This window comes from Acinetobacter sp. GSS19 (assembly GCF_028621895.1).
In the GTDB taxonomy this organism is placed as follows: Bacteria; Pseudomonadota; Gammaproteobacteria; order Pseudomonadales; family Moraxellaceae; genus Acinetobacter.
Genome location: NZ_CP117520.1, coordinates 2,421,261 through 2,536,603 on the forward strand (window position 1 = coordinate 2,421,261; position 115,343 = coordinate 2,536,603).

Genomic DNA, 115,343 nt, shown 5'->3' on the forward strand with positions numbered 1-115,343 from the left:
AATTTAAACTCTCGGAACAAAGTAAAAATAAATTTAACTAACACTATCTATTGTGGATAAAACTGTTCACAAATCAAGTGATTTTTTAGAAATGAATAAGTTAGTGTGTGGGTAAATAATCTGACATCATTTAACTCAATTCTAGACAAGGATCTCTATACATAAAAAATTTAACAGAAATACGTAACAAAACCGTGTTTTCATTGACAGCGTAAACAATGCACAATACAATCGCGAACCTTTATAGAAAGATCATTTTTGGAGTTTCGATATGAAACGTACATTCCAACCATCTGAATTAAAGCGTAAGCGTGTTCATGGTTTCCGTGCTCGTATGGCTACTAAAGCTGGTCGTCAAGTATTAGCTCGTCGTCGTGCAAAAGGTCGTCACAGCTTAACTGTTTAATTTCAGTTAGCTGCCCGGCTTATGGGTGTCATGACACTTTATAGCTTCAGCACAGAGGTTCGCATACGCTGTGCTGCAGATTATAAAAGTGTGTTTGATGGTGCGCTTTTTAAAGTGCATCAACCCCATTTCTTATTTTTGGCAAAACCAACCGAACAGCCTAAAAGCCGTTTGGGTATTGTTGTTGCCAAGAAAAAAGTACGCCGTGCACATGAAAGAAATCGAGTAAAACGTCTTGCTCGCGAAAGTTTTCGCTTGCATCAGCAGCAATTGGGTTTGTTAGATATTGTGGTGATGCCTAAGGTGGGTATTGAAGCAGTACCTAATGCAGAATTGCACCAGCAATTAGAATTTGCTTGGCAAAAGTTACAACGCTTGGCCAAAAAGCATCAAAAAACAGCTGTTCTCTCCCCACAACAGTAGAGATCACCAATGACGCGTTTACTGCGTTGGTTGATACGTTTCTATCAAATCGCGATTAGTCCATTACTCGGACCACGTTGTCGTTATATCCCGACTTGTTCACAATATGCATTAGAAGCCATTCATATACATGGTGCGCTGCAAGGTTCGTGGCTGGCCGGTAAACGTCTCTGTCGCTGTCATCCGTGGGGTGGTTCTGGTTATGACCCTGTTCCCCCTAAGGCAATTCGTTTTATTTCTTTTCAGCAAATAGATTCTCAAACGCGTCACGTTGCTGTACCCTTTCGTGATCGTTTATTGAACCAAAATCACTCTAACCATTTGGGGTAATTGATATGCAACAATGGGCCAGGATTGCCATTCTCGGGGCCATGTTTGTCGTCGCATATTTGCTCATTTTGGCGTGGCAAAAAGATTATGGTCATGTTGAAACTCCAGCACAGCAACCGGCTGTCGCGGCAGTTTCACATGAAGTATCTGCAGATTTGCCAAATGGCCAGACGGCATCAGCAACATCTGATGTTCCGCAAGCAAATGTTGCTGTACAGCAAGCAACGGGTAGCACAGCACCTGTAAGTCAACAGCTTATTTCAGTACAGACTGACCTTTATCATCTTTGGATCAATCCAAAAGGTGGTGATATTGTTCGTATTGAATTACTCAATCATGACAAGGATAAAAACAGCAACCAGCCTTTCGTAATGCTGGAGAGCGATGCTAAACGGACGTATGTGGCGCAATCTGGTCTGATTGGTCTGAATGGTCCAGACAGTAACCGTGCTGGTCGACCACTTTATGTAGTTGAAAAAACACAATATAGCTTGGCCGATGCGAAAAATAAGACTTTAACGGTTCCAATGGTCTACAAGACAGCGGATGGCGTTGAAATCATCAAGACGTTCAGTTTCAAGCAGGGTGAATATCCGATTGTGGTAAGCCACAAGGTAATTAACCGTTCTGCACAAAACTGGCAAGGTCAGATGTTTGGTCAGATCAAGCGTGACAATTCGGAAGACCCGGGTAAGTCCTCACAAGGGATCTTTACCTTGGGTACATTCCTCGGTGGCGCTTGGGGTACACCGGATGAGCAATATAACAAGCTGAAATTCGCTAATTTCACTGATGAAAAACTCAACGTTGAAGCAAAAAATGCTTGGATTGCGGTTGTACAACACTATTTTGTGAGTGCATGGATTCCGGGTAATCTAAAACTGACCCAAGCTGAAGGACAGCCATATACTGCGAAGCTTGAATCACGTCAGTCCGCTGATCATATGAATATCATCAGTTTTAGCTCGCCGACCGTGAACGTGCCAGCAGGTACAGTGGCTGAACTGGATGCAACCTTCTATTCAGGTCCAAAAATTCAGTCTGAGTTGAAAGATCTAGCTGCTGGTTTGAACCAGACCGTGGATTACGGCTGGTTATGGCCGATTGCCAAGCTATTGTTTATCGGTTTGCAGTTCTTCCACAACATTATTGGGAACTGGGGCTGGTCAATCATTCTGTTGACTGTCGTGGTGAAACTGATTCTCTGGCCATTATCGTCTAAGAGCTATCGTTCTATGGCGAAAATGCGTGTGATTGCGCCTGAAATGCAGCGCATGAAAGAAGAATTCGGTGAAGACCGTATGCGCTTCTCGCAAGAAATGATGGCGCTTTATAAGCGTGAACAGGTGAATCCACTTTCCGGCTGTCTACCACTGCTAATGCAGATGCCGATTTTCTTGGCTTTGTACTGGGTGTTGATGGAAAGTGTTGAGTTGCGTCATGCACCTTGGTTAGGCTGGATTCAGGATTTGTCTGCGATGGATCCATGGTTTATCTTGCCGTTGATCATGGGTGTGACCATGTATGTTCAGCAAATGTTGAACCCGCAGCCTGCTGATCCGATGCAAGCTAAAGTATTCAAGCTCATGCCGATCGTGTTTACCGTATTCTTGCTGTTCTTCCCAGCAGGTTTGGTACTGTACTGGATCGTCAACAACTTGCTGACTATTACCCAGCAGTGGTTTATCAAACAGAGCGTTGAAAAAGAGCGTTTGAAAAAAGAAGAAGTTGCTTAATTCACAACCTGTTGTGAACAGCTGAATAAATCCGCTTAAGATGGTACTCTTAGGCGGATTTTTCTTTGCCGATTTTTTGCGACATTTAGGTGAATTTTATGCAAAACCGAACCACTATTGCTGCCATTGCAACCCCACCCGGCCGCGGTGGTGTCGGTGTTATCCGCTTGTCGGGTGCAAAAGCCTATGCGATTGCTCAAGCCCTGACCCAGCAGGACTTGCCGAAAGCCCGTATGGCTGGTTTTCGCCAGTTTTATGATGCAGACGGTCAGGTAATGGATGAAGGTTTGGTACTGTGTTTTCCTAATCCGCATTCTTTTACCGGTGAAGATGTGGTGGAATTGCAAGGCCACGGTGGTCCAGTGATTCAAAATGCCTTGTTGGCACGTCTGTTTGAACTGGGTGCTATGGCCGCCAAAGCGGGTGAATTTTCCATGCGGGCCTTTGAAAATGGCAAGCTGGATCTGGTTCAGGCGGAAGCGATTGCCGATCTGATTGATGCTACGTCACAAGCTGCGGCGCGTTCAGCGGTGCGTTCTTTACAAGGCGCTTTTTCCAGCAAAATTAATACCGTATTGGAAAAATTGATCCATTTGCGTTTGCATGTGGAAGCTGCGATTGATTTTCCTGAAGAAGAAATCGATTTTCTGGCGGATGGCAAAATTCTGAATCTGCTCGACGATGTCACGGACTCGGTACAGGCAGTACAGCAATCGGCTCGTCAAGGCCAGTTATTGCGTGAAGGTTTACAGGTGGTCATTGCAGGTAAGCCGAATGCGGGTAAATCCAGCTTGCTGAATGCCTTGGCGGGCATTGATCGTGCAATTGTGACTGATATTGCGGGCACTACGCGTGATGTACTACATGAAAAAATCACCCTGAATGGTTTGCCGATTACCCTGACCGATACCGCTGGCTTGCGTGAAACTGGTGATGTGGTGGAAAAAGAAGGGATTCGCCGTGCCATCAAGGAAATTGAACAGGCCGATTTATTACTTTTGGTGTATGACCTCAGCCAAAATGATGATCCACTCCAGCTGGCCCAGAGTTATTTTGCTGAGCATTTAGAACCTCGTCGTTTAATACTGATCGGTAATAAGTGTGATTTGACCGCAAAAATGCCACAGATCAGCGATTATCAAGGTTTTCGTCATATTACTGTGTCGGCCAAGCAAGAGATGGGTGTACAAGGCCTGATTGATGCGATTACAGCGCATGCAGGCTTCCACCCTGAAGAAGATACCTTTATCGCTCGAACCCGCCATTTGGACGCGATGAAGCGCACCCAAGCCTATCTGGCTGAAGCACGTGAACAACTGGTGATTTATCATGCCGGTGAGCTGGTCGCGGAATCTTTGCGTTTGGCCCAAAATGCACTTGCTGAAATTACCGGTGAATTCAGTGCAGATGATTTATTGGGTAAGATTTTTGGATCGTTCTGTATCGGAAAATAGTCAAAATCTGGACCTCTATTTTCTCGCAACAATTTGTGCAAGAACGATCCGCCCTTCTTGCAGGTTTCGTCCCTGATTCTGTGCCATCACTTTAAAATCTGCACCCATGAGGATATGGAATCCAAGGGATGGTAAACCTTCCTTTTGGATTTTTTCGGCCAGAGATACAAACCATGTACGTGCACGTTCAGTTGTATCCGACCAGTCAGTAATCGTGAATCCGGTTTCCTCAAGCAGTTTGCGCAGCTCATCGGGTTGCACAAGGAAGCTAGTATCCGGTGTGCGTGCCCACGGTACGGGAAAGAGCACTGGACCAGATGGACCGGCAAGGACATCGTAAATTGCCAGTGTGCCGCCCGGTTTTAGAACCCGGTACATCTCCTGATATAGCTGAGTCTTGTCTGGGATATTCATCGCCACATGCTCTGTCCAGACCACATCGAATGTCTGATCGGGAAACGGCAGCTGGGTTGCATCGCCTTGGTAGTAGTCAGTCAGATGTGTAAGGCCGATTCTGGATGAGAGTATTGCAGCAGCGCGGCAGTATTCCTCTGTGAGGTCGATGCCGGTGACGTGACAGCCAAATTGCTGCGCAAGACAACGTGATGTCCCGCCAACCCCACTACCGACATCAAGTACGCACTTTGTTGAATCAAGTCCTGCGGCCTGAGCAAGCTCAAGGGTTGCTGCCCGTCCTCGGATATGAAACTCGTCAATGGGGGCTAGATCTTCGGGTGTGAGGTGATTCACGTCCTTGCCTGCTTTTTCTAGCGCCGCTAGGATGATGTCTCCCAAATCAGTACGTGTATAGTGCGTCTGAATTGCTTCATTGACAGGAGATTGCATAATTTTCTCCTCGTGTTGACCTTCACTGAGATGACAGATGAGCCAGATAACTTAAAAATGGGATGAGAGTAACTATTTTTGAATTTTTATACGTTATTTGATGAGTTTAATGGGAGCAGGCTCAATACGCTATCCTCAAGTCAGCTCACTGTACCACAATGCACAAATTTCATAACAAATAGCATTATATGGATACAGTAACTTACAAATTTTGCTGATTAAACCCATATTCTGGCAGTGGCGTGCATGCTTTTAATGCGATGCCTGGGTAACCTCGGACGTATATTTTGAAGCAATCCACCATAGACTATAATCAGCGTTATTGCTTTTCTCATTCCTTTTTCACGCAGGAGGAGATCGATGAGAAAGGAGGTTAAAATTGCTTTACTTTACGGTTAATCGTAATGGTTTAGATCTTCAAAAAGAGTCTTAGATTTTAAGGCTCTTCTTTTGCCATATCAGCAATACTAGGCATAACAGCCCAATAGCCAGGCAGAAACCTAATACGCCAGTCATCAGGCCAAAATGGTCTGCCAAATAGCCTACCGCAATAATCGGCACAATCGTGCCGAGATATCCTACAAATAGATACGTTGACATCACAGCGGCCCGATTCTGCGTGTGTGTCATCTGATGGATCAAACCAAACGCGCCCAACAGCCCTAAACCATGCCCAATACCGACTAAAATGTCACTCACAAAGAACAGCCAACTCCAGTGCAGCGTCATGCACAAGCCCAGCAAAACAAAACTGACCAGCAACGCGCCCAAACCAATTTGAATGCTTCGGTTGGGAGACATGGATTTAGCGTAGAACTGCACCGCAGCAGAGATAAACAAAATACTGGAAATGGCGCTGCCACTCACTAGGGGGCCATGCCAAGGGATAATTTCCTGTACAAAAGAGGCCGCTAAAGAGGCAAAGAGGCTGAAGGTTCCAAAAGCGGTAAAAGCGGTTAGCCCGGCAATAAAGAAAGCTGCGTGATAGGACTTTTCTGGTAGTTCCAGATGGGGTGCGGCTGAAAACGGTTGTGTTTCAAAACGTGGGGTTTTTAAGGAAAACAGACTAAACAGGGATAACACGGCAATCACAATGATCGGCAAATACGGCGTGATCAGTGGTTGTGCTGAAAACTCGGCAATCAGGCCCCCGACGAGTGGCCCCAAACCAAAACCCAAAACGGTAATGATCGAACTGAATTGGGCAGCATTGGATTTATGCTGTTCGGGAATGGTGTAGATTAATCCCAGCATGGCTGAGGTACTGATCAAACCAGAGGCGATCCCGATAATAAAACGTCCAATCGCGAGAGTGTAGGCAGTTGAGGCCCAAGCTGACAAAATCAACCCGAGAATGACAAAGACCAAGCCGATCTGCAGGCTACGCAAATAGCCAATACTATTGCTGGTTCTGCCTAAAAATAACAGTGTGGCTAGACAGCCAAACATATAGGCGACAAAGATATAGGTAATATGGCTTGGTAGTAAGTGCCAAAGCTCTTGATAAATGGGATAGAGTGGGCTAGCCAGTGCTGTCCCGAGTGTTCCAATACACAGTGCGAGGCTGACCAGCAAAAACGGTCGCCAGGAATTATTTTTCATCATGGATCATCAACATTCAACCCGCCACCATAAAGCAGGCGAGTGTTGGCTAGGAAAGAAGAGCGATAAGACTAGCCTATGCCGATGCAATAGATACGTCAATTCCATTCATGAGAACAGATCAAGTTTAGTTATAACGCTTCAGAATGGCCAAAAATCTCACCAATTCCTCTTCGTTGATCGCTGTTTCATCGGTAATCACGTGCTGGCGCAGATGGGATTCGATCAGTTCATTCATTAAACCACCCATCGCTCCCTTGGCTGCGGCGACTTGCTGTAATACTTCAATACAGCTGGTTTCCGGCTGTTGTACAGCTTGTTCCAGCGCTTTGAGCTGACCTTGCAGACGCTTGATACGGTTTAAAATTTTCTTGTCCTGATAAATGTGGCTCAACTTTTTACTCCAAAAACAAATATACTAGAGGGGAGTATTTTAACATGACCTGTTTATGCAACATTCCAGTTTATCCCGCCGTCACCATCACCGTTTTGATGAAGGTAACCCCCTTGCACAGAAACGTATTCTCATCGCCACTATTCTAACCGCCACGATGATGGTGGTAGAAGTCTTAGGGGGATGGATCTTTAACTCAATGGCACTTTTGGCGGATGGCTGGCATATGAGTTCGCATATGCTGGCATTGGGCCTGGCTTATTTTGCCTATCGTGCTGCACGTCATTATGCCAATGATGCACGTTTTAGTTTCGGTACATGGAAAATCGAGATTCTTGCCGGGTATAGCAGTGCAATCTTGCTGCTGGTGGTGGCCTTTTTTATGGCTTTTCAGTCCATTGACCGTTTATTGCATCCTGTGAGTATTCAATACAATGAAGCCATTTCCATTGCAATCATTGGTCTGCTGATTAACTTGATTTGTGCCTGGTTGTTGCATGATGATGGCCACCATCACCATCACCATCACCATCACCATCACCATCATCATCATGAGCACGGTGAACATGATCTCAACCAGAAAGCTGCTTTCCTGCACGTGGTGGCTGATGCGGTGACTTCAATTTTCGCGATTATTGCCCTGTTTGCCGGGAAATACTTTGGTTGGGACTTTTTAGATGCCTTGCTCGGGATTGTTGGATCCTTGCTGGTGGGTAAATGGGCCATCGGTTTAATGCAAGAAACCGGCAAGACCTTGCTGGATGCTGAAATGGATCATCCGGTGATTGCTGAAATCCGTGAAGTCATTGATCAGCTACCCTGCACTGTTGAGATCACCGATCTGCATGTCTGGAAAGTTGGTAAGGGCAAATTTTCCTGTATTTTGGCCTTAGATACGCAGGCAGCTTTAGATGCCGATCAGGTCCGTCAAGTACTCTCCATTCATGAAGAACTGGTGCATATTTCGGTCGAAATCAATCGCCCAGCGCTTGTTTGATGTTCCACGTGAAACCGATGAGCTGAGTTACGGAAAATTTTGGTTGTAAATTGGCAAATTTCACTGACTCAGCTGTGGGTTTCTGCGTAGAATCGAGCGTTAGGATTGACCAGACTTGAACTGAAATGATGAAAAAACTCGGCCTGCTTGCAGTGACATTGATGCTCACGACTCACAGTACTTTTGCGGATGTCACCAGCTTAAAAGTCAAATTGCAGCAGCAATATCCCGCTTTAAAAATTGAAAACCTACAAAAAACCGAGATGCCTGGATTGTATAGCGCCACGTTTGAAGATCAGGTGGTGTATCTCGATGAATCGGGGCAATATCTGCTAGCCGGATCCATGATTCGTTTGAAAGATCAAAAGAACCTGACCCGTGATTTGATCTTGCAACAAAACCAGGTGGACTGGAAAAGCTTACCGCTGAAAAATGCCATCAAAACCGTACGAGGCACTGGGAAACGCCAGTTAGCAGTCTTTTCTGACCCAAATTGCCCATATTGTAAACGTCTTGAGGCGGAGCTGGCCAAACTGACGGACGTTACGATTTATACTTTTATTTACCCATTAAAACCACAGTCCATGACGGTGTCTAAACAGGTGTGGTGTGATAAAAATCCAAGCCAGGCCTGGAGCAACTTGCTACAAAAAAATATCACACCGAGTACCACAGCCAGTTGTAGCACACCTTTAGAGCAGAACCTCAAGCTGGGTGAACGTTTAGGGGTAGAAGGTACGCCAACCCTGATCCTGTCTAATGGTTTTAAACTGACGGGTGCCTACCCTGCTGAACAGATTGAACAGATATGGAAAGAATTTAATCTGTGATTCATCGCGTAAAAAAAGCACCTGCGGGTGCTTTTTTTATAGGAGTTTTAAACCCGGCGACGATTGCTGATCAAATTATAAATCAGCAGGATAATCACAGCACCGATCACGGACGCAATAAAGCCTGCGGCAGAATTGGCATCATACCAACCGAGTGCACGTCCAGTATAAGTTGCTAGCAGTGAACCGCCAATCCCGAGCAGGGTCGTCATTAAAAATCCGGCTTTATCATCTCCAGGGTGCAAGGCACGCGCCACTAAACCGGCAACAAAACCCACCACAATCGCAACAATCAATGACCACATTAGAAATCTCCTTCTTGTTCTCTTCTTATTGGGGGTGTGCTTTTATCATGCGGTAGGCCAGCTCAATAGCCAAGTGAGCATCAGGGCGAAGCTGTTGGGTTTTTGTGGCAATCTCGCTCAGCTGTGCGAGATCTGTATAAAAAAAGTGGCCATTTGGCCACTTCTTCTGAAATATTTTACAAACCAATTTCACCGATAAAAGGTAAATGACGATATTTTTGGTCGTAATCCAGGCCATAACCCACGATAAACTTGTCTTCTACTTCAAAGCCGAGAAAGCGTACCGGTAAATGGATTTCACGGCGTGACGGTTTACTGATTAGGGTACACAGTTCAATCGAGTTGGGTTGGCGTGTCTGCAAAATTTCCAATACTTTGCTTAAGGTATTACCAGAGTCGATAATATCTTCTACGACCAAAACATCTTTACCGCGAATTTCCCCATCAAGATCTTTCAGGATTTTTACATCACGGCTAGAAACGGTACCGCTGCCATAGCTTGAAACCGTCATAAAGTCGAGTTCATGCGGTTTTTGGATGCTACGGCACAAGTCCGCCATAAAAATGACAGAGCCACGTAACAGTCCGATCAGCACCAAATCTTTATCACTATGCGCATAGTGAGCATCAATTTGCTGACCGAGTTCTTGGACTTTCGCTTGAATCTGCTCAGCAGAAATCATCACATGCATAGGAACGGTCATGGAGAAATACCTAAAAAAGCAAAATAAAAAAGGTGTTGACCAGCAACACCTCAGAATTTGAGTGAATGGTCAAATTTTAATGTAAAAAAGTCCATATTGCATCCCCTGCCCTAGTAAAAATAGAGCACTGAAATTTTACATGGATAGGTTGGTCTACTGATGATAATCGAGTAAAGCAGTTTGCTCTGAGTCTTACCTGTGTCCGGCATTCAACTGTTTTTTTAGCTTGCAAAGCGTTTATTTAGAGAGTGCATACCTTCAATGCCAAACCGCAGCAATAAATTCAGGTGAACCCTTTTGGGATTCACCTGAATTTAAGGTTTTTTTCTTTACTGTTGCAAAAAATTTGCCAGATCTGCTGTTGCAGGATGGTGTAAAGAAAAAAAGTTGAAAAACTGTGATGCAGTTTTAGTTTTTGTGTATAGGGAACAAGGTTACTTTCGTTGCGATTGTCGAGATTGGTGCAACCGAGGCAGAAAAAATCACAGTTGCACCATGTTTGAAATACCTCATAACCGCCAGTGCAATAAGGTATGAATAGAGTTTACTGCACGGGTGTATTACGTTGGTGATGGCGCAGTGACAGATATGCGGTAATGCTCAGTACAATCGCGATAAAGCTGAGTGATAGCCAGATTGGTACATGGAACAAATCCAGCATCAGCATCTTAAACCCGATGAACAACAAGATAATTCCGAGTCCATAAGGTAAATAATGCATTTTTACCGCTGCACCTGCCAACAGGAAGAACATGGCACGCAGACCCAGAATTGCCATCAGGTTTGCGCTCAGGACGATAAACGGATCGCTGGTGACGGCAAAAATTGCGGGAATCGAATCGACCGCGAAAATCACATCAGAGAATTCCACCAGGATCAGCACGATAAACAAAGGGGTTACCCAAAGTTTGCCCTGCTCGCGAATAAAAAAGCGGTTGCCGTGCAGTTTCTGCGTAATCGGTAAATGCTTACGTAGCCACTTTAACAGCTTCATATCTTCAATATTGCTGTCTTCCTCCTGCCCTTTCAGGAACTTAAACCCGGTATAGACCAGGAAAGCTCCGAAGATATACAGAATCCAGGAAAATTCTTGCACCATCCAGGCGCCGATAAAAATGAAGATGGTTCGCAGCACGATTGCGCCCAAGACGCCGTAAAGCAGTACCTGTCGTTGTAAGGCAGGTGGAATGGCAAAGGCGGAGAAAATCATCAACCAGACAAAAACGTTATCGATCGCCAGCGATTTTTCTAGCAAATAACCGGTCATAAATTCCAGCGTTTTTTGATTGGCGATGTGAAGGCCTGCGCTCTGTTGTAGATAAAACCACAACCCACCTGCAAACAACAAGGAAACACTGACCCAGGCAGCACTCCACCAGGCTGCTTTTTTAATGGAAACAGGCTGATCCTTCTGCTGTTTAAAGCCCATAAAATCAATAACGAGCATGACAGCCACGATCGAGAAAAAAATCACATACAGCCAAATATTGCCTATGGATTCCATAATCAACTCTCCTGTTCTGGCAAACAGGTACAAAAAAACCTTGACCTGTTGCCAGATGAATTAAACATCTGTATCAACATGATCAAGGTCTTGCCTACATCCTGAATATTGCGGATGCCCAGATTCCGACTTTTTGCAAAGTGTATTGACGAAATCTGGCACATTACAGCGTTGCAGTAATGTTTGGAGGAGGCTACTCCCCTTGTTCAACTTTAATTGGGTGGGAAATTGTCTAGATTCCCGACTATTTGAATAGGATTACACAGTTTACTTAAGGATGCAATTTTTCGTTTTTATTCACGACGAAAAAATCATGAAAATCCACATTATTCTTTTGCAAAATGTGGCATGTTTAAGGAAGGCTTTAATGAAAAAAACAGGTGAATCACATGGATATTCAGCACAGTGAAAATCAGCAGCAAGGTGAGTTTTTTATGGAGCGTGATGGGCGCCGTGTAGGCGAACTCACCTATGCGTGGCGCAGTCCGGATCAGTTTGTGATTGATCACACCTGGGTATGCCCTTCCATGCGCGGTCATGGCGTTGCCCGGCAGTTATTGGATGCTGCTGTTGCATTTGCCCGTGACAAGCAAGTCAAGATTATTCCGGTTTGTTCTTATGTGGTGGTGATGTTTCAGCGCGAGGCCAGTTTTGCGGATGTCTGGGCGAAATGAGCAGATCGAGGACAGGATTATCAACGTCTGCTCAGCCTAATGGCTGAGCAGCAAGTCTGTTTTAATTTATGATTTTGGCTTGTTGCAGGCGTAAATTGACTTCATTGACGATTTGATCCAGTCCGGTGTCAAAGCTTTCTTCATGTACCAAGGACACCATGTTCTGGGTGACTTGGGGCAGATTGTATTCCGCATACCAAGATAGCGAATTAACCTCGATTTCACGTTCTCCCTGCTGAATAACAAAGCGTTTTTGCATCCAAGCCTGCAGGTTTTCACCGGTATAGGCATCATAGAAAATGATATCGGTCAGATAAAAATCCTTCATCATATAAGAATAGGAAACCTGGTTCTGCTCGGGATCATAGGTGAAAAAAGGTGTGGTGGTCATATGCAACTCTACCAGAAATTCCCGTTTTAAGCGGTGGTTCGGATATTGGGCACGTACCTTGATCGGACAAGCGACCTGGGCAAAATCAATCTCGCGCTCACAATCCTGCTGGAAATATTGCGCCAGTGAAAATACCTGATGTTTCACGAAATCCTGCATTAAAAATTCAGGTTCGAGCTGGGCATTGATCAATCCCAACAGCAAAGATTCGACTTCTTCTTTGGATAAATAGATATCTTCGACTATATGCATGGCAATCCCTGAATCTTGTTGTTACTTATAAAAAAAGCCTAACGTAAAGTGTTCATGTTGTCTATGAAACCTGCTACAGGATGTTCTATCGATTCTCTTCCCACTCAAAAATTAAGCGGATTGAGTGATGGATTGAGAGGTGAAACTTTTAACGATAGGTATCGAGACATAAAAAAGCCCAACAGCAGTTGGGCTTAATGCTCAGCTGATTTTAGCCTTTTAAAGCCGTGATCAGTTTCTGATGGAGTCCACCAAAACCACCATTCGACATAATCACTATGGCGTCCCCTTCTTGTGCTTCATTGACGATACGCTGAATAATCTCGTCCAAAGAACGGCTGACCTGTGCAGAATTCGGAGCTGAGTCAATAACGGGCTGTAAATCCCAGTCCAGTCCTTCTGGCTGATACCAGATCACTTCATCGGCTAGACGTGCCGAATGTGCCAGACCGTCCTTATGGCTGCCCATACGCATGGTATTTGAACGTGGTTCAATAATCGCCCATAGACGGCGTTCACCAAGGCGTTTACGTGCACCATCCAGTGTGGTTTCAATCGCGGTTGGATGATGGGCAAAGTCATCATATACCTCGACACCCCGAATCGTACCTAACAGCTCCATACGACGCTTGACGCCTGCGAAATTCGACAGCGCTTCGCATGCCTGTGCAATCGAAACACCAACGTGCTGTGCAGCTGCAATCGTGGCAAGTGCATTGGCAACGCTATGCTGACCCGTCATGCTCCAGCAGACTTCACCTTGTACATTGCCCTGCTCCAACACTTTGAAATGGCTGCCATCCAGCGCAATCAATTCAGCAGAAAGCGCGGCTTGCGGATGAGGCTGTAAACTGGTGCGGACGACCGGAGTCCAGCAACCCATTGCCAACACTTCATCGATATTCGTTTCAGTAATAGGCGCAATAATACGGCCTTGGCTTGGAATGGTACGTACCAAGTGATGGAATTGTTTCTGAATGGCTGCCAGATCATCAAAAATGTCGGCGTGGTCAAATTCCAGGTTGTTGAGAATTGCGGTACGGGGATGGTAATGCACAAATTTGGAACGTTTATCAAAGAATGCCGAATCGTATTCATCGGCTTCGACCACAAAGTATTTTCCGCCCAAACGTGCACTCTGGCTAAAACATAGTGGTACGCCGCCAATCAGAAAGCCCGGGTTGAGACCGGCCTGATCGAGTACCCAGGCCAGCATGGTCGTCGTGGTGGTTTTACCATGTGTACCCGCGACGCCTAGGACGTGTTTGCCTTGCAACACGTGATCAGCCAGGAATTGAGGGCCGGACACATAAGGTAAGCCGGCATCCAGCATATATTCCACAGCATCAATACCGCGTTTCATGGCATTACCAACGATCACCAGATCCGGATGAGGTTGCAAATGGCTGCGGTCATAACCTTGCATTAAGGCAATCCCTGCATTTTCCAGCTGAGTCGACATTGGAGGGTAAACATTTTGGTCCGAGCCGGTCACGGTGTGGCCCAGTTCACGTGCAAGCAAGGCCAAAGAGCCCATAAAAGTGCCACAAATTCCCAAAATATGCAGATGCATTATTTACCTACTCCACTACTCATTTTGTTGCGTCCCTTTGATCAGTAGACGCACGCTATTTATAAAAAATTGTGGCAGAAACGATAGCAAGGCTATGGCTGAAAAGATAGAGTGAGTTGTGTCGCAGCGAACGAAATTTACAGAAAATCCCCTGCCCGTTTGCACTGCTCTTTTTTAAGTGCGTACTGATAGCAAATGGGAAGAGTCTCCGGCCTCGGTCTATAATCATCGGCTTGCTGCATTTAACCCGTATGATCCAGGAAGCTGTTGCTGTGAACCAGACCCTCATTGCCTTGAGTTTTTTAATTCTATCCAACTGTTTTATGACTCTGGCCTGGTATGGACACCTTAAATTTTTACATCAGGCTCCCTTATGGCAAGCCATCCTGATGGGTTGGGGTATCGCGTTTTTTGAGTATTGTTTTATGATTCCAGCCACGCGTTTGCTGGCGCAACAAGGCTGGATGACCGGTGAAATGAAAATCACCCAGGAAGTGGTCACCTTACTGGTATTTGTGCCATTTATGCTGTTTCTGTTTAAACAACCGTTTAAGCTGGATTATCTCTGGGCGGCTTTATGTTTATGTGGTTGTGTGTATTTTATTTTCCGTAATGCCTAAACATCAGGTTTGGGCTGTGTTAGCCGGATGATCCGATTTTATCGGATTTTCTCGTATTTATCTCTGCCCTTAAGCCCCTTAGTCTTGGGACGTGGCTTAAAAACACGCTATAATAGTCGACTTTCTCCAATTTAAGCTTGGCTTTAGTCGAGATTTTTCTTCCATTTACCTAATAGCCTTTGGAATTGCCAATGAATGCGGTCAGCGACGCTCAACCTCTAGTCGGAATTATTATGGGTTCTCAATCAGATTGGGCAACTCTTGAACATACTGCCAATATGCTCAAACAGTTGGGTGTCCCGTTTGAAGCCGAAGTGGTTTCAGCACACCGTACACCGGATCGTCTGTTTGAATATGCTGAAACAGCCCGTGAGCGTGGCATTCAGGTCATTATTGCTGGTGCAGGTGGTGCTGCGCACTTACCTGGCATGTGTGCGGCTAAAACGGATTTGCCTGTACTAGGCGTACCGGTGAAATCTTCGATTTTAAATGGTGTAGATTCTCTGCTTTCAATTGTACAAATGCCTGCTGGTATTGCAGTAGGAACCTTGGCGATTGGTCCAGCAGGTGCGAGCAATGCGGCCATTATGGCAGCGCAGATTTTGGGTTTAACACGTCCTGAAATTGCAAAAAATGTGGCCGATTTCCGCGCAGCACAAACCGCGAAAGTGGCCAACAACAATATTCCGGGTCAAATGTAAGTAAGGGTTTTGGCATCATGAATAAAACCATCGGTATTTTTGGTGGCGGCCAGTTGGGTCGTATGATGGCGCAAGCTGCATTACCACTGAATATTCAATGTACCTTCTATGAAGCGAGTAATGACTGCCCTTCTGCAGCTTTAGGTCCAGTTTTCTCCAGTCAGACAGAAAATGGTTTGGCGGAATTTATGGCCAGTGCGGATGTCTTCAGTCTGGAATTTGAAAATACGCCGTTAGCTGATGTGGATGTTTTGACACAAAGCAAAACGTTGCATCCACCGCGTCAGGCATTGGCAACTGCTCAAAACCGACTGCTGGAAAAAAGCCTGTTTGATCAGCTCGGAATTCCGGTTGCACCGTATCGTGCTGTAAATTCACTGGAAACTTTGCATGCCGCCGTGACTGAACTGGGTTTACCTTTAGTGCTAAAAACTGCGACAGGCGGTTATGATGGCAAAGGCCAGTTCGTATTGCGCACTCAGGATCAGATTGAGCAGGCTTGGGCAGAGCTTGGTCCTGCCGGTAGTCTGATTGCTGAAAGTTTTGTGAACTTTTCCCGTGAAGTTTCTATTATTGCGGTACGTGGACAAAATGGTGAAGTAAAAACCTGGCCATTGGCAGAAAACCATCACCATAATGGCATTCTGTCGCATTCGATTGTACCGGCACCAAATAGTGCGGATTTACAACCGTTTGCTCAAGAGTACATCACTCGCCTGCTCAATCACTTGAATTATGTGGGTGTATTGACTTTAGAGCTGTTTGTGACTGAAAAAGGCTTATATGCCAATGAAATGGCGCCACGTGTGCATAATTCCGGTCACTGGTCGATTGAAGGTGCTGTTTGTTCGCAGTTTGAAAACCACATTCGTGCCGTTGCTGGCCTGCCACTTGGCTCAACAGATGTGGTTCGTCCAACCGTGATGGTGAATATCATTGGTCAGCATCCGAAGTCTGAAGATGTATTGGCTTTAAATGGTGCCCATTTGCACTTGTATAACAAAACTGAACGTCAAGGCCGTAAACTAGGTCATATTACTTTGATGCCTGTGGATAGCTCGGAATTAACCACTTTATGCCGTGCACTGGCGAAGATCCTGCCAGAACCATTGGCTTTGACTCAAGATATGAGCATCTAAACTCCCAACTGTTGTTTAAAAAAGCGTTCTCTAGCGGGAGCGCTTTTTTATTGTCTGCAGATTCGGCATGATTGCCGCCTCTTATGTTTTCAGCCATCTGTCGGCTGATCTTTCAGCTTTATTGTTTATAAAATAAACATTTGTTATAACAAGTGAACCTTGGTATTTGGATGATTGATGTGCCGAGGAAGAGTTTTTTTGAATTCAAAAAATATGTGGCTCGTTTGAATTTAAAATTCTCTTTTAAATTTAAAAGTCAGATTTGAATTTAAATGGTTCAATTTTTAAATTTAAACCTGAAATATGAATTTAAATAGCAGGATTTAAATTCATCTTTTTCTTGTTGGGTTGAGTTATCCACATTTGGCAGGTGCTTTTCTGCCTAATTTGAATTTATAAACCTTAATTTGAATTCAAAATACATCCTTAATTGGGTTTTGAATTTAAAAACGTGGTTGTGGATATCTTTATTTGAATTTAAAAACGGAAAATGAATTTAAATTGACGCAAAATAAATTCAAATTTACCAATTCATCTCTGAACTCTCGTTAAATCCTGTTATGGTAAAGGTAAATTTGAATTTAAAGATGTAGTGAAATCGATGAGACGTTTTATAGTCTTGTGTGCTTCAGGATTATTGTGTTGGACACACGCTCAGGCCGAATTAATCCTGAATGGCAAAACACTCAGCCAAAGTGATCTATTAGAAAATCCACGCACGACATCCGTGACAAATAATAATTTTCAGGCATGTTTGGCAGGGTTGAGTGATCAGGCAGTGGCCTCAGGGGTCGTGCCAAGCCGTTATGCCCAATACACACGTGATCTGACACCCGATTATTCAGTCATTGAAAAACTCAACTATCAACCGGAGTTTTCTACACCAATTTGGGATTACCTGTCCGGTCTGGTGGATGACGAACGGGTAGCTTTAGGGCAGCAAAAACTGGCACAGCACCGTGCGGTACTGAACCAGGTGGCACAGGTTTATGGTGTAGCGCCTGAAACGGTAGTCGCTGTTTGGGGTGTAGAAAGTAATTTTGGTGATATTGCTGGTAAGTATCCATTGTTACAGGCATTAGGCACGTTGAGTTGTGAAGGACGCCGTCAAAGTTATTTTCGTAGCGAGTTTTTTACCGCTATGCGAATTTTACAGCGAGGTGATGTCACGCAAGAGCAGTTACGTGGCTCTTGGGCTGGCGCATTTGGCCATACCCAATTTATGCCTTCGACCTATGAGCGCTTAGCAGTCGATTTTGATGGAGATGGCCGACGCGATCTCGTCTCTAGCACTGCGGACGCTTTGGCCTCAACAGCCCATTTCTTGCAACAGGCAGGTTGGCAAAGCGGTATGCCGTGGGGTTTTGAAGTTAAATTGCCTGCGAATTTGGAGATACAAGGTGAGGGACGCCGTAATAAGAAAGCTTTGCGTTACTGGATAGATCAAGGTGTACTACGCGCCGATGGAAATACCTTATTGCAAGGTAACCTGTCTGAACAGACACCTGCCGGTCTAATGACGCCTGCCGGTACAAATGGACCAGCCTTTTTAGTTTTCAAAAATTTTGATGCCTTGTACAGCTATAATGCTGCTGAAAGTTATGCCTTGGCGATTGCCCATTTATCAGACCGTTTACGAGGACAAAGTGGTTTTGTTACGCCGTGGCCGACAGATGATGCGGGAACTTCACGTGCAGAACGCCGTGAGATACAGCAGTATTTATTAAATAAAGGCTATGACATTGGTGAGGCAGATGGATTGATCGGTGATAAAACCCGTCAAGCCATCCGTCAGGAGCAGTTGCGTTTAGGTTTAAACCCGACTGGACGGGCAGGCCAGCAGATTTTGCGTACTTTCAGAAATGAAAATGCCCAACGTTTGATGCAGTAAATTCCAAAGCATCCCTTTAGAGTCTATATTGCTCTAAAAGGAGATCAAGTTAAGCTTCTGGATCGAGTTTGACTGCGTCTAAGATGTCAAAAATGACTGTGGTGACATCTTGGCTGAGATCACGATTATTAAAGATCTCATACGCCGTAATCGTGACATCGGTGTCACTTGGTAGAAGACGCTGTTCTTCTTCAATCAGCTGCTGAATGGGGAGCAGAGTCTGTTTTACCTCAAGATGTAAAATATCCTTAAATTCGACATTTTCATCTTCGAGTTCAATCAATTGCTCGTTAAAAAAAGGCAAGAGAATGGAGTGGAGATAAGGTTGAATCTCGACAATATCAAAGATTTCGATATCGCGGCTCTGTTCAATTGTGCTGATGTGGTCATTTACTTCTATCAGGATATGGTAGTAACTCACATGGATCTCCACTAATTTCTTGGCGTCTCTTTTCATCTCCACAATAACACGAATTGTATGGAATTGCCTTGTGATCTAAGACATAAGCGAATGAACACGTAAGGATTTTTTACACTGTGAGTTAAATGGATGATGAGTTTTAGCTTTGATCGACCTGAATCGGAATCATGGTTTCTCAAGCCAAATAAAAGAAAAGAATTTATATCTCTTATATGCACGCAGCATACTGCTAAAAATAAAAAACCGCGCATAAGCGCGGTTTTTTATTAAGCTGACAAATTATTTTTTGTCATCTTTTACTTCAGTGAATTCAGCATCTACAACGCCATCATCGGCTTTTTGCTGACCTGCATCACCGCCTTGGAATGCATTCGGATCAAAACCTTGTGCACCACCGGCTTGTTGAGCTTGCTCATAAGCACGTTGGGTAATTGGCATCAAGATGTTTTGTAATGCTTCAGTTTTGGCTTTAATGACTTCTACATCATTTTCTTTGGTTGCTGCTTCAAGTTCAGAAACTGCAGTGTTCACTGCTGTTTTTTCATCTTCAGTCACCTTGTCGCCAAGATCTTTTACCGCTTTTTGTGCACTTGAAGTCAGGGCATCAGCTTCGTTACGTGCTTTTGCCAATTCTTCAAACTTGCGGTCTTCTTCAGCATTCGCTTCAGCATCTTTGATCATCGCTTCAATTTCAGCATCGCTCAAACCAGAGTTTGCTTTAATTTGAATAGATTGTTCTTTACCTGTGCTCTTGTCTTTCGCAGATACTTTCAAGATACCATCCGCATTGATGTCGAATGACACTTCAATTTGCGGTACACCGCGTGGTGCAGGTGGGATGTCGCCCAACTGGAAGTTACCCAACAATTTGTTTTGTTGAGCCATCTTACGTTCACCTTGGTAAACCGAAATATCTACGGCAGGTTGGTTATCTGCTGCAGTTGAGAACACTTGAGATTTCTTCGCAGGAATCGTGGTGTTTTTCTCGATGATTGGTGTTAATACACCGCCCATGGTTTCGATACCCAACGTTAACGGAGTCACGTCAAGAAGCAATACGTCAGTTTTGTCACCAGACAATACTGCACCTTGAATTGCTGCACCAATCGCAACTGCTTCGTCTGGGTTCACGTCTTTACGTGGCTCTTTGCCGAAGAATTCTTGTACTTTTTGTTGTACAAGTGGCATACGAGACTGACCACCCACCAAGATTACGTCTGAAATGTCTGAAGTTGACAGACCAGCGTCTTTCAAGGCAATACGGCAAGGCTCAATTGTACGTTCAACCAGATCAGCAACCAAACCTTCCAATTTTGCACGTGTTACGTTGATCACTAAGTGTTTAGGACCAGTGGCATCAGCGGTGATGTATGGAAGGTTGATTTCAGTTGCATTTGAAGAAGAAAGCTCGATTTTGGCTTTTTCAGCAGCTTCTTTTAAACGTTGTAAGGCAAGTGGATCATTTTTCAGATTCACATTTTGCTCTTTCTTGAACTCTTCTACCAAGAAGTCGATCAATGCTGTATCGAAGTCTTCACCGCCCAGGAAGGTATCACCGTTAGTTGACAATACTTCGATCTGTTGGTCGCCATCTAGGTCTGCAATTTCGATAATTGAAACGTCAAAAGTACCACCGCCCAAGTCATACACTGCGATTTTGCGGTCGCCTTCTTTTTTGTCCATACCGAACGCAAGTGCAGCAGCAGTTGGTTCGTTGATGATACGTTTAACATCTAAACCCGCGATACGGCCAGCATCTTTAGTTGCTTGACGTTGTGCATCGTTAAAGTAAGCCGGTACAGTAACAACGGCTTCAGTCACTGTTTCACCCAAATAGTCTTCTGCAGTTTTTTTCATTTTTTTCAAAACTTCTGCAGAGATTTGTTGTGGTGCAAGTTTCTTGTCGTTTACTTCTACCCAAGCATCACCATTGTCAGCTTTGATGATTTTATAAGGTACAAGGCCGATATCTTTTTGCACCGCTTGGTCTTCATAACGACGACCAATCAAACGTTTGATCGCGAACAATGTATTTTTAGGGTTCGTCACTGCCTGACGTTTAGCAGACTGACCAACCAAGATTTCGCCATCTTTGTACGCAATGATCGATGGTGTGGTGCGCGCACCTTCAGCATTCTCGATCACTTTAACTTTGTCGCCTTCAAGTACAGCAACACATGAGTTTGTAGTACCTAAGTCAATACCAATGATTTTAGCCATTAGATCTGTTCCTCAAAAATTTTTTGCAATTGTTTTCGCTTGTTATCCGATATGAGAGCCATTGAATTTTTTTCAAGTTATGATGTTTAAAAAAACTCTAAAACTCCCGATTTTTTGCTTATTGACCGACCATCACCATGGCTGGACGCAATAAACGGCCTGCAAGGGTGTAACCTTTTTGCAGAACAACACCAATTTCACCGGCTTTTGCATTTGGATCGATGCCAACCGCTTGGTGGACTTCAGCGTTGAAGCCGCTATTGGTATCTACCGCCACTACTTCAAATTTTTCTAGTGTGGTGAGCAAGGCTTTTAGGGTTAGTTCTACACCCTCAGAAAGTGGGGTTTTTTCGTCACCGGCAGCTTGCAATGCGCGTTCTAGGTTGTCTACAGAATCCAACAGGCCTTTGGCAAACTTTTCTAATGCAAATTTTTTCGCATTTTCTGCTTCACGCTCTAAACGCTCTTTAGTTTTTTCAGCTTCATAAATTGCATTTGCAGCACGAGCTTTTTCGAGTTTTAGGCTATCTTCAAGTTGGGCGATTTTTGCGTGTAAATCTTCAATGCTTACTTCAGCTGCTTCTTGTTCAGCCGCTTCCGTCAGGATTTCTTCTTGCTGAACATTCTCTTGAGACTGTTCGTTTTGCTCGTTTGCCATTGATGATCTCCGTTTAAATGGGTTTTTAAACATGTACAGTCCTTGCTGGCTTCAGTCTTCACTGTATTGATTCTGAACTGCCATGCTTTTGCTCTATTTAGTCAATACACATGAGGTATGGGCAATGTTTAGAAATTCAAGTTGCTATGATGAGGAAAATCACTTGATTGTTGTATAAATGGGCATGGTAATCCTTTCATGTTATTGTGATTTTTTTAAAGTAGTTGGATTTACTTTGCAGTTGGAGTAAGCAAAGGTCGAAACTTCTTATCGCAAAAGGCTAATTCATTCTTATAGCGAATTTTGCTTAATATTTATACATAAAAACGATGAGAATCAGCCAAAATAAGTATTTCACAAAATTTCGCCTGGTCCTTAATATCTGCTCCAGATTCTATCGCTGTAGTTTCTCTTGATATTTTTCTTGTGTTTTCAAGCTTATCTGTTGACTCGATAAGCTTTTTTTTTGCTCAAATCTTTCCTCTTCTTTTTTTGAGGTTTTTTCTTCACTTTATAGCCTCGGTTTATTTAAATTTAATGGCAAAGTGACTGAGAGTAACTGCTTTTTTGTGTTTGTAAAAAATAATCACTAAGCTTCGTTGTATTTCGCAGTATGCTTTTTGCAATTTAAAGCTATAGGATTGAAAAGATGGCGGTGTTTGATCTAGATCTGCAACGGCTCCTAGAAAGGAAGCAGGGAAGTGCGCTGCGTCTGTTGGATCAACTGCCCAAAATAGCCCAAACTTCTTTAATTAAAGCACTTGGTTATCCTGATTCTTATCCTAAACTTGACCCATTCACCAAATGCTTGCTGGCCATCAAACACAAACAAGGTTATTCAGGTTTGATTGGTGCAGATATTCAGCGTTCGCGGCAGGAATTTGAAAGTACCATGCAGGCGATTAAATCTGAGGCTACATCTGTGGCCTGGGTAGAAGATTTAAAATTGGATCTACCTAGTGGAACCCTGTTTGCTCGACATTATCATCCTGCACCACGTAAAAAATTACCTTTAATTGTGTTCTATCATGGGGGTGGGTTTGTGATGGGCGGGATTGAAAGCCATGATGAAGTCTGTCGTTTATTAGCAGTGCACGGTAAGGCACAGGTTTTAAGTATTGACTATCCCTTGGCACCTGAGGCCAGCCCTCAGCGAATTGTGCAAAGTTGCCTCGAAGCCTTGATCTGGATTTATCAGCAGCGCGAACATTTTAAAATTTATAAAAATCGTCTTGCCGTGGCAGGGGACAGTGCGGGAGGTAATTTAGCCACTGTGGTGGCACAGCAAAGTATTGCACAGGTTTACGCTCCACAAGCTCAGCTTTTACTCTATCCGACAGTTGATTTTAAGAGTCGTCATCGTTCTTTTTATGCCTATCAGCATGGCCTAATCTTGACTGCAGAGGATGTAGACCAAGTGACTGAATTTTATGTCACGCAGCATCAGCTAAAATTAGATGATCCACTGGTTTCACCGACCTATGGGCAACTCAAGCAAGTTGCTGCTGCGTTTATCGTAACAGCGGGTCATGACCTTTTACGTGATGAAGCGGAAATCTATCTGCATAAGCTACGTCAGCAGAGCGTGAATGTAGCGTATCAACATTATCCTGAGCAGAGCCATGGTTTTGCCAATTTAACGCCGGTTTCCCAACGCGCCAAAAAAGAACTCATTGAGGTTGCAAAAAAATTCCGACGGTTTTGGGATCAACAACATTAATCCAAATTTCTTCAGGCTTACCGGAAAACTGGGCTATTTCTCATTTATTAAGTTAAATGTAGGCAAGTGTTGCCTTGTGATTGATCAGTCATTAATGTGCTGGGTAATTAAAAAAATCGAGATTTAAAATGTTTAAACAGTTTTTGATAGGTAGTGGATTGGCTGTAGCAAGTATGACGAGTTTTGCAAATACCTTGGTTGAAATGAAAACTACGTTGGGAACCATTGAAATAGAATTGTTTGATGAAAAAGCACCGATCTCAAGCCAGAATTTTAAAAACTATATTAAGCGTCAATTTTATAATGGCACCATCTTCCACCGCGTTATTCCGGGCTTTATGATCCAAGGGGGCGGATTTGATACCAAGATGACACAAAAGCAGACACAAGCTCCTATCCGTAATGAGTCAGATAATGGTTTGCTCAACAGCAGAGGAGCTTTAGCAATGGCGCGAACCAATCAACCTGATTCTGCCACCAGCCAGTTTTTTATTAACGTTGCAAATAATGACAGTCTTAACCCTTCATTTATGCAGGCAGGTTATGCCGTATTTGGGAAAGTCACAAAAGGAATGGATGTTGTAGACAAAATTGTGAAAGTTCCTACGCAAAACTATGGCATGCACCAGAATGTACCTCGTCAACCCGTCAAAATTTTAACGATGCGTATTAAAGCTCCAGCTGTCCAAAAATAAACAAGATAAAAGCAGAAATAATTTATTCATATTTCTGCTTTAAAATTAAAAACTTATACCTTGAGTAAATGAAAAATTCACCAAATTGGTGCGCAAAATTAGAACACTCAACAAAACAAGGTGTTAAAAGCACTTGCTTGCCTTTGAAATTGCCCTATAATGAACTCATCCCGACGCGATTGATACGAAGCTTCACCAAGGGTGAGGTTGTTAAGTATCTTTTTCGTTATTTTCTACTGACGAGGTAGGGAAGAGATCATTAAGAGATTATGAAGAACAACTTGTGTGGATTTTTACTGGTTGATTGATCGATATATTATCATTGATTGAATTGGTAGAAATTACTCGAAGTTTATTTGAGCGAATTTTTAGTCAGTAAGATTAATGAGCCAGATTTGGCCACTTCGAAAAAGTGGCAAATGATTTTAAACTGAAGAGTTTGATCATGGCTCAGATTGAACGCTGGCGGCAGGCTTAACACATGCAAGTCGAGCGGAGCGAGGGTGCTTGCACCTTAGCTTAGCGGCGGACGGGTGAGTAATGCTTAGGAATCTGCCTATTAGTGGGGGACAACGTTTCGAAAGGAACGCTAATACCGCATACGTCCTACGGGAGAAAGCAGGATCTTCGGACCTTGCGCTAATAGATGAGCCTAAGTCGGATTAGCTAGTTGGTGGGGTAAAGGCCTACCAAGGCGACGATCTGTAGCGGGTCTGAGAGGATGATCCGCCACACTGGGACTGAGACACGGCCCAGACTCCTACGGGAGGCAGCAGTGGGGAATATTGGACAATGGGGGGAACCCTGATCCAGCCATGCCGCGTGTGTGAAGAAGGCCTTTTGGTTGTAAAGCACTTTAAGCGAGGAGGAGGCTTACCTAGTTAATACCTGGGATAAGTGGACGTTACTCGCAGAATAAGCACCGGCTAACTCTGTGCCAGCAGCCGCGGTAATACAGAGGGTGCGAGCGTTAATCGGATTTACTGGGCGTAAAGCGTGCGTAGGCGGCTTTTTAAGTCGGATGTGAAATCCCCGAGCTTAACTTGGGAATTGCATTCGATACTGGGAAGCTAGAGTATGGGAGAGGATGGTAGAATTCCAGGTGTAGCGGTGAAATGCGTAGAGATCTGGAGGAATACCGATGGCGAAGGCAGCCATCTGGCCTAATACTGACGCTGAGGTACGAAAGCATGGGGAGCAAACAGGATTAGATACCCTGGTAGTCCATGCCGTAAACGATGTCTACTAGCCGTTGGGGCCTTTGAGGCTTTAGTGGCGCAGCTAACGCGATAAGTAGACCGCCTGGGGAGTACGGTCGCAAGACTAAAACTCAAATGAATTGACGGGGCCCGCACAAGCGGTGGAGCATGTGGTTTAATTCGATGCAACGCGAAGAACCTTACCTGGCCTTGACATAGTAAGAACTTTCCAGAGATGGATTGGTGCCTTCGGGAACTTACATACAGGTGCTGCATGGCTGTCGTCAGCTCGTGTCGTGAGATGTTGGGTTAAGTCCCGCAACGAGCGCAACCCTTTTCCTTATTTGCCAGCACTTCGGGTGGGAACTTTAAGGATACTGCCAGTGACAAACTGGAGGAAGGCGGGGACGACGTCAAGTCATCATGGCCCTTACGGCCAGGGCTACACACGTGCTACAATGGTCGGTACAAAGGGTTGCTACACAGCGATGTGATGCTAATCTCAAAAAGCCGATCGTAGTCCGGATTGGAGTCTGCAACTCGACTCCATGAAGTCGGAATCGCTAGTAATCGCGGATCAGAATGCCGCGGTGAATACGTTCCCGGGCCTTGTACACACCGCCCGTCACACCATGGGAGTTTGTTGCACCAGAAGTAGCTAGCCTAACTGCAAAGAGGGCGGTTACCACGGTGTGGCCGATGACTGGGGTGAAGTCGTAACAAGGTAGCCGTAGGGGAACCTGCGGCTGGATCACCTCCTTAACGAAAGATTGACGATTAGTAAGAATCCACAACAAGTTGTTCTTCATGACGATGTATCTGAGGGTCTGTAGCTCAGTTGGTTAGAGCACACGCTTGATAAGCGTGGGGTCACAAGTTCAAGTCTTGTCAGACCCACCATGACATACTCATACGATACATTGACTAATGATATAGCTGGGGACTTAGCTTAGTTGGTAGAGCGCCTGCTTTGCACGCAGGAGGTCAGGAGTTCGACTCTCCTAGTCTCCACCACGTATTTCGGTACGAGGCTAAAGCTAAAGATTGCAGAACTTAATGAATACGATGATGTTTATTAATTTCTGTGATTTAAGTATCACGGTATTAAGCATGACCTGACGAAGGCGTGTTTATTCATTAACAGATTGGCAAAATTGAGTCTAAAATAAATTGTTCACTCAATTCAGAAGACAGTAGCAAGCAATTGTGAATGTTGAATGAAATTGAGAACTAGCAAATTAACTGAATCAAGCGTTTTGGTATATGAATTTAGATTGAAGCTGTACAGTGCTTAAATGCACGGGCAACAAACTGTGGATTGACTAAGTAATTAGTTAATCTGTCTTGATCCTACTTGTAGGGATTAACGACTGTTTGGGGTTGTATAGTCAAGTAATTAAGTGCATGTGGTGGATGCCTTGGCAGTCAGAGGCGAAGAAAGACGTGATAGCCTGCGAAAAGCTTCGGGGAGGCGGCAAATATCCTGTGATCCGGAGATATCTGAATGGGGAACCCACCTATCATAAGATAGGTATTGCATGATGAATACATAGTCATGCAAGGCGAACGAGGGGAAGTGAAACATCTCAGTACCCTTAGGAAAAGAAATCAATTGAGATTCCCTTAGTAGCGGCGAGCGAACGGGGACTAGCCCATTAAGTTATCTAAGTTTTAGTGGAATGCTCTGGGAAGTGCAACCATAGTGGGTGATAGTCCTGTACACGAAAGGGCTTAGATAATGATGTCGAGTAGGGCGAGGCACGTGAAACCTTGTCTGAATATGGGGGGACCATCCTCCAAGGCTAAATACTCCTGACTGACCGATAGTGAACCAGTACCGTGAGGGAAAGGCGAAAAGAACCCCTGTGAGGGGAGTGAAATAGATCCTGAAACCGCATGCATACAAGCAGTGGGAGCACCTTCGTGGTGTGACTGCGTACCTTTTGTATAATGGGTCAGCGACTTATATTCAGTAGCGAGGTTAACCGTATAGGGGAGCCGTAGAGAAATCGAGTCTTAATAGGGCGTCTAGTTGCTGGGTATAGACCCGAAACCGGGTGATCTATCCATGAGCAGGTTGAAGGTTGGGTAACACTAACTGGAGGACCGAACCCACCGTCGTTGAAAAGCCGGGGGATGACTTGTGGATAGGGGTGAAAGGCTAATCAAACTCGGTGATAGCTGGTTCTCCCCGAAAGCTATTTAGGTAGCGCCTCGGACGAATACCATAGGGGGTAGAGCACTGTTTCGGCTAGGGGGTCATCCCGACTTACCAAACCGATGCAAACTCCGAATACCTATGAGTACTATCCGGGAGACAGACTGCGGGTGCTAACGTCCGTAGTCAAGAGGAAAACAATCCAGACCGCCAGCTAAGGCCCCAAAATCATAGTTAAGTGGGAAACGATGTGGGAAGGCATAGACAGCTAGGAGGTTGGCTTAGAAGCAGCCACCCTTTAAAGAAAGCGTAATAGCTCACTAGTCGAGTCGGCCTGCGCGGAAGATGTAACGGGGCTAAAACTATGTGCCGAAGCTGCGGATGTATACTTTGTATACGTGGTAGGGGAGCGTTCTGTAAGCCGATGAAGGTGGATTGAGAAGTCTGCTGGAGGTATCAGAAGTGCGAATGCTGACGTGAGTAACGACAAAACGGGTGAAAAACCCGTTCGCCGAAAGACCAAGGGTTCCAGTCCAACGTTAATCGGGGCTGGGTGAGTCGACCCCTAAGGCGAGGCCGAAAGGCGTAGTCGATGGGAAATTGGTTAATATTCCAATACTTCTGTGTAATGCGATGAGAGGACGGAGAAGGTTAAGTCAGCCTGGCGTTGGTTGTCCAGGTGAAAGGATGTAGGCATGTATCTTAGGCAAATCCGGGGTACTCTATGCTGAGATCTGATAGCAAGCTGTACTTGTACAGTGAAGTGGCTGATACCATGCTTCCAGGAAAAGTCTCTAAGCTTCAGTTACACAGGAATCGTACCCGAAACCGACACAGGTGGTCAGGTCGAGTAGACCAAGGCGCTTGAGAGAACTCTGCTGAAGGAACTAGGCAAAATGGTACCGTAACTTCGGGAGAAGGTACGCTGCCGGCGGTGATAGGACTTGCTCCTTGAGCTGCTGGCAGCCACAGAAACCAGGCCGCTGCAACTGTTTATTAAAAACATAGCACTCTGCAAACACGAAAGTGGACGTATAGGGTGTGATGCCTGCCCGGTGCTGGAAGGTTAATTGATGGGGTTAGCGTAAGCGAAGCTCTTGATCGAAGCCCCAGTAAACGGCGGCCGTAACTATAACGGTCCTAAGGTAGCGAAATTCCTTGTCGGGTAAGTTCCGACCTGCACGAATGGCATAATGATGGCGGCGCTGTCTCCAGCAGAGGCTCAGTGAAATCGAAATCGCTGTGAAGATGCAGTGTACCCGCGGCTAGACGGAAAGACCCCGTGAACCTTTACTGCAGCTTGACATTGAACTTTGACCTTACTTGTGTAGGATAGGTGGGAGGCTTTGAAGTTGGAACGCCAGTTCCAATGGAGCCGTCCTTGAAATACCACCCTGGTAATGTTGAGGTTCTAACTCTGACCCATAATCTGGGTCGAGGACCATGTCTGGTGGGTAGTTTGACTGGGGCGGTCTCCTCCTAAAGAGTAACGGAGGAGTACGAAGGTGCGCTCAGCGTGGTCGGAAATCACGCGTAGAGTATAAAGGCAAAAGCGCGCTTAACTGCGAGACCCACAAGTCGAGCAGGTACGAAAGTAGGTCTTAGTGATCCGGTGGTTCTGTATGGAAGGGCCATCGCTCAACGGATAAAAGGTACTCTGGGGATAACAGGCTGATACCGCCCAAGAGTTCATATCGACGGCGGTGTTTGGCACCTCGATGTCGGCTCATCTCATCCTGGGGCTGAAGCAGGTCCCAAGGGTATGGCTGTTCGCCATTTAAAGAGGTACGCGAGCTGGGTTTAGAACGTCGTGAGACAGTTCGGTCCCTATCTACCGTGGGCGCTGGAAATTTGAGAGGATCTGCTCCTAGTACGAGAGGACCAGAGTGGACGAACCTCTGGTGTACCGGTTGTGACGCCAGTCGCATCGCCGGGTAGCTATGTTCGGAAGGGATAACCGCTGAAAGCATCTAAGCGGGAAGCCTACCTCAAGATAAGATTTCCCTAGGACTTTATGTCCTCTAAAGATCCGTTCAAGACTAGGACGTTGATAGGTTGGATGTGGAAGCATAGTGATATGTGAAGCTGACCAATACTAATTGATCGTGAGGCTTGACTATACAACACCCAAACAGTTGTTGTATCAAGCTAGATTCATCATAAATACTTGATTTAGTTAAAACTAAAGCTAAAATGAACACCTTAAAGTAAGATTCAATACAGCCCAATCTGTTCAAGATTTGGTAACTAAGTGGCATCAAGTAAGACCACTGAAAACCATAACAGTTGTGCTGGCGACAATAGCAAGAGTGAACCACCTGATCCCTTCCCGAACTCAGAAGTGAAACCTCTTCGCGCTGATGGTAGTGTGGGGTTACCCATGTGAGAGTAAGTCATCGCCAGCTCATTATTCCTAAAAACCCCCCTCAGGTTTTCCTGAGGGGGGTTTTTACTTTGCAGCGGAAAGTTAATAGATCATTACAATGAAAATAAAAGGAGAAAGGTAAAATAGGAGCTCATAAAAATTATAAGGAGATAAGAAGATGGCTTTTGCTATAAGTCGGAAGGATATAGACAGATTAAAGTCGGTATCTTATGAGGAAATACGTGCGACTCTGAAATCAGGTGATCTGATTTTTGCCTCAGGTGATTACTTGGTATCCAAAGCAATTCAAAAGGTGACCCATAGTCCCTGGAGTCATGTAGCGATTATTATTAGAGTTGAGGAAATTGACCGAATTTTACTCCTTGAAAGCGTTGAAGATATGGGGGTAAGAATCGTTCCCTTATCTAAATATTTACATACATATGAAAATAATAGGCCTTATAAAGGCAAAATCATTGTGGCACGTTTAAACGTTAATCAAGCTATTAATATCGCGAAATTATCAAGTTTTGGTATTGATGAGCTGACGAAGCCATACGATCGTGATGAAATTTCAAGAATTCTAGCGAGGGTGGCATTAGATAAAGGTAAGAAAAAAGTAGATGGTGAATATATATGCTCCGAACTGGTATATGAGTGTTTTTTACAGACCGGTATTGAATTTAAGTATAATCATCTAGGATTTATTAGTCCTCAGGATATTTGGCTCGATTCGAGAATAGAGCTTTTTGAGCGAATTTTATAAACTCAACAAAAACTTATGTCCTTTGTGATTAACGCATTGTGCATTACGGAGAGCAGTATTATTTTACTATGGATTTTCTAAGACTTTATTTTGCGATTGTTTCGGTAAACTCCAGTGGTTCTTTAGCTAAAAAATGAGGTCATTTCATTATGCAAATTCATTCTTTTTCTCTCCTGTCTGAAGAGGATGAAGAACTCCATCTTCCTGAGCTCGTCTATTGGGCATCATTAGGGGATCTTGAACGTGTGGCACAGCTCTTATCTCAAGGGGTGGATCCGAACCAGATAGATGATGAAGGCTATAGTGCATTACAGGCAGCTGCTGAAAATGATTCTCTGGATGTGGTAAAGCTGTTGATTGGTAAAGGCGCAGATATAAATTATAAAAGACAATATACAGCACTCGAGCTGGCAAAAATGGCGGGTAATACAGAAGTTATTGAATATCTACAAAGTTTATAAAACTGAAATTGGTCATGATCAATATTCATTGGGTCTTTTAGCTTAAGCATTATTTCTGGATTACTTGTGAAATTTTCAGATGAAGTCTTATCGTGTTGAGTGAAGCAGATCCCTGCAATCTGCTTATAATGAGAATAATTCTATATGAAGTCGAATAAGGATATAACATGTCAACTGATGCACAATTTCCAACACCACCTAATTTAGGCATTGCCGTTTATTCAAATAATGCAGAAGCGATTGGCAATACCCCACTGGTTCGTCTGAACCGTATTATTCAGAGTGGGGCAACTGTCTTGGCAAAAGTAGAGAGCCGTAATCCAGCCTTTTCAGTGAAATGCCGTGTCGGTGCAGCGTTAGTTGCTGATGCGGAAAAGCGGGGTGTACTTAAGCCGGGTATGCATATTGTTGAACCTACCAGTGGGAATACAGGGATCGCTTTGGCTTTTGTTGCGGCTGCGAAAGGATATCCGATTACCTTGACGATGCCGGCCAGTATGAGCCTGGAACGTCGTAAAGTGCTCAAGGCATTAGGGGCTAATCTGGTGCTGACCGAACCTGCAAAGGGGATGAAAGGGGCTGTGGATGAAGCAGTGCGGTTAGCGACAGAACAACCGGATGTGTATTTCTTGCCGCAGCAGTTTGAAAATCCAGCGAATCCGCAAATTCATCAGGAGACTACAGGACCAGAGATCTGGCAGGCGACTGCTGGAAAAGTCGATATTTTGGTTTCGGGTGTGGGTACAGGCGGAACGATTACAGGGATTTCACGCTATTTTGAGCAGAACCAGAATCAACCTATTTATTCTGTCGCAGTTGAACCAGCAGAATCTCCAATCATCACTCAGACTCGAACAGGTGAATCGATCACGCCTGCAGCACATAAAATTCAGGGCATTGGGGCAAACTTTATTCCTAAAAACCTGGATTTAAGCATTGTGGATGAAGTTCTGCCGGTGAGCAGTGATGAAGCCATTCAATGGGCAAGAAAATGTGCGACACAAGAAGGCATTCTAGTGGGAATTTCTTGTGGGGCCGCGTTGGCCGCAGCGGCAAAAGTTGCTGAACGTCCAGAGAATGCGGGTAAAACGATTGTTGTGATCTTGCCGGATAGTGGTGAACGTTATCTGTCATCCGTGTTGTTTGAAGGCTTATTTGAAGAATAAGTCTGCTATTTTTTCGTGGAATCCCTTTTAAGGTCGGGGTTCCACGATTTATCTTTCAATCATTTATAAAGCTTGTTTGAGTATTTTCTGTTTCTCTTGCACGGAACGTGCATATTTTTTTCCCTTATGTCGCGTCCAGAAACTATTTTCATATGCAGTCGGGCCAACATTATAATAGGCCAAGGCTTTTTTCCAGCTCCCTGCAGCTTGATTATAACTGGCTAAAATATAGGTGCCACAGCGCACATTAGTATATTCATCAAATAAATCCCCCGGACATTTTTCTTGCCAGTAGCGTGGAACGACTTGAGTCAAGCCTACTGCCCCTGCAGATGACACGACATAATTTCGATAGCTCGATTCCTGTTGGATCAGTGCAGCCATGAGCAATGGATCAACCTCATATTGATCAGCATGCTGCACAATCAGTGGAGCGACGCGACGGGCTGTATTAGATTCAACAGCATAGGCCCTTTCAATCCCAGAGGCGAGTTTTGCTGAACGTTGTGCAACTGATCCCCCACCTAAACTCGAGCAGCCAGCAATCAGCAGAGTAGAAAGAGAGAGTATTAAAATAGGTAAATTTTTCATTTTAGTTGGATCACAGATAATCAAAGAAGCAAAAAATATTAAAAAGCATGAAGCATAAGGATGGTAAGAACTGTAACTCAGTGCGTCAAGTAAGCATGTTGGAGCAATATGTAGGTGAAAAAGATTATGAATGATAAAAGAAAAGCCCAGTCATCCTAACCGGGCTTTTCTGTATGGGGTTCAAGTCGTTCACTATCGTCAACGATTCGCTTCCTGCATTTTTTATTATTTGACGAGACATCCTGTCTCTGTATGTCTCTATCATAAGTAGAATTGTGGGCGTAGGATATTCGACAATTGCGGCGATTGTTGTAGGCTGTAACGTACAAGCAAACGGTCTTTCACCATCAACAAGCATTAAAAAAGCTGAATATCCTGATTCAGCTTTTTTGTCTGTAGCAGTAATTTAGAAATGGGCATCTAAACCGATATATGGTCCTTTGAATTCAAACTTACGTTCATTGTTGCTGTTTTTATCCATTTCAATATTTAGGGCTCGATAGCCCACTTTAGCACCTAGATCGACCAAAAGATTGTCGACAAAGTTGTATTTAATTTCCGCCTGGGTATCTGAGATGCGGGTATCGTCATAATCCGTGAGCAGAGTTTCACTGCTGATACTCCAGCCGGTAAATGGAAGTTTAGCGGTCACTGAGCCGTATAACATTGGATAGGTTTCATCAATTTTACTTTGAGTAAGGCCATTGACTGTAATATCCGCATTGATTTGTTTCGCAGCGATACCAAGATCTGCGCTCACGACATTATCGAGTAATTCGTAGTAAAGAATGTAGTCAGCATTTTCCATTTGAATGTCATAGACAGGTGTATTGGCAATCTGCTGTTCAGTCTGGTTATCGATTTTGCTATAACGCAATTTGACATTGGGTAATAATGGAACAGGGTGTTCAATGGCCAGCGTCACTTGTGCTGAACCTTTTTGATCTAAGGAGAGATCACTTTGGCTTTGTGGGGCCATATTGGCATCGCCTTCTGTATACCAGTAGTCAACGCTGCCTTTGACGGCCACAAGATCGGCTTGAGCTAAAGAACTGCAACTAAGGAGGGCTGCGATGCTGAGGAAAGTCCATGTTTTATGCATTGATATGACTCCAAAAAGAATCTTATAGTGAAAAATAAATTGACGTTATCGATATAAATGAGCGCATCATATAGTAATTATGTCGATTTTTCAGGCATCGAAAGAAATAATCTGTTGAGGAATGGCAATGAGCAGTCGCAGCGAAATGGTTCTGGATTATCCCTTGTATGTGGCCGGGAAAGCTTGTGAAACCGGAAAATGGCTAGAAGTAGAAGATAAGTTTAGTGGTCAGACATTTGCACGTGTTGCATTGGCCAACTCGGTGGTGTTAGAGCAAGCGATGAGTGCTGCCGTTCAGGCAGAAGCGGCTATGGCAGCCTTAAAGCCATTCCAGAAACAGCAAATCTTGTTGCATTGTGTGCAGCGTTTTCAGCAATTGCGAGGTGAACTGACCGATATTCTGGTGCAGGAAGGCGGTAAGCCGCGACTGGCAGCTGCAGCCGAGGTTGAACGTCTGATCAATACATTTCAGCTGGCTGCGGATGCTGTGACTCAACTTGATGATGGCCGGATGATTCCGTTGGCTGTGACACCCGCCGCAGCTGCTTATCGGGGCATGGTCAAGCATGTGCCGATCGGTGCGGTTTCCTTGATTAGTCCGTTTAATTTCCCGCTGAATTTAACTGCGCATAAAATTGCACCGGCAATTGCAGCAGGTTGTCCTTTTGTACTGAAGCCGGCAAGTCTTACTCCACTGTCAGCGCTTAAAATTGCCCAGATTCTGGCGGAAACCGATCTTCCAAAAGGCGCTTTTTCGATTTTGCCTTGTGAGCGCCAGGATGCTGATGTCTTGGTGACAGATGAACGTTTCAAGCTGTTGAGTTTTACTGGTTCTGATATCGTGGGCTGGGATATGAAAGCCCGTGCAGGCCGTAAAAAGGTCACTCTGGAACTTGGAGGCAATGCGGCAGTGATGATTGAACCCGATACGGAAATTAGTGATGCGCTGATTGATCGATTGATTGCGGCAGCTTATGGCCATGCGGGTCAGGTCTGTATCAGTGTACAGCGCATCTTGGTGCATGCCGATATTTACAGCGAAGTGAAAAAGAAACTGGTCGCAAAACTGAAGAAAATTCAGGCCACAGATCCAAACTTAACCACAACCTTGGTGGGGCCGATGATTAAGGCCTCGGAAGCATTACGTTTGAAACAATGGGTCGATCAGGCCGAACAGCAAGGTGCAAAAATCTTGGCAGGTGGCAAGCTGCAGGGTGTGCTGTTTGATCCGACCTTGTTGGAAAAAGTCGATCCAAGTTTGGATGTGTACCAGAATGAAGTGTTTGGTCCTGTTGCGATTCTGGAGAAGTACAAAAAGTTTGAGCAGGGCATTGCACGGATCAATGCCAGCCGTTTTGGTTTACAGGCCGGTGTCTATACGCAGAGTCTGGAAAAAATGCTGTATGCCTGGGATCATTTACAGGTCGGTGGTGTAATTATCAATGATGTGCCAACGTTCCGTGTTGATAATATGCCGTATGGCGGTGTAAAAGATTCAGGCTTGGGACGTGAAGGGATCCAGTCAGTGATTCGTGATATGCAAGAGGAGCGGGTTTTGGCAATTAAATACTAAGCTGTAGGAATACAAGTAAAACCTGCCCGTTTAGATTGTTCAGTTTAAATTAAAAACCTGGAAAACCCTTGAGAGATCTCGCTGATGGATTGTTGATCTGATCTATCGGCTTATCTCTTTTTGCGCGATAAATTGGTGAAGGAGGATTATTCAATTTAATTAAACAGTCGAATGAGTTTTAGTCAGCTATCGAAACTAATCACAAATTGACCATTTGATAAAAATAAAGTGCTATAACGTCGAAAAAGACAGGAGAAATTACAGAAAAATTTATAAAAAACGGGTATTGTGCACGCATTAAAGAAGCAAAATTGATCGATTGGCTTTAAGCAAGCATTCATCAAGGCTGCTGGTTTGTTATTTAGAGTGCTGCGCCCAAAAGGTGTGATCTAACTGCGAACATTCAAGATTGATTTAAAGTGCACTTTGCTGGCTTGCAGCATAACAATAACAATCCTGCGCAGGTAAAGTGACCTAAGGTTTAGGTGTTCTATGACAGAAAATCGTGAAAATTGGTCCGCACGATCAGGCTTTATTATCGCGGCAATTGGCTCAGCAGTCGGTTTGGGAAACATCTGGCGTTTTCCTTATGTGGCCTATGAAAATGGCGGCGGTGCCTTCCTGATTCCCTATTTGATTGCCTTGTTGACCGCAGGTTTGCCGCTGTTGTTTTTAGATTATGCAACAGGGCACCGCAGTAATGGTGCGCCGCCCAAAGCTTACCGCTTACTGTATAAACCTGCAGAAACACTGGGGTGGTGGCAGGTTTGTGTCTGCATGGTAATTGCCCTGTACTACGCGGGTGTATTGACCTGGGCAGGCAGTTATGTCTATTTTTCGGTCGGGCAGACTTGGGGCAGTGATCCGGAAAAGTTCTTTTTTAATACCTTCTTGCAAACTTCATCCGCATCAGGTTTTGATTTTACCTTTATTCGTCACCTGTTCTGGCCCTTGGTCGCTGTCTGGGCAGTGGTGCTGATGATCCTGTATGGGGGAGTGAAAAAAGGGGTTGAGCTGTCCAACAAAATCTTTATGCCTTTACTGATCATTTTATTCAGTATTCTGGTGATTCAGGCTTTGCGTTTGCCGGGTGCGGCACAAGGTTTAAATGCCTTTTTTACCCCGAACTGGTCAGCGATGATGGACTATAAAGTCTGGCTGGCGGCGTATGGCCATATCTTTTTCAGCCTCTCCGTCGGTTTCGGCATCATGGTGACCTATGCGTCCTATCTCAAGCCGAAAACCAACCTGACCGGTTCAGGACTGATCGTCGGTTTGGCCAATTCTTCCTTTGAAATTCTGGCAGGGATTGGCGTATTTGCAGCATTAGGTTTCATGGCACACGCTGCCGGAACCTCGGTAAAGGATGTGGTCAGTGGTGGAATTGGATTAGCCTTTATTGCTTTCCCGAAACTGATTTCCAGCTTGGGGCCGGGTGCAGACCTGTTCGGTTTATTGTTCTTTACTTCATTGCTGGTGGCCGGGATCACCTCGATGGTGAGTATCTTGCAGGTACCAATTGCAGCCCTGCAGGACAAGCTTCACTGGAGCCGTAAGCGAGCAGTGACTGTTGTTGGCGGCAGTACCGGTGCAGTTTCGATTTTCCTGTTCTCTACCGCGAATGCCATCAAGCTGGTGGATATTATTGATCACTTTATCAATAACATCGGGATTGTGTCAGGTGCCTTGGTCTCGATTGTCATGGTGTCCTGGTTTAAACGAACCTTGATGCAACAGTTTGAAATTCACATCAATAGCATTTCCACCATTCAGTTGGGTCGTACCTGGGAATTTACCTTGACGGTGATTACTCCTGTGGTGCTGTTATCGACCTTATTACTCACCTTAAGTGCATTGTTACGTCAAGGTTATGGAGATTACAGCTTGAGCCTGCAACTCTGTTTTGGCTGGGGCAGTATCATTTTCTGTATTCTCGGGGCGATTGCCATGAGCAAAGTGAAAGACTAAAGGAAGTACAAGATGAATACATCCGCAATCATTATGATGGTAATTTCCATTGTATTTCTCTGGGGTGGACTGATTCTGGCGATTCTACATTTGATGCGCCATCCGGAATCTCTCGATGTCGAGGATGAATAAGTCCACTTTCATACCGTTATTCTGAGCAAAATAAAAAAGTCATGATGTATCAACATCATGACTTTTGTTTTTGGATAAGAGCCTATAGTTGGGTGATTAGCTCACTTTCTGGATCAGGCAATAAAAGAAGCCGTCACCACCTTGGGCTGTAGGCAGTAACTGTCGGCCATGCGTCTGTTCAATGCCCCAAGCGGCGTCGATTTTAATTTCTTTGGCGTCTAGATGTTCAGCAAAGAAATTTTGCATTTGCTGTTCATTTTCCGCTTTCAAAATCGAACAGGTGATATAGAGCAAATACCCCCCCACTTTCAGCTGTTGCCACATGTGTCGCAAAATCTGCTGTTGCAGTTCGATGGTTTGTGCGATGTCGCTGGACTGGCGTAACAGGCGGATATCTGGATGGCGACGCAGGACGCCAATGGCAGAGCAGGGTGCATCCAGCACAATACAGTCTAGCGCTGCTGGCGCAGTCCATTCGGTTGCATCTGCAGCCACAATTTCGACCTCTGTACCTGTCGTTAACTGTAAGCGTTCCAGATTTTCGGAAACTCGCAGTAAACGTTTGGCATCCTGATCAAGCGCCGTGAGTTGCGCTAGATTGTATTTTTCCAGTAGATGGGCAGTTTTCCCACCTGGTGCCGCACAGGCATCGACCACGGTTTTACCGGTTAAATCCGGCAGGATTTGCGCACAGAGCTGTGCATGTTCATCCTGTACCGAAAACCAGCCTTGTTCATAGCCGGGAAGTTCACTGATTTGTACCGATTGCTCCAGTACAATTCCGACCGGTGAATAGGTGCAAGCGCGTGCCTGAATGTCTAGGCCTTGTAGTTTATTCAGGTAGGCATCCCGACCAATCTGGCGCTGGTTAATACGTAGCGTGAGTGGTGCAACCTGTTTTAACTCCTGACACAGGTGAGCAATCTGTTCAGGCCAGTCCTTTTTTAGACGTTTATACAGCCAGCTTGGCAGACCATGGGCTTGCTGTAAGGCATTCTGGAAATCAGATGTTTCACGTGAAACACGACGCAGAATGGCATTCACAACACCACCGAGGGCCTGAAAACCTAACTGTTTAGTGGCATCGACAGTTTCGGAAATCGCAGCGTGCGGGGCAATGCGGGTGCAAAGCAACTGATACAAACCCACATAGAGGCAGGTTTCGACGGTTTCATTATTTAGCGGCTTGACTAGTAATGGTAGGGTAATGCTTTTCAGCGCGAACCACTGACGCAGGCTGCCCAGCACTAACTCATGGAACAGGGCACGATCACGTTCGTTCACTTTAGCTAAGTGCAGTGGAAGAATGCTGGATAGTGACTGGCCTTGCTGGACGGCGAGCAAGGTACGAATCACTTGTCCACGTAAATTGAGATGTGATGAGGATTCAGGCTGATTCATGCGAGTATTTGTCCTACCTGAAGTTTCTGGGTTTGTGCGATTTGTACCGCATTGAGGGCTTTGCCGCCCGGCCATTGTAGACTGGTCAAGCACACGGCTTGCTGATTGCCACAGGTGACATGGACGCCGTGTTTATCGATGGCCAAAATGGTTCCGGGAACAGCCTCATTGACCGGCTGTTCAGATAATAGCGAACCCCAAATGCGCAAATTGTTATTTTCATCAAGGGGAATAAACGCCACCGGCCACGGGTTAAAGGCACGGATATTGCGGTCGATACTGATAGCATCTTGGGTCCAGTCAATACGGGCTTCCGCTTTAGACAACTTATGGGCATAAACGGTGAGAGCTTCGTCCTGTACTTCACGTTTATCCAGATAGTGTTGTAGTTTTTCTTCGGATTCGAGCACCGCCACAATGGCTTCAGCACCTTGTACAGCCAGTTTGTCATGCAGGGTGGCCGAAGTATCATCGGCGGTAATTGGACAATAGGTTTTATACATCATGTCGCCGGTATCCAAACCCGCGGCCATTTTCATGATGGTGACACCGGTTTCCTGATCTCCGGTGGCAATGGCACGTTGAATAGGTGCGGCACCACGCCAGCGTGGCAGTAATGAACCATGAATATTCAGGCAGCCATATTTTGGTGTATCCAACACGACTTGTGGCAGGATTAAACCATAGGCAGCTACCACCATGACATCGGCATTCAGTTCTTTGAGTTGTTGTTGTGCTGCCAAACCTTCTTCTGTAGAACTTTTAAAATGTAGCGGCTGATAAACCGGTAAATCATGCTCAAGCGCCAGCTGTTTCACCGCAGAGGCTGTGAGCTTTTGTCCGCGACCGGCTTTACGGTCCGGTTGGGTATAGACCGCGACAATCTCATGCTCGGTTTTCAGGAGGGCAGCCAAGGCAACGGCTGCAAATTCAGGAGTTCCTGCAAAAATGATTTTCACGCATGCCATCCAAAATAAACTTGCCTAAAAGTATAAGGCAAAACCCGATGAAGACCTAAAATTGTCCTGTTGGATTGCATGCGATCTGATTATTTCTATGGAAAATCAGGATGGATTGAAAAAGATCGTATCTAGATTTATCCGTTCAGGGGCAACTCATAGTATGATGAAAGGATATCTTTGCTGATCACCGACCAGAGAGCTGGTCCTTCAGCGCAAGGGATTATAGGATTCCTTTCGAGCACAAACTTTGTTGGAAACACACAATGCCTGATTATCGTTCAAAAACATCGACCCATGGAAGAAATATGGCTGGCGCACGTGGCTTATGGCGTGCAACGGGAATGAAGGATGAAGATTTTGGCAAACCGATTATTGCGGTGGTCAACTCATTTACCCAGTTCGTACCGGGTCATGTGCACCTGAAAGATTTAGGCCAGCTGGTAGCAGAACAGATTCAAGCATCCGGTGGTGTCGCGAAAGAATTCAACACGATTGCCGTGGATGACGGGATTGCCATGGGACATGATGGCATGCTGTATTCTTTGCCATCGCGTGATTTGATTGCCGATTCAGTCGAATACATGGTCAATGCGCACTGTGCGGATGCGATGGTGTGTATTTCCAACTGTGACAAAATCACCCCGGGAATGTTGATGGCGTCTATGCGTCTGAACATTCCGGTAGTGTTTGTGTCTGGCGGCCCAATGGAAGCCGGTAAAGTCAAAATCCGTGGCAACGAAAAAGCCATCGATTTGATCGATGCGATGATTGTCGCGGCTGATGACAACTATACCGATGAAGAAGTGGCTGAATACGAACGTTCAGCTTGTCCGACTTGCGGTTCATGTTCAGGCATGTTCACCGCGAACTCGATGAACTGTTTGACAGAAGCACTGGGTCTATCTTTGCCGGGTAACGGTTCAATCGTGGCAACTCATGCTAACCGTAAAAAACTGTTCGAAAGAGCGGGCCAATTGATTGTAGAGTTGGCGAAACGTCACTATGAACAAGACGATTACAGCATCCTGCCACGTTCAATCGCGACCAAAGCGGCGTTTGAAAATGCCATGACTTTGGACATCGCCATGGGCGGTTCAACCAACACGGTATTGCACCTGTTGGCGGCAGCGAATGAAGCGGGTGTGGATTTCACCATGTCGGATATTGACCATTTATCTCGTAAGGTTCCAGTGTTGTGTAAAGTGGCTCCGGCTAAACAAGATGTGCATATGGAAGATGTGCACCGTGCAGGCGGTATCATGTCGATTCTAGGCGAACTGGATCGTGCCGGTTTGTTGCAAACTTCGGTTAGCACCGTGCATGAAAAAACCTTGAAAGATGCCTTGGACAAATGGGACATCATCCGCACTGAAGATGAGCAAGTCTATCAGTTCTACCGTTCAGCACCGGGCGGTGTACCAACACAAACTGCATTCTCACAAGACCGTTACTATTCACGTTTAGATGGTGACCGTGAAAATGGTGTAATCCGTAACGCGGAACATGCTTTCTCTAAAGATGGTGGTTTGGCAGTGCTGTACGGCAACATCGCACTTGATGGCTGTATCGTGAAAACCGCTGGGGTGGATGACTCAATTCTGAAATTCACCGGTACGGCTCGCGTATTTGAAAGTCAGGATTCTGCTGTTGACGCGATTCTCGGTCATGAAGTGAAAGCTGGTGACGTTGTTGTGATTCGCTATGAAGGTCCACGTGGTGGTCCAGGCATGCAGGAAATGCTGTATCCAACCAGCTATCTGAAATCGAAAGGTTTGGGTAAAGAGTGTGCCTTGTTGACGGATGGCCGTTTCTCTGGTGGTTCTTCAGGTCTTTCGATTGGCCACGTTTCTCCAGAAGCTGCTGAAGGTGGTGCAATTGGTCTGGTAGAAGATGGTGATATCATTGAAATCGACATTCCAAACCGTACCATTCACCTGAACGTGGATGATGCCACTATGGCTGCGCGTCGTGAAGCGCAAGACCATAAAGGCTGGCATCCAGTGGAAGAGCGTAAGCGTAAAATTTCCAAAGCCCTGAAAGCGTATGCGATGCATACCACCAGTGCAGCAAAAGGTGCGGTACGCGAGATCTAATCTCTCGTCCGTCAGCTTTCAAAAAAGCACCCACAAGTGATTGTTGGGTGCTTTTTTATGGGCTCTAGAATTTGAAATTACCCGCTTTATGCTGTAACTCAACTGCTAGGGGAGGTTTCGTGTAGTGCTATTGAGATGAAAGACGAATCCTCAATCCACGAGGTTTACGGTCGACCGGTACAGCGATACCTATTTTGTCTTGGTCAAAAATATTCAGTTCGATACAATCGGTTCAGGATAAGCGAATAACAACCATCGTAATTAAGGCCAGCATTGAGCCACGGAGTCCCCCTATGAGTAAACAAAACATCCGCGAACATTCTTCCCCGGTTTTTGATGGCGTAGAAAATGCACCTGCACGTTCCATGTTGCGTGCTGTGGGCTTCCGTGATGAAGACTTTAACAAACCGCAGATCGGCATTGCCTCAACCTGGGCCAATGTCACGCCGTGTAATATGCACATTGATGGTCTGGCGCGTGAAGTGGAAAATGGCGTGAATAGCGCGGGTGGTAAGGGTGTTATTTTCAACACCATTACCATCTCCGACGGGATCTCGAATGGTACTGAGGGTATGAAATATTCCTTGCTGTCACGGGAGATTATTGCTGATTCGATTGAAGCAGTGGTGGGCTGTCAGGGCTATGATGGTGTGATTGCGATTGGGGGCTGTGACAAAAATATGCCGGGCTGCCTGATGGGACTGGCACGTTTAAACCGTCCAGGGCTGTTTATTTATGGGGGGTCGATCCAGCCGGGTAAAGGAAATACCGATATTATTTCCGTATTTGAAGCGGTGGGCAAACACGCCAAAGGTGAATACAGCGAAATTCAGGTCAAGCAGATTGAGGAAGTGGCGATTCCGGGTCCCGGTTCCTGTGGCGGTATGTATACCGCAAACTCGATGGCTTCTGCGATTGAAGCCCTAGGCATGAGTTTGCCAGGTTCTTCAGCACAGGAAGCTGTATCCAAAGATAAATTACTGGACTGTGAACGTGCCGGTGCAGCCGTGATGAATCTGCTGCGTCTTGACATTAAACCACGTGACATCATGACCAAGGCGGCTTTTGAAAATGCCATCAAGGTATTGATTGCACTCGGTGGATCCACCAATGGCGTGCTGCATCTGATCGCGATGGCACATACGGCAGGCGTAAAAATTACCCTGGATGATTTCTCGCGTATTGGCGCTGAAATTCCGGTGGTTGCGGATGTGCGTCCATCGGGCAAATACTCCATGTCGGAGCTGATCGCGATTGGCGGGATTCAGCCTTTAATGAAACGTATGCTGGATGCCGGCATGCTGGATGGTTCTTGTTTAACTGTCACAGGTAAAACCCTGGCAGAAAACCTGGCGGATGTGGAAGATTACCCAGCAGGCCAGCAAATTATCATGCCATTTACTGCCCCGATCAAAAAAGATTCTCATCTGGTGATCTTGAAAGGCAATCTGTCGCCAACCGGAGCTGTGGCTAAAATTACCGGTAAAGAAGGCCTATACTTTGAAGGCCCGGCGCGGGTGTTTGAAGGTGAAGTTGGTGCCATGCGCGGTATTCTGGATGGTGAAGTGCAGGAAGGTGAAGTGGTGGTGATCCGCGGTGAAGGTCCAAAAGGCGGGCCAGGCATGCCGGAAATGCTGAAACCGACTTCGGCGATTATTGGTAAAGGGTTAGGCCAGTCTGTGGCATTGATTACCGATGGGCGTTTTTCGGGGGGCAGCCATGGCTTCGTCATCGGTCACGTTACCCCTGAAGCCTATGAAGGTGGCCCGATTGGTTTGGTGCAAAATGGTGATAAGATCTCCATCAATGCGGAAACGCATGAAATTACTCTGCATGTTTCAGATGAAGAGCTGACGGCCCGTAAAGCTGCTTGGGTCAAACCGCAACCGAACTACACTTCAGGCGCTCTGGCCAAATTTGCCAAGCTGGCGGCTGGGGCCGATAAAGGTGCGGTGACCGATCTTCAGCTGGATGTGTAATTGATCATTTGATTTTGAATTGATATAACCCTTGTAGGAATACAAGGGTTTATATTGTCGAGGCCATTCTCATGTCACTGCTGCGCCGTTGGTTTGATCCAATTCGATCGAGCTGGTTTTACCAGAAACCGTCTCGACAGGAGGTGCTTTCGACCGAGAAGGGGTTGAGTATCTATTTACGTCTGGATGATGTTTATAGTTATCTAGCCGTACAGACCCTGGCGCAGCTGGACGAAATTCTGAGCGATGAGTTAAAACCGCTGAAGATTGTTATTTCTAGCTATGCACCTGAGCCACCCAATGGCATGAGTACGGCCGAGTGGCAAAGCTATTGCTATAACGATGCCAAAATTCTGGCCAAGCAGCATCGATTTGGTTTTGATGAATTTCCGGAAACACCCAAACAAGAAGCGCTGGAGCAGGCGACGGTCATTCTGAAAAACACACCCTTACGCGGGCAAAATTTTCTGTATCTGTTAGAAGATGTCTTTCATATGCTGTGGCAACAGCAATATGGCAAGCTGAAAACCCTGTATCAAATGGCCAGCCAGCATCACACGCCACAAGATATTCCGGAACGGGTGTTTAATCAGATGCCTGTTCTGGTGAGTTATTACGAGTTTGGTGAACGCCAATACCATGCGGTTGATGATTTGCTACGTTTGACCCGGCGTTTAAAACAGCAGCATTTGCTGACGGGTAACCCGATTTTTCTGATCAATCATATTGAATGGCGCGAGCATCTGATTAACGATGCCGAAGCACTCACTGAGATTCAGTCACTGCACCCTGAACTCGACCTGTTTATTGCACTGGAAGATCCGATCAGCTGGCTGTTATTGGCCTATATCAAGGAAGAATTGGCGGATTACTATAATATCCAATTGAATCTTTATCCGATTGGTTATCATCGCCGTGACTTTTTTGACTGGAGTCTGGCCACCCGTTTATCGAAACGGACCGAAGTAGCCTTTACCCCATTCTGCCGCCCCACCCAGGAGGCTGCGCTGAATATGGCTCATTTGTTCTATAGCGTACCGCAAGAGCAACAGTTGGAAGGCATGTATGAAATCCTGAAAGCAGTCTGGACCAAGGGCAAAGATTTCTCCTTTAAGGCCCACCTGCAGCAAATGCAGCAGGCTTTGGGAATTGAACAGCTGGCCGAGGTGGATGTAGTCAGCATGTTGCAGCAGAATGACGCGTTGTGCACAGCCAAACATCAGCCGGGTTTTCCGGTGCTGGAATTACGCATTGATGGACAAAGCTATGTGTTTAACAGCTTATACCGGATCTGGATGGTTGAAAGCATTTTTAGTAACGTACTGGAAGACCGCTACAAACAGCAGGAAACTGAATAATTCCATAAAAAAAGCAGCCCTCAAGGCTGCTGAATACATGACATAAATATTCAATAGCTAGGATCTTTCAGGCTAAATAGCCAGTTCAGCAGAATTGCGGCAAAAGTCGCGGTTCCGATGCCGCCTAGATTGAAACTGCCCAAGGTCAATTCAAAATTTCCCGCGCCCAAAATCACGGTCACTGCAGCAACAATCAGGTTTTTGTTGTTGGAAAAATCCACTTTGTGTTCAATCCAGATTTTGGCACCAGCGATGGTAATCAACCCAAACACCACAATTGAAGCCCCAGTGAGAACCGCGCTCGGAATGGTACTGATGATTGCACCAAATTTCGGTGACAAACCGAGAAAGATGGCAAAAATACCGGCAATCACAAAAATAATTGTGGAATACACGCGGGTGACTGCCATTACTCCAATATTTTCACCATAGGTGGTCATACCCGGTGCACCCACACTACCTGAGAGAGTGGTGGCTAGGCCATCTGCAACAAAGGCCTTACCGAGTTGTGGGGTGAGATTTTCTCCGGTCATGGCACCAACCGCTTTGATATGTCCCAAATTTTCTGCCACCAGAATCAGGGCGACTGGGGCAATAATCAGCATGGCATTCAGTTCAAAACGAGGACTGGAGAAAGTAGGCAAGCCGAACCACGCTGCCTGAGCCACTGTTGAAAAATCGATGGCTTGACCGAAGCCTAAGCCATTGGTCAGTAGCGCATAAAGTGCATAAGCCAATAACAAGCCGACCAGTAACAGTAGCCGCTGTAGCAAACCTCGGCTAAACACGGCAATCAGTCCCATACAGAGTACAGTCAGGAGGGCCATCCACATTTCGAACGGTTGCCCTGCAACGCCTTTGACCGTAACCGGTGCTAGATTCAGACCAATAATCATCACCACCGCGCCTGTTACGACAGGAGGCATCAGTTTTTCAATCCAGCGTGTCCCGGTGAGCATCACCATAAAGCCAATCAGGGCATACAGCACCCCACAGGCCACAATGCCGCCTAAGGCGACCGATAAATTCGGATTGGCACCTGAACCGGTAATGTGCCCGGTCGCTGCCGCGACAACCCCAATAAAGGCAAAACTAGAACCGAGATAGCTGGGAACACGTCCGCCTGTCAGGATGAAAAACAGCAGGGTACAGATCCCTGACATCAGAATTGCCAGATTCGGGTTAAATCCCATTAATAGAGGGGCTAAAACTGTGGCACCGAACATGGCAAATGCATGCTGAATGCCCAGTACCAAACTTTGCAAGGGGGGGAGGTATTCATTGGTTGAAACCGGCCGCTGTTCCATGTGGCCATCATAAGGACGCCATTTGGGAAACCAATTGGACATAAAATGAACTCTTTAAGTATCAATTCGGCACATCATACCTGTTCTTGCATCAAGATTTAATTGACCGAAGTGCCAGGCTGTTAAGTCAAAAGCTTGATTTAATTTTATATTTATACCAAATGGTAAAATTGTGGTGCGATTTTAGCTAAACATAACTGTATCAATTTATTGTGCATTTTTTCTTGAAGATCAGCAGATAAATCTATCCATTCCTGTTAAATATAGATAGATTGATAAGAATAAAAAAACGATATAATTTTTTGATGGATTAAAAATTAATCATAATTACTTTTTAAATATAGACCATTTGGTCAATAAAAAGCGGTGCCAGCTCAGGCAGCACCGCCTCGGTATCAGATTTTAACCCGTATTACGTAAACCTGCGGCAATACCGGCAATCGTGACCATCAACGCATGGTCCACTGGCGTATGTTCGGCATTGCGCTCGGCCAGATAAATTCGGCGACGTTTCATCAACTCGGCCTGTAACAGATGTAAAGGCAGCAGGTAGGTTTTACGCACCCGCATGGATTGATCCAGAACCTCATTTTGACTGAGCAATTTGGATTCCCCTTTGATGGTCAAGAGCGTCTGTACCGCATCATGTAGACGTCGGCGCAGTTCGGCACCTAAAGTTTTTAGGTCTTCATCATCCGTCAGTTGTGATTCGTAATACAGTGCGATATTGCTATCCGCTTTGGACAAGACCATTTCCAGCATATCAATCAAGGTCTGGAAATACGGCCAAGCCTGCAGCATTTCATCCAGTACCGCATGCTGACCTTCAGCAAGTACCTGATTGATCGCTGCACCTGTCCCGAGCCATGCCGGTAACATCAGACGAATCTGTGTCCAGGCGAATACCCATGGAATCGCACGTAAGGACTCGATGCCACCGCTGACTTTGCGTTTTGCCGGACGTGAGCCCAAAGGTAGCATTTGCAGTTCAAGCTCCGGTGTTACGGTACGCAGGTACTGCACAAAATGTGGATTTTCCCGCACTGTTTGACGGTAAACTCCTACTGAGCATTCGGTCATCTGGTGCATCAGTTCACGCCATTCCGGTTTAGGTTCAGGCGGAGGTAACAGCGTCGCTTCCAGGGTAGCGGCAGTGTAAACTTCCAGATTTTGCAAAGCGATGCCTTCCAGACCAAACTTAAAGCGGATCATTTCGCCCTGTTCCGTCACCCGGATTGCACCAGAAATGGAACCTGGCGGTTGTGAGAACAAGGCTTGCTGGGTTGGTGCACCGCCACGGCTAATCGAACCGCCACGGCCGTGGAAAAGGGTGAGCTGGATGCCATGCTGTTGAGCGACTGCGGTCAGTTCTTCCTGTGCGCGATACTGTGCCCAGTTGGCGGACATAAATCCGGCGTCCTTGGCGGAGTCGGAATAACCGATCATCACCTCATGTTTGCCCTGAATATGCTGTTTGTACCAGTGCATACTGAATAGGGTTTGCATGGTTTGTGCTGCGCCGTCTAGGTCTTTCAAGGTTTCAAACAGTGGAACCACACGTAAGGGTTGTTTGATGCCCGCTTCTTTTTGCAATAACAGCACGGCCAAAACATCACTTGGATATTCCGCCATGGAAATAATATAAGCCCCCAAGCATTCTGCCGGCTGTTCGGCCAGGGTGCGCATGGTTGCGAAAACCTCTTTGACATCAGGATGCTCAATCAGGCTGTCTTGTGGTTCATTCAGATATTTTGGCAATAATGGACGTTTGCTTTGCAGTTCCTGCAGCAGGAAATTCTGGCGTGCCTGCTCGGTCCAGGTCTCAAAATTACCCAAGCCCAGATATTCGGTAATCGCTGAAATGGCCTGACGATGGCGTCCGGATTCCTGACGAATATCCAGTTTTAACAGTTCAATCCCGAAGCAGTTGACCCGGTGAATAAAGTCCAGCAGTTTGCCATTGGCAATTTCAGGTAAATTACAGGCCAGCAGTGAGCGATAGCAGAGCAGCAGCGGTTCGAGCAGTTCCTGTTTGCTGTGAATCACCCCTTCATCATCACTGTCTATGCCTTGCAGTTTTTGCGCTAGCCATTGGCGTGTCGCTTTCAAGCGTTCACGCGTGGCACGCAGATAGGCACGGTAAGGTTCTGGATGTTCACCTCCCAAAGCCTGGATCAGTTCATTCGAGCAGCTTTGAATCGACAGTTCCCAGCGTAAATCTTCAATGTCACGCAGATACAACTCAGCGGCCTGCCAGCGGGATAACCAGAGCACTTCTTGCGTCACCTTATGGGTGACATTCGGGTTGCCATCCCGGTCACCGCCCATCCAGGAGGCGAAACGGATCGGTGCGACGGCTAACGGCAGTGAACGACCACAATGCTGTTCCACCAGTTCATTCAGTTCACGCACAAATTTGGGAACGGTATTCCACAGGGTTTGTTCGATGGTGGTAAATCCCCATTTCGCCTCATCGATCGGTGTCGGGCGGTTTTGGCGGATTTCATCGGTTTGCCAGGCGGAGCAGACTAGCTGTTTCAGTTCATTCAACACGTCCTGACGCTGTTTTGGGGTCAGTTTCTGCTGGTCAAATTTACTCAGGCATTCATTAATATCATCATATTTTTGAATCAGGGTGCGGCGGCTGACTTCAGTCGGGTGGGCGGTCAGCACCAATTCAATCTTCAGCTCACAAATTTGCTGAAAAAGGGTATCTGCTGAAATCTCGTTGGCTTTAAATTTGGCAAACAGATGATCCAGTGGATTCGGTGAAGGTGCATCCGGGTCAAATTCACTTTGTCGGCGGCTACGCACCACATGGTACTGTTCGGCAATGTTGGCAAAATTCAGGAAGTGGGTAAATGCCCGTGCCAAAGGTAGAATTTCATCATCTTCTAAAGTCAGGAACAGTTGTTCGAGTTGCTTTTCTGCTTCAACCTGACCATCACGTGCACCTTTCGCCAAGGCACGTATCTGCTCAACCTGATTAAACAAATCGTGCCCGGCGTGCTGTTTTAAGGTTTCACCGAGTAAATTTCCAAGTAAGCGTACGTCCTCACGCAGTGGAGCATCAATTTGTTGAATCATGTTTTTTGTCTCCTGTTGTTCTTGTTTCGAATATAACGCGATTCCGTGACATTCCAAGTCCTCACATGTTTATTCTCTAAGCATTTATCATGTTTTTTTCGCAGATCACAGCAAAAAGAGCAGCTGATGGTTGATACGGCAACCAGAAGTTTAGGCTGATCGATAAAAAGAGCTGTTCAGGCTGTGAAAAGCATCTAGCAATACTGATATTTTCTGTACAATAAAAGTGCAAATTATTTGAAGTGTTAAGCAGTTCTCGTTTTTATTGAAGACAGCTTTGCTGCGCCAAGTGACTAGTGTCAGAATGTATTCATAAGGCGTAATTTTTTTACGAATATGACGTGCGAAAGATAGAAAATTTCAATATAGTAGCGCCCTATCTTTTAAACAAAATAAACACAGTATTTTCGTTGCACAACCTCAAAAAAGAATGCAATGGATGAGGTCACACACATGGGGCAAGACAATCTAGAGCTGCACCGTCGTTATATTACGATTTCCTATGTCTTCATGTTTCTCACGCTACTGACGCTGGTCTTTGGCATCGTAGCGTACTGGTTCGCGCGTAAGGTTGTACAGGTCGAACAGACGGAAGTCTGGCTGCAAGCCCATGCTTTATGGATTATGCGTAATATCGTCCTGTTTCTGATTTTAGCTGCGTTCTCCGCATTATGGTTTATTCCGCTCATTTTCTTTTATTGGGACAGCCAGCTTTGGGTGACCGCTTGTACGGTAGCTGGAGTGGTATTTTCGGGGATTGCCTGGCTCTATCTGTTCAATGCCTGGATTAAAGGGTTATCCCGATATATTAAACACAAGGCAGTTTTCTAAGGCGCTGAAAAAAATCCAGCTTCGCCCTTGTAAAACTGGGTATTACCCCCAATCTACAGCACAGTTAAGTTATTCCCGAATTCCGTGAGGAGCATCGCCAGTCATGGCTAAACGTGATTATTATGAGGTTTTAGGCGTTTCGAAAACCGCAAGTGATGATGAAATCAAAAAAGCCTACCGTAAGTTGGCGATGAAATATCATCCAGACCGTAATCCTGACAATCCTGAAGCTGAAGAAAAATTCAAAGAAGCCTCTGAAGCCTACGAAGTTCTATCCGACAGTGAAAAACGCAGCATGTATGACCGTATGGGTCACAATGCGTTTGAAGGTGGCTTTGGTGGCGGTGGTGGTGGCGGTTTCGGTGGTTTTAGCGCCGAAGACATCTTTAGCCAGTTTGGTGACATTTTCGGTGGTGCGTTTGGCGGTGGTGGTGGACGCCAGCAACGCCAGCGTCGCGGTTCTGACCTGCGTTATGTAATGGAACTCACCCTGGAAGAAGCCGTAAAAGGCGTGAAAAAAACCATTACGTTCACTGCACCTGCACCATGTGAAGCGTGTGATGGTAAGGGTTCAAAAAATCCGAATGATGTCGAGACCTGTCCAACCTGTCATGGTGCCGGTCAGGTTCGTATGCAGCAAGGCTTCTTTTCGGTACAGCAAACCTGTGGAACTTGCCGTGGTCAAGGCCAAATCATCAAGAACCCATGTGGCAGCTGTCATGGTTCAGGTGTTGCTGATCGTCAGCAAACACTTGAAGTCACGATTCCAGCCGGTGTAGATAATGGTGACCGCGTACGTTTGAGCGGTAAAGGCGAAGCGATCCGTGATGGTCAATCCGGTGATTTGTACGTTGAAGTCGTGGTACGCGAGCACGAAGTGTTCCAGCGTGATGGTGCTGATCTGTATATGGACGTGCCGATTACGATTGCGGATGCGGCTTTGGGTAAAGAAATTGAGATTCCAACGCTGGATGGTCGTGTCAGCCTGAAAATTCCGGAAGGTACGCAAACCGGTAAACTGTTCCGTTTACGGGGTAAAGGGGTACGTCCGGTACGTAGCAGTATGGTGGGCGATCTGCTTTGCCGTATTGTGGTGGAAACGCCAGTGAATCTGACCAGTCGCCAGCGTGAATTGCTCAAAGAGTTACAAGCGACCCTGGATGGTGATGACAACAAATCATCCCCAAAGAAAAAGTCATTCTTTGACCGTCTTTTTGACTAAGTCTCGCGAAGATGCAATAAAAAAGAGAGTCTGTAAATTACAGATTCCCTTTTTTATATACTGCATTTTTTGAAGATCGAGACGAACGTTCTGTTGGGGCGTTCTAAACGTTCTAAGACAGCATTGGCTTAAGCGGGTTGCGCAGGATCGATATCTTCAACATTAACCATTTCTTCAGTCGGAGCTGCAGGTGTGGTTTCAGCAGCAGCTTGAGCAGGCTGTTGTACTGCTTTCTTTTCAGTTGCAGATGTTTCTACTTTACTGTTTGCTTTAGGTGCTGCTGTTTCTTCGACGATGATGCTGTCAATATCATCCACGCTGACCGGAAGATCTTCTGCTGCTACTTTGATTTGACCCGCTGCAACAAGTTGCTTAATTGAACCTGGTTGACCATTGACCGTGGTGTTTACACGTACTTTTGCAAGGCTCTCTAAGGTTTCACCCGGTTGAACAGCTGGCTCAGCAAAGGTGGCAAAGCTTGTGAATCCTAAAATAACGGCTAAAGCGATTTTTTTCGAATGCATTCCTGAACTCCTTATAATTCGTGTTGTTTTCATTCGTGGCTTAGTGTGCGCAGGAATGTTTTAACTTTTGTGAAAAAGTTGTGTCATTGACAGGTTTTTTTACGGTTTTTTTAGATGGAAAACAGTGCTGTGTCCGCGATGGATGAACTTCAGCCTGCATTCATCCGAAGCAGAAGCGCTCCAAGCTAAAAACTGCCGAATGACGGCTTTTTTTCTGTTGAAGTTTTAGCGACAGGAGAGAGTTTTGATATAGTAGGCAGAATTTGAAAATTGAGTTTAGGAAAATATTATGTCAGCAACTCCACGCATTGGTGTATTGGGCGCAGGTGGCCGTATGGGACGTATCCTGATTCAGGCCGTACAACAGGCAGGTTATCAATTGGCTGCTGCGGTTGAACGTCCTGAGAGTTCTTTACTGGGTGCTGATGCCGGTGAGCTGGCAGGAATCGGCGCCATTGGCGTGAAGGTGGTCGGTAATCTGAAAGATGTGCTACAGGACTGTGATGTCGTGATTGACTTTACTGCACCTGCTGCAACCGAACAGCATTTGAAATTATGCCGTGAAGCCGGTGTGGCAATGGTGATTGGTACCACTGGTATGAACGACGAACAAAAAGCCGTGCTGGATGAAAGTGCGACACAAACGCCGGTGGTCTATGCAGCAAACTACTCTGTAGGCGTGAATGTGTCGATCAAACTGCTTGAACTGGCAGCAAAAGTATTTGGTGATACGGTTGATATCGAGATTATTGAAGCGCATCACCGTCATAAAGTCGATGCGCCATCAGGTACTGCTTTGATGATGGGTGAAGCGGTTGCCGATACTTTGGGTCGTAATCTGAAAGAAGTCGCAGTGTATGGCCGTGAAGGTTATACTGGACCACGTGACCGTCAAACCATCGGTTTTGAAACCATTCGCGGTGGCGATATCGTGGGTGAACACACCGTGATGTTTATTGGTGAAGGCGAGCGTGTTGAAGTGACGCATAAAGCGACCAACCGTATGAACTTTGCTGCAGGTGCGGTACGTGCTGCTGCTTGGGTGGTTGGCCGTGAAGCACGTAAATACGATATGAAAGATGTATTAGGTTTTAACGACATTGAAGTCTAATGAGCCCAGTCTCGTAGTAAGCAAATGGCCAGGTTGAACCTGGCCATTTTCATATCAATCAGTGCTTTTAAAAGTCTGCTTTTAGCACAATGCGATAACGTGCTTTGCCGGAATGCAAACGTTCAATGGCTGCATTGATCTGGGACATTGGGAACACTTCAACCTGTGGCGCAATGTTTTTCCTTGCGGCAAATTTAAGTAACTGGCGTAAGGTTGCCGGGGAGCCTGTTGCAGAACCGGTAATGGATTTAGAACCACTAATTAAACTGCCCGCAGAAACAGGAATTGGCTCCAAGGTCAGACCCAACAAATGCGCCGTGCCATTCGGCGCTAGCGTACTCAGATAGGCCGGCCAGTCCAGCGTGACATTAACGGTGCTGAGTAACAGGTCAAATTTACCGCGTTGGTTTTTCAGTGCCTCTGAATCACGGCTATTCACCACATGATCTGCACCCATGGCTTTGAGCTCTTCGGTTTTATCCAGACTCGAGGTAAAAGCAGTAATTTCACAGCCCCAAGCTTTGAGTAATTTAATCGCGATATGCCCGAGGCCACCAATCCCGATGACACCGACATGGTGTACTGCTTGGATACCATGTTTGATCATCGGATTAAAAACCGTGATACCGCCGCATAATAACGGCCCCGCACTTTCTGGATCCAGATCCTCAGGAAGTGGAATGACCCATTGCCAACCGGCACGAACTTTATCGGCGAAACCACCAGCATGGTCAACGATAGTAGCCACCCGTTCCCCAGTACACTGTACAGCCTGACCTGCGATACAGAAATCACAGTACTGACAGCTTTCAGCTGTCCAGCCAATCCCGACCCGTTGTCCAATTTTCAGGCCTTTGGCTTCTGTACCTAGACGGCGGATGCGACCAATAATTTCATGACCCGGGATGACTGGATACACGGAAGAGCGCCAGTCATTGTTGATGATGGAAATATCGGAATGGCACAGGCCGCAGTATTCGACATCCACTTCGACCTGATGTGGCTGTAATTCTCCTGCATCGAATTGGTAAGGCACCAGTGCTTCACCGGCCTGCATGGCTGCATAGGCCTGAATGAGATTTTCGCTCATGCGTACTCCCTTATAGATTGCATTGTTCCGGTTGAGATTTAAATGAACAGTGATTTTCGTGATCATCCACCATCCCTACAGCCTGCATAAAGGCATAACAGATGGTGGGCCCCACGAACTTGAAACCGTATTGTTTCAGCGCTTTAGACATACGCTGACTTGCCTCTGTCTGTGCAGGGGCTTGCCGATAATCTGTAATGCAATGGATAGGGCGAGGGGAAGGCGTAAAACGCCATAACCAGGCCACGATATCCTGTTCTTGTTGTTGTAAAGTTTGCCAGGCGCAGGCATTGTCACGGATGGCCTGCAGTTTGCCCAGATGTCGAATTAATCCGGCGTCTTGACATTTCAGCTGTAATTCAGCATCGGTGAATGCAGCGATTTGTGCAATAGGATATTGAAAAAAATGTTCGCGATACGCCGGGCGTTTTTTCAGTACAGTCAACCAGGATAAACCGGCTTGTTGCCCCTCCAGGCAGAGCATCTCAAACAGCTGTGCTGCATCATATACAGGCCGACCCCATTCCTGGTCATGGTAGGCCACATACAATGCATTTGTACCGCACCAACCACAACGCTGCAGGCTCATAGCGTGATCCTGAATTTAGAGCTGAAAGGGAACCCACTGATCTTGCTGGTTGTCCCAATAGGACAATTCAGCCTGTTGCAGGTCGCTAAAATTTAACCAGAAGTCCTTGCCAGATTTGTCCGCAAAGCCGGTGCTGATCAGCAGGGCATCTTCATTAATTTCCATGATCCAGCCCTGATAACTTTGACCGTTATAGATGATCTTTTGTTGATTGCCAGATTCTGCGAATTCAACCAGACGATGGAGAAGGGCTTCAGACATGAAAATTTCCTAACGTAAATAAGGGAAAGGGTTGACTGCACCGCGACCTTTGCCCTGAAGATAAATTGCGTAATGCAAATGGCTCGCAGTATGGCGTGCGTTACCGCTGTTACCCACATAGCCGAGCAGGTCACCCGCTTCGACATAATCACCGACTTTCAGGCCACGTTTATGCTCATCCAGGTGGGCATAATAATGCCATGAACCGGCGGGGCCGAGAATCCAGACCACCAGACCACCCAAGCTGTTATCGCGCAGGTCAGCGACCAGTCCCGCCGTAGTGCTATGCACTTTTGTTCCACGTGGAGCCATGATGTCGATGCCTTCATGCAAACGACCGTTGCTGCGCGAGGCTCCCCAGGTGTCCTGCAGTTGGCGGGTTTTCACTTTAGACACGGGAACTGGCAGCTGTTCCGGCAAAGGCGTCATATAGAGCTGTGCGACCATGGCGGACGGTAAAACGACAGGCTTTTGGGGTGTTGATGTACAGGCCGCAATCAGGGTTAAAGCTAAACCCAACACGCTATATTGAATGAAACGCAACACGAACCATCCTTGCTGTGACATCGACCCAGCGAAGCTATCAAGATGTTTCGACTATGTCATAAATCGACTGCCGAGATCAATTTTTTCATTGCTGTCGGGATGCCCAGATTCATAGCTTGTGCCGGACTTAACCATTCTCCACCGAGTTCGGCGATGAGATGTTCTTTTTGATCGCCAGCCACCGTAAAACAGTGAGCGTCCAACAACCATGTGAAATGAGTGAAACTGTGGGAAATCTGGATGGAAGGGGGCTGACTGCTTAGCCGAAAACTCTGCTGTTGCTGGATAAACGTCGTGGCATCCTCAAAAATTGGCAGACACCAGAGGCCTCCCCACAAACCGCTGAGTGGACGTTGCTGCCATAGCCACTCACCCTCACAATGCAGCAGCATGACCTGCGCTGATTTTATCGGGACCGGCTTTTTGGTTTTTTTAAAAGGCAGTTCGCTCTCTAAGCCCTGTTGATGTGCCTGACAATGATTCTGCATCGGACAATACAAGCATAATGGCTTTTTCGGCGTACAGATGGTGGCACCGAGATCCATAATCGCCTGGGTATAGTCATGATTGCGCTCAACCGGACATAAGTTTTCAGCACGTTGCCATAACGCACGCTCATGTACAGGTTTCGACAAGTCATCTTCAATCGCGAAGAATCGTGCCAGTACCCGTTTCACATTGCCATCCAGAATCACGCCATATTGACGTAACCCCAGTGACATCAATGCCCCTGCGGTTGAGCGGCCAATACCGGGCAAAGCCATCCATTCTTCGAGCGTATCGGGAAATGTACCAGCACGGCTGACGATGCCGGCAGCTTTGTGCAGATTACGTGCGCGTGCGTAATACCCTAAACCGGCCCAGTAGGGTGCAACATCATCCCAGCTGGCTTGTCCCAGTGCTTCTACATCAGGGAAACGCTGCACGAAACGGTCGAAGTATTGCAGTACAGTTTTGACCTGGGTTTGCTGTAACATGATTTCTGAAACCCAGACTTTATAAGGATCATCAGCGAGCTGCCAAGGCAAGTCATGGCGGCCATACTGATCAAACCAGGCCAGCAATGCATCGGAAAAAGAAAAGGGAGTGCTCATGTCAAACGCGTACCAAAATGAGCGTGACATGATACACCAAAGCAGGTTGGACAGGATGCCAAAATCAGCAGCTGGCAGAAGGTAGTGCTGAAATCTGCTCCCGTAGGGCAGCCACTTTAGTGACCGCTGATAATACCCCAGCGTTCATCCAGTTTTAGAGTTTGATCTTTATAACGCGGGATGATGTGGATATGCAGATGTTCTGAGCTGTCCCCAAAAACCGAGCCATCATTAAAGCCGATATGGAAGCCTTCCGGATGATGGCGTATTTGAAGTTCGTTGCGTGCCAGTTCTAGTAAGGTCACCAGACTTTTACGTTCTTTGTCGGTGATATCAAAAAATGAACTGACGTGACGCAGGGGAACAATCACGCAATGGCCTTTAGACAGTGGTTTAAATTCCGGAATGATCGCGCCGTATTCGTTTTGTGCGATAACTTCGTAATCATCAATATTGCAATATGGGCAGTTGGTTTCAGTCATTGTTTTGTCCTCATTCTCATTTTGTTGTTGTCATTTTCTGTTGTAGATGGCAAAGCACCACGGTCATGATGCTTTGCAAAAGATAGGCTTAACCCAGTTGACGTGCTAATAATTCATACATGGCGTCGAGAGACTGGCGTTCGGCTTCGGCATTGTAACCCAAGTCAACGCCGTTAGCTTTGGCGCGTTCATCGGCCAGTGGATTACTAAAGCCATGTTTAGCTCCTTCAAGCACAATCACTTCGTGTTCAACTCCTGCCGCATGCATTTCGGCTTTAAAGGCAGCCACATCATCGAGTGTGACCATGCTGTCCAGTTCACCATGCAAGACTAAAATCTCGGCCTGAACCTGGCCTTTTTCTGCTGGAGCTTTGGGAGTCAAATTGCCATGGAAAGTGGCGACGGCTTTTAGCGCAGCACCTGAACGTGCGAGATCTAAAACTACTTTACCGCCATAACAGAAACCGATAGCTGCCAGTTTATCGGCATTCACTTCTGGCTGGCCAGCTAATGTATTTAAACTGGCTGATGCACGCGTCACGATGGTGTCTGCATCCTGAAACGTCTGCATCATCCATTCATTGGCCTGGCTTGCAGTGGTCGTTACTTTTTTATCGCCATACATGTCGATGGCCAGGGCGGCATAACCGTGTTCTGCCAGTTCACGCGCACGCTGTTCCGTATATTCATTGCGTCCCCACCATTCTGGTGCAACCAGTACCCCCGCAACTGCTGTCTCACTCTCAGGTGCAGCGAAATAACCAATCAGTGTGCTACCGTCTGCTGCTGTGTAGTGAATTTCACGGGTTTTGATGGCTACAGTCATCTGTTAAATCCTTGTATACATAAGTGAATCTGTTGATTAAAGCATAAAAAGATTTCAGCGAAATCACCTTGAATGTAACTGAAGCAAATAAATGTGAGAAATTATTTTTGAGTGATGGGCATAAAAAAAAGAAGGATAGTTATCCTTCTTTTTTAAATAACACGCTGCGAGGTAGGGTTTAGACCCTACCACGAGAAACAAAGCCGACAATCGCAAGGATGACCGCGATGACCAACAATACCACGGCAAAATCTTTGGATAAGCCTGCCACACCACCAAAACCTAGCAGACTTGCAATCAGTGCAATCACAGCAAAAATAATAGCCCAACGAAACATGGCGTATCTCCATATTTTTATTAATGTAAATTCAGTATAGGCACGAGGTTATGCACCCGATATGAGCTTTTTGTTTATAAAGTATCCGTTTTATAAAGATAAGTGAGCAATTTGTAAGAGGGGTTAAGTGCACTGGAACACGCTCAGAAGAGGGTGGAACTGCTATAATCGCTGCTTTGATGTCTTGATCTACATGCCCATGTCCAGCCCACTTCGTCCACAATTCTGGAAAAAATATACCCTCGAACAGCTGAATGATGCTGAGTGGGAAGCCCTGTGTGATGGCTGTGGTTTATGCTGTCTGGTCAAGCTAGAAGATGAAGACACCGCAGAGGTGGCTTATACCAAGGTGGCGTGTAAACTCTTGGATTGCCAGACCGCCCGTTGTCAGGACTATGTACAGCGGCAGCAACAGGTACCTGACTGTATACAGCTAACCCCGGAAAAATTAGCCACCATTCACTGGTTACCCCCAAGCTGCGCTTATCGGCGCCTGAACGAAGGTAAAAATCTGCCTTCCTGGCATTACCTCAATACCGGTTCTCGACAGAGTGTCATTAAGGCCAAGAAATCGGCAGCTGGACGTTGTATTCCGGAAAATACAATCAACGAAGAAGACATCGAAGACTACGTAGTGCGTTGGGTACGTTAACCCTTTACAGTCAAGGCGTCTATTGGGATGCTAACAGCTTCGGGCTTTGCACCATTTGCGATTGTAGATTCGCCCATAACAAAATAGACTAATCCTATCGCCAGCACGAATCATGACCATGTCAGATACTCATATTCCATTGCCTGAACGTTTACGCCCTCGTGATTTATCGGAAATTATCGGGCAGGAGCATTTGCTGGGTGCACAGGCACCATTACGACAAATGATCGATCAGGGGCATTTGCCTTCGATTATTTTCTGGGGGCCGCCTGGGGTGGGGAAAACCACAATTGCTTTGCTGCTGGCCCAAGCGGTTGATCGTCCTTTTGTCAGCCTGTCCGCGTTAAATACCGGCGTAAAGGAACTGCGCGAAGTGATTGCTGAGAGTGGTGATTTACTGACGCCTGTGGTGTTTATCGATGAGATTCACCGTTTTAATAAATCCCAGCAGGACGCCTTACTGAATGCTGTCGAGAAAGGCAAAATTACCCTGATTGGCGCCACGACCGAAAACCCTTCTTTCGAAGTAAACAGTGCGTTGTTGTCACGTTGCCAAGTTTATACTTTAAACAGTTTGGATGCGGAAGCAATCCAGACCTTGTTGAATAAGGCCCTGCAAAATGATGCTTTTCTGAAAGAACGTTATATCCAGATTGAGGAATACGACGCGCTTATTCAGTTTGCGGCGGGAGACGCACGTAAGGCACTGAATCTGTTAGATCTGATTGCTAGCACCTTTGAACCCGATATGGAAAACCACATTACGAATGCGATTGTGGTGAAAGTTGCGCAGCAGAATATTGCCCGTTATGACAAGTCGGGTGAGCAGCATTACGATCTGGCATCGGCATTTATCAAATCGATTCGTGGCAGTGATCCAGATGCTACCTTGTACTGGATGGCTCGCATGCTGAAAGGCGGCGAAGATCCGGTTTTTATTGCGCGCCGTATGCTGATTGCCGCCTCTGAAGATATTGGTAATTCCAATCCAAACGCTTTATTGCTGGCAGGCGAGTGCTTCCGTTCCGTACAGGCAGTGGGGATGCCGGAAGCACGGATTATTCTGGGTCAGACCGCCGTGTATCTGGCGACCAGCCCGAAAAGTAACAGTACCTACCTGGCGATTAACCGTGCCTTGGTACTCGCAGAGAAAACAGCCAATTTACCGGTACCGTTACATTTGCGCAATGCACCTACCAAACTGATGAAACAGCAAGGTTACGGCACAGATTATCTGTATCCTCATGACTATCCGGAGCACTTTGTACTGCAAGAGTATCTACCGCCTGAACTGCAAGGTACCAAGCTGTATGAGTCAGCACGAAACAAACGTGAAGTTGAAGCTGAACGTTTGCAACAGCGTCGTTGGATGCAGCAGCAACAGCAGCAATAAAAGAGCTTCTATGCGGAGGTGGGCATGATCTGTTGGACTCAAATCCCGCCCCTCCACGCCCAGATCGCGACAAAAAATGTAAATTGCAAAACGTAATTCTTACAAAAGGATAATAATTAGACACATTTGAGTGCTGCTTTTTTAAGATTCATTTCAGTTTCGAGCCGAATACTCGTTTGCATCGGGTATAAGGATGGTTCGAATGACCTTATTCAAACAGCAGTTTCCAATCGAGTTTCAAGATCGAGAAAAGCGCTTTAAGGTCTATTTTGTGGATCAGGCACATTTTCTGCGAAATGATTGTGAACATTTTATTCAACAACGTTTTCAGGCGATTTATCACGCCAATATTCATCAATTTTTACCTTATTTTTTAGCGATTTTTGATCAGAACAATAGCTGTCAGGCGGTGGTCGGATTACGTTTCGCCACAGAGCCAGCACTTTTTTTAGAACAATATTTAGATCAACCGATTCAAAATATTATTAGTGAAAAAACCGGTAAATCCTTTGCACGTCCACAGATGGTTGAAGTTGGGAATTTATCGGGCATCCATCATGGTAGTTCCAGACTGATCATTATTTTTCTTACCTGGTTACTGGCTCATAATCATTATCAATGGGTGGCGTTTACTGGGCATCATCACCTGATCAATAGTTTTAAGAAACTCGGCTTGAGCCCACTCGCCTTACAGGATGCTGATCCTGCACGTTTGGAGCAGGGGCAGCAGGATTGGGGGAACTATTATTCTTTTCAGCCGCATGTTTTTGCTGCGGACGTGAAGCAATGTGCGCTTAACCTCAATCAATTAGGCGTATTTCCTTTACTGGGTTTAGCAGCTTTTGAGGAGAATATTGATGATGTCGCCTGAGGTGAAACAATTTATTGCCCAATTGCAGCAATACCAACAACAACAGCCACAAGCGATTGCCTTACAGGATCAGACCCAGCAGGTGAATTATGCCACCTTGTTGCAGGAGGTTTTTGATCGTCAGCGCAAACTGGAGCAGGCTCAGGTTGGTACAGTTGCGCTGTATCTAGAGAATTCAGTCGATTTTATGTTGTGGGATTTGGCTTTATTACTGGCCGACATTCCTAGCATTTTGTTGCCGCCATTTTTCTCAGCTTCACAATTACAGTATTGTCTGGACATTTCTCAAGCTGATACGGTGATTGCACCTGCGGACTTTTTTCTGTTTGAAGCCGAGAATGTATTTATCCATGCAGGCGAGTTCTGGAAACGGCAGACGTGTTCTTCCGTTGAACTCCCTGAAGGCACTCAGAAACTGACGTTTACTTCCGGAACCACAGGACAGCCGAAAGCGGTTTGTTTAAGTAGCGGACAGATTCTACGTGTGGCAAAAGCCTTAAGTGAAGCGATTACCCCGAATGATCCGCAACATCATTTGGCGATCATGCCACTTGCGGTCTTACTCGAAAATATTGGCTGTTATGCCATTTTACTTCGTGGTGGTTCGGTTGAATTGGCACCAGCAGCGGTATTGGGCTTGCAAGGTGCAAGCGGACTGAACCTCGCACAATTTAGTCGGTATTTGCAGCAGTCCAAACCGCATAGCCTAATTCTGGTGCCACAAATTTTGAGTGCCTTAGTTCAGGCAATACACAACAACACTTTAAATCCACAAGATTTCCGCTTTGTTGCGGTGGGCGGTGGGCATGTCAATCCCGAACTTTTGGCTCAGGCCAAAGCCTGTGGTCTGCCAGTTTTTGAAGGATATGGCCTATCTGAATGTGCTTCGGTGGTGGCGCTGAATACCTTGCAACAAAGTAAAGCGGGCAGTGTCGGTAAACCTTTACCGCATGTGCAGGTCAAAATTGCGGAAGATGGAGAAATTCTGGTGGCGGGCAACCGCTGTCTGGGCTATCTGAATGCTGAAAATCAACCGGATGCCTATTGGCCAACCGGAGATTTGGGTCATTTTGATCAAGAGGGCTATTTATATATTCACGGCCGGAAAAAACATCAGTTTATTACTAGTTTTGGTCGTAACGTCAATCCGGAATGGGTGGAAAGCTTGTTGAGCCAAACCGGTGTGATTGCCCAAGCCTTCGTTTATGGAGAGGCCTTGCCGGAAAACTATGCCTTGCTTTGGCCTGTTAAAGCCAATGCCACCGATCAGGAGATTGCCCAAGTGGTTGAGCGTGCAAATGCCCAGCTTCCTGACTATGCCCAGATCAAGCATTGGATCCGCTTGGCTGAACCTTTTAGTCCTCACAACCAGCTCGCGACCTCTAATGGACGGCTCAAACGTGAGGCGATTGTCCAACGCTTTCAACATAATTTTATTTAAATTTAGGAATACAATGATGAAATTCTTCGACAAATTACAGCAAGCAACAGCAGAGCAACGTCAAACTCTTTTAGCCACGTCGGTGATTCAAGATGCGCTCAAGTCACAGCTCTCTTTAGAACAATACTGCGCATTTTTAACCCAAGCTTATCATCATGTGCGTTTTACCGTACCGTTGATGATGGCTGCAGGAGCAAATTTGCCAGAGCGTTTGTCCTGGTTGCAGCCGGCGATTTGTGAATATATTGAAGAAGAAGCGGGCCATGAACAATGGATCTTAAATGACCTGAAAGCGTGTGGTGTTGATCCCGAACAGGTCAAAAACAGCCGCCCAAGCTTGCCAATCGAACTGATGGTGGCCTTTTTGTTTGACCAAGTTCGTCGTGTCAATCCAATTGCCCTGTTTGGTATGGTCAATGTACTGGAAGGAACCAGTGTATCGGTTGCGACAGAAGCTGCAGATAAAATCCAGCAGCATCTCAAACTGCCGAATCAGGCCTTTAGTTATCTGAAATCGCATGGCAGTCTGGACATTTCACATATGCAACATTTTGAGAAGTTGATGAATCAGGTCCAAGATGAAAAAGACCAGCAAGACATCATTCACTGTTCAAAAGTGGTGTTTAAACTTTATACCGAAATGTATGAGCAAGTGCCACAGATCAGCCAACAATTTGCCGCTTAAGGAGTGAGAATATGCAACTTTCCAAGGCACAGGTATTACTGACTGGGGCAAGCGGTGGAATCGGTTTAGCACTGTGTGCGGCATTATGCAAAGAAGGTGCTAAAGTCCTTGCGGTGGCTCGTAATACCCAAGTTTTAGAATCACTGGCTGCACAATATCCGGCACAGCTGGAAATTCTTCAAGCTGATTTATTGCAAGCTACGGATTTGATGAAAGTCGTGGAAATTGCCTCAAAAAAGGCGAATCTAAATACCTTGATTCATGCGGCGGGGCTTAATCATTTTGCTTTGCTTGAGCACCAATCTGCAGAGCAAATCCAAAAACTGGTCCAGTTAAATGTCACGACACCGATGATCCTGACATCGGCGTTGATTGAAAAACTGAAAAGTCAACCTGAGGCCAAGATTGTCAATGTGGGGTCAATTTATGGTTCATTGGGTTTTGCTGGCTACACCAGTTATTGCGCGACCAAATTTGCAGTGCGGGGGTTCTCGGAAGCTTTGCGACGTGAGCTGGCTGACACAGCGGTACAGGTGCTTTATGTGGCCCCGCGTGCCACCAAGACCAGTATGAATTCATCTGCTGCCCAACAATTAACGCAAGCGATGGGGGGCAAAGAAGATTCTCCAGAATTTGTGGCGAAGAATATTATTCAAGCCATTCAGCAGGATAAACAAAATATTTATCTGGGTTGGCCAGAGCGAGGCTTTGTACTCATTAATTCGATTATGCCGCATTTAGTGGATCAGGGGGTGAGAAAGCATTTGCCCTTAATCCGCCAGTTGAGTCAGTAAAAGTACAATAGAGTAATAGCCAGTTTTTATGCAGAGTTTTGTTCGAAGATCCGTGAAAACGGGTCTCTTGTCCCATGATGTGGATGGGAAACAAGGTATTTGTCGGCTGTCATCAGTTTGGCAGCTAAATCAGTCTATGTAATAGCATATTGAGTTTAATATTATTTTTTTGAATAGAAAAAGCCCAACGTCCTGTTGGGCTTTTTCGTATTTACTGCTTAGGTAGGGCTGCTGTTCTACCTCACTTTCCTGGTGCTGGAACTTATCGTTATTGTTTTATGTTCCGGAACGTCCTGTTCCTGTATGACTTCATCATAAGTAAAAAACCGCAGCTACCCTAGCCGCAAAATCCCTAAATCCATGTGCGCCAGGGCGTACAAAAACGGCTAAAAGTTGTCCCGGTTTTATCCGCAGAAATTGGGGATAATTTTTGCCCTGGGCATCTGATGGAATCAGGAAAAATATAAAATAGACTATTTTTAAACAGATTGACTGACGAGAGATGTCAGAATTGAATATAAAAAAATGACTTGTTTCTAAATCAGTTTTTCGGGGTTGCGTCCTCGATTTCTTATTGCATAGACATTTTAATTGGCGAATAACACAATAAAAAAACCGAGTCATTCGACTCGGTTTTTTTATTTGAAGCAATTCAGATTAGATATCTGAAAGGTCGATGCCGATACGGGCAGCCACTTCTTCATATGCTTCAACCACACCGCCTAAACCTTGACGGAAACGGTCTTTATCGAGTTTTTTCTTGGTGTCTTTATCCCACAAACGGCAACCGTCTGGAGAGAATTCATCACCCAATACGATACGGTCGTGAAACACACCGAATTCAAGTTTAAAGTCAACAAGTAGCATGTTGCCTTTGTCGAACAAATCTTTGAGCACTTCGTTCACTTTATAAGTGAGATCTTTCATTTGAGCCAACTGTTCAGCTGTTGCCCAACCTAAAGCAATTGCTTGAGATTCGTTGACCATTGGATCGCCCAACGCATCATCTTTAAAGAACAATTCAAATGTCGGTGGGGTCAGTTCTTTACCTTCTTCTACACCAAGACGTCGGCACAATGAACCCGCAGCATAATTACGGATGACACATTCAACCGGAATCATTTTAAGTTTTTTCACTAACACTTCGTTTGGTGTTAGCAGTTTCTCAAAGTGAGTTTCGATACCCGCTGCTGCCAGTTTTTCCATGATGAAGGCATTGAAGCGGTTGTTCACCTTGCCTTTGCGATCTAGTTGTTCGATCTTTTCGCCATTGAACGCAGAGGCATCATCACGAAAGACTAAAATCAGGTGGTCGGCAGAGTCTGTTTCATAAACAGATTTTGCTTTACCAGTATAGAGCAAGGCTTGTTTTAACATGGGGGAACCTTTTTCAAAAATATGCCTAATGACTAGGCTGGCCAATTTTGATAAATCTGGGCTAGCAATTCCGCAGCTTTTTCGCGCTCGGCAAAACTGTTGTCAACATTGAAGACCGCTAGATTATGACTTGAACCAACAGACGTCAGTCTTAACACATAGGTTTGGTTATCGAGCTTCAGGGTGACTTCATACCCATTTTTGCTTTGGCCAACGATGGTATAGTTAAGGCTACTGAGGGTGGCAAGTGTATATTGCCAAATTGTAGCAGAATTTCCTTCGATTTTAAGCAACGGATTTTGATTTCCGTCGGTGACCAGCTGCGGACGCCCAACCGTATCATTCTGTTCAGATACGGTATTGTTGATTTGTGCAGCATTTGGACGTGGCATTTCAAAACGGTTGCCGCGTGCATTGCTGTAGTTTGGAGCATTCTGTAACGCCAGTGGTTCGACCAGTGGCGCAGGGTACAATGGTGTCACTGGCCGCACTAACGCACCTTCAGGATATTTTAGCGGTTCAAGTGTTGTGGTGTATTTGTAATCCAGCGAGCCGTTATTAATGGCCAGATGACTACAACCCGCTAAGCTAAAAACTGAAAGTGCAAGGGTTAAACCAGTACGTAATTGCATAATGTTGTGCTCTTATATTAAATCACACCTGCGGCCTGAAGCGCTTCGCGTAATGGTGTGCGGTATTGTTCTGCAAGTGGCGTCAATGGTAGACGGATGCCGGTACCAATCATGCCCATTTCATGGAGTGCCCATTTCACCGGAATCGGGTTGGATTCACAAAATAGAATATTGTGTAAATTTGCAACCTTATTATTCAGTTCTTCTGCCAGAGTGGCATTTCCTGCAAGCGCAGCAGCACAGATCTCGCTCATGATTTTTGGCACAATGTTGGCAGTCACAGAAATGTTGCCTTTCGCGCCTAATCCCATCAATTGATATGCCGTGGCGTCATCACCTGAGTAAACGGTCATGCTCTTGCCTTGTAGGCCTTTGATCAGTTGCTGGCCACGCGGAACATCACCAGTAGCATCTTTAATCCCGATGATTTGTGGAATATCGGCCAAACGGATCACGGTTTCATTCAGCATATCTACACCGGTACGGCCTGGTACATTGTACAGAATCTGTGGGAGATCAACGGCTTCCGCAATGGCTTTATAATGCTGGTATAAGCCTTCTTGGGTCGGTTTGTTATAATAAGGTGTCACTAAAAGTGCAGCATCCGCGCCCAGTTGTTTTGCTTCTTGAGTCAGTTCAATCGCTTCATGGGTTGAGTTGGCACCCGTACCGGCAATGACCGGGATACGTTTGTTGGCCACACGAATGATTTCTTTGATCACTTGGGTGTGTTCAGCCATGCTTAAGGTAGAGGCTTCGCCTGTGGTACCTACCGCGACAATACTGTTGGTGCCTTGCTCAATATGCCATTCGACCAGCTTCTCGAGACCCTTCCAATCTACGCTGCCATCTTCGAACATAGGGGTGACGATTGCGACAATTGAGCCTTGAATGGTCTGTGCTTGCTGAGTCATTTTAAAAAAATATCCTATTTATCCATCCGAATGAGAGTGAAAAGAGGGGACTGGATGGTTGCAGTATTTTGAATTCAAGCGAGTATCAACAAGACGATGCCTATTGAATAATGCTTACCCAAATTATGACTGATGAATCGGGTAAGAACAATATGCTTTAGTCAAAGCGCTTTAAAACTTTAAAAAAAGTAACAATAAAAATAGTTTAGCTGTTAATGATCCGTAAATTTTAAGGTTTTTTCAGGCCCATCAAACCGCTGATGTATAGGCTTTTAACTCGGTTAATACAGGACTTTAGTGGTAGGCTGGCTTGAATATGACCAGCTTTTCTGTATCTAATGCGTGGGTTTTGATCTAAAATTTATATGTTATAAAGATGAGCTCATACAATTAGCCAATTAATAAACCTAATAATTTTTTTTAAATGATCACTAAAATAAATCCTAATAATTGTTTTTAAATATAATTAGAAAATCTATTTCAGGTATAAAAATATGAAATGGTGATTGAAATCACATCATATTCTTTAGTTTTTTGCTCAGAATTCAGATTTTATTTATTGCTTTTTTGCCTATCTTTTCAGCTCAGTTAAAATGAGAAAGTTCCATTATCATCCGAAATAATCCTTAATTTTCTAAAACTTATTGGTAGTTAATTCTGTTCAGGCCTTCGTAGATGATTGCTCGCTCATCTGAATACTGATTAAAACAAGGAATTCTCCAATGGAAAGATCAGGTAACAAACATTCCGTTATTACTGTCGCGATCTGTTTTTTGATCGCGGTTATTGAAGGCCTGGATATTCAGGCTGCGGGTATTGCTGCCAAAGGGATTAGTGAGTATTTCGCACTGGATAAGTCACAATTGGGTATTTTCTTCAGCGCAGGGATTCTGGGTCTACTCCCAGGGGCGTTGATTGGCGGTCGTTATGCCGACCGTATTGGCCGTAAAAAAGTCTTGATCTGGTCGGTTGCCACCTTTGCTGTATTTACCTTATGTACCGTATGGGTAAACAGCTTCACCAGCTTGTTGGTGGTGCGTTTCCTCGCCGGTGCAGGCTTGGGTGCTGCGATGCCAAACTTGATTACTTTGGCAGCTGAGTCGGTACGACCTGAAAACCGTGGCCGTGCCGTGGGTCTGATGTACTGTGGTATGCCAGTGGGTGCAGCAATTTTATCCTATATTGCCAGCCTGGATTTCGGTACAAACTGGAAAAACATTTTCTATCTCGGTGGCTTATTGCCAATCGTGGTGGTTCCACTGATGATGTTGTTGCTACCAGAATCACGCGAGTTCTTGAAAGCACAGGACAAACAGCAAGCGGCTGAGCCACAAGGTTCTTTCAAAGACCTGTTCAACAGCGAAAACCGTCTGCGTACTTTGCTGCTCTGGGGTAGCTATTTCTTGACCTTGATGGTGGTTTACATCATGTTGAGCTGGTTGCCATCGTTGTTTATGGAACTTGGTTTCTCACGCAAAGAAGGCAGTACAGCACAGTTCTTCTTCATGATCGCAGCAACTTTCGGTACGGTGATCCTAGGCATGCTGACAGACCGCTGGAAGAAAGCCTACGTGATTATTTTGATGTACGGTGGTATTACGGCTGGTCTGTTTAGCTTGAATGCAGCAGTTTCATTGACCAACATGTACTGGGCAGCGGCATTAACAGGTGCATTCGTCATTGGGTGCCAAGGTGTACTGTATGCGTTCGGTAGTATCGTGTATCCAACCAATGTGCGTGCAACAGGTGTAGGTATGGCTTCTGCAGTCGGCCGTGTTGGTGCAATGCTCGGACCAGCAATTGCGGGTCAATTATTAGCTGCTGGTTTCGGTGCTGCTGGTGTCGTTTCTGCTGCGATTCCATGTATCATCGTGTCTGCAGTCCTGATGTTGTTGGTGGTACGTAGCTTGCCGAATCAGGCTGCTGCAACTCAACCTGCACAATCTGGTTTAGAAACTTCATGATGATTGCTTGCTGAATGCAGCAAGCCTACATGATCAAAAAGCCCGCGATCCATCCGTGGGCTTTTTTGCTGGACAAAATTGCCGATTAATGAGGTTTCAGATTTCATCTGACCATGCTAACAATACAGACCATGACTGAATAAGGATCAGCTGCTATGAAACTGTCCAAGCATGATGCGTTAATCGTGGTCGATGTGCAAAATGGCTTTACCCCAGGCGGGCAACTGGCCGTTGCCGGGGGAGATGAAATTATTCCCCGCATTCATCAGCTGGCACATTGTTTTGACAATATTATCCTGACGCAGGATTGGCATCCTGCCAACCATGTTTCTTTCGCGGTCAACCATCCCGGTCAACAGCCCTATGACAGTATTCTTTTGCCTTATGGTACGCAGGTGCTTTGGCCGGTGCATTGCGTACAGGGCACGGCAGACGCGGAATTACATCCAGACCTTGATTTGCCGAAGGCGCAGCTGATTATCCGTAAAGGCTTCCATCCTCAAATTGACAGCTATTCAGCCTTTATGGAGGCAGACCGACAGACCAGCACCGGACTGGCAGGCTATTTGAGGGAACGTCAGATTGATACGGTATATGTGGTTGGTTTGGCGACTGATTTTTGTGTGGCCTGGACGGCACTAGATGCCCGAAAATTGGGCTTTCATGCCTATGTGATTGAAGATGCTTGTAAAGGGATTGACCTAAACAGCTCGCTGGCCGAAGCCTGGCAGCGTATGCAACAGCAGGGTGTGCATCGTATTCAGTCCACAGATCTTTGTGCGTAGTGGAAATTTTATTCAGTATCTACAGCCTTGATATAAAAAAATGATGATGTGATTGCTGTTGCTTATTTGTTTAATACAACAGTGCTGCTTATAGTGATTTCATGCCATCTGTCTTCAGAATGAATGAACTGCAATTGATAGGAAATCTGCATGTCCATAGCTGTATCTGCCTCTCCGCATACTGAACTGTCACGCGGCTTTGTACTGATTATGTCTCTGGCCTGCGGGCTATGTGCCGGTGCTAACTATTTTAACCAGCCGCTGATTTATGCGATTGCCACAGACCTGCATACGACGACTACACAGGCCGCATTAACGGTGGTTTTGGCTCAGGTGGGTTATGGTTTGGGATTGTTGTTTCTGGTGCCCTTGGGGGACTTGCTGGAAAAACGACGTTTTATTATCAGTCTGATGGTACTCAGTGCCACGGCGCAAATTCTACTTTCCTTGAGTGACAGTTTAGCTCTGCTGTATAGCATGACTTTGGGGGCTTCCTTTTTTTCCATCGCGGCACAGGTACTGATTCCATTTGCTGCGACGCTCAGCCCATCCCATAAAAGTGCTGAAATTGTGGGGGTACTGATGAGTGGTCTGGTCATGGGTATTTTGCTGGCGCGTACTTTTGCCGGTTTTATTTCGACCACTTTATCCTGGCACTATGTGTATTTGCTGAGTGGCATGTTTACACTGATGTTTGCTGTCGTGATGTGGCACAAGTTACCCACGACCCAGCCGAACCGGGAGTTGAAACTGCTGGGAATTTACCGCTCCTTGATCGAGCTGGCTTATCAGCAGCCACATTTGATCCGGCGTGGCATTGCGGGTGGATTGGGTTTTGGGATTTTGGCCATGATCTTTACCACCATGACTTTTATCCTGGCCAATCCTCCATATCTGTTTAATGAGTTTCAGATCGGGTTGTTCGGTTTGTTGGGCGTGATTGGAATTTTTGCCACACGCTGGTCAGGTAAAACCATCGGGCAGGGGAAAGAAAACTTCGTTGCTATCTTATGTAGCAGTCTGTTGTTACTCGGCTGGATTCCGTTGGCATTTGCCCGCATGAATCTTGGTCTGTATGCACTTGGGGTATTGATGTGTTATTTCGGTTTGACAGCATTTCACGTGTTGAACCAGAACTTGGTTTACCGGATTTCCATCCAGGCACGTTCCCGCATTAATGCCGTTTATATGACTCTGTATTTCTCTGGGGCGGCATTGGGATCACTGTGTACGGTGTATGCCTGGGCACATTGGTCATGGCCGGGCTGTGTACTCTTGGGCATTGTGTATGGCAGTCTGATTCTTGCCATCGACCGTTATGATTTTCGTCAGATGCGACAGGCCGATTCATCTTCTGTCTCATGACGGGATGAGTCTTCTGCTGCATGAAAAGTCATAAAAATCTGTAGGGCTGACACATCGTCGAGTGAAATTGCAGGCGGCATCTGGCTTCAAATTTGTTATAGTGCAAATAATCATCAATACGCAATAACTTGCTGCTTCATTTAAGCATTAAAAAATAAAGACAACAGCATGAAAAATAAGATAAAGAATGTTTCCGGTCATTTAGTAGCTGGACCTGTTAGACCTATTCTGGTGATGGGGGTGCTGTCACTTACCGGTTGTCAGGTCTTGCAAATGCCGGAAACGGGTGCCGATATCCAGCTGCCTGCCCAGTTTACCGACATGCCCAGTCAGCCTGTACAGCGCTTGAGTTGGTCAACCTATTTTACCGATCCGGTGTTGCAACAGTTACTGCAGCAAACTTTGCAGCATAATCAGGATTTGCAGCTTGCTGCACTACGGGTCGCTGAAGCTCAGGCCATGTATGGAATTCAGCGAGCTGAACTGTATCCGCAGTTGGGCTTGGGTACTGATTTTAGCCGTAATCGGGTGCCTGCTGACTTGTCGCCTCTTGGACAGTCATATATTGCCAACCAGTTTCAGCTTGGGGTTGGGCTGCAAAGTTGGGAGCTGGATCTCTGGGGGCGTATCCGCAGTTTGAAACAGGCAGCACTCAAGCAGTTTCTGGCCCAGCAGGCCAATCAGATCGCAGTACAGAACAGCCTGATTGCCCAAGTGGCTTCGGTGTATCTGAATTTAAGTGCTTTGGATCAGCGGGTTGAACTGGCTGAGCATGCAGCAGGGAGTTATCAAAATTCGGTACGCATCTTTAAGCGCCGTTATGACGTCGGTTCAGGTTCCAAGGTGGAATATACGCAGGCTCAGACCCTACTGAGCAATGCGCAGAATTTGCTGGCACAGTTACAGCAGGCCCGTGCCAGTCAGCAGAATTTGCTAATCCAGTTGGTGGGGCGGCCTGTTCAGCTCACCCGACCCACGCCATTAAGCCAAATTCAATGGGCACATCAAGCGCAGGCAGTGGGCTTACCATCGGATTTACTGCTGAACCGGCCTGATTTGCGGGCAGCTGAATATCAGTTACAGGCACAAAGTGCCAATATTCAGGCAGCCCGTTTGGCGTTTTTTCCCCGTATCAGTTTGACTGGTGGCTTTGCGACAGCCAGTGGTGAACTGGAGGGTTTATTCCAGCCCCAGAGTCAGTTGTGGCAGTTTGCACCGAGTATCAGCATCCCGATTTTTACCGCTGGCCGCTTAAAAGCCAATCTGGATCTGGCACAGGTTCGTCAGCAGATGGCGGTGCAGGAATATGAAAAAACCATTCAAAACGCGTTTCGCGAAGTCCGGGATGCCTTGCAGAATGAAGATTGGCTGACCCGGCAATTGCAGATTCAACGCCAGGGTTTAAAGGCTTTCCGTGAACGGGTGCGGCTGGCACAACTCAGCTATGACAATGGTGCGGTCACTTATCTCGAAGTGCTGGATGCCCAGCGCAGTTTGCTGGCCGCAGAACAGCAGGCCGTAGAAGTACAAAGCGCTTTACTGAAAAACCAAGTCGCGTTATATCTGGCTTTAGGTGGTGATATTAGCCTGATTCATCGGGTATAGGCTTCAATGAGACAAACAAAGAGAAGCTCATGAAAATAAAAAAACTGCTTTGGCCCATAGCGGCTGTTTTGGTGCTGATCTTGCTTGGGTATTACCTCTGGCAACGCTTTCAGCAGCCCGATACGCAGGGACTCATTAGCGGTAATGGCCGGATTGAAGCGACTGAAATTGATATCGCCAGTAAATTACCCGGACAGTTAGAGCAGGTCTTAGTCAAAGAAGGTGAGTTTGTGGAGGCCGGTCAGATCCTGGCGAAAATTAAAGTTTCTTCGATTGAAGCCCAGCTCAATGAAGCCCAAGCCCAGCAACAGCAGGCAGAGAATGCTGTACTGACAGCACAGGCACAGGTGGCGATGCGGCAAAGTGACAAAGCTGCGATGTTGGCGATGGTGTCACAGCGCGAAACTGAACTGAATGCGGCGCAGCGCCGGTTGAAACGTACTGAAATTCTGGCCAAAGAAGGCGCATCCTCCTTACAGCAGCTAGATGATGACCGATCCAATGTGCAGCGTGCGATTGCTGCATTGAATACGGCTCAGGCACAGGTGGCCAGTGCCGATGCGGCGATTAAGGCGACACAGGCACAGGTGATTGGTGCCGAGTCTGCCGTGAAAGCAGTGAAAGCCACCATCCAGCGTATCCAGTTTGATCTTGATGACAGCCAACTTAAAGCACCGTTAAAAGCCCGGGTGCAGTATCGTATTGCTGAGCCAGGTGAAATGATTGCAGCAGGTGGCAAGGTACTGAACCTGATTGACCTGTCCAATGTGTATATGACCTTTTTCCTGCCCGAAACTGTGGTGGGACAAGTAGCAATTGGCACTGAAGTGCGGATTGTGCTGGATGCCGCACCGAATGTGGTTATTCCTGCCAAAGTGTCTTATGTGGCCGATACGGCCCAGTTCACTCCGAAGACTGTGGAAACCCAGAGCGAGCGGCAAAAGCTGATGTTTCGGGTTAAAGCTCAGGTAGATCAGGCGGTTTTGCAAAAGTACATGACCCATGTCAAAACCGGTCTGCCCGGGGTGGCCTGGATCAAGCTCGATCCAAAGCTGGCCTGGCCGGCTCAGCTGTCACGTAAGGTGCAATGATGATCTTGCCCTCTGTTGTGGCCGAGCTGCAGCAGGTTAGCTTGCAGTACGCACGGGTCAAGGCGCTGGATGCGATTGACCTGCAGATTCCTGCCCAGAAAATGGTCGGGCTGATTGGCCCAGACGGGGTGGGCAAGTCCAGTCTGTTGGCCCTGTTGGCCGGTGCACGCAAGGTGCAGCAGGGCCAAGTCATTGTGCTCGGCGGTGATATGTCACATCGCCATCATCGTGAAATGATTTGTCCGAACATTGCCTATATGCCACAAGGGCTGGGTAAAAATCTCTATCCCACCCTGTCGGTTGAGGAGAATCTCCAATTTTTTGCCCGGCTATTTGGTCATGACCGTGCCGAACGGCGCAAACGTATTGATGATCTAACCCAGAGTACAGGTTTATATCCTTTTCTAGACCGCCCGGCTGGAAAGCTTTCTGGCGGGATGAAACAGAAACTGGGGCTGTGCTGTGCCCTGATCCATGATCCTGACTTGCTCATTCTGGATGAACCCACGACCGGGGTGGATCCACTGGCACGGGCACAGTTCTGGCAACTGATCCAGCGGATCCGTCAGACCCGGCCACAGATGAGTGTAATCGTGGCAACCGCCTACATGGATGAAGCACAAGGATTTGACTGGCTGGTAGCAATCGACGCAGGCCGGATTCTGGCTACCGGAACACCCCTTGATCTTCTGGCCTCGACCCAGAGCCAGTCGTTGGAAGAAGCGTTTATTCAGCTGTTACCGGAAGAGAAAAAAAAGGGCTATCAACCCGTAGAAATCCCGGCACTGGAACTGTCATCAACAGCATCCTATGCCATTGAGGCGAAAGATCTGACCATCCGTTTCGGGGATTTCACTGCAGTCGATCACGTCAACTTCAAAGTGCGGCAAGGTGAAATTTTCGGGTTTTTAGGATCCAATGGCTGTGGCAAAACCATGACCATGAAAATGTTGACCGGTTTGTTGCCGGCCACTGAAGGTCAAGCCTGGCTTTTTGGCAAACCAGTTGATGGGCATGATCTGGCAACCCGGCAACGCGTCGGTTATATGTCGCAGTCTTTCTCTTTGTATGGAGAACTCACGGTACTGCAAAATCTGGTGCTGCACGCCCGCTTGTTTCATGTGCCTTCTGAGCAGATCACCCCGCGCGTGGCGGAGATGTTACAACGCTTTGACCTGGAAAATGTGCAGGATGAGCTACCGGAAAAGTTACCTCTGGGGATCCGACAGCGTTTGTCACTTGCTGTGGCGATGGTGCATCAGCCGGAAATCCTGATTCTGGATGAGCCGACGTCGGGTGTGGATCCAGTGGCACGGGATAATTTCTGGCGTTTGCTGGTGCATTTATCTCGACAGGACAAGGTCACCATTTTTATTTCCACCCATTTCATGAATGAGGCATTGCGTTGTGATCGTATTTCATTGATGCATGCCGGACAGGTGCTTGACAGTGATCAACCTCAGGCCCTGATCGAAAAACGGGGTGTCGAAACTTTGGAGCAGGCATTTATTGGCTATCTGCTGGAAGCGGGAGCGGGCAGTCTGCATCCGCAGGATCAAGAAAGTACCACTCTGAGTCCATCAGACATCACTACTGCATCAAAACGCCAATTGTTTAGTCCGCTGCGTATGCTGAGTTACGCCTGGCGTGAAACATTGGAACTGCGCCGTGATCCGGTCCGTTCTACCTTGGCATTACTAGGTTCGATCATCTTGATGTTTGTGATTGGTTACGGTATTAGCCTGGATGTTGAGGATCTCAGTTATGCGGTACTCGATCATGACCAGAGCAGTCTGAGCCAGAACTATGCACTGAGCCTGTCCGGGTCACGCTACTTTATTGAACATGCACCGATCCGGGATGATCAAGACATGGATGAACGGATGCGCAGTGGCGAGCTGGCGCTGGCCCTGAAATCCCTCCGGGTTTTGCCCGGGATGTGGCCCGTGGTCAGAATGTTGAAATCGGTGCCTGGATTGATGGCGCCATGCCGATGCGTGCAGAAACCGTACAGGGCTATGTTCAGGGGATTCATCAGTCCTGGTTGCTAGAACAGGCACAAGCACGGCAGGGCGTATTGCCGACTGCAGCCATTTCAATAGAAACCCGTTTCCGTTATAACCCGGATGTACGCAGCCTGCCTGCCATGGTGCCTGCGGTGATTCCCTTATTGCTTCTCATGTTGCCAGCCATGCTGACCGCCTTGGCTGTGGTACGGGAAAAAGAGCTCGGTTCGATTATTAATCTGTACGTGACACCCGTCACCCGTACCGAATTCCTGTTGGGTAAACAGCTGCCTTATATCGCGTTGGCCTTTTCCAATTTTCTGTTGATGTGGCTGCTAGCCGTCACTGTCTTTGGGGTGCCAATGACAGGCAGTTTTCTGACCCTGACACTAGCGACACTGTTATTCATCGTGATCTCGACGGGGATGGGCTTACTGGCTTCGGCGCTGACCAAAAGCCAAATTGCCGCTATGTTTTTTGCCATGCTCGGTACCCTGATACCCGCAGCGCAATATTCCGGCCTGACCAATCCGGTGTCTTCACTTGAAGGGGCGGCACGGGTGATTGGGGATTTGTATCCTGCGACCTATATGATCATGATCAGTCGTGGGGTGTTTAATAAGGCACTAACCTTTCAGGATTTATATCAGTCGATCTGGGCACTTTGTGCCGCAATTCCGGTGGTAATCGGCATTGCGATTTTACTGCTCAAGAAACAGGAGCATTAGTATGATCCGACAGAAGCTGGCGAATATCTATCATCTTGGGGTTAAGGAGTTGTGGAGTCTGTGGCGTGACCCGATGATGCTTTTTTTGATTATTTATACGTTTAGTATCGGGATTTATACGGCAGCCACAGCCATGCCGGAAACGCTGAATGAAGCTGCCATCGCGATTGTCGATGAAGATCAGTCGCCATTGTCCAACCGGATCGTGTCAGCTTTCTATCCCCCGCAATTTAATCCGCCCCAGCTGATAAATCTGAATCAAGTTGACCCAGCCCTGGATGCCGGTTTGTATACCTTCGCTCTGAATATTCCACCGAATTTTCAGCAAGAGGTTTTAGCGGGGCATCATCCACAATTGCAGCTGAATGTGGATGCCACCCGGATGAGCCAGGCCTTTACTGGCAGTGGCTATATTCAACAAATTGTCCATGCTGAGGTCAATGAATTTGTACAGGGACACCGCAAGGAGACGATCTTGCCAGTTGAGCTAACCTTGCGCGCCCGTTTTAATCCCGGGCTGGAAGAGGCCTGGTTTGGCAGTTTGATGGAAATCATTAACCATGTAGCGATGCTTTCCATCATTCTCACGGGCGCAGCACTGATCCGCGAACGTGAACATGGCACTGTTGAGCATTTGCTGGTCATGCCGGTAACGGCTACTGAAATCATGCTGGCGAAAGTCTGGTCGATGGGATTGGTGGTGTTGCTGGCAGCATCAGCCTCTTTACAATTTGTGGTGCGTGATCTGCTGAATGTACCGATTGAAGGTTCCGTCCCTCTCTTTTTGTGTGGCGCTGCCTTATCGCTGTTTGCCACCACATCAATGGGAATTTTTATGGCGACGGTAGCGAAAAGCATGCCGCAATTTGGCCTGTTGATGATCATGACCCTGATTCCACTGCAAATGCTGTCGGGTGCGATGACTCCTCGGGAAAGCATGCCGGAGATGGTGCAGAACATTATGTTACTGGCGCCCACGACCCATCTGGTGCAGCTCGGGCAAGCCATTTTATTCCGTGGTGCCGGTATCGAAGTGGTATGGAGTTCATTTTTATGGCTACTGGTGATTGGTTGCTGCTTCTTCTTTTATTCACTGAAGCGTTTTCAAGTCACCATTAAGACCATGGCCTGAGCACGAAGGTCATGATAAAAACGTCCAAATCGGCCTAGAACCGCTATGCAGATCACCTTACATCGTTGTGCAGGACTGTTACAGAACACTCTTGCACGTGGTTGGCCACTGTATGTGTTTTTTGATGGGGAGCTGATCGCTCAGTTAGCACTGGGAGAAACCCGATCATTGCAATTGCCTGATCGCATAGGACATTTGTGTGTTGGTTTAGCTCAACCCACATTAAAGCCAATTAAACCGACGCTTAATGCGTGTTATTTTCGTAGTCAAACCTTGCAGATCAGTCTGGCTGATGCAGATCAATATTTTTCTATCCGCACACGGTTTTGGGTGATTGCGGATATTCTGAACCTCGGCCTGCTGCCTTATTTTGCGCAGCGCTGTTTGTCGATAGACTGAATGCGGGATGAGAGAGCGAAATCTATGCTGTAGTGTGTTGCAATGGTTCTAAAAATGCAACGCTGTGTCTAAAGATAGAGGATAGGTTACATCAGGGATAACGACTAAGATAGCGACATACTCAGTGAGAACCTCACGACACAGAATAGCCACAGGAGCAGACCCATGTCATTCTTAGCTCAAATTTTTAGTTCCAAACAAACCCCAGACCAAGCACAATCAGCGACTTTTCTAGAGCAGTTAGCACAGCGCCGTACCATTTACCGTATTGGTAAAAATGTGACTCAGCAGCCACAAGCATTGGATCAAACCATCCGTGAGGCGGTTCGCTTAAGTCCATCAGCATTTAACTCACAGTCTTCGCGGGTCGTGAACCTGTTTGGTCAAGCCCATCAGGATTTCTGGGATATGGTGAAGGAAAAGTTGCGTCAGATCGTACCCGCTGAGAATTTCCATGCTACGAGCGATAAAATTGACAGCTTTGCTGCCGGCTTTGCGACAGTTCTGTTCTTTGAAGATCAAAATGTGGTGAAAGGCCTACAGGAACAATTTGCTGCATATGCGGACAATTTCCCAATCTGGTCAGAACACTCTACGGCGATTGCCCAGTTTGCAGTTTGGATGGCGCTATCGGAACAAGGTTTAGGGGCTTCTCTACAGCATTACAACCCGATTGTCGATGAACAGGTCGCAGAACGATTTGGCATCCCTGTCTACTGGAAATTACGTGCACAATTGGTGTTTGGTTCGGTCGAAGCAGCGGCGGGTGAAAAAGACTTTATTGCCGATGACACACGTTTTAAAAGCTTTTACTAATCGTTCTACGCTATATAAAAGTTCAATACATCAAGCGATTGACACTGATCAGACGATCGTAGCTTGATCAAACAAAGAAGCCTCAACACTGTTGAGGCTTCTTTGTTTTTCAGTTTGGTATAAGCGCTGACCGGACTGAATTTCCCTTTTTTGCTGTAATTATTATGATTATTTTGTGTATGTGGAACATCCTGTCCCTTTATGAGTTCAGAATACTGCAGAGCTTTATAGAGAAATAGGCGAAAATGCCTCAAGCTTGTGTAAGCCATCGCTGACAAGAGGTTGGATGAAAAAATGGATTGTACAGATGCTTTTCATGTAGCCTTATAAACCATAAAACGCTGAACACATTCTTGATTGAATCCAAAACAGGTCAGGAGACGTTTGGTAAAATATCTTTGGGTTTGCCCGTTCTTGAGAGTTTATTCAAGGGATTGATCACAGCATGAAAAAACAGCATTTACCAGAAAAAACCTGTGCCTATTGTCAACGGCCTTTTCTTTGGCGCAAAAAATGGCAGCGCTGTTGGGACGAGGTCCGTTATTGTTCAGAACGCTGCAAGCGTCAGGCACGCATCGAACAGCGTTTGTCAGGCTTTTGAGCCTTGAGGGAACAGGCTACCCGATTGATTCAGAAGCAACATGGTGGATTATCCCAAAGAAATCCGATCCGCATTAATCGCCAGCATGACCCCAACAATAAAAAGGCCACAGTAAAGAGCAAACCATACAATCATGCGCTTAAAGGCTTTGTCGGAAATGGAACTGTCGGCATATTTCTGTGGTTTTTTAGGGGGTTGTTCATTCTGCATCACGACATCTCTTCATGCTTATCAGATGACTCGATTATCTGAAGCTGATGACGGTATGCCTAGATACAAAATTGCAGAGATAAACTATAACAGATTCGGATTGAGTGTCCATCTGTTATAGTCTATCTGTTTTTACTCTTGAATATGGGCAATCAAGATATCTAAGGCCTGCGTTATGCCGGGCGTGAACTCGAAAGAACAGTTGATGCGAATGGCATTCTTATTCTGCTGCGTGGCATTAAATAAACTGCCGGGTGCCACGCTGATCTTGTGATTGAGCAGCTTTTGATAAAGTAAATTACTGTCGAGATGTGCCGGAAGTTCGATCCATAAAAAATAGCCAGAAGGATAATTCATCACTTGGCAGTGCTGTACTAAGCGCTCATTAAGATAGTCATAATATTGTTTTTTTAGTCGTTTTAACGCCTTACGCACGGATTTTAAATGTTTTTCATAATGCCGGTGTGACAGATATTCGACGAGCGCACTTTGGATCAGCGGGTTGACGGAAAGGGTACTCATTAACTGTAAATGCTGAATATGCTCGGAAAACTTGCCTGCATACACCCAGCCGACCCGGAAGCCTGCGCCCAAGGTTTTCGAGAAGGATGAACAGTGTAGCACTAAATTCTTTTCATCCAGAGACTTCAGAGCCAGAGGTTTTTTCTGGCCATAATACAGCTCCTCGTAAACATCATCTTCAATCAAATAAACTTCATGCCGATGGAGGATTTCTGCAAGCTGAATTTTAATTGCATCGCTAACAGTGAAACCAATCGGATTATGGCTGTTCAGCATCAGCAGGCAGACTTTAATCGGATAATCATTGAGGGCTTGTTGCAGAGCGATCAAATCAAGCCCATGCACGGGATGTTCGGGGATAGTGATTACGGTTAAGCCCAAGCGTTCCGCGGTCTGCCAGGCACCATAAAAGACCGTTTCCTGCAATAAAATGTAGTCTCCTGCTTGCGTGACTGCCTGCAAGGACAGGTTGAGTGCATCGAGGCCACCTGAAGTGATGACAATATCGGATGGATCGGTTGGAATCCCTTGCATGCAGTAACGTTGGGCGATGAGCTTGCGTAATTCATAGTGACCCGGCGGCAAACTTGGCATTTGTTCATAGCTGCGTCGCTGTTTGGCGCGTTGTCCCAAGGTCTGCATTAATTTCGCTGAATAAAGCAGCTGGCTGTCAGGAAAGGCACTTCCCAGTGGCAGTACACCTTCCGCTTGAACCGATTTCAGGTATTGAAAAACCACTGAATTAATGGCGATTTTATCGTTACGGACCACACTGTTTTTTGGTAAATCCGCACAATGATCGGCCACAAAATAGCCTGATTTTTCTCTGGAATAGATTAAACCCTGCGCTTCGAGTTCCTGATAGGCATTCAGCACGGTCATTAGGCTAAAACCTGACTGTTCAACCTGCTGGCGCAATGAAGGGAGTTTCTGATGAGGTTGCCAAGTGGCACTTTCAATCAAATGCTTCAGGCTTAATGCCAATTGTTCTGATTTATACATAATCACAGGCCTGTTACAGATGCTGAGTTCATCAGAGAGGGAGAGCGATCCCAAGATTGCGAAAATAGGGTGTTGTCCGGCGTTCAGCAGCTAATACGGTTCATTTTCAAATTATCCTGACAGTAAACCCAGCAATCTAAATGCTGATACCTACGGATGACAGTTTTCTTAGGCCTCTGTTATAGCGTTTTCTGCATTTTTTGTAACTACTGTTTTCTTCGTCCGCAACTTAAGATCTTGCCTTCATCCATTTGATGGATCGATGAAAAGCTGTGCTTCCAATCAAAAATGAGAAGTCGTAGCTTAAAAATCTTGAGTAAGAAATAGGTAAAACGGTGAAAGCATGTTTGTAACCTCACAGTTGAATACGCTGAGTCAGCTGATAGTCGGGCACAATCTTTCTGGCGGTCTAAGCGATCAACTGCAGCAGGATGATCCTCATCTCGAAGCCAAGCTGCTTCGTGCCAAAGTACTGCGTCATTCTGCGGCATCTACGGTTCACTATATGATTCAACCCCAAACGGAGAAAAATACGGCTTGGGCTTCTGTATTTGCACCGTTTATTTTGGCCAACCTGAATAAACCGGTTATTTATCAGACCTGCCAGGCATCTTCCGGAGTGAAATTTTTAAATCTTGATCGTCTGAAAGACCGAACACCGCAGCTTACTCATCATGAAGCACTCCGTGACTTGGGATTCTTCTTGCAGTTCGCTCTTGATACGCGAAGTGAGTCTGATTTTATTTATGCAGCGCTTCTGCAAGCTTTATGTCATGCCGAAGTGTCCTGCATTGTGTTAATGACGGATCTACCGCTGGATCCAATCATTAAAAACCAGCTCGAAGCATTTTTTAAGGTGACGTTGCTCGTATTGTCATGCACGGATGACATTAGAATTGATCTGGAGCAGATTGAACTCAGACAATTGCTGTTTAAACAGAAAGACGCGTATCACACTGCGTTGTGTACGGCATTCTCTCGATACAATGCCGAGATTCTGCATGCAATTGGTCTCTATAGCTTGGAGCAGGGCTGTCAGTTGGTCGAGGATATGTTTTATGCCGAACATCTCTATGAAAAAATTTCGGTCTATAGCGAATATATGCAGACCCGATGGCAAAATGCTCAGCTTCTTTGCGTCTAAAAACGGGTTTGTTACGTGAGTTGAAAGCCAAAGATGGTTGCGGGCAGGGGACATCGGCATGAGTATCGTAATGCTATTCCGCGCTGTACCAGTTAACCTCTCCGAAGCCTGTTTGGATGAGGGCCTTCAGGCGAGTGTAAAGCAGGGCCTTGCGATACTTAGAGATGCCTTATTCAGTTGATACAATAAATTATTATTTAATAAAACTTTATAATCTGCTTTTGATGAAATTGATCGGTCTGCATGGTTTTAATATTTCTGATGTCTATTATTATAATTTCATGTGAAATTTAACCTATTTTATAATTCATATCACAGGTAATTTTATCAGCAAATTTTCGATTAATTTTGTTAAATATGTCACATTTATACATCAAAAATTATTACATTTTAAACTCAGCTCCACCCTGCTGTGAATAAATAGGTTTTATCGATATACTATATTTTATTTAAGAACAAGAAATTAGAAATCTCTTCAGAATAAAATCTTTTACAATAAAAAATAAACAATATAATAATTCTATATCGACAGCCCCTCACCTCGATAGCCAAAAAATATTTTATTTTTTAAGGTATAAAATGAAACTAAATTCAAAGAAAATTTCTGCACTTAGTTTGGCTGTAATTTTTGCATTTGCAGCCCAAACCCAGGCAGCGCCAGTGGCAGAACCAGCATCAAAACCCGTTTTGATTTTGAATGAAGCGATTGCCAACAAGGCGGTGATCAAGGGTGAGTATGCAGTCTTAAAACTAGAACACCTCGATCTTGCTCCAGAATTGAAAGGTGTGCAGTTTGATTTCAATGAATTATTGAAAGCACGTGATTACATCGTGAACGCTGGCTACGATTCAGCGGCTGCCGAAAAAGACTATGCATTATTTTCTTATAGCCGTTCTGCAAGCCGTACGATGGATCGTAAAATTGAGCAGCTAAAAGGTGCAGCACACGAACAATATATGGCGACCCTTGATCAGGCGTTTAAACAAGCGCCTGTTTTGGCCTATTATGAATATATGACCACCGGCCAAGCCCCTCAACAAAAAGATTTGTATTCCCTCGTACAACATCAGAATGAGAAATATGGGCACTTGCGTTTAACTGAGTTGCCGATGGCATTACAAGGTGAGAAGAATGACCTGTTTATGCTCAACCTGCTCAGCAAAGTCATCATGCCAGCAGACTCGGTGCTGACTTATCACTGGCATAAAACGCTATCAAAAAATAACATGGCACCATTCAAAGTAGAGTCAAACATGACTTGGGGTGACCTGTTTACGGCAAACCGTACCCAGCATGCTCAAGCGGCGATGAAAGCAGATGAAGAAAATGCACAGCAACCTCTTGAGATCGCAGCATCTGCCTTATTAAAGCAACAGCGTCAGGATCAGCAGAAAGTGGCGATGACAACCAATTAAACGATTGGAACTTTATTTTTGTTTGAAAACAGGTATTGATATACCTGTTTTTTATTTTTAACGGGTATCATTTTCTATACATAGCTTGGGAATAACCCGATTAATCCAGAGGATTATAGGGGTGTCCATCATTGTAAAGAAAATGCTTTAGCATCCATGATATTTGTCGTGGACTCAATGAGCTTAAATTGACTCAGGCAGAGGATTTAAATTGAGATCTAAATAAGTCTTGTTTATGTGGCGGTAATATTAGTTGAAGGTGAGCTGTTTAAAATAAAGAGCAAAATTTGAGTGTGACAAAACAAATATTATTTTAAATATCAGCTTAAATATGTTTAATATAGAACACCTTACAAAAATTACACCTGTACCGATGCAAAGCTTAGACCACGAAATCGTTCAACTCTTTCAACAACATCAATATCCGCTCTGTGAAAAACTGACTGAAATGCTGAATGAGCATTTTTCGCATCAAACTGAACGACGGGGTTGTGGTTTTACGCAAGCGACTCGGGTACTGGCGGACTTTATTAATCTGCCTCGGATAGCGAGTGAATTGCATGATTTAAAACTGTTTAAACAGACCGAAGGACAAGTGCTGAAAACCCTGCTCAAGCAGACCCCGATTCAAGATTGGCACAATCTAGACCAGAACCCTGAGGTAGCGGTGCTGGTACAGCATAATCAGGCTGATTGGAACTCGGCGTTAATCCGGGAAATCGAGTTCCAAAACCAACTGCGGCAATTGGCACAACAGGCTGAAAAAGAAGAAAGCCGTTTATTTATCCAAATGCTCGCAGATATTATTCTGCCGAAAACACCTTTGCTAACCCACTTGGTTGAATTGCCGACCTTGGCTGAAAAACCCAAAGTCGGTTCCTGCCCAATGGCCGAGAATTTTTCTTAAAAATTGCACATGGACGCATTTTAAGAAAAGGTCAGGTAAATATTATTGTTGATCAGCATTATCAGCCGTTATTGCTGGAAAAGCTGAATATGGGTGATGACCATTCCTGTATCAGTTTAAAGCCGGTGTTGATGAATGGGGTTTGTGTGCCTGCAGGCTCATTATTTTCTGTGCAGTACGATGCAGCGGCCATTCAAAATAAAATCGAAAATCAGCATTTACCTGGTTTTGTGATTCCCTATAGTGAAATTCCCGGATTCTGGTATTTACGTTTAACCACACTCGCGGTTTCTCCAGAAAATCGTGCACGTACCTTTAGCACACATTTCCAGCAGCAAATCGACAATGGCTTATTTAGCCCGGAATCAACAATGCTGCAACAACTTGCCGACATCGCCTCAGCGCAAATTCGGAACTAAACCCATGTTACAGGTCTGTTATTCTCCGCATTATTATGCAACAACGCATACCAACAGCATGGAAAAATTAACCGCTGTGGCCAAGGCCCTAGAGGCCTCTGGTGGTTTTCAGTTTCATGAGCCAGAGCCGATTGATTTGGATTTGCTCAAACAATTGCACGATCCCGCCTATGTCGAGGCCTTTGATACTGGAACACCGAGAAAATTAGCTACGTTTCAGGGTTTTAAACAGTGGAATACGCAATTAAGAGATGCCATTTACCGGATCAATGCCGGGCAGATTCAAGCGGCGGAGCTGGCCTGGCAACACCGGATTTCTGCGAATATCGCCCAAGGCTTTCATCATGCGCAATATCAATGCGGGGTTGCCTTTTGTACCTTTAATGGACTCGCCCTGATTGCCCAGCAGTTTCCGCAGAAAAAAATCTTCGTGTTGGATTGTGACCAGCATGGTGGCGATGGGACGGCAGAATTTACCCTGAGATTGAATAATCTGTTTAATTTCAGCATTTTCGCCTTGACCTTAGGTTGCCGCAGTTATGAGCGTGCACTGACACGCCAGATCCATAAACAGCATGGTAATTTTGCACAATATCGTGACGCCATTATTGAAGCGTTTGACCGCGCGATGGCTTGGCAAGCCGATTTAATTGTCTATCAGGCCGGCATGGACTGTCATCAGGATGATCCCTGCGGTTCGTCTTGGTTCAGCTCGGAATATATCCGCCAGCGTGATGAACTGGTCTTTCGATTGGCCAAGCAGCATCAAATTCCGCTGATGTTTGTACTGGCTGGTGGTTATCAGGATCTAGCCACTTTGACCGCCCTGCACACGGGGACTTTTAAAATTGCTTATGACGTTTATTATGCTGGGTAACCTGATTTTTGAATTGCATAATCATCACGTCCAAATAGAACTAAAAAATTTTAAGCCGGCATTAAGTGCAACCCTGTATCATAAAATTAAATTTAATCCTGATAAAAATAGGACGCTTGCTATTTGAATCACCGCTTTTATTTCTAATCTGGAAGACGTGAGCAAATGGCTGGGAAGAATTTATCCACTGGTTAGAGAAATCTCGATCCATGGTGGTTAATCTCCCCGATTCCTAAAAGTTTACTAGCGACTGGAGCAGCCATGTCTGTACAGCATTTCGATGACGATACGCATGAAGATGATTTAATTAGTCCCGAAGAACGTGCCCGAGCTGCCAGCAAAACCACCTGGGTCAGTGTTTTTGTGAACCTGTTTTTGTCGATCTTCCAGATTGTGGTGGGGATTTTTGCCAAATCGCAAGGTTTGATTGCCGATGGTATCCATACCTTAAGTGATTTGATCGCCGACTTCATCGTACTGTTTGCCAATCATCACAGTCAAAAAGATGCCGATGAGGATCATCCCTTTGGTCATTACCGCTTCGAAAATGCCGCGTCTTTTATTCTGGGATTACTGTTGCTTGGGGTTGGCGTGGGCATGCTGGTGGTGGCCACGGAAAAAATTCTGAACCCTGAACAAATTCCTAAGGTACAAGCGGTTGCCTTATATATCGCGATGTTGGCTTTGGTCGGCAAGGAATTCCTGTTCCGCTATATGCTAAAAGTGGCCAAGAAAGTCAAATCCAGCATGCTGGTGGCCAATGCCTGGCATGCACGCTCAGATGCGGCTTCCTCGCTGGTGGTCATGGTCGGGATTGGCGGCAACCTGTTGGGTTATCCGATTCTGGATCCGATCGCGGCGTTAATTGTTGGTTTGATGATTATCAAAATGGGCTGGGAATTTGGCTGGGAAGCCTTAAGTGATCTGATGGATCGTGCCGCAGCGGAGCATGAAATCCAGGCCATTGAACAGACATTCCTGGCGACAGAGGGTATTCTTGGCGTGCATAACATCCGTACCCGTAAAATGGGTGATATGATCATCGTGGATGCTCATATTGAGGTCGATGGTACACTCAATGTGCGCCAAGGCCATGATATTTCAGTGAATGCAAGAAACCGGGTGATGCAGCAACACCGCGTGATTGATGTGATCACCCATATTGATCCGGTGTAGCGATTGCATTATTCAGTGTATCGCTCTGGATACGACCATCCACCAGATGGATGGTGCGATCACAGGTGGCAGACAGGCGTGGATCATGGGTTACTAAGAGTACGGCACAGCCACGTTCTTCATGGACTTTACGGAACAGTTCAAACACTTCTGCTGCGGTTTGAGTATCCAGATTTCCAGTAGGTTCATCGGCCAGCAATAAGGCCGGATCGGTGATCAGCGCTCGGGCAATCGCGACGCGCTGTTGCTGACCGCCAGAGAGTTCATTCGGTTTGCGATCCGCAAACTTTTCTAGCCCCACGGCGGCCAACAAAGCACGAGCTTTGTCCAAGGCAGCTCGATCAGGTTTGCCATGTGTCAGCATCAATGGCATCAGCACATTATTGAGTGCTGTAAAGGCCTGGATCAGATGATGAAACTGAAAAACAAAACCAATGCTGTGTCCGCGTAGCGCTGTACGCCCAGCATCATCCATTTGGCTGGTGGCCTGGCCTAACAGATAAAGCTCACCACTGCTCGGCCGATCCAGTAAACCCAGAATATTCAATAAGGTACTTTTACCCGAGCCGGAAGGGCCAATCAGGGCAGCAAAATCACTGCGATCGATACATAAATCAAGGCCATGCAAGACCTCTACCTCATTGGGCTGACCAATATTGTAAGACTTGCGCAGCGCCTCCAAGCGCAGAACTTCATGGACAGGATCAGACATGACGAATCGCCTCCACAGGATCGAGTGCTGCCGCGCGGCGAGCCGGTACAGCGGCAGCTAAGACACCGGTGAGCGTTGCCAGTAGCAATGCTAACAGCACCAGTTTGCTCGACACGGGAATATAAAATAAACCCGGGCCGAAGTGATTAAAGACCCAGACCAGGGCATAACTAGCTGCGCTGCCCACCACTGAGCCGAGCAGGCCAAACATGGCACCTTGAAACAGAAAAATGCGCAAGATTTGCTGTCGGGTTGCACCTGTCGCACGCAAAATGCCAATTTCCCGGGTTCGCTGTACCACGCTCACCGATAAGACACTGGCAATCCCAAAGGCCACAGAAATGGCCACGAAGACGATAATCATGCTGGTCGACAGGCTTTGTGCCGAAATGGCATTCATGAGCTGGGCATTGGTTTTGATCCAGCTTTCAGCTTGCAGCGAAGTTAAACGTCCGACTTGTGCCGCAATTTCATCAGCCTGGAAAATATCGGCAACCGTCAGGTCGATGACCGTGACCCCGCCCGGAAGACTGAGCAGGGATTGTGCCTGTTTCAGGTCCAGATAAACATAACGTGCGTCCAGTTCACGCACACCGAGTTCAAAAATCCCGGCAATATTCACCACTGCACTGTTTTGCTGGCCAGTATCCAAGCGTAGTTTGCTACCAACCTGCACACCTAAGTCATCCGCCAGCTGGCTGCCAATTAGCACGTTGTCCGCACCTACCCGCAGCTGGCCACTGATCAGATAGTTTTTGAGCGGGATAATTCTTTGATAACGTTCTACATCGATGCCCACCAGCGCGACGGATTCCAGAGCATCACCGCGCTGGGCAAAGGCTGGACCCGAGACCACGGGAGAGACCGCGGTGAGTACCGGCAGCTGATCGAGAGTGGCTGTCACTTGTTGCCAGTTGTTGATTGAACGCAGGCGCTGCGCACGTTTGTCTTCCAGCAACAGTTGCAAGGTTCCGGGACGGGGTAGGGCAATGTGATTGACATCATCGGGTGACAGTACACGAATATGTGCTTGAGTGCCCAAGGTGCGCTGGATAATATTCGATTGCAACCCTTGCATCAGTGCCGAAACAAACACAATGACCGCCACCCCCACGGCAACGCCCACCGTGATCATGATCGACTGTGCGCGTCCCTCGCGTAAGAAACTGACGGCGATGGTCCATTCAATCCAGAGTCGTCCGAGTAGTTTTTTCAATCGAATTTCACCGGTAGTTCATTTTTGCTATCTGCATCGGCACGCGCTGCAACGGGTATTTTTTCTGGTTTGACCCGTACACGGGTACCTTCTGCAAGTGAGGTGGTTGGGGTGGATAGAACCTCATCACCAGATTTTAAGCCCGCAATCACTTCTGACATCGCCAGACCGCGTAAACCCAAGGTGATGCGCTGACGCTGTATTTTGCCCTGACGGACTAACAGCACAGTTGCCCGGGTACCTTGCACATCTGTTAATGCATCATTCGGGATAACCAGTGCCCGTTCGCGTTTGGCTGTTTCAATATTCACTGAAACGGTCATATCCTGACGTAAAAATTCAGGGACGGGATTCACCGCTAGACGAACTTCCACGGTTCCACGCTGCGGATCAATGCTTGGTGCAATAAAATTGATCCGTGCGGGAAAAGGCTGATCGGGATAGGCATCCGCGATGACGCTCGCTGGCTGCTGTAAGGCAAGCTGCGGTAAATTGCGTTCATCGAGCGGTACACGAATTTCCGTATCCCCTGCTAAAGCGATGGTCAGCAGTGTCTTGCCAGGCTGAACCACATCACCCGGTTCGACATGGCGAGTTAGGATGGTACCGGCCGTTTCGGCACGAATTTGGGTTTTTGCCAGTTGGGCCTGCAATGCTGCCAGACGTTCACGTAGCAATCTCTCCTCCACATTGCCAGGTGCCAGTGCAGTCGCTTTTAAGCGTGCTGACTCGAAGTTATTCCGCGCTAGGCGTTCGGCTTTTTCTGCTTGTTCCCGCATTTCAGCCGAGACGATGCCGGGTTCAGTGAGATCGCGTCTGCGGTTTGCTTCCCGGCTGGCCTGTTCCAGTTGTGCTTTGGCATTGGCCAAGTCCACTGCGGCCTGAGGACGACGGTTGCTAGCCAACTCGGCCAGTGCAGTCTCAGCCTGTCGGACTTGAGCCGCGATTTCATCCGATTTCAGCACCAAGAGTAGGTCTCCTTGTGCAACCCGATCACCTTCCTGTACACGCCGCTCAAGTACCACGCCTGTGATTTCACTCCCCACCTGGGTACGTGCGACCGTTGAAACGCGTCCTGTGGCTACTACTGTTTGTACCAGCGGCATTGCGCTAATACGATAGCTTGCCACCAGAGGACCTTGCCACCAGCGAAAAACTGCAAAATCTGCGACGAGGATAAGCAGGACAATTATCGCGATATATTTGTAGTGGATAGTGCGCAATCAGCTTCTCCTGTTTGGATTAAAGCCTCGGATTTCGGTGAATCAAATACAGCTTGTTGGTATTTACTTGGTATGGACTATAAATGTTTATCGAAAGCTCTGACAAGAGATTTAAACTTTGCAATCCTGCTGTTAGAAATTAAGGCGGATCAGCAACAGTAATTTATAAGGGAACCATATCTTTTATCTAGATACCCCAATCTTGGCAAGAGTCACCGACATAAAATACACTAAATAACATAATTTGTATTTTAATAAACCCTATATATAACAGTTATATAGGATTTTTATTTTGTGTGGTGTAATTTAAGGTAGGGTGGGGTAAGCACAAGTTGGTCACTTTAAAATTCATATAAATTCAACAATAATAACCAACATAAAATCTACTTCTGTTTTTATAATTTTTATTTTTTGATAAAAATTTTTTAGCTGTGGGGGGCTTTGTTGCACAAACCTACCATTGAATGCTTCTGCATCAATATAATTGCGGAATGAATAATCCCACTCCTAAAATCTATCGTACAACCAATTGGTCTTTTACAACCGAGCTTTGATAAACTGTGGAAATCTCTCGATCTGGTTTGATCCGACTACTCAATGGTATGCACAATCAAAAGTCAAACATGGTAGAAATCAAACCTATTCAGATGCTGCTATTCAATACTGCCTCATGATCAAATCTCTATTTCGGCTCTCTTTACGCATGGTCACTGGCTTTGTCCAGAGCCTTATTAAACTCTGTGGATTAAATTGGATAGCACCAGATTATTCGACCATTTGCAGAAGACAAAAGCATATTGATATTGCAATGCGCTATCAACAAAGTCGTGATGGTCTCCAGCTGCTCGTTGACTCTACTGGCTTGAAGTTTTTAGGTGAAGGTGAATGGAAACGTAAGAAACATCAGCCCGAATATCGTCGCCAATAGCGTAGACTTCACATTGATATAGATGCTGAAACGCTGCAAATACAGACCAGCTCACGACAAACAATGTCAGTAATTCACAAGTACTCGAGGATTTACTTGATCAAATTCCACTTGATGAGCAGATTGATTGTGTCTATACAGATGGGGCTTATGACACGAAACACTGCAGAAAAGTCATTTCAGATCGAGAGGCATATGCGGTGATTCCGCCAAGAAAAAATGCGAAGCCTTGGAAAGACAAAAAGCTGAGCTCTTTAGAAAGAAATGAATAGTTGAAAACGGTTAAATGCCTAGGAAGAACAATTTGGAAAAAGTGGTCTGGGTATCATCGTCGAAGTTTGTTGGAAGCCAAGATGCATTGCATTAAATTATTAGGCGATAAATTAACGGCAAGGAACTTTCTTAGTCAGGTGAATGAGATTCATGCCCATGTGGCAGTATTAAATAAATTTACGGAATTAGGCCGAGCTCATAACCAAGTTGTCTGTTAAATTTGAATGGCTTGGGGGAAATTCGGCTTTAAAATGTTTATGCAACAAAGCCTATACAGAAGCGAAAAACAGAACTGCTCAAGAGTTTATTGGCTAACTCATGAAACCAACTATCCAGCAAGAATCTTATATGATCAGTTGGCCGACAATACAGCCTTCATTCAGTATCGTAAGAATTTAGGTGCATAAATTTAAAAACGTGGAACACAAAAATTCACATAAAAGGCCCAATGATGTGTGAATGGGCTTTTATAAAAATCATAAAATATTGATTTAAAAATAAATTATTGTGTTGTTTGCCAAAAAAATATCTACAAAATCAGTGGCTACTTACTTTTCATTTATCTTGATAAGTATTTGTTTAGCTGTTTGTAAATGCTTGGCAACCGTGGTGCGAGTTTGTGCAAGCATACTTTTTAAATCTGAATTATTAGTGTTGGGTATCAATTGCTTATCGATAAGCATAAGAACTTTACGATGTTCTTTAACTTGACTCATCATATAGTCTTTATCAATTGTCGTATTAGATGATTTCGTAAGCTTACTAACGATCTTATCACTATTTTTTTGCAGTGACGTACTGGTATGACTAACTTGTGGAGTTAATTGCAGACGACTCGCCAGCTCTTGAACCTTTGTCTCATTTGATGAGTGTTCATTAATCATCATTTGAGCGTACTTACGGGTATCATCCGCTTTTAGCTTTGGCAATGCAGTTTTTGCCTGCTTAATCTCACCATGATTGGTCGTGCTTAATACTTTAATAATTCTATTATCAGTTAAAATCTCATTATTCGCATGCGGTAACTTAAGATGATTTTTTCCTTCCTGCGTAGATTCACGATCCATTGCCATAGCTTGGCATGCTGTAAGACTTAATATGCCACTTACTGCCATACAGTTAATTATTTTCATCATATTGTTAGCTTTCATCTTATAAACCTTAAGATTTTTATTGAATTGGCATTGATAAGATAGGTTAAAGGCATAAAAAAAGTGTAATATTTGAGCAGATTTTTTAGATAAATATATAAAATGCTATTAATTTAAGTAAAGATTTTCGTTTTTTTATTGAGAAAATATTTCTTATCTATTTCATTATGTCGAAAAAACTAAATAGCGACGGATTTTGTAGAAATCTTAAGTAATTCTATTCTGTTGTTAAAGGATAAGGGGTATTTTCTCTTAAACTTTTTACACACATCTTTAAGTATGTTTGGACGATGCAAAATTTCTCATAACAACGACTATACTTTTTAATAGAAGATGCCAAATGATTAGTCGTTGTTCATAAATTTAACAATGATAATGATTATGAAGAGAAATTTATAAGTTTGAGAGGGAAGATTACTAGGTCATCACGCTCTCCGACTAGAAAATATGCGTAGAAGAGACCTAACAAGCCGCTAAAAACTCAACCGTAAAAAGCTGGAGTAAGACTCATCTATCAAGGTCTACATGACTATGAATCTACTTTGCTTCTCCATTGAATTATGTGACAAAAGTAAATCGATCAAAAAACAACAGAGCTTGTGGATAGTAAAAATGAGAACTTATAACTCTCATTTTTGACTCTGAATACAGTAGGAGGCAATTTATAAGATCTACAGATCGAAATTTCTTTACATACATGAAATCAGTAATAGAAATAAAATTTGTTATCTCCTAAATGTCCTTCAACTTTTTTAGAACTACTACCATTAGCATAATTTTCATATTCATAATTATAATTAGAGATAGGCTGAGTCACATTTACCTGGTCAAAATGTGAATTAATACCTCTTTCATCTAAAGAAATATTTTGAGAACATGCATATAAAGAACATGTCGTAGAAGAGAATAAGAATGTAATTTTTATAAGTGATTCCATTACCAATAACCTTTTAAAAACAATAAATTGACAAAAAATAAAAAAATTAATTAGAAGAGATTTAACTTTTAAAAACTAAAAATAAACCGTTAAAAATCTTGATGTAAGTTTATAGCTTCATTTTATTGCTATTAAGTGACAATAAGTATTGCTTGTAAGTAACTATAATTATTTCAAATTCATATAGATAAGGATGGAAAGATAAATGAACATATAAATTCCCACTTAATTAAAATTTTAACTTGTTGATTAATAATAAAAATATTAAAAATTAACATTTTATTAGAATGTTAATGTTTGAGAAAGAAATGTTTTTATTTGAAACAAAACTCATAAACTTTAAAAAAACATAATTTATCGGGGTATATTTTCGCCAAAATAATTTCTAGATTTTATTATGACTATTAAATATATCAAAAGTGATCTTTACCGCTATGCGGGAAATTGTAGCTTTAAATCCTTTTTAATCAATTATCTGTCTCAGAGAGGGTTTAATTTTTCATTTTGGCTCCGACTTGCTAGTAGTAAAGGTATTATTCGTAAATTTGCTTATCCTATTTATTTTTATAAGAAAAGAAGGTATGGCTTAGATGTCAGCCATAAAACGAAGATTGGATATGGCTTATATATAGGCCATGGTGGGCCTTTGATCGTGAATCCAACAGCAACGATTGGGAACAATGTAAACTTATCTCAATATGTCACTATTGGTTCCAATCTAGGCAAGGCAGCTGAGATCGCAGATTATGTTTATATAGGTCCCAATGTCTGTATTGTTGAAGATGTAAAAATTGGTAGAGGGGCTTCTATTGGTGCAGGAAGCATAGTAGTAAAAAATATTCCGGAGAACGCCACGGCTGCTGGAAATTATGCAAGAACCTTAAACTATAATACTCCAGGTCGCTTCATTCAAAACCCGTGGCCAATGTATTAATGACCCCATTTAATATAATGGGCATTATTCGAAATTTATAAAAAATAGTTTTATTTATCAATATGTTACTATGTAAGAAAATAGGTGGCGCAAACTCAAAAAGTTGATTTGGAAACAAGTCGGCTTTTTGTGCTCAATTCTGACATCTTTCGCCAAAAAAATGTTTAAAAAATAGCCTATTCGCGTTTTTCCCTGATTCCATCAGATGGGGAATCCTCCCTAGAAATAATAGGATGTAAAAGTAGAATTTTCTCTTAAGATACGAGCAGGAGATTCTGCATGAAAACATCTAAATTTACTGACAGTCAGATCATGTCTATCTTGAAGCAGGCGGAATCTGGCACACCTGTTGCCGCTCTTTGCCGTGAACACGGCATGAGTAATGCCACGTTTTATAAATAGCGTGCCTTGCGCAGCAGTGCTGCTCAGGTGGTATGGATACATCATTAATGGCAAGACTTAAAGAGCTAGAAGCCGAAAATACCAGACTTAAAAAGATGTATGCGGAAGAGCGATTAAAGGCTGAAATCATCCAGAAAGCGATGGCAATGAGCAGCACTGCTGCGCAAGGGTGAAGCCATCTTGCCGGCGTAAGATGGCACAACAGGCAGTTGCCCAGCATGCCATTAGTATTCGTTTGACTTGTAAAGCATTTGGCATTAGTGAAACCTGCTACCGCTATCAAGCCAAACTCAGCGATGACAATGCATTAATTGCTGAACAGCTCATTGAACTCACTGAGGAAAATTCCGATTGGGGCTTTGGTCTGTGCTTCTCGTATTTACGGCATGTTGAGAGTCACTGCTGGAATCACAAGCGGGTTTACCGCATTTACTGTGAGTTGGCACTGAATCTGCGTATTAAACCGAGAAGAAGACTAAAACGGCATGCGCCTGAACCATTGAAAGAACCAATCCGAGAAAATCAGGTTTGGTCATTAGATTTTATGCATGATCAGCTTTCCGATGGTCGCAAGTTTCGATTATTGAATGTGATTGATGATTACCACCGCGAAGGCCTAGCCATTGAAGCAGGGTTCTCATTGCCCACAATCAGGGTTATTCGTACGTTGAATCAATTGCTGGAGTGGAGAGAAAAACCGTTAGTGATCCGATGCGATAATGGCCCCCGAGTTTATCAGTCACGAATTTGTGCGCTGGCTAACTGAACAAGGTATTCATATTGAATATATTCAACCGGGTAAGCCACAGCAGAATGCATATATTGAACGATATAATCGGACTATACGTTATAGTTGGCTGAGCAAACATTTGTTTGATACGTAGAAGGAGTTCAGGATTATGCAACTGATTCTTGCGCAGCGCTGCTGCTCAGGCATTACAATCATGAAAGACCACACCAAGCTAACAAAGGAAGGCCACCTCTAAGGGCTGCTTAACCTCTACTTTTAACTTCGGTTATTTATGGGAGGATTACCGGACGGGCATTAATAAAACAACATTGCATAAGCTCTATAATGGAAAATTGACTGGGATTGACTTAAATAACCAACATAAAATCTACTTCTGCTTTTTATAATTTTTATTTTTTATCTTTTGATAAAAATTGTTTAGCTGTGGAGTCCTGGATTGGGCAAGCAACTATAGTCAAATACATTAATGAGTGATCGGTCTTTATTCTTTAGTTGAGAAGGGATTTGTTGCACAAACTTGTCCGTATTGAATAGCTAATACCTTATAGCAGTCGCTGCTAATGATTCATGTGAGTTTGCAAGTGCATAATAAATTGCTTGCTTTTAAATTCTGGACTAAGGCGTTTAGCAATTGTTAACGTTACGTTCTCTTCAGGTGGGCGAGAAGCCATGCTCCGCAAGGTCTATTATTTTGTCTGGGAGAGTGGTGGCTATTCAAGCAGTGTCATAAAAAAAGCCTAATCTTGGTAAGACTAGGCTATAAACTTTAAATTCTTTCATTGGTAGCGGGAGCTGGATTTGAACCAACGACCTTCGGGTTATGAGCCCGACGAGCTACCAGACTGCTCCATCCCGCATCAACGAGTTAGCTTTATACGCTTTCACAACTAGTAATGCAAACCCTTATTAGCAAATAGTCAGTTTCAGAGGCAATTAGATGACTTAAATCTTACCTCATACTAGGCTCAGTCTTAAACAAATGATGAGAAGCCCTATAAAGGCTCAATCTTCTTTTCTCATCTTCTAAAAAAGCCGCTGGCTCTTCTAACCATGTGGATACTCGTGTATCAAGATCTGAATTACGTAATACCCAATCAGAAATTGAGCCGTGCATAAAAGTATTATCGGCAAATACCAGCTTTGCTTTATTAGGGATATCACTGATAAACACTTTATGTGTTGGTAATGAACCAAATACACTTATTTGAGTGTATCTGTATTTATAAAATTCTGACATGAAAACAAATTACTGGGGTGGTCGCCCACTATACCACCATATAATATGACAACAGCCTACCTTTCATTCCACAGCACCAGCTTACCTTTCATTCCACAGTACCAGCTTACTCTCTCATCTGTAAAAGACCAGAGCATCTTGATATTGTGATACGCAATCAAAAAATAGTGCTGAACGAGATCTGCTCATCGATACGAGAAGCGCTGCTGCGCAAAATTGAAATTTTTAGGTGAAGGTGAATAGATATGTAAGAAATATCAGCCTGAATATTATCGCTAATCGTGCAAACATCATGTTGGAATAGATTAGGTGAAATCTTTGTTTTTAAATCTTTCAGCAATAACGCCATTGAAATAACTGAATTTTTTTAAAAATTATCAATTTATTTATAAACAAAATAAATATATATATAAGAAAGCTTGATTATTTCTATTTTTGCTGTATATTTAAATTAACTAGAAAAAAGTCTTGTTCCAGTAAATCTCTCTTAAGTATCGTAGTTTTAGTCATAATCCTTCGTTTTTTTCAGATTTTAAGTTCCATTCTTTATCATTTTCAAAGTTATATTCAGTCAATAAAATGACTAAAAATTATTAAAAATCAGTAGGATTTATTATGTCTAACTCAAATGTTGTTAAAGGTACTGTAAAGTGGTTCAACGAAACTAAAGGTTTTGGTTTCATCCAACAAGAATCAGGGCCAGATGTTTTTGCCCATTTCAGTGAAATCGCAAGTTCAGGTTTTAAAACCTTATTTGAAGGTCAACACGTTGAATTCAGTATAACTCAAGGTCAAAAAGGCCCGAATGCTGTAAATATTATTGCTGTATAAGTAGCAATAAGTAGTAAAAAAGCACGAATCAGTGCTTTTTTTAACCTCAAAATTTAGTTTTGAAGTTATTTCCAATATTGGAAAAAAAAAGTATAAAAAATAGGATACAAATTGTTAAAAGTTAATGAATTAATTGCAAAGTCTAAAAACGGTACTGAAATTATCGTATCTTTAATTCCCTTAAATAAAATGCAAAATACACGTCAAGGTGTTAAAGAAATTGAAGTAGGTAAGAGAGTTCTTCTTGAATCTGGAATCGAGGTTGACTTGAATTTAGATGGACGTACATTTTATGCCTCTTTAAATCAACTATTTAAGTTAAATCATAAAGTTGTTTAGATAAAATTTTGATTTTAAATTGATTATTATTAAAGGTGTTGTAATGTTAAAAGACAAGTGACTGTAAAAGACCAATTTGGTACTGAATATTTTATCCAAGCTACATTTGATAAAAGTTTTTCTGATATGCAATCTTATTCAAGTTTAAGATATATTACAGTGGATGGTGAAAATATTCGTCCAAGTTTTGAAATACTTTTTCAAAGTCTTATTAGTGGGAAGATTTTTAAATTAATTTAATTCTCATGACTAAATCAAAAAATGCACTTAATTTAGAATACCTTAAAAAGATCTATCGACCTAACGAAGGTGTTTTTTTATGCTTTTTATTTATAATTCTCTCTTTGTCTATAATTGTAACCAGTCTCATACATAATGATTTTTTAGATACTTTTCTTACTCTGTTAAATTTATTTTTTGTCATTATGATTTTGTTTATTTTACATAGAAAAATCTTAAAAGCAGTATTCGAAATCTGTAATCCATAATAGCTAAGGCTTTATGTCAAATCTTGAAAGCAGGGAAGTACTCCTCCAAAGTTGCTCTGGAAAAAGCATTTGGTATTAGCCGACAAGCTGTTTATCTATTTTAAAACCACGCAATTAATCATTCTCTAGATTGGACTTAGAGATGTCTTGGAAAGTGGTAACTCTTCACTTTGCTTCGCCCAAAAACGTTTATTTTGTGTTTTTAACTCTTGATGCTGCTGTTGAATAGGCACCAGGACAGAGCCTAATCGTTTATTCTAAACCACTTCATTTTGCTGTAGCCCAGCGAGTTTATTGAATAGGCTGTAGCCCAATAAGCTGATGTTTCTTTATGGCTTCGTTGTATAAGAGAATCTTCAATCTGCTGATTCTTAAGGATTTACCCCAGTCTTTATTAAAAAATAAATTAAATAAAATCATGGTGTTAGATTTGTGTCTAACAAAGCCAGAAACTATTGGTAAGAAATGAAAAATCATTAATTTGAAGTCGACTCTTTACATTAGAGAGTCGACTTCAACGTGATTTACATGATCCATCTTGGGGGAGCTAAAACAATTAGAACTTATATGCAAAGGTAATATAAAGTAGCTTTTTCCAATCATTGTCAGTCGAATTAGCAAAGGAATTGGTATTACCACCAACAAAGGCATCATTTTTCGCCAAAATATACTCTGCATTGATAGTAATGTTTTTGTAATCTGCCTGTAGACCAGCAATATTACGGTAGGAGTTTGGCTGTCCATCCTGTTTCATCAAACCACTGAATACGAGATATGGTTTAAATCCTTTCCAATCCTTATAATTCCACGAAGTTTTATAGTCTATATCAGCAACATAATAGTAGGCTTTATTCGCTACATGATATTCCGTATCAAAAGAACCAAAGGTTGAATAGTTCACTCCAGCTTGTTTGTTGTCGATATCCTGATAACCAAAAGTTAAGGTTGTGTCATAAGTTGGTGTCGCCCACTGGCCAAACACGTTGGCATTCATGCGACTGCCGGTCTTGTTGTTATTTTTATTGTCCAAGAATGAATACCAAACGGATGAACCCAGCGTATATCCAGCCGTATCCTTCTGACCCTGATATGCATAACGCATCATTAGCATATTCTTTTCATCAATCTGGGTGGCATTGTCTGATACGCCTTCAATAAAATTGGCACTATAACGTGATGCATCCTTACTATCCCCTTTATAGTTACCGCCATCCTTTGGAAAATAGCCAAAGCTCCAAGACTGCTGATCCTGACTCAGATCATAGCGAATCCCAATATTATGGGTATCCTGCATGCCAATGGTATACATCATACTTTCATAGAAGCTGCTATCCCAATAGGTTCCAATCCCGAATGGAATCGGTTGCAAGCCCACGGTGATTTTCTGCTGCTCATCCAGTTGATAACCCAGATAAGCATCTGACAATGTCATCAAATCACACATTTCATTAAATTGGACACAGCGTGCTGTAATCTTGCCGTCCACTTGATCTTTCTTGTAATTCAGATTGAGCCGGATATCACTGATCTGCGCTTTACTCTTTTCGCTTTCAGCATATTCTTTATATTGATAATTGCCTCGCACAAAACCAGAAACCGACCAGCCCTGTTCTTCCGCATGCGTCACAGTTGTTGCAGATAAAATAGCCAAAGCTAAGCCTGAAGGAATCGTCATATGGTGGAATACATTTTTTTTAAGCATAAGAAACCCCTTATCTATGCAGAACATAGACAATTTTTGATTTAGTGATTTGGATTGCGGGTCAGGTAAATCCGGTTTAGGGCAATGCCGCTTGTTTATATATCCGGATTTTGCCTACCCGCTGGATCAGTTCATCGAAAAATATCTTTCATTCGGATCAGATATTTTTAGTGTGTTGTTTTACCTATTGAATTAGACGCCAATCGCTAAACGCGTAGTCGCAACATCCTGTTGAGCAGGCGTGGTAACAGACAATAATTGCACCTGATCTTCCTGACGCTGCATGATGATGTTGCCATGACGCACACTGAGCACCGCCTTGGCCTGATTCGCGACAACCTCATAATCATTCTTGGCATTGAACAGGATAAAGCTCGCCGGTTTGCCCACTTCGATGCCATATTGATCGCCCAGGCACATGGTTTTGGCAGAATTGTCCGAGATTAGATCCAGACAGTTCTGCAGGTCTTCATAGCCTAGCATGTGACAGATATGCAAACCGGCATCCAGAATGCGTAAGATATTGCCATTGCCGACCGGATACCATGGATCTCGGATCGAGTCCTGCGCAAAACAGATGTTCATGCCAGCACGGTTAATCTCCGCCACGCGGGTCAGACCACGACGTTTTGGATAGCTGTCAAAGCGGCCCTGTAAATGGATGCTTTCGGTCGGGCAGGAAATAAAGTTGATTTTTGAACGCTTCAGCAAACGGAACAGTTTATAGCAGTAGGCATTGTCATAAGAGCCCATGGCTGTGGTGTGACTGGCCGTGACACGTTCGCCCATGTTTCTGACCAGTGCTTCATCGGCCAATACTTCCAGGAAACGTGAGTTCGGATCATCGATTTCATCGCAATGGACATCCACCAGTACATTGTATTTTTCGGCCAAGTCCATCAGGTAATGCACGGAACTCACGCCTTTGTCACGGGTATATTCAAAATGAGGAATCCCCGACCACATCGGCCCCCATCTGTAAGGCTTTTTCTAGCAGTACACGGCCATTTTTATAGGACTCAATGCCTTCTTGCGGGAAGGCCACGATCTGCAGATTCACCACATCCTTGACTTCATTCTTGACCTCAAGCATGGCTTGCAATCCGGTCAATTGCGGATCGGTAATGTCGACATGGGTACGCACATGCTGAATGCCATGCGCCACCAGCATGTCGATGGTCTGTTTTGCACGTTGTTTTGTGTCTTCAAAGGTAATGCTGGCCTTGCGTTGTGCCCAGCGTTCAATTCCTTCAAACAGGGTTCCGGACATATTCCATTCCGGCTCACCCGCGGTCAGTACAGCATCCAGATGAATGTGTGGATCAACCAGTGGTGACATCAGTAACTGCTGTTTCGCATCAATCACGTCAGCTCCTTCGAGGGTTAGTAACCCGGCCTGTGGCTCAATCGCATCAATTACGCCATTGTGATAGCTGATGGTGAATAAACCGGTCTTTTTACGTAAGGTTGCATTGATCACTTTCATATTCTTTTCTCTAATCATGGGATATTTGCCAAATTAATAGGGCAACAGAAGCATTCAAACGGAAATTGGGATTGCCCAATGATTGTCCGGTTAATGCTTCAATTTTTTGGATACGCTGGTTCAGGGTATTGCGGTGAATACCCAGCCGGGCAGCTGCTTGAATGGCATTGCCACTTTCCTTTAACCAGGCATCCAAGGTTTCAATCAGCAGATAGGGCTGTTTTTTTTCTGGCTCAATCAGGCAGCCGAGCGTTTCATTCATTAGTTGCTGGGTAACGGCCTTGTTTGGAATTGCCTTGATCAATCTGAGCACGCCCAGTTCGTTATACAGGCAGACACCGGAACTGGTCTTTAAATCTGCGGCAATTTCTTCAGCCTGACAGGCTTCCCAGTAGCCGCGCTGAAAGGCAACGGCAGAATTCACTTCGGTGGAAAGTCCAACATACAACTTGAGATCGGATTCAGACTCGCGCAAAGCAGAAACCAATGCCGACAGAGCCTGGAACCAGAAATTCAGATCCTGATCCTGCAAGGATAGAACCAAACTAAACTGCTCTCCCTGCGGAACAATAGGGAAAACCTGTTCATGCTGTTTTCTCCAGCTTTCCAGATGTTCATAACAGGCCTGTTTTTTCTGGTACAGATCATGGGTTTTGTGTTGTGCACCACTATCCTGAAAAAAGTCTTGCACATTACTCAAACGAACCACTGCCACCACATGTTGCCCTAACAAGGGTAAACCCAACTGCTGTGCCCGCAACTGAATGGTTTCCAGTGATGGATACTGGCCCAGTAACAGCTGGCTCACCACGTCCTCTGCAGACTTCTTGATTTGCGACAGCTGTACCAAGCGGGTTCCAATCACATGGGTCAGTTCCACTAGCTTGAGGTGGTAAGGCTGTTCAATCAGGGGTAATCCGAGTGTATCGGCCTTTTCCAGCACTGTGGCGGGAATCTCACGAATAAAATCGGTACCGGTCAAGATCACAATACCTGCTACGTTTTTGGTAGCAGCCTGATCTAATAGATCTAGCAGGTTGGCTTCATCCCGTACCTGATTGATACCGGTAATAAATACCAGTTCACCACCTTCAATCCAGTCGGAAATTCCTTCGTTCTCGGCGACATAGAACCAGCGAACCAGACGGTGCACATGATCGGCACCTGCCCGCAGCCGCAGTTCATACAACTGTGGTAGTTCCAGTACCTCTTGCACCGTCATACTCATACTGATGGTCCTGTCATCACTTGTGCTGATTTTTCAGCCGATTTTGCTGGAAATAAACGGATCAACACCACATAACATACGGAAGCAACCACAATCCCGACAATCGGGGCAATCCAGGGAGAGTTATACGCCACGATCGCACCGATGCTATAAGCTATCAGACCATTCCAGTTAAAATTTGGCAGTTCTACATCATTCAGCAAAGGATATTGACCTTTGTAGCGAACCCAGTAATCTGCCATGATGACGCCACCTACAGGTGGGATGATCGCACCGAGTAACAACAGGAATGGCAATAACAACTCATACATGCCTGCGACAGCCAGCACAATCCCCACAATCGCCGCCAGGATAGTCATGGTTTTACGACGTTCGCTACGTACTAAATGGCATGCTGCTGCGGACACGTTATAGATGGTTGGGCCTTGAATAGTCCACAAGTTCATGCACAGCATAATCACTGCTGCGACAGATAGGCCTTGCAATACTAGAACCTCTACAATGTCAGCTTGTTGGTAAACAATCGCCATCCAGGCACCTGCCAAGACCATCAAACCGTTACCAATGACAAAGCTGATCAGACATGCCCATACTGCGATCTTGCCGTTTTTCGACATACGGGTCCAGTTGGTGATTTGTGTTGCGCCACTGGCAAACGTACCAAATACGATGGTTACAGCGGTAGAGAACGTCATGGTTTCCGTTGGCTTAACAGCAGTCAAGCCGGTCCAGCCGCCAATTTCTTTGGTGGCCAATACAATTGAGGTAATGAGCAGGATAAACATCAATGGAATTGAAACCCGTGACAGGTATTCCAGCCCTTTAAAACCAACCAGTGCGGTCACTGAGAAGAGTAAACCGAACAGCACCATTAATGGTATTACCCAGCTTTCTGGCATCCCAACAATTTTCACCAGCGAAATAGCCAGTGTTGCAGTTCCCCAGGCATACCAGCCCAGTTCAGCAAAACCCAATAAAAAGTCGGAGAGTTTGCTGCCTAAATTACCAAAGCAGAACCGCCCCATTAATACCGTATTTAAACCACTGCGGGCGGAAATTAAACCAAGTGATGCAGCATAGAGAGCCAGTAACAGGTTACCAATTGCCGTGATCCAGAGGAGGTCAACAAAATTAAATGCGACGCCAATTTTGCCACCAGCAAACATAGTGCCGGTAAAAAAAGTAAAACTAAACAGCACCATTGCAATCGGAAACAATCCTTTTCGATTGGCTTGGGGTGTTTCGGTCAGTGGACTTTCTTCATGTGTACTCATTTTTAGCTCCAGTCTCTTGCGCTATTCTTGAATACACCTGAGTTTGCAAGAGCCGTGCCGCTTTAAAATAGGGTTACTTTTAAGCAATACGCCCTTTACAACATGTGCAACATGCACATTTATAGATATTTTTAATACATTTCTACGCCAGCTTTTTGTGCATGTTGTTGATTAAATGAGTTGATTTTGAGCAATCTCTAAGGAGTAAATATCACGAAGATTTATTGGTTGATGCCTAAAACTAGAATGTGATTTCCATTCTGGACATGTTTCGTCGATTCTTTTTGCAGAGTAGGAGCGGTGGAAGTCCAAGAATAGACGAAATTTGTCTAGGGGAGTGGTGGTAGTCCCATATTCATGTAGTTTTATAAGCTTTAACGGTTTGCGATTTAAAACTGGCTCAATTTTTTCAGCTGTTCCAGATCCCAAATCACTACCTGATGATAACGCCACTCAAGCATATGTTGCTGCCGAAAGCTTTTCACGATTTTGTTTAAGGTCTGGCGGGAGACATTGAGCAACTCGGCAAAATCCTGTTGGGAAATTTTCAGACGTAGCCGGATGCCATGCAAATGCGGGACACCATATTGTTCACAAAATTTCACCAGATGCCAAGCCAGACGCTGTTCCAACGAAGCATTATGCAAATAGCGCTGTTCACTGAATAGCCGAGACATCCGCTGGCTCAGTAAGCCGATCATCCGCCACATGGCTTGCGGTTCGCGTTGCAGCAATTGTAAAAAAACTGGACCATCTATTATCGCAATCGCGACCCGATCCAGCGCAATAAAATCATAATCCATCGGCAACTTCTGGAAAAAAGGTACCAGATTAAACGCGGATGAGTGACTCATATAATCAGCCATTTTGAGTTGGCCATTTTCCTGCAACCAGCCAACCTGCAAGGTACCTTCGAGCAAAACATATAGATCATTCGCTTGTTGTTGTTGCCGCAAAATCAGCTGTTCCGCCCAAAAACGCCGATATTTGGCATGGCGTAATAAGCACTGTTTGGCTTCTCCAGAAAAACCGCGAAAAACCTCATCCTGTTGTAATACCTGTTCCAGGCTTGTCGCAAGGGAAAAATGAGTGGATAGGGCAAACATATCTCATCAAAAAAGGACCAAATATCTTGCGATACTAGGTCCTGCTCATCATGCATCCAACCAATTTTTTTGGCTATTGTTATTCTTGTTTTAGGTGCTGTAAAAGCGACCTTACGAGGCTTTTTCGTAAATACGGCCTTCTTCCGAACGTAGATTAGAAATATCCTTATTCACCACGCTCTTCAGGACTTTGCTTGGCTGACCATCTACACCCACCGGAATATCTCCTTCAATGGTGACACGGGTGGCCACACGTAAGGCATCCCCATAATCGTTAATGGCACGGTGCTGCGTTGCTCGGTTATCCCAGATCGCAACATCTCCAACCGCCCAGCGCCAACGCACCACATTTTCCAGCTGAGTAATATGGCGCTGGAACAGATCGAACAGGCGGCGAGAATCTTCGCTGTTATAACCACTGAAGCGTTTAAAGAAATGACCTAGCACTAGGGTTTTCTCGCCCGATTCAGGATGCACTCGTACAAGAGGATGCTCAGTTTCAATTTCGACTGCGGTTCTAAACAGGTCCTGATGCTCCTTACTACGGTATGAAGACACATTGCCCGCATAATCATAGTCATTGCTGTGTACAGCACGTAGCTGGTCGGCCAATGCTTGTAATTCAGGGGTTAGATCCTCATAGGCACTGGTGGTGTTGGCCCAGACCGTATCGCCACCTACTTCGGGTGCAACCACATTGCGCAGGATGGTAGCTTTCGGATAATTTTCCAGGAAGGTAATATCGGTATGCCAGGAATCGGCACGACCACCGCGTGAATCAATAGACAAGGTATGTGCCGTACCATCCTTTACAGGAACACTTGGATGATTCAATGGTGTACCCAAAAGTGCAGCAAAGGATTCCTGCTCAAGATCAGTCAGATGTTGCTGTTCACGGAAAAAGATGACCTTGTATTGCAGCAAAGCCTGGTTAATTTCAGCAACTACTTCCTTATCCAGCTCACCACTCAGTTTGATGCCCTGAATTTCCGCGCCGATACGTCCCGTCAACGGTTGCACTAATAAATGTTGGTAAGCTTGGTATTCAATTTGACTCATGACTTATTATCCTAAAAAAACTATTTTGATCGTCTTTTCAACATCAGTTGATGAATACAGTCTGCCAAGCCAAATATAGAAAATCTGTCAATCAGGCGACAAAGTTCAGCAGGATATCTGCTTTGCTTTCTTAATTTTTACCCTGTCATTTCTGCTTAACGTCCACAATTGCTGTGATGCATGTGGTCTTAGCTACATAAAAAGCCTTATCAATAAGACAATCTTATTATTATTCACTGAAGCATTACGGTGCTTATTAGAGGAACCGATGTTAGGTTTGGTATTGATTTTTATGGTATCTCAGCAAAATCGATTTTTATATTTATTGACCGCTTTATAAAGAGAGATACTTATCTAAAAGATAGAAAGCTAAATAGATATTAAAGCTGATTTGTTATAAGCAAGTGTTGAAAAAACAACATGAAAAACGATTGAAAACAAACATAATTTGTTGGTGTTTTTAAATAAAAATAAATAAAAACAATTAGTTATTATTTTGGCATGGTTGTTGCCATATAGAGAATACGAAAAAATTAAAATTTAGGTAATTAACCATGACAGTTTTAAAAGATTTAAAGGCAAAACAATCGCGTGCTGCTCAAGTGCGTTCTCAGCTTGATTTTCCAGTGATTGATACGGACATTCATACTAATGCCTACAGCCCAGCACTTGAGGACTACATTGCACAATATGGTGGTTCAAGTGTGGTAGATCTATTCAGAACACATTTAAAAGATAATGGCCTGAATGGCTTAGCTGCAGAATGGTATAGTGCAACGCCACAAGAGCGTAAAGACCGTCGACTATTCCGTCCACCTTTCTGGGCGCTACCATCTGAAAATACATATGATTTGGCAACCATTGCTTTACCCGGCCTCTTGTATGAGCGTTTAGAAGAGTTGGGTACTGACTACGCTGTGCTTTATCCAAATCTATCTTTATTCCCAATCAATTCATCTAATGATGATTTGCGTATATCCATTACGCGCGCAATTAACCATTTTCATGCCGATATTTATCAGCCTTATTCTGACCGATTAACCCCAGTGGCTGCAATTCCACTACATACGCCACAAGAAGGAATTGAAGAGTTAGAATTCGCTCAAAAGTTAGGCTTAAAAACAGCGTTAATTCCAGGTTCGGTACGTCGTCCAATTAAATCTATTGCAGATCGATATCCTGAAGATGCTGATCTGCGTCGCTACGCTTATTGGTTAGATTTTTTTGGGATTGATAGTGAATATGACTATGACCCGTTCTGGCAAAAGAGTGTAGACCTAGGTATTAACCTGTCAACGCATTCAGGCAGTCAGAGCTGGGTAGCACGTAATTCACCTACGAATTATATGTTCAACCATATCAACCATTTTGCAGATGCTTCTGAAGCATTGGCAAAAGCTTTGTTCTTTGGTGGTGTTACTGAGCGTATTCCACAGTTGCGTATCGCCTTGTTAGAAGGGGGTGCAGCATGGGGTCAAAATGTCTTAACGCATTTAGTCGACCGTTTTGAAAAACGAGGCAATGAGCATGTGCACCAATATAATCCGGAACGTCTCAACCGTGAGCTAGCTATCGAATTGTATCGTCAATATGGTCACACGCTCTATAAAGGTCGTGATCTTACTGACACTGAAATCGTAGAAAGTCTGTTTGGTGTAGTTGGAACTTCTCGTTTCCAGGCACAGAAACCTGATGAAATTAATGATTTTGCTTTGGCAAAAATCCAGACAAAACAAGATATCTGGGATCGTTGGGTACCAAACTTTTACTTCGGAAACGAGGCAGATGACCGAACAATCGTCGGTGCTTTGAATCCTAAAGGCAATCCATTTGGCCAAAAAATTAATGCGCTCTATTCATCAGATTCAGGCCATTGGGATGTGCCTGAATTAACTGAGCCGTTGGCAGAAACTTGGGACTTGGTGCAAGAAGGCGCGATTACGGCAGAAGACTTTAAGGCCTTGGTGTTCACCAACCCATACCAGTTCTATACCGCCAATAATCCTGATTTCTTCAAGGGCACGCGAGTTGAACACAAACTGAAAAACAATCAGGCCGCTTAAACCTAACTACTCGGAAAATTGAAACAACCTCATGCCTTTGGCATGGGGTAGGGGAAATTTTGTATTTAAAACAATAGATGAAGTGAATGTAACAATGAGAAAGACGAGTTTAACTGTTGCGATTGGATTTATTCTGACGACGACATCGAGTTTTAGCTTTGCCCAGGATGCCACTCTCAACAAGCAATTGGAGGGACTCAAAAAGCAGATTGAAGTTTTACAACAGCGTTTAAATGCAGTGGAAGTGCAAAGTTCGACATCCACAAAAAAAGCAGTTGTTCCAACCACTGTGAATGCAGATAACAGCGAAGTGCTGACGGATCAAGACAGCGAAACTGGTGAAGAGACCCTAACGGCTGAAGCGACCCCTGCAACATCCGACGATATTGAAGGTTTAAGAGCCGATATCGAAAACTATAAATATGACCAGTCTCGTCAGTACGAACGTCAAACCGTGAAGTCGACCCGCGATACGACTTTATTCGGTACGGTGCAACTGCGTGCCAATGTGCAGGACAATAACACAGCACCCAATACACCGAAATCAAGCTTCGATGTGGGTACGGCATTGCTGGGTGTGCGCGGTAACTTGTTTAAAGATTATAACGAAGGTAAAAACCTCGATTACCAAGCCTCTTTTGGTTATTCAAAACGTAATGATGGCAGCAACAACAGTAATTTTAACTTGCTGGATGCTTACCTGCGCTATCACGTATTTTCCACCAATGGCGGTGCAGAAGTTCCCAAGCTGAACCTGACTTTGGGTCAACAGCTCTTGCCATTTGGTCTGGACGTGCAATCTCCGGAAGATTTACGTCCAACTATTACCACGGCAACTGCGCCGACGTATTTGGGTTTATTTACCCGTCAAAATGGCTTGATTGTGCGTGGCGATGTCAAGCCATTTGTGGACTATGGCGCGAACTATCGTGCACCGTTGTTTGAATACGCGCTTGGGGTGACCAACGGTAATGGCAGTAACAAGACCGATGACAACAATAGCAAAGATTATATCGGTCGCGTGGCATTTACCTTACCTGTGGATTATGCCAGCTGGCTTCGCGAGCTGAAATTCGGTGCTTCCTATATTAAAGGCGAAGCAAAATTATCCGGCTCAGGCATTAGCGACAACAAGGCCAAACGTGATCGTCTGGGTTTTGATGTGTATTACAACCACGCACCGTTTGGCGTGACCTATGAATATTTGCAAGGCAAAACCGATTACATCGATACGACCGTGCCTGCGGTTAAAGAAGCCAAAGCTGAAGGTCATACCGTTACTGCGTTCTATACCTTGGGTGACCAGTTCTATAACAGCATTAAATCCAATGCCAAGTTTGATGATTTCTGGCCGAAATCGGTTCAGGGTTACTACCGTTATGACAGCTATAACCCGAATAAAAATCAGAAAGATTATCTCGATAGCGCAAGTGGCCGTATAGGTGAATATGACATTCATTCACTTGGCTTAAACCTGTTTTTTGCACAAACCACCAAATTCCAGTTACAGCTCAATCACTACATCTATGACATTGAGACTGCAACCCAAAAAGATACCAACGAATTGCAGGCGCAATTCCAGTACACCTTTTAATTTTTATTGTTAAGGAACAGATTTAATGAAACTTTTTTCTAAAAAAATTGCAGCAACATTTTTAGCCCTCTCCGCACTCGGTTTAAGCCTGCAAATCAATGCAGCCAATCCGAAAGAAATCCGCATTTCTATGTCGGGTGCCGGTGAAGGCGGTAAGCCAAAAACAGGCGGGAGCTTTGTTGCTTCGGCACATTTACGTGGTGTGCTGGAACAGGAATTCAAGAAAGATGGCATTGCGGTGAAATGGTTATTCTTTCCGGGTGCAGGACCTGCCACCAATGAAGCCTTAGCCAACGGTAAAGTCGATTTTGCTTTACATGGGGACTTGCCGTCATTAGTGGGTCGTTCAACAGGTCTTAAAACCAAGGTGCTATTTTCAACTGGCCGCTTTGGCCCAACCTATGTAGTAGTTCCTGCTGGCTCAAATGCCAAGTCATTTGCAGACTTAAAGGGCAAGAAGTTTTCAATCTTTAAAGGGACAAATCAACAGATTGTTTTTAACCGCGTCCTGGCTAAATATGGCTTTACTGAACGTGATTTACGGGTGATTTCACAAGATGCTTACTCTGCGCGTACAGCACTTGCCACTGGGGATATTGACGCTGCGATTACTTCACCCTTTAGTCTGGTTTCCCGGGGTGTAGCCAAAAGCCTTGTGGAAATTAAAGATCCCAAAGTCGCACCAATTGCCCATTTCTGGGTAACTGAAAGTTTTGAAAAACAATATCCAGAAGTGACGCAGCGTGTCGTTACCACGCTGATCAAACAGGCAAAGTGGAGCTCGGAAGAAGCCAACCGTGTCACCCAGTATAAGCTGTGGTCACAAAGCGGTATTCCACTGGTTGATTATCAAAAAACCTGGGATGGCTGGAATCTGAAAGACCGTACTTCGCCATTACTGGACGAGTTTCATCGTGCACAAATTGATGAAGCTTTAAAGATTGCTAAAAATGCCAAACTCATTCGCCGTGATGTAGATACCAAAACCTGGTATGAACCGAAATACCTTAACAATGCTTTAAAAGAACTCAATTTACAGAATTATTGGCGTGCATTTAATGCCAATGGTCAGCCGAAATAAGTTGAGCAGTGGCATATGACTTCACTGGATACATCCACCTCCACACTAAGCCTGCGATTTATGGGCAGCTTTATTAGCCTAACTATTTTTGCAGGGCTTGGTGTCGGGGTTGCCCGTGTACTCACCTCACTGTATGCCGTGCAACTGAATGCTTCTGAGCTGCAGCTGGGACTGATCTCGGCTGCACAGAGTATTGGAATCCTGATCATGGCTTTGCCTATTGGTGTGCTGGTCAAGCGACTGGGTTCATTAAAGGTCTTTAGTTTTGGGAGTTTAATGGGTGCTGTAATGTACGCATTGACTCCACTACAGGCTGATGCCTGGTATCTGATGATCTGCACTGCACTGGTCAGTTTCATTTTGCCGATGCGTTTTGTATCAATTAACACGGTATTTCTGAGCAATTTAAGACTGTTAGGACCTACACGTGCAGGATGGTTTCGTGGCTCGCATATGATGGGTTTCTTCCTGATCGCCCCGACTTTGACGGTGCTACTCATTGAGCATTTTGGTTATCCAGGTAGTTTTTACTGGGTGGCCAGCCTGTTTATGACAGCACTTATTTTTGCGCCCTTATGCTTCCAGCAAAAATACTCAACTGAAGGGCAGGGCAATTTCCAATGGCAAGAAGTGATTGCCCCGCTATATCTGCTAAAGAGTCATATCGCCTTGCGGATGGTCTGTCTATTTGAGCTATTAAGCAGTATTGCCAACAACTATTTTGGTTTTTTCATTGTTGTAATCGCGATTCAAGGTTTTTCCTTGTCTGAGTCTACTGCCGTAATGTTGCTCACCACACAAGGTCTGGTTTTTGTCGGGTCGCTCTTCACGATGGGTAGCCTGGCCGAATGGTTAGGGTATTACAAATTTTATTTAATCGGTCTCAGCCTGATTGGTAGTGGTTTATTACTGCTGGCATTCAGCACGATCAGTTTCTGGTTATGGCCGGCCTCACTTATGTTGGGCCTCGGGCTTGGCATGCTGCATATCGCAAATTTTATGTCATTTGCCAAAGTCGGTGAACAAACCGAAATGGCAAAAGTTTCTCCTATTTTAGCCCTGGTTGGACCAGTCGGTGGCTTGTTGGGCGGTTTTCTCGGTGCAGCGTTTGGAGCCAGCATCGGTCTGCAAAATTTATTTCTTCCGATAGGACTGGCGTTTTTGGCCTTGATCCTATGTTTATTCAAAAATCAGGTCTTTCAGCAATTCTTAGTACAGAAACCTGAGCAACACATGGTAGAGGGAAAATAATCATGAGCCTAAGTGATGTATCAGCAGCTTCAGTTCAGGGGCGTAGCAATCTAAACATTTTTGCTTTTATGAAAAAAAATCTGAATGGAACCTTACAGTTGGCTTGTGGTTTGCTGTGTCCGGTATTAGTCCTCGGGCTTTGGTACGTTGCCTCCATCAAGCTCTGGTTACCTGAGCAAATCTTGCCACCGCCAGCACTGGTCTGGCAAAGCACTGTTGAACTGTGGCAAGAAGGGGAATTGCAATTCCATTTCCAGATCAGTGCCAAACGGATTCTTTGGAGCGTCTTGCTGGGATCTGGTGTCGGAATCATCCTAGGGACTTGGCTAGCACTGATGCGACGTAGCCGTGATTATGTTTTTCCGACCATCAATCTAGTGGCGCAGTTCCCGATTGTCGGCTGGATTCCGTTATTGATGATCTTTTTGGGGATTGATGAAGCTCTGAAAATTGCTGCAATTTCACTGGCTGTCTTTCCTGCTGTCCTGATCGCAACCTATAAAGGGATTGCTCAGGTGCCACGTTCACTGCTGGAAGTGGCAGAAGTCTATCAATACAGCAATCTGCAGAAGTTAAAGAATGTGATTTTTCCTGCGGCTCTACCCAGTGTCATTAGTGGACTGCGTCAGGGCATTATGCAAGCCTGGTTAGCACTAGTATTTGTTGAGTTACTGGCTAGCAGTGAGGGTATTGGCTTTCTGATGGTCTGGGGCCGTCAATTGATGCAGATGGATCTAATTTTTATGGCCATTATTTTGATTGGCCTAACTGGCTTCATTCTTGACACAGTTTTAGCCAAAGTAGAACAGATCAGCCGTTTCTACGCCACTCGAGTAGGAGGATAAGTGATGAGCCAATCAACTTTTTTTAATCGTGACAGTGTGAGTCCTGTGATTGCCAAAATGCTGAAGGCTTTAGCTCTTCCAATTCTATTTATTGTTCTATGGGCATTTGCTTCCGCATTGGACTGGCTGAATCCCAAATTGATTCCATCTCCGCAAGCAGTGCTATCCAAGGCCATCGCAGTATTACCACAACCGGACTTTTTAAACGGCCTGGTTGAAAGTCTGCTGCGTAATTTTAGCGGCTATTTTATCGGGGCGACAACAGGTGTGCTATTTGGAATAGCGATCGGTGTATCCAAACTCTCGAACTGGCTATTTGCACCAAGCTTTCATCTATTGCGTCAGATTTCACTCTTTGCCTGGCTACCTTTGGTTTCAACTTTCTTAGGTGAAGGACATCTAGCCAAGATTTTATTCATCAGCCTATCGGTTTTTTATCCAGTTGCACTCCATACATTCGAAGGTGTGAGCAGTATTTCGCATAAATACCGTGAAGTGGCGCAAGTGTATGAGTTTCCAAGAAGCTATGCCTTTCGCAAGCTGATCCTGCCGGGGGCTTCAGCACAGATCTTTGTGGGCTTACAGATGGGTCTGATTTTCGCATGGTTGGCGACCATCGGTTCAGAATTTTTACTGGCCAACTATGGCAATGGTCTCGGCAATATCGTGATTCAGGGCCGTCAGGCTTTTGATGTCGAACTGATCATTTTTGGCATGCTGCTGATTGGTTTGGTCGGTGTGATCCTGAACTCTATTCTGGCAAAAGTTGAAAAGCGTGTATTTCGCTGGAAGCGACCATCTTGAGGAGGAATAACGATGAGAATACTTCCTAAAAACTGGCATAAAGCACTCGTTTCTGTATTGATAGGTGGTTGTGTGGCGATGGGTTGTAGCACCTCGCAGGTGGATCATAATACGGCCAAGACGACTCAGACTTTACGTTATCAAAGCTATCCGGGGCTGGTGTCCTTGCCTGAGCTTGCTCAGGATCTGGGTTATTTCAAAGATGTCAAACTGGACTATGTTGGAACTGTACAGGGCGGACCTCAGGACTTATTGACTCTAGTGGCCGGTGATGTTGACTTTGCTTCAGCCTTTAATGGTGCAGTCGTCAAAGTCATCGCTGCTGGTCTAGATGTGGTACCTGTCGTGGCTTCATACGGCAGTGACCAGGACATGAATGTCGGTTTTTATGTATTAGAAGACAGTCCGATTCGGACAGCACGTGACTTCATTGGTAA

At 45.0% G+C, this 115,343-nt stretch carries 100 protein-coding genes, 3 tRNA genes, 3 rRNA genes and 7 pseudogenes (1 of these 113 only partly in view); 68 read left to right on the forward strand and 45 right to left on the reverse strand.

All coding sequences use genetic code 11. The features are described from left to right. Positions 1 to 271: 271 nt before the first annotated feature. The 5 genes from rpmH (at position 272) to mnmE (ending at position 4,349) form a co-directional block, all read left to right on the forward strand. Positions 272 to 406: a 50S ribosomal protein L34 gene (gene rpmH / locus PGW99_RS11545; protein ID WP_000831329.1), complete on the forward strand. Its 135-nt coding sequence runs from the start codon at positions 272 to 274 to the stop codon at positions 404 to 406. A 30-nt stretch (positions 407 to 436) separates the two neighbouring features. Further along, the gene (gene rnpA, locus PGW99_RS11550) at positions 437 to 829 is read left to right on the forward strand and encodes a ribonuclease P protein component (RefSeq protein WP_273777862.1); all 393 of its coding nucleotides are present in this window, start codon (positions 437 to 439) and stop codon (positions 827 to 829) included. Positions 830 to 838: 9 nt separating this feature from the next. After that, a complete protein-coding gene (gene yidD / locus PGW99_RS11555; protein ID WP_273777863.1) occupies positions 839 to 1,159 on the forward strand; it encodes a membrane protein insertion efficiency factor YidD in 321 nt (106 codons plus the stop codon). 5 nt (positions 1,160 to 1,164) lie between these two features. Next, on the forward strand, positions 1,165 to 2,895 hold the full coding sequence (gene yidC / locus PGW99_RS11560) for a membrane protein insertase YidC (protein ID WP_273777865.1): 1,731 nt from the start codon (positions 1,165 to 1,167) through the stop codon (positions 2,893 to 2,895). A 98-nt stretch (positions 2,896 to 2,993) separates the two neighbouring features. Beyond that, positions 2,994 to 4,349: a tRNA uridine-5-carboxymethylaminomethyl(34) synthesis GTPase MnmE gene (gene mnmE / locus PGW99_RS11565; protein WP_273777866.1), complete on the forward strand. Its 1,356-nt coding sequence runs from the start codon at positions 2,994 to 2,996 to the stop codon at positions 4,347 to 4,349. A 15-nt stretch (positions 4,350 to 4,364) separates the two neighbouring features. Here mnmE and PGW99_RS11570 read toward each other — a convergent pair whose 3' ends face one another. The 3 genes from PGW99_RS11570 to PGW99_RS11580 form a co-directional block, all read right to left on the reverse strand. Continuing rightward, on the reverse strand, positions 4,365 to 5,195 hold the full coding sequence (locus PGW99_RS11570) for a class I SAM-dependent methyltransferase (protein ID WP_273777867.1): 831 nt from the start codon (positions 5,193 to 5,195) through the stop codon (positions 4,365 to 4,367). Between the two features lie 429 nt (positions 5,196 to 5,624). Further along, complete coding sequence (locus PGW99_RS11575; protein ID WP_273779500.1) at positions 5,625 to 6,797, reverse strand: MFS transporter; 1,173 nt, start codon at positions 6,795 to 6,797, stop codon at positions 5,625 to 5,627. Between the two features lie 127 nt (positions 6,798 to 6,924). After that, positions 6,925 to 7,191 carry a metal/formaldehyde-sensitive transcriptional repressor gene (locus PGW99_RS11580; RefSeq protein WP_273777868.1) on the reverse strand — a complete coding sequence of 89 codons (267 nt, stop codon included), beginning with the start codon at positions 7,189 to 7,191 and terminating at the stop codon, positions 6,925 to 6,927. A 55-nt stretch (positions 7,192 to 7,246) separates the two neighbouring features. Between PGW99_RS11580 and dmeF the strand changes: the two genes are divergently transcribed. Next, positions 7,247 to 8,188, forward strand: a complete 942-nt coding sequence (dmeF, locus tag PGW99_RS11585; RefSeq protein WP_273777869.1) for a CDF family Co(II)/Ni(II) efflux transporter DmeF — start codon at positions 7,247 to 7,249, stop codon at positions 8,186 to 8,188. A gap of 125 nt (positions 8,189 to 8,313) precedes the next feature. Then, positions 8,314 to 9,018 carry a DsbC family protein gene (locus tag PGW99_RS11590; protein WP_273777870.1) on the forward strand — a complete coding sequence of 235 codons (705 nt, stop codon included), beginning with the start codon at positions 8,314 to 8,316 and terminating at the stop codon, positions 9,016 to 9,018. A gap of 47 nt (positions 9,019 to 9,065) precedes the next feature. Here PGW99_RS11590 and PGW99_RS11595 read toward each other — a convergent pair whose 3' ends face one another. From PGW99_RS11595 to PGW99_RS11605, 3 genes are all read right to left on the reverse strand, one after another. Then, the gene (locus tag PGW99_RS11595) at positions 9,066 to 9,323 is read right to left on the reverse strand and encodes a GlsB/YeaQ/YmgE family stress response membrane protein (RefSeq protein ID WP_273777871.1); all 258 of its coding nucleotides are present in this window, start codon (positions 9,321 to 9,323) and stop codon (positions 9,066 to 9,068) included. A gap of 176 nt (positions 9,324 to 9,499) precedes the next feature. Next, positions 9,500 to 10,027: a hypoxanthine phosphoribosyltransferase gene (gene hpt, locus PGW99_RS11600; RefSeq protein WP_273777872.1), complete on the reverse strand. Its 528-nt coding sequence runs from the start codon at positions 10,025 to 10,027 to the stop codon at positions 9,500 to 9,502. 544 nt (positions 10,028 to 10,571) lie between these two features. Further along, entirely contained in the window at positions 10,572 to 11,531 is a 960-nt protein-coding gene (locus PGW99_RS11605; protein ID WP_273777873.1) for a TerC family protein, read from the reverse strand. Between the two features lie 389 nt (positions 11,532 to 11,920). Here PGW99_RS11605 and PGW99_RS11610 point away from each other — a divergent pair, with 389 nt between their 5' ends. Beyond that, positions 11,921 to 12,205 (forward strand): GNAT family N-acetyltransferase, encoded by a 285-nt coding sequence (locus tag PGW99_RS11610; RefSeq protein ID WP_273777874.1) that lies wholly within the window; start codon positions 11,921 to 11,923, stop codon positions 12,203 to 12,205. A gap of 61 nt (positions 12,206 to 12,266) precedes the next feature. On the opposite strand, the gene PGW99_RS11615 is transcribed toward PGW99_RS11610, so the two are convergent. Together PGW99_RS11615 and mpl are read right to left on the reverse strand one after the other, a co-directional pair. Further along, positions 12,267 to 12,848, reverse strand: coding sequence for a hypothetical protein (locus PGW99_RS11615; RefSeq protein WP_273777875.1), 582 nt, complete (start codon positions 12,846 to 12,848; stop codon positions 12,267 to 12,269). A 211-nt stretch (positions 12,849 to 13,059) separates the two neighbouring features. Further along, positions 13,060 to 14,421, reverse strand: a complete 1,362-nt coding sequence (gene mpl, locus PGW99_RS11620; protein ID WP_273777876.1) for a UDP-N-acetylmuramate:L-alanyl-gamma-D-glutamyl-meso-diaminopimelate ligase — start codon at positions 14,419 to 14,421, stop codon at positions 13,060 to 13,062. Positions 14,422 to 14,672: 251 nt separating this feature from the next. On the opposite strand from mpl, the gene PGW99_RS11625 reads away from it, so the two are divergent. The 4 genes from PGW99_RS11625 to PGW99_RS11640 all read left to right on the forward strand — a co-directional run bounded on the left by PGW99_RS11625 (position 14,673) and on the right by PGW99_RS11640 (position 18,772). Then, on the forward strand, positions 14,673 to 15,041 hold the full coding sequence (locus tag PGW99_RS11625; protein WP_273779502.1) for a DMT family protein: 369 nt from the start codon (positions 14,673 to 14,675) through the stop codon (positions 15,039 to 15,041). 191 nt (positions 15,042 to 15,232) lie between these two features. Further along, complete coding sequence (gene purE, locus PGW99_RS11630; RefSeq protein WP_273777877.1) at positions 15,233 to 15,742, forward strand: 5-(carboxyamino)imidazole ribonucleotide mutase; 510 nt, start codon at positions 15,233 to 15,235, stop codon at positions 15,740 to 15,742. A gap of 17 nt (positions 15,743 to 15,759) precedes the next feature. Next, positions 15,760 to 16,881 carry a 5-(carboxyamino)imidazole ribonucleotide synthase gene (locus PGW99_RS11635; RefSeq protein ID WP_273777878.1) on the forward strand — a complete coding sequence of 374 codons (1,122 nt, stop codon included), beginning with the start codon at positions 15,760 to 15,762 and terminating at the stop codon, positions 16,879 to 16,881. Between the two features lie 601 nt (positions 16,882 to 17,482). Beyond that, positions 17,483 to 18,772: a lytic murein transglycosylase gene (locus PGW99_RS11640; RefSeq protein WP_273777880.1), complete on the forward strand. Its 1,290-nt coding sequence runs from the start codon at positions 17,483 to 17,485 to the stop codon at positions 18,770 to 18,772. Positions 18,773 to 18,821: 49 nt separating this feature from the next. Here PGW99_RS11640 and PGW99_RS11645 read toward each other — a convergent pair whose 3' ends face one another. The 3 genes from PGW99_RS11645 to grpE form a co-directional block, all read right to left on the reverse strand. Then, complete coding sequence (locus PGW99_RS11645) at positions 18,822 to 19,205, reverse strand: hypothetical protein (protein WP_273779503.1); 384 nt, start codon at positions 19,203 to 19,205, stop codon at positions 18,822 to 18,824. 267 nt (positions 19,206 to 19,472) lie between these two features. Beyond that, a complete protein-coding gene (gene dnaK / locus PGW99_RS11650) occupies positions 19,473 to 21,413 on the reverse strand; it encodes a molecular chaperone DnaK (RefSeq protein ID WP_273777881.1) in 1,941 nt (646 codons plus the stop codon). Positions 21,414 to 21,531: 118 nt separating this feature from the next. Next, on the reverse strand, positions 21,532 to 22,071 hold the full coding sequence (grpE, locus tag PGW99_RS11655; RefSeq protein WP_273777882.1) for a nucleotide exchange factor GrpE: 540 nt from the start codon (positions 22,069 to 22,071) through the stop codon (positions 21,532 to 21,534). Between the two features lie 649 nt (positions 22,072 to 22,720). Here grpE and PGW99_RS11660 point away from each other — a divergent pair. The 10 genes from PGW99_RS11660 (at position 22,721) to cysK (ending at position 32,601) form a co-directional block, all read left to right on the forward strand. Then, the gene (locus tag PGW99_RS11660) at positions 22,721 to 23,791 is read left to right on the forward strand and encodes an alpha/beta hydrolase (protein ID WP_273777883.1); all 1,071 of its coding nucleotides are present in this window, start codon (positions 22,721 to 22,723) and stop codon (positions 23,789 to 23,791) included. Between the two features lie 128 nt (positions 23,792 to 23,919). Further along, complete coding sequence (locus PGW99_RS11665) at positions 23,920 to 24,486, forward strand: peptidylprolyl isomerase (RefSeq protein WP_273777884.1); 567 nt, start codon at positions 23,920 to 23,922, stop codon at positions 24,484 to 24,486. Positions 24,487 to 24,913: 427 nt separating this feature from the next. After that, a 16S ribosomal RNA gene (locus PGW99_RS11670) occupies positions 24,914 to 26,447 on the forward strand. Positions 26,448 to 26,508: 61 nt separating this feature from the next. Then, positions 26,509 to 26,585 (forward strand) — tRNA-Ile (locus PGW99_RS11675). 38 nt (positions 26,586 to 26,623) lie between these two features. Then, positions 26,624 to 26,699: transfer RNA gene (locus PGW99_RS11680), tRNA-Ala, on the forward strand. 372 nt (positions 26,700 to 27,071) lie between these two features. Beyond that, positions 27,072 to 29,963, forward strand: a 23S ribosomal RNA gene (locus PGW99_RS11685). Between the two features lie 170 nt (positions 29,964 to 30,133). Beyond that, positions 30,134 to 30,248: ribosomal RNA gene (rrf, locus tag PGW99_RS11690) — 5S ribosomal RNA — on the forward strand. The 16S, 23S and 5S rRNA genes sit together here with 2 tRNA genes alongside, the layout of an rRNA operon. A 138-nt stretch (positions 30,249 to 30,386) precedes the next feature. Continuing rightward, positions 30,387 to 30,974, forward strand: coding sequence for a YiiX/YebB-like N1pC/P60 family cysteine hydrolase (locus PGW99_RS11695; RefSeq protein ID WP_273777885.1), 588 nt, complete (start codon positions 30,387 to 30,389; stop codon positions 30,972 to 30,974). 149 nt (positions 30,975 to 31,123) lie between these two features. After that, a complete protein-coding gene (locus PGW99_RS11700; RefSeq protein WP_273777886.1) occupies positions 31,124 to 31,435 on the forward strand; it encodes an ankyrin repeat domain-containing protein in 312 nt (103 codons plus the stop codon). 167 nt (positions 31,436 to 31,602) lie between these two features. Further along, the gene (cysK, locus tag PGW99_RS11705) at positions 31,603 to 32,601 is read left to right on the forward strand and encodes a cysteine synthase A (protein WP_273777887.1); all 999 of its coding nucleotides are present in this window, start codon (positions 31,603 to 31,605) and stop codon (positions 32,599 to 32,601) included. Positions 32,602 to 32,664: 63 nt separating this feature from the next. On the opposite strand, the gene PGW99_RS11710 is transcribed toward cysK, so the two are convergent. Together PGW99_RS11710 and PGW99_RS11715 are read right to left on the reverse strand one after the other, a co-directional pair. Beyond that, the gene (locus tag PGW99_RS11710; RefSeq protein ID WP_273777888.1) at positions 32,665 to 33,192 is read right to left on the reverse strand and encodes a lytic transglycosylase domain-containing protein; all 528 of its coding nucleotides are present in this window, start codon (positions 33,190 to 33,192) and stop codon (positions 32,665 to 32,667) included. A gap of 406 nt (positions 33,193 to 33,598) precedes the next feature. Then, complete coding sequence (locus PGW99_RS11715) at positions 33,599 to 34,294, reverse strand: TIGR04219 family outer membrane beta-barrel protein (protein ID WP_273777889.1); 696 nt, start codon at positions 34,292 to 34,294, stop codon at positions 33,599 to 33,601. A gap of 127 nt (positions 34,295 to 34,421) precedes the next feature. Between PGW99_RS11715 and PGW99_RS11720 the strand changes: the two genes are divergently transcribed. The 3 genes from PGW99_RS11720 (at position 34,422) to PGW99_RS11730 (ending at position 37,967) form a co-directional block, all read left to right on the forward strand. Beyond that, positions 34,422 to 35,867 carry an aldehyde dehydrogenase family protein gene (locus PGW99_RS11720; RefSeq protein ID WP_273777892.1) on the forward strand — a complete coding sequence of 482 codons (1,446 nt, stop codon included), beginning with the start codon at positions 34,422 to 34,424 and terminating at the stop codon, positions 35,865 to 35,867. A gap of 492 nt (positions 35,868 to 36,359) precedes the next feature. Then, the gene (locus PGW99_RS11725) at positions 36,360 to 37,835 is read left to right on the forward strand and encodes a sodium-dependent transporter (RefSeq protein WP_273777893.1); all 1,476 of its coding nucleotides are present in this window, start codon (positions 36,360 to 36,362) and stop codon (positions 37,833 to 37,835) included. Positions 37,836 to 37,847: 12 nt separating this feature from the next. Then, positions 37,848 to 37,967 (forward strand): methionine/alanine import family NSS transporter small subunit, encoded by a 120-nt coding sequence (locus tag PGW99_RS11730; protein ID WP_273777894.1) that lies wholly within the window; start codon positions 37,848 to 37,850, stop codon positions 37,965 to 37,967. 96 nt (positions 37,968 to 38,063) lie between these two features. Here the strand turns inward: PGW99_RS11730 and rsmB are convergent, their stop codons facing one another. Next, positions 38,064 to 39,368, reverse strand: coding sequence for a 16S rRNA (cytosine(967)-C(5))-methyltransferase RsmB (gene rsmB / locus PGW99_RS11735; protein WP_273777895.1), 1,305 nt, complete (start codon positions 39,366 to 39,368; stop codon positions 38,064 to 38,066). Further along, on the reverse strand, positions 39,365 to 40,327 hold the full coding sequence (fmt, locus tag PGW99_RS11740) for a methionyl-tRNA formyltransferase (RefSeq protein WP_273777896.1): 963 nt from the start codon (positions 40,325 to 40,327) through the stop codon (positions 39,365 to 39,367). Before fmt ends, rsmB begins: the two co-directional genes overlap by 4 nt. Positions 40,328 to 40,593: 266 nt before the next feature. Between fmt and ilvD (PGW99_RS11745) the strand changes: the two genes are divergently transcribed. From ilvD (PGW99_RS11745) to PGW99_RS11755, 3 genes are all read left to right on the forward strand, one after another. After that, entirely contained in the window at positions 40,594 to 42,423 is a 1,830-nt protein-coding gene (ilvD, locus tag PGW99_RS11745; protein WP_273777897.1) for a dihydroxy-acid dehydratase, read from the forward strand. A 293-nt stretch (positions 42,424 to 42,716) separates the two neighbouring features. Next, the gene (gene ilvD, locus PGW99_RS11750; RefSeq protein WP_273777898.1) at positions 42,717 to 44,402 is read left to right on the forward strand and encodes a dihydroxy-acid dehydratase; all 1,686 of its coding nucleotides are present in this window, start codon (positions 42,717 to 42,719) and stop codon (positions 44,400 to 44,402) included. 71 nt (positions 44,403 to 44,473) lie between these two features. Next, positions 44,474 to 45,760: a hypothetical protein gene (locus PGW99_RS11755; RefSeq protein ID WP_273777899.1), complete on the forward strand. Its 1,287-nt coding sequence runs from the start codon at positions 44,474 to 44,476 to the stop codon at positions 45,758 to 45,760. A gap of 50 nt (positions 45,761 to 45,810) precedes the next feature. Here the strand turns inward: PGW99_RS11755 and PGW99_RS11760 are convergent, their stop codons facing one another. Next, positions 45,811 to 47,109: a solute carrier family 23 protein gene (locus tag PGW99_RS11760; protein ID WP_273777900.1), complete on the reverse strand. Its 1,299-nt coding sequence runs from the start codon at positions 47,107 to 47,109 to the stop codon at positions 45,811 to 45,813. A 360-nt stretch (positions 47,110 to 47,469) separates the two neighbouring features. Next, positions 47,470 to 50,154 carry a phosphoenolpyruvate carboxylase gene (ppc, locus tag PGW99_RS11765; protein WP_273777901.1) on the reverse strand — a complete coding sequence of 895 codons (2,685 nt, stop codon included), beginning with the start codon at positions 50,152 to 50,154 and terminating at the stop codon, positions 47,470 to 47,472. 453 nt (positions 50,155 to 50,607) lie between these two features. Between ppc and PGW99_RS11770 the strand changes: the two genes are divergently transcribed. Together PGW99_RS11770 and dnaJ are read left to right on the forward strand one after the other, a co-directional pair. Continuing rightward, positions 50,608 to 50,985: a hypothetical protein gene (locus PGW99_RS11770; RefSeq protein ID WP_273777903.1), complete on the forward strand. Its 378-nt coding sequence runs from the start codon at positions 50,608 to 50,610 to the stop codon at positions 50,983 to 50,985. A 103-nt stretch (positions 50,986 to 51,088) separates the two neighbouring features. After that, positions 51,089 to 52,207 (forward strand): molecular chaperone DnaJ, encoded by a 1,119-nt coding sequence (dnaJ, locus tag PGW99_RS11775; protein ID WP_273777904.1) that lies wholly within the window; start codon positions 51,089 to 51,091, stop codon positions 52,205 to 52,207. 128 nt (positions 52,208 to 52,335) lie between these two features. Here the strand turns inward: dnaJ and PGW99_RS11780 are convergent, their stop codons facing one another. Further along, the gene (locus PGW99_RS11780) at positions 52,336 to 52,731 is read right to left on the reverse strand and encodes a hypothetical protein (protein ID WP_273777905.1); all 396 of its coding nucleotides are present in this window, start codon (positions 52,729 to 52,731) and stop codon (positions 52,336 to 52,338) included. 289 nt (positions 52,732 to 53,020) lie between these two features. Here PGW99_RS11780 and dapB point away from each other — a divergent pair, with 289 nt between their 5' ends. Next, positions 53,021 to 53,842: a 4-hydroxy-tetrahydrodipicolinate reductase gene (gene dapB / locus PGW99_RS11785; RefSeq protein WP_273777906.1), complete on the forward strand. Its 822-nt coding sequence runs from the start codon at positions 53,021 to 53,023 to the stop codon at positions 53,840 to 53,842. 67 nt (positions 53,843 to 53,909) lie between these two features. Here the strand turns inward: dapB and ahr are convergent, their stop codons facing one another. The 8 genes and pseudogenes from ahr to PGW99_RS11825 form a co-directional block, all read right to left on the reverse strand. Then, positions 53,910 to 54,932, reverse strand: a complete 1,023-nt coding sequence (gene ahr / locus PGW99_RS11790; protein ID WP_273777908.1) for an NADPH-dependent aldehyde reductase Ahr — start codon at positions 54,930 to 54,932, stop codon at positions 53,910 to 53,912. Positions 54,933 to 54,942: 10 nt separating this feature from the next. Beyond that, complete coding sequence (locus PGW99_RS11795) at positions 54,943 to 55,521, reverse strand: DNA-3-methyladenine glycosylase I (protein ID WP_273777909.1); 579 nt, start codon at positions 55,519 to 55,521, stop codon at positions 54,943 to 54,945. 15 nt (positions 55,522 to 55,536) lie between these two features. After that, entirely contained in the window at positions 55,537 to 55,782 is a 246-nt protein-coding gene (locus tag PGW99_RS11800; protein WP_273777910.1) for a hypothetical protein, read from the reverse strand. 9 nt (positions 55,783 to 55,791) lie between these two features. After that, on the reverse strand, positions 55,792 to 56,328 hold the full coding sequence (locus tag PGW99_RS11805; RefSeq protein ID WP_273777911.1) for a M23 family metallopeptidase: 537 nt from the start codon (positions 56,326 to 56,328) through the stop codon (positions 55,792 to 55,794). A gap of 56 nt (positions 56,329 to 56,384) precedes the next feature. Continuing rightward, positions 56,385 to 57,422: an A/G-specific adenine glycosylase gene (gene mutY / locus PGW99_RS11810; protein WP_273777912.1), complete on the reverse strand. Its 1,038-nt coding sequence runs from the start codon at positions 57,420 to 57,422 to the stop codon at positions 56,385 to 56,387. A 116-nt stretch (positions 57,423 to 57,538) separates the two neighbouring features. Further along, positions 57,539 to 57,910: pseudogene (locus PGW99_RS11815) on the reverse strand (HIT family protein); the annotation flags it as partial. 82 nt (positions 57,911 to 57,992) lie between these two features. Then, entirely contained in the window at positions 57,993 to 58,730 is a 738-nt protein-coding gene (locus PGW99_RS11820; protein WP_273777915.1) for a dienelactone hydrolase family protein, read from the reverse strand. A 178-nt stretch (positions 58,731 to 58,908) separates the two neighbouring features. Next, positions 58,909 to 59,067 carry a DUF1328 domain-containing protein gene (locus tag PGW99_RS11825; protein WP_273777916.1) on the reverse strand — a complete coding sequence of 53 codons (159 nt, stop codon included), beginning with the start codon at positions 59,065 to 59,067 and terminating at the stop codon, positions 58,909 to 58,911. Between the two features lie 199 nt (positions 59,068 to 59,266). Here PGW99_RS11825 and PGW99_RS11830 point away from each other — a divergent pair, with 199 nt between their 5' ends. The 6 genes from PGW99_RS11830 (at position 59,267) to PGW99_RS11855 (ending at position 64,903) form a co-directional block, all read left to right on the forward strand. Continuing rightward, complete coding sequence (locus tag PGW99_RS11830) at positions 59,267 to 59,719, forward strand: YcgN family cysteine cluster protein (protein ID WP_442784396.1); 453 nt, start codon at positions 59,267 to 59,269, stop codon at positions 59,717 to 59,719. A gap of 118 nt (positions 59,720 to 59,837) precedes the next feature. Next, a complete protein-coding gene (locus PGW99_RS11835) occupies positions 59,838 to 61,112 on the forward strand; it encodes a replication-associated recombination protein A (protein ID WP_273777919.1) in 1,275 nt (424 codons plus the stop codon). A gap of 202 nt (positions 61,113 to 61,314) precedes the next feature. After that, positions 61,315 to 61,983: a thermostable hemolysin gene (locus PGW99_RS11840; RefSeq protein WP_273777920.1), complete on the forward strand. Its 669-nt coding sequence runs from the start codon at positions 61,315 to 61,317 to the stop codon at positions 61,981 to 61,983. Further along, the gene (locus tag PGW99_RS11845) at positions 61,970 to 63,424 is read left to right on the forward strand and encodes an AMP-binding protein (protein WP_273777922.1); all 1,455 of its coding nucleotides are present in this window, start codon (positions 61,970 to 61,972) and stop codon (positions 63,422 to 63,424) included. Before PGW99_RS11840 ends, PGW99_RS11845 begins: the two co-directional genes overlap by 14 nt. 13 nt (positions 63,425 to 63,437) lie before the next feature. Beyond that, positions 63,438 to 64,109, forward strand: a complete 672-nt coding sequence (locus PGW99_RS11850) for a TenA family transcriptional regulator (protein ID WP_273777924.1) — start codon at positions 63,438 to 63,440, stop codon at positions 64,107 to 64,109. A gap of 11 nt (positions 64,110 to 64,120) precedes the next feature. Beyond that, positions 64,121 to 64,903, forward strand: coding sequence for an SDR family oxidoreductase (locus PGW99_RS11855; RefSeq protein WP_273777926.1), 783 nt, complete (start codon positions 64,121 to 64,123; stop codon positions 64,901 to 64,903). Between the two features lie 657 nt (positions 64,904 to 65,560). Here the strand turns inward: PGW99_RS11855 and purC are convergent. Genes purC through dapA form a run of 3 tightly spaced genes read right to left on the reverse strand, consistent with a single transcriptional unit; the run spans position 65,561 to position 67,826 of the window. After that, on the reverse strand, positions 65,561 to 66,280 hold the full coding sequence (purC, locus tag PGW99_RS11860) for a phosphoribosylaminoimidazolesuccinocarboxamide synthase (protein WP_273777927.1): 720 nt from the start codon (positions 66,278 to 66,280) through the stop codon (positions 65,561 to 65,563). Between the two features lie 32 nt (positions 66,281 to 66,312). After that, positions 66,313 to 66,912, reverse strand: coding sequence for a lipoprotein-34 precursor (NlpB) (locus tag PGW99_RS11865; protein ID WP_273777928.1), 600 nt, complete (start codon positions 66,910 to 66,912; stop codon positions 66,313 to 66,315). Positions 66,913 to 66,929: 17 nt separating this feature from the next. Then, positions 66,930 to 67,826: a 4-hydroxy-tetrahydrodipicolinate synthase gene (dapA, locus tag PGW99_RS11870; RefSeq protein WP_273777929.1), complete on the reverse strand. Its 897-nt coding sequence runs from the start codon at positions 67,824 to 67,826 to the stop codon at positions 66,930 to 66,932. Between the two features lie 722 nt (positions 67,827 to 68,548). Here dapA and mhpT point away from each other — a divergent pair. From mhpT to PGW99_RS11920, 11 genes are all read left to right on the forward strand, one after another. Then, entirely contained in the window at positions 68,549 to 69,790 is a 1,242-nt protein-coding gene (gene mhpT / locus PGW99_RS11875; protein WP_273777931.1) for a 3-(3-hydroxy-phenyl)propionate transporter MhpT, read from the forward strand. 155 nt (positions 69,791 to 69,945) lie between these two features. Next, positions 69,946 to 70,575 (forward strand): bifunctional nicotinamidase/pyrazinamidase, encoded by a 630-nt coding sequence (gene pncA / locus PGW99_RS11880; RefSeq protein ID WP_273777932.1) that lies wholly within the window; start codon positions 69,946 to 69,948, stop codon positions 70,573 to 70,575. Between the two features lie 150 nt (positions 70,576 to 70,725). Further along, positions 70,726 to 71,940: an MFS transporter gene (locus PGW99_RS11885; RefSeq protein WP_273777934.1), complete on the forward strand. Its 1,215-nt coding sequence runs from the start codon at positions 70,726 to 70,728 to the stop codon at positions 71,938 to 71,940. A gap of 168 nt (positions 71,941 to 72,108) precedes the next feature. Then, the gene (locus PGW99_RS11890) at positions 72,109 to 73,545 is read left to right on the forward strand and encodes an efflux transporter outer membrane subunit (protein ID WP_273777936.1); all 1,437 of its coding nucleotides are present in this window, start codon (positions 72,109 to 72,111) and stop codon (positions 73,543 to 73,545) included. A gap of 29 nt (positions 73,546 to 73,574) precedes the next feature. Beyond that, positions 73,575 to 74,636 (forward strand): HlyD family secretion protein, encoded by a 1,062-nt coding sequence (locus PGW99_RS11895; protein WP_273777938.1) that lies wholly within the window; start codon positions 73,575 to 73,577, stop codon positions 74,634 to 74,636. Further along, positions 74,636 to 76,687 carry a ribosome-associated ATPase/putative transporter RbbA gene (gene rbbA / locus PGW99_RS11900; protein ID WP_443098195.1) on the forward strand — a complete coding sequence of 684 codons (2,052 nt, stop codon included), beginning with the start codon at positions 74,636 to 74,638 and terminating at the stop codon, positions 76,685 to 76,687. Before PGW99_RS11895 ends, rbbA begins: the two co-directional genes overlap by 1 nt. After that, positions 76,576 to 77,370 carry an ABC transporter permease gene (locus PGW99_RS12420; protein ID WP_443098196.1) on the forward strand — a complete coding sequence of 265 codons (795 nt, stop codon included), beginning with the start codon at positions 76,576 to 76,578 and terminating at the stop codon, positions 77,368 to 77,370. Before rbbA ends, PGW99_RS12420 begins: the two co-directional genes overlap by 112 nt. Before the next feature lies 1 nt (position 77,371). After that, the gene (locus tag PGW99_RS11905; protein ID WP_273777939.1) at positions 77,372 to 78,502 is read left to right on the forward strand and encodes an ABC transporter permease; all 1,131 of its coding nucleotides are present in this window, start codon (positions 77,372 to 77,374) and stop codon (positions 78,500 to 78,502) included. Positions 78,503 to 78,547: 45 nt separating this feature from the next. After that, on the forward strand, positions 78,548 to 78,901 hold the full coding sequence (locus PGW99_RS11910; protein ID WP_273777940.1) for a hypothetical protein: 354 nt from the start codon (positions 78,548 to 78,550) through the stop codon (positions 78,899 to 78,901). Positions 78,902 to 79,066: 165 nt separating this feature from the next. Next, a complete protein-coding gene (locus tag PGW99_RS11915) occupies positions 79,067 to 79,717 on the forward strand; it encodes a nitroreductase family protein (protein WP_273777941.1) in 651 nt (216 codons plus the stop codon). A gap of 445 nt (positions 79,718 to 80,162) precedes the next feature. Next, complete coding sequence (locus PGW99_RS11920) at positions 80,163 to 80,318, forward strand: DUF2256 domain-containing protein (RefSeq protein WP_273777942.1); 156 nt, start codon at positions 80,163 to 80,165, stop codon at positions 80,316 to 80,318. Between the two features lie 48 nt (positions 80,319 to 80,366). Here PGW99_RS11920 and PGW99_RS11925 read toward each other — a convergent pair whose 3' ends face one another. Then, positions 80,367 to 80,528 (reverse strand): hypothetical protein, encoded by a 162-nt coding sequence (locus tag PGW99_RS11925; RefSeq protein ID WP_273777943.1) that lies wholly within the window; start codon positions 80,526 to 80,528, stop codon positions 80,367 to 80,369. A gap of 132 nt (positions 80,529 to 80,660) precedes the next feature. Then, positions 80,661 to 82,052, reverse strand: coding sequence for an aminotransferase-like domain-containing protein (locus PGW99_RS11930; RefSeq protein WP_273777944.1), 1,392 nt, complete (start codon positions 82,050 to 82,052; stop codon positions 80,661 to 80,663). A 343-nt stretch (positions 82,053 to 82,395) separates the two neighbouring features. Between PGW99_RS11930 and PGW99_RS11935 the strand changes: the two genes are divergently transcribed. From PGW99_RS11935 to PGW99_RS11955, 5 genes and pseudogenes are all read left to right on the forward strand, one after another. Further along, positions 82,396 to 83,196, forward strand: a complete 801-nt coding sequence (locus tag PGW99_RS11935) for a hypothetical protein (protein WP_273777945.1) — start codon at positions 82,396 to 82,398, stop codon at positions 83,194 to 83,196. A 579-nt stretch (positions 83,197 to 83,775) separates the two neighbouring features. Next, positions 83,776 to 84,612, forward strand: coding sequence for a hypothetical protein (locus tag PGW99_RS11940; RefSeq protein WP_273777947.1), 837 nt, complete (start codon positions 83,776 to 83,778; stop codon positions 84,610 to 84,612). Positions 84,613 to 84,985: 373 nt separating this feature from the next. Further along, positions 84,986 to 85,938: pseudogene (locus PGW99_RS11945) on the forward strand (hypothetical protein). Between the two features lie 4 nt (positions 85,939 to 85,942). Beyond that, positions 85,943 to 86,815, forward strand: a complete 873-nt coding sequence (locus PGW99_RS11950) for a histone deacetylase (RefSeq protein ID WP_273777948.1) — start codon at positions 85,943 to 85,945, stop codon at positions 86,813 to 86,815. A gap of 261 nt (positions 86,816 to 87,076) precedes the next feature. Further along, positions 87,077 to 87,991 carry a cation diffusion facilitator family transporter gene (locus PGW99_RS11955; RefSeq protein ID WP_273777949.1) on the forward strand — a complete coding sequence of 305 codons (915 nt, stop codon included), beginning with the start codon at positions 87,077 to 87,079 and terminating at the stop codon, positions 87,989 to 87,991. Here PGW99_RS11955 and PGW99_RS11960 read toward each other — a convergent pair. Genes PGW99_RS11960 through PGW99_RS11970 form a run of 3 tightly spaced genes read right to left on the reverse strand, consistent with a single transcriptional unit; the run spans position 87,969 to position 91,142 of the window. After that, entirely contained in the window at positions 87,969 to 88,703 is a 735-nt protein-coding gene (locus PGW99_RS11960) for an ABC transporter ATP-binding protein (protein ID WP_273777950.1), read from the reverse strand. The genes PGW99_RS11955 and PGW99_RS11960 overlap by 23 nt on opposite strands. Continuing rightward, positions 88,696 to 89,919 carry an ABC transporter permease gene (locus PGW99_RS11965; RefSeq protein WP_273777951.1) on the reverse strand — a complete coding sequence of 408 codons (1,224 nt, stop codon included), beginning with the start codon at positions 89,917 to 89,919 and terminating at the stop codon, positions 88,696 to 88,698. The genes PGW99_RS11960 and PGW99_RS11965 overlap by 8 nt, the downstream gene beginning before the upstream one ends. Continuing rightward, positions 89,916 to 91,142, reverse strand: a complete 1,227-nt coding sequence (locus PGW99_RS11970) for an efflux RND transporter periplasmic adaptor subunit (protein ID WP_273777952.1) — start codon at positions 91,140 to 91,142, stop codon at positions 89,916 to 89,918. Before PGW99_RS11970 ends, PGW99_RS11965 begins: the two co-directional genes overlap by 4 nt. A gap of 491 nt (positions 91,143 to 91,633) precedes the next feature. On the opposite strand from PGW99_RS11970, the pseudogene PGW99_RS11975 reads away from it, so the two are divergent. Together PGW99_RS11975 and PGW99_RS12425 are read left to right on the forward strand one after the other, a co-directional pair. Beyond that, positions 91,634 to 92,561: pseudogene (locus tag PGW99_RS11975) on the forward strand (IS5 family transposase). Positions 92,562 to 92,630: 69 nt separating this feature from the next. Next, positions 92,631 to 92,750 (forward strand): annotated as a pseudogene (locus PGW99_RS12425) (GNAT family N-acetyltransferase); the annotation flags it as partial. 141 nt (positions 92,751 to 92,891) lie between these two features. On the opposite strand, the gene PGW99_RS11980 reads toward PGW99_RS12425, so the two are convergent. Next, positions 92,892 to 93,494 carry a DUF4142 domain-containing protein gene (locus PGW99_RS11980; protein ID WP_273777953.1) on the reverse strand — a complete coding sequence of 201 codons (603 nt, stop codon included), beginning with the start codon at positions 93,492 to 93,494 and terminating at the stop codon, positions 92,892 to 92,894. A 1,334-nt stretch (positions 93,495 to 94,828) separates the two neighbouring features. Between PGW99_RS11980 and PGW99_RS11985 the strand changes: the two genes are divergently transcribed. Both PGW99_RS11985 and PGW99_RS11990 read left to right on the forward strand, forming a co-directional pair. Then, a complete protein-coding gene (locus PGW99_RS11985) occupies positions 94,829 to 95,365 on the forward strand; it encodes a serine O-acetyltransferase (RefSeq protein WP_273777954.1) in 537 nt (178 codons plus the stop codon). 279 nt (positions 95,366 to 95,644) lie between these two features. After that, positions 95,645 to 96,764: pseudogene (locus PGW99_RS11990) on the forward strand (IS3 family transposase). A gap of 534 nt (positions 96,765 to 97,298) precedes the next feature. On the opposite strand, the gene PGW99_RS11995 reads toward PGW99_RS11990, so the two are convergent. Both PGW99_RS11995 and PGW99_RS12000 read right to left on the reverse strand, forming a co-directional pair. Next, a tRNA-Met gene (locus PGW99_RS11995) sits at positions 97,299 to 97,375 on the reverse strand. Positions 97,376 to 97,467: 92 nt separating this feature from the next. Further along, a complete protein-coding gene (locus PGW99_RS12000) occupies positions 97,468 to 97,755 on the reverse strand; it encodes a hypothetical protein (protein WP_273777955.1) in 288 nt (95 codons plus the stop codon). A 615-nt stretch (positions 97,756 to 98,370) separates the two neighbouring features. Here PGW99_RS12000 and PGW99_RS12005 point away from each other — a divergent pair. The 4 genes and pseudogenes from PGW99_RS12005 to PGW99_RS12375 form a co-directional block, all read left to right on the forward strand. Next, complete coding sequence (locus PGW99_RS12005) at positions 98,371 to 98,586, forward strand: cold-shock protein (RefSeq protein WP_273777956.1); 216 nt, start codon at positions 98,371 to 98,373, stop codon at positions 98,584 to 98,586. Positions 98,587 to 98,697: 111 nt separating this feature from the next. Then, positions 98,698 to 98,925 (forward strand): hypothetical protein, encoded by a 228-nt coding sequence (locus PGW99_RS12010; RefSeq protein WP_004835542.1) that lies wholly within the window; start codon positions 98,698 to 98,700, stop codon positions 98,923 to 98,925. Positions 98,926 to 98,982: 57 nt separating this feature from the next. Then, positions 98,983 to 99,165, forward strand: coding sequence for a hypothetical protein (locus PGW99_RS12015; protein ID WP_273777957.1), 183 nt, complete (start codon positions 98,983 to 98,985; stop codon positions 99,163 to 99,165). Positions 99,166 to 99,415: 250 nt separating this feature from the next. Further along, positions 99,416 to 99,517: pseudogene (locus PGW99_RS12375) on the forward strand (DNA-binding protein); the annotation flags it as partial. 21 nt (positions 99,518 to 99,538) lie between these two features. Here the strand turns inward: PGW99_RS12375 and PGW99_RS12020 are convergent. The 8 genes and pseudogenes from PGW99_RS12020 to PGW99_RS12055 all read right to left on the reverse strand — a co-directional run. Beyond that, positions 99,539 to 99,727: pseudogene (locus tag PGW99_RS12020) on the reverse strand (ISNCY family transposase); the annotation flags it as partial. Positions 99,728 to 99,969: 242 nt separating this feature from the next. Then, positions 99,970 to 101,115, reverse strand: coding sequence for a porin (locus PGW99_RS12025; protein WP_273777958.1), 1,146 nt, complete (start codon positions 101,113 to 101,115; stop codon positions 99,970 to 99,972). Between the two features lie 192 nt (positions 101,116 to 101,307). Next, positions 101,308 to 102,081 carry an amidohydrolase family protein gene (locus PGW99_RS12030; RefSeq protein ID WP_273777959.1) on the reverse strand — a complete coding sequence of 258 codons (774 nt, stop codon included), beginning with the start codon at positions 102,079 to 102,081 and terminating at the stop codon, positions 101,308 to 101,310. Beyond that, on the reverse strand, positions 102,056 to 102,601 hold the full coding sequence (locus PGW99_RS12035; RefSeq protein ID WP_273777960.1) for an amidohydrolase family protein: 546 nt from the start codon (positions 102,599 to 102,601) through the stop codon (positions 102,056 to 102,058). The genes PGW99_RS12030 and PGW99_RS12035 overlap by 26 nt, the downstream gene beginning before the upstream one ends. 10 nt (positions 102,602 to 102,611) lie before the next feature. Continuing rightward, positions 102,612 to 103,829 (reverse strand): PucR family transcriptional regulator, encoded by a 1,218-nt coding sequence (locus PGW99_RS12040; protein WP_151723332.1) that lies wholly within the window; start codon positions 103,827 to 103,829, stop codon positions 102,612 to 102,614. Further along, the gene (codB, locus tag PGW99_RS12045) at positions 103,826 to 105,103 is read right to left on the reverse strand and encodes a cytosine permease (RefSeq protein WP_273777962.1); all 1,278 of its coding nucleotides are present in this window, start codon (positions 105,101 to 105,103) and stop codon (positions 103,826 to 103,828) included. Before codB ends, PGW99_RS12040 begins: the two co-directional genes overlap by 4 nt. Before the next feature lie 389 nt (positions 105,104 to 105,492). Beyond that, on the reverse strand, positions 105,493 to 106,209 hold the full coding sequence (locus PGW99_RS12050) for a Crp/Fnr family transcriptional regulator (RefSeq protein ID WP_273777964.1): 717 nt from the start codon (positions 106,207 to 106,209) through the stop codon (positions 105,493 to 105,495). A gap of 111 nt (positions 106,210 to 106,320) precedes the next feature. Further along, positions 106,321 to 107,268 carry a TauD/TfdA dioxygenase family protein gene (locus PGW99_RS12055; RefSeq protein WP_273777965.1) on the reverse strand — a complete coding sequence of 316 codons (948 nt, stop codon included), beginning with the start codon at positions 107,266 to 107,268 and terminating at the stop codon, positions 106,321 to 106,323. A 554-nt stretch (positions 107,269 to 107,822) separates the two neighbouring features. Here PGW99_RS12055 and PGW99_RS12060 point away from each other — a divergent pair. From PGW99_RS12060 to PGW99_RS12090, 7 genes are all read left to right on the forward strand, one after another. After that, positions 107,823 to 109,331 carry an amidohydrolase family protein gene (locus tag PGW99_RS12060; RefSeq protein ID WP_273777966.1) on the forward strand — a complete coding sequence of 503 codons (1,509 nt, stop codon included), beginning with the start codon at positions 107,823 to 107,825 and terminating at the stop codon, positions 109,329 to 109,331. A 94-nt stretch (positions 109,332 to 109,425) separates the two neighbouring features. After that, a complete protein-coding gene (locus PGW99_RS12065) occupies positions 109,426 to 110,925 on the forward strand; it encodes a DUF3138 domain-containing protein (RefSeq protein WP_273777967.1) in 1,500 nt (499 codons plus the stop codon). A 25-nt stretch (positions 110,926 to 110,950) separates the two neighbouring features. Beyond that, positions 110,951 to 112,006 carry an ABC transporter substrate-binding protein gene (locus PGW99_RS12070; protein WP_273777969.1) on the forward strand — a complete coding sequence of 352 codons (1,056 nt, stop codon included), beginning with the start codon at positions 110,951 to 110,953 and terminating at the stop codon, positions 112,004 to 112,006. 15 nt (positions 112,007 to 112,021) lie between these two features. Next, complete coding sequence (locus PGW99_RS12075; protein WP_273777970.1) at positions 112,022 to 113,257, forward strand: MFS transporter; 1,236 nt, start codon at positions 112,022 to 112,024, stop codon at positions 113,255 to 113,257. Between the two features lie 2 nt (positions 113,258 to 113,259). Next, complete coding sequence (locus PGW99_RS12080; protein ID WP_273777972.1) at positions 113,260 to 114,102, forward strand: ABC transporter permease; 843 nt, start codon at positions 113,260 to 113,262, stop codon at positions 114,100 to 114,102. Between the two features lie 3 nt (positions 114,103 to 114,105). After that, positions 114,106 to 114,906, forward strand: coding sequence for an ABC transporter permease (locus PGW99_RS12085; RefSeq protein ID WP_443098197.1), 801 nt, complete (start codon positions 114,106 to 114,108; stop codon positions 114,904 to 114,906). Between the two features lie 12 nt (positions 114,907 to 114,918). After that, positions 114,919 to 115,343 carry the 5' portion of an ABC transporter substrate-binding protein gene (locus PGW99_RS12090; RefSeq protein ID WP_273777974.1) on the forward strand. 604 nt of this gene lie beyond the right edge of the window, so only the first 425 of its 1,029 coding nucleotides appear in the window; its start codon is at positions 114,919 to 114,921; its stop codon lies beyond the right edge, outside the window.

Coding starts and splice junctions, on each gene's coding strand:
- rpmH (WP_000831329.1), top strand. CDS start 272: ATGAAACGTACATTCCAACCATCTGAATTAAAGCGTAAGCGTGTTCAT.
- rnpA (WP_273777862.1), top strand. CDS start 437: ATGACACTTTATAGCTTCAGCACAGAGGTTCGCATACGCTGTGCTGCA.
- yidD (WP_273777863.1), top strand. CDS start 839: ATGACGCGTTTACTGCGTTGGTTGATACGTTTCTATCAAATCGCGATT.
- yidC (WP_273777865.1), top strand. CDS start 1,165: ATGCAACAATGGGCCAGGATTGCCATTCTCGGGGCCATGTTTGTCGTC.
- mnmE (WP_273777866.1), top strand. CDS start 2,994: ATGCAAAACCGAACCACTATTGCTGCCATTGCAACCCCACCCGGCCGC.
- PGW99_RS11570 (WP_273777867.1), bottom strand. CDS start 5,195: ATGCAATCTCCTGTCAATGAAGCAATTCAGACGCACTATACACGTACT.
- PGW99_RS11575 (WP_273779500.1), bottom strand. CDS start 6,797: ATGAAAAATAATTCCTGGCGACCGTTTTTGCTGGTCAGCCTCGCACTG.
- dmeF (WP_273777869.1), top strand. CDS start 7,247: ATGCAACATTCCAGTTTATCCCGCCGTCACCATCACCGTTTTGATGAA.
- PGW99_RS11590 (WP_273777870.1), top strand. CDS start 8,314: ATGATGAAAAAACTCGGCCTGCTTGCAGTGACATTGATGCTCACGACT.
- PGW99_RS11595 (WP_273777871.1), bottom strand. CDS start 9,323: ATGTGGTCATTGATTGTTGCGATTGTGGTGGGTTTTGTTGCCGGTTTA.
- hpt (WP_273777872.1), bottom strand. CDS start 10,027: ATGACCGTTCCTATGCATGTGATGATTTCTGCTGAGCAGATTCAAGCG.
- PGW99_RS11605 (WP_273777873.1), bottom strand. CDS start 11,531: ATGGAATCCATAGGCAATATTTGGCTGTATGTGATTTTTTTCTCGATC.
- PGW99_RS11610 (WP_273777874.1), top strand. CDS start 11,921: ATGGATATTCAGCACAGTGAAAATCAGCAGCAAGGTGAGTTTTTTATG.
- PGW99_RS11615 (WP_273777875.1), bottom strand. CDS start 12,848: ATGCATATAGTCGAAGATATCTATTTATCCAAAGAAGAAGTCGAATCT.
- mpl (WP_273777876.1), bottom strand. CDS start 14,421: ATGCATCTGCATATTTTGGGAATTTGTGGCACTTTTATGGGCTCTTTG.
- PGW99_RS11625 (WP_273779502.1), top strand. CDS start 14,673: ATGATCCAGGAAGCTGTTGCTGTGAACCAGACCCTCATTGCCTTGAGT.
- purE (WP_273777877.1), top strand. CDS start 15,233: ATGAATGCGGTCAGCGACGCTCAACCTCTAGTCGGAATTATTATGGGT.
- PGW99_RS11635 (WP_273777878.1), top strand. CDS start 15,760: ATGAATAAAACCATCGGTATTTTTGGTGGCGGCCAGTTGGGTCGTATG.
- PGW99_RS11640 (WP_273777880.1), top strand. CDS start 17,483: ATGAGACGTTTTATAGTCTTGTGTGCTTCAGGATTATTGTGTTGGACA.
- dnaK (WP_273777881.1), bottom strand. CDS start 21,413: ATGGCTAAAATCATTGGTATTGACTTAGGTACTACAAACTCATGTGTT.
- grpE (WP_273777882.1), bottom strand. CDS start 22,071: ATGGCAAACGAGCAAAACGAACAGTCTCAAGAGAATGTTCAGCAAGAA.
- PGW99_RS11660 (WP_273777883.1), top strand. CDS start 22,721: ATGGCGGTGTTTGATCTAGATCTGCAACGGCTCCTAGAAAGGAAGCAG.
- PGW99_RS11665 (WP_273777884.1), top strand. CDS start 23,920: ATGTTTAAACAGTTTTTGATAGGTAGTGGATTGGCTGTAGCAAGTATG.
- PGW99_RS11695 (WP_273777885.1), top strand. CDS start 30,387: ATGGCTTTTGCTATAAGTCGGAAGGATATAGACAGATTAAAGTCGGTA.
- PGW99_RS11700 (WP_273777886.1), top strand. CDS start 31,124: ATGCAAATTCATTCTTTTTCTCTCCTGTCTGAAGAGGATGAAGAACTC.
- cysK (WP_273777887.1), top strand. CDS start 31,603: ATGTCAACTGATGCACAATTTCCAACACCACCTAATTTAGGCATTGCC.
- PGW99_RS11710 (WP_273777888.1), bottom strand. CDS start 33,192: ATGAAAAATTTACCTATTTTAATACTCTCTCTTTCTACTCTGCTGATT.
- PGW99_RS11715 (WP_273777889.1), bottom strand. CDS start 34,294: ATGCATAAAACATGGACTTTCCTCAGCATCGCAGCCCTCCTTAGTTGC.
- PGW99_RS11720 (WP_273777892.1), top strand. CDS start 34,422: ATGAGCAGTCGCAGCGAAATGGTTCTGGATTATCCCTTGTATGTGGCC.
- PGW99_RS11725 (WP_273777893.1), top strand. CDS start 36,360: ATGACAGAAAATCGTGAAAATTGGTCCGCACGATCAGGCTTTATTATC.
- PGW99_RS11730 (WP_273777894.1), top strand. CDS start 37,848: ATGAATACATCCGCAATCATTATGATGGTAATTTCCATTGTATTTCTC.
- rsmB (WP_273777895.1), bottom strand. CDS start 39,368: ATGAATCAGCCTGAATCCTCATCACATCTCAATTTACGTGGACAAGTG.
- ilvD (WP_273777897.1), top strand. CDS start 40,594: ATGCCTGATTATCGTTCAAAAACATCGACCCATGGAAGAAATATGGCT.
- ilvD (WP_273777898.1), top strand. CDS start 42,717: ATGAGTAAACAAAACATCCGCGAACATTCTTCCCCGGTTTTTGATGGC.
- PGW99_RS11755 (WP_273777899.1), top strand. CDS start 44,474: ATGTCACTGCTGCGCCGTTGGTTTGATCCAATTCGATCGAGCTGGTTT.
- PGW99_RS11760 (WP_273777900.1), bottom strand. CDS start 47,109: ATGTCCAATTGGTTTCCCAAATGGCGTCCTTATGATGGCCACATGGAA.
- ppc (WP_273777901.1), bottom strand. CDS start 50,154: ATGATTCAACAAATTGATGCTCCACTGCGTGAGGACGTACGCTTACTT.
- PGW99_RS11770 (WP_273777903.1), top strand. CDS start 50,608: ATGGGGCAAGACAATCTAGAGCTGCACCGTCGTTATATTACGATTTCC.
- dnaJ (WP_273777904.1), top strand. CDS start 51,089: ATGGCTAAACGTGATTATTATGAGGTTTTAGGCGTTTCGAAAACCGCA.
- PGW99_RS11780 (WP_273777905.1), bottom strand. CDS start 52,731: ATGCATTCGAAAAAAATCGCTTTAGCCGTTATTTTAGGATTCACAAGC.
- dapB (WP_273777906.1), top strand. CDS start 53,021: ATGTCAGCAACTCCACGCATTGGTGTATTGGGCGCAGGTGGCCGTATG.
- ahr (WP_273777908.1), bottom strand. CDS start 54,932: ATGAGCGAAAATCTCATTCAGGCCTATGCAGCCATGCAGGCCGGTGAA.
- PGW99_RS11795 (WP_273777909.1), bottom strand. CDS start 55,521: ATGAGCCTGCAGCGTTGTGGTTGGTGCGGTACAAATGCATTGTATGTG.
- PGW99_RS11800 (WP_273777910.1), bottom strand. CDS start 55,782: ATGTCTGAAGCCCTTCTCCATCGTCTGGTTGAATTCGCAGAATCTGGC.
- mutY (WP_273777912.1), bottom strand. CDS start 57,422: ATGAGCACTCCCTTTTCTTTTTCCGATGCATTGCTGGCCTGGTTTGAT.
- PGW99_RS11820 (WP_273777915.1), bottom strand. CDS start 58,730: ATGACTGTAGCCATCAAAACCCGTGAAATTCACTACACAGCAGCAGAC.
- PGW99_RS11825 (WP_273777916.1), bottom strand. CDS start 59,067: ATGTTTCGTTGGGCTATTATTTTTGCTGTGATTGCACTGATTGCAAGT.
- PGW99_RS11830 (WP_442784396.1), top strand. CDS start 59,267: ATGTCCAGCCCACTTCGTCCACAATTCTGGAAAAAATATACCCTCGAA.
- PGW99_RS11835 (WP_273777919.1), top strand. CDS start 59,838: ATGTCAGATACTCATATTCCATTGCCTGAACGTTTACGCCCTCGTGAT.
- PGW99_RS11840 (WP_273777920.1), top strand. CDS start 61,315: ATGACCTTATTCAAACAGCAGTTTCCAATCGAGTTTCAAGATCGAGAA.
- PGW99_RS11845 (WP_273777922.1), top strand. CDS start 61,970: ATGATGTCGCCTGAGGTGAAACAATTTATTGCCCAATTGCAGCAATAC.
- PGW99_RS11850 (WP_273777924.1), top strand. CDS start 63,438: ATGATGAAATTCTTCGACAAATTACAGCAAGCAACAGCAGAGCAACGT.
- PGW99_RS11855 (WP_273777926.1), top strand. CDS start 64,121: ATGCAACTTTCCAAGGCACAGGTATTACTGACTGGGGCAAGCGGTGGA.
- purC (WP_273777927.1), bottom strand. CDS start 66,280: ATGTTAAAACAAGCCTTGCTCTATACTGGTAAAGCAAAATCTGTTTAT.
- PGW99_RS11865 (WP_273777928.1), bottom strand. CDS start 66,912: ATGCAATTACGTACTGGTTTAACCCTTGCACTTTCAGTTTTTAGCTTA.
- dapA (WP_273777929.1), bottom strand. CDS start 67,826: ATGACTCAGCAAGCACAGACCATTCAAGGCTCAATTGTCGCAATCGTC.
- mhpT (WP_273777931.1), top strand. CDS start 68,549: ATGGAAAGATCAGGTAACAAACATTCCGTTATTACTGTCGCGATCTGT.
- pncA (WP_273777932.1), top strand. CDS start 69,946: ATGAAACTGTCCAAGCATGATGCGTTAATCGTGGTCGATGTGCAAAAT.
- PGW99_RS11885 (WP_273777934.1), top strand. CDS start 70,726: ATGTCCATAGCTGTATCTGCCTCTCCGCATACTGAACTGTCACGCGGC.
- PGW99_RS11890 (WP_273777936.1), top strand. CDS start 72,109: ATGAAAAATAAGATAAAGAATGTTTCCGGTCATTTAGTAGCTGGACCT.
- PGW99_RS11895 (WP_273777938.1), top strand. CDS start 73,575: ATGAAAATAAAAAAACTGCTTTGGCCCATAGCGGCTGTTTTGGTGCTG.
- rbbA (WP_443098195.1), top strand. CDS start 74,636: ATGATCTTGCCCTCTGTTGTGGCCGAGCTGCAGCAGGTTAGCTTGCAG.
- PGW99_RS11905 (WP_273777939.1), top strand. CDS start 77,372: ATGATCCGACAGAAGCTGGCGAATATCTATCATCTTGGGGTTAAGGAG.
- PGW99_RS11910 (WP_273777940.1), top strand. CDS start 78,548: ATGCAGATCACCTTACATCGTTGTGCAGGACTGTTACAGAACACTCTT.
- PGW99_RS11915 (WP_273777941.1), top strand. CDS start 79,067: ATGTCATTCTTAGCTCAAATTTTTAGTTCCAAACAAACCCCAGACCAA.
- PGW99_RS11920 (WP_273777942.1), top strand. CDS start 80,163: ATGAAAAAACAGCATTTACCAGAAAAAACCTGTGCCTATTGTCAACGG.
- PGW99_RS11925 (WP_273777943.1), bottom strand. CDS start 80,528: ATGCAGAATGAACAACCCCCTAAAAAACCACAGAAATATGCCGACAGT.
- PGW99_RS11930 (WP_273777944.1), bottom strand. CDS start 82,052: ATGTATAAATCAGAACAATTGGCATTAAGCCTGAAGCATTTGATTGAA.
- PGW99_RS11935 (WP_273777945.1), top strand. CDS start 82,396: ATGTTTGTAACCTCACAGTTGAATACGCTGAGTCAGCTGATAGTCGGG.
- PGW99_RS11940 (WP_273777947.1), top strand. CDS start 83,776: ATGAAACTAAATTCAAAGAAAATTTCTGCACTTAGTTTGGCTGTAATT.
- PGW99_RS11950 (WP_273777948.1), top strand. CDS start 85,943: ATGTTACAGGTCTGTTATTCTCCGCATTATTATGCAACAACGCATACC.
- PGW99_RS11955 (WP_273777949.1), top strand. CDS start 87,077: ATGTCTGTACAGCATTTCGATGACGATACGCATGAAGATGATTTAATT.
- PGW99_RS11960 (WP_273777950.1), bottom strand. CDS start 88,703: ATGTCTGATCCTGTCCATGAAGTTCTGCGCTTGGAGGCGCTGCGCAAG.
- PGW99_RS11980 (WP_273777953.1), bottom strand. CDS start 93,494: ATGAAAGCTAACAATATGATGAAAATAATTAACTGTATGGCAGTAAGT.
- PGW99_RS11985 (WP_273777954.1), top strand. CDS start 94,829: ATGACTATTAAATATATCAAAAGTGATCTTTACCGCTATGCGGGAAAT.
- PGW99_RS12000 (WP_273777955.1), bottom strand. CDS start 97,755: ATGTCAGAATTTTATAAATACAGATACACTCAAATAAGTGTATTTGGT.
- PGW99_RS12005 (WP_273777956.1), top strand. CDS start 98,371: ATGTCTAACTCAAATGTTGTTAAAGGTACTGTAAAGTGGTTCAACGAA.
- PGW99_RS12025 (WP_273777958.1), bottom strand. CDS start 101,115: ATGCTTAAAAAAAATGTATTCCACCATATGACGATTCCTTCAGGCTTA.
- PGW99_RS12030 (WP_273777959.1), bottom strand. CDS start 102,081: ATGTGGTCGGGGATTCCTCATTTTGAATATACCCGTGACAAAGGCGTG.
- PGW99_RS12035 (WP_273777960.1), bottom strand. CDS start 102,601: ATGAAAGTGATCAATGCAACCTTACGTAAAAAGACCGGTTTATTCACC.
- PGW99_RS12040 (WP_151723332.1), bottom strand. CDS start 103,829: ATGAGTATGACGGTGCAAGAGGTACTGGAACTACCACAGTTGTATGAA.
- codB (WP_273777962.1), bottom strand. CDS start 105,103: ATGAGTACACATGAAGAAAGTCCACTGACCGAAACACCCCAAGCCAAT.
- PGW99_RS12050 (WP_273777964.1), bottom strand. CDS start 106,209: ATGTTTGCCCTATCCACTCATTTTTCCCTTGCGACAAGCCTGGAACAG.
- PGW99_RS12055 (WP_273777965.1), bottom strand. CDS start 107,268: ATGAGTCAAATTGAATACCAAGCTTACCAACATTTATTAGTGCAACCG.
- PGW99_RS12060 (WP_273777966.1), top strand. CDS start 107,823: ATGACAGTTTTAAAAGATTTAAAGGCAAAACAATCGCGTGCTGCTCAA.
- PGW99_RS12065 (WP_273777967.1), top strand. CDS start 109,426: ATGAGAAAGACGAGTTTAACTGTTGCGATTGGATTTATTCTGACGACG.
- PGW99_RS12070 (WP_273777969.1), top strand. CDS start 110,951: ATGAAACTTTTTTCTAAAAAAATTGCAGCAACATTTTTAGCCCTCTCC.
- PGW99_RS12075 (WP_273777970.1), top strand. CDS start 112,022: ATGACTTCACTGGATACATCCACCTCCACACTAAGCCTGCGATTTATG.
- PGW99_RS12080 (WP_273777972.1), top strand. CDS start 113,260: ATGAGCCTAAGTGATGTATCAGCAGCTTCAGTTCAGGGGCGTAGCAAT.
- PGW99_RS12085 (WP_443098197.1), top strand. CDS start 114,106: ATGAGCCAATCAACTTTTTTTAATCGTGACAGTGTGAGTCCTGTGATT.